At 35.4% G+C, this 115,343-nt stretch carries 77 protein-coding genes (2 of these 77 cut by a window edge); 17 read left to right on the forward strand and 60 right to left on the reverse strand.

Features of this window, described 5'->3' with window-relative positions:
- Positions 1-1,467, forward strand: the 3' portion of a protein-coding gene (locus FA045_RS03425) for a sodium:solute symporter family transporter (protein WP_136874506.1). It extends 234 nt beyond the left edge of the window; the window shows 1,467 of its 1,701 coding nt (coding positions 235-1,701); the start codon falls outside the window, past its left edge; it ends in the stop codon at positions 1,465-1,467.
- Positions 1,468-2,271: 804 nt separating this feature from the next.
- On the opposite strand, the gene hemF is transcribed toward FA045_RS03425, so the two are convergent.
- From hemF to FA045_RS03450, 5 genes are all read right to left on the reverse strand, one after another.
- Positions 2,272-3,165, reverse strand: coding sequence for an oxygen-dependent coproporphyrinogen oxidase (hemF, locus tag FA045_RS03430; RefSeq protein WP_136874508.1), 894 nt, complete (start codon positions 3,163-3,165; stop codon positions 2,272-2,274).
- A 477-nt stretch (positions 3,166-3,642) separates the two neighbouring features.
- Positions 3,643-4,863: an MFS transporter gene (locus tag FA045_RS03435; protein ID WP_136874510.1), complete on the reverse strand. Its 1,221-nt coding sequence runs from the start codon at positions 4,861-4,863 to the stop codon at positions 3,643-3,645.
- 111 nt (positions 4,864-4,974) lie between these two features.
- On the reverse strand, positions 4,975-5,562 hold the full coding sequence (locus FA045_RS03440) for a fasciclin domain-containing protein (RefSeq protein WP_136874513.1): 588 nt from the start codon (positions 5,560-5,562) through the stop codon (positions 4,975-4,977).
- 93 nt (positions 5,563-5,655) lie between these two features.
- Positions 5,656-6,456: a DUF4249 domain-containing protein gene (locus FA045_RS03445; RefSeq protein ID WP_136874515.1), complete on the reverse strand. Its 801-nt coding sequence runs from the start codon at positions 6,454-6,456 to the stop codon at positions 5,656-5,658.
- 2 nt (positions 6,457-6,458) lie between these two features.
- Positions 6,459-8,798, reverse strand: coding sequence for a TonB-dependent receptor (locus tag FA045_RS03450; RefSeq protein WP_136874517.1), 2,340 nt, complete (start codon positions 8,796-8,798; stop codon positions 6,459-6,461).
- A 179-nt stretch (positions 8,799-8,977) separates the two neighbouring features.
- On the opposite strand from FA045_RS03450, the gene FA045_RS03455 reads away from it, so the two are divergent.
- Both FA045_RS03455 and FA045_RS03460 read left to right on the forward strand, forming a co-directional pair.
- Positions 8,978-9,463, forward strand: coding sequence for a PaaI family thioesterase (locus tag FA045_RS03455; protein WP_136874519.1), 486 nt, complete (start codon positions 8,978-8,980; stop codon positions 9,461-9,463).
- 11 nt (positions 9,464-9,474) lie between these two features.
- Entirely contained in the window at positions 9,475-10,107 is a 633-nt protein-coding gene (locus FA045_RS03460; protein ID WP_136874521.1) for an AlbA family DNA-binding domain-containing protein, read from the forward strand.
- Positions 10,108-10,467: 360 nt separating this feature from the next.
- On the opposite strand, the gene FA045_RS03465 is transcribed toward FA045_RS03460, so the two are convergent.
- A complete protein-coding gene (locus tag FA045_RS03465; protein ID WP_136874526.1) occupies positions 10,468-10,701 on the reverse strand; it encodes a hypothetical protein in 234 nt (77 codons plus the stop codon).
- Between the two features lie 115 nt (positions 10,702-10,816).
- Between FA045_RS03465 and FA045_RS03470 the strand changes: the two genes are divergently transcribed.
- Genes FA045_RS03470 through FA045_RS03480 form a run of 3 tightly spaced genes read left to right on the forward strand, consistent with a single transcriptional unit; the run spans position 10,817 to position 13,728 of the window.
- Positions 10,817-12,190, forward strand: coding sequence for an MATE family efflux transporter (locus FA045_RS03470; protein ID WP_136874528.1), 1,374 nt, complete (start codon positions 10,817-10,819; stop codon positions 12,188-12,190).
- Positions 12,187-13,323 carry a cytochrome-c peroxidase gene (locus FA045_RS03475; RefSeq protein WP_136874530.1) on the forward strand — a complete coding sequence of 379 codons (1,137 nt, stop codon included), beginning with the start codon at positions 12,187-12,189 and terminating at the stop codon, positions 13,321-13,323. Before FA045_RS03470 ends, FA045_RS03475 begins: the two co-directional genes overlap by 4 nt.
- A gap of 39 nt (positions 13,324-13,362) precedes the next feature.
- Positions 13,363-13,728: a response regulator gene (locus FA045_RS03480; RefSeq protein WP_136874532.1), complete on the forward strand. Its 366-nt coding sequence runs from the start codon at positions 13,363-13,365 to the stop codon at positions 13,726-13,728.
- Here the strand turns inward: FA045_RS03480 and FA045_RS18805 are convergent.
- The 26 genes from FA045_RS18805 to FA045_RS03605 all read right to left on the reverse strand — a co-directional run bounded on the left by FA045_RS18805 (position 13,725) and on the right by FA045_RS03605 (position 52,495).
- Complete coding sequence (locus FA045_RS18805; protein ID WP_169305013.1) at positions 13,725-13,886, reverse strand: hypothetical protein; 162 nt, start codon at positions 13,884-13,886, stop codon at positions 13,725-13,727. The two genes, FA045_RS03480 and FA045_RS18805, sit on opposite strands and share 4 nt — an antisense overlap.
- A gap of 66 nt (positions 13,887-13,952) precedes the next feature.
- Positions 13,953-15,071, reverse strand: coding sequence for a DNA polymerase IV (gene dinB / locus FA045_RS03485; RefSeq protein WP_136874534.1), 1,119 nt, complete (start codon positions 15,069-15,071; stop codon positions 13,953-13,955).
- 60 nt (positions 15,072-15,131) lie between these two features.
- Positions 15,132-15,872: a hypothetical protein gene (locus FA045_RS03490; RefSeq protein ID WP_136874536.1), complete on the reverse strand. Its 741-nt coding sequence runs from the start codon at positions 15,870-15,872 to the stop codon at positions 15,132-15,134.
- Positions 15,873-15,909: 37 nt separating this feature from the next.
- On the reverse strand, positions 15,910-16,593 hold the full coding sequence (locus tag FA045_RS03495; protein WP_136875280.1) for a pseudouridine synthase: 684 nt from the start codon (positions 16,591-16,593) through the stop codon (positions 15,910-15,912).
- Between the two features lie 115 nt (positions 16,594-16,708).
- Positions 16,709-17,611, reverse strand: a complete 903-nt coding sequence (locus FA045_RS03500) for a histone deacetylase family protein (protein WP_136874538.1) — start codon at positions 17,609-17,611, stop codon at positions 16,709-16,711.
- 52 nt (positions 17,612-17,663) lie between these two features.
- Positions 17,664-18,866, reverse strand: a complete 1,203-nt coding sequence (gene dinB / locus FA045_RS03505; protein WP_136874540.1) for a DNA polymerase IV — start codon at positions 18,864-18,866, stop codon at positions 17,664-17,666.
- Positions 18,867-19,535: 669 nt separating this feature from the next.
- Entirely contained in the window at positions 19,536-20,432 is an 897-nt protein-coding gene (locus FA045_RS03510; RefSeq protein ID WP_136874542.1) for a PorP/SprF family type IX secretion system membrane protein, read from the reverse strand.
- 11 nt (positions 20,433-20,443) lie between these two features.
- Positions 20,444-22,198: an arabinofuranosidase catalytic domain-containing protein gene (locus FA045_RS03515; protein WP_136874544.1), complete on the reverse strand. Its 1,755-nt coding sequence runs from the start codon at positions 22,196-22,198 to the stop codon at positions 20,444-20,446.
- Between the two features lie 4 nt (positions 22,199-22,202).
- A complete protein-coding gene (locus tag FA045_RS03520) occupies positions 22,203-24,908 on the reverse strand; it encodes a hypothetical protein (RefSeq protein ID WP_136874546.1) in 2,706 nt (901 codons plus the stop codon).
- A 15-nt stretch (positions 24,909-24,923) separates the two neighbouring features.
- Positions 24,924-25,430 (reverse strand): gliding motility-associated C-terminal domain-containing protein, encoded by a 507-nt coding sequence (locus FA045_RS03525; protein WP_136874548.1) that lies wholly within the window; start codon positions 25,428-25,430, stop codon positions 24,924-24,926.
- Between the two features lie 443 nt (positions 25,431-25,873).
- Positions 25,874-26,893 carry a zinc-binding alcohol dehydrogenase family protein gene (locus tag FA045_RS03530; RefSeq protein WP_136874550.1) on the reverse strand — a complete coding sequence of 340 codons (1,020 nt, stop codon included), beginning with the start codon at positions 26,891-26,893 and terminating at the stop codon, positions 25,874-25,876.
- 256 nt (positions 26,894-27,149) lie between these two features.
- Complete coding sequence (locus tag FA045_RS03535; protein ID WP_136874552.1) at positions 27,150-27,938, reverse strand: L-fucose dehydrogenase; 789 nt, start codon at positions 27,936-27,938, stop codon at positions 27,150-27,152.
- Positions 27,939-28,022: 84 nt separating this feature from the next.
- Positions 28,023-30,284 carry a DUF5703 domain-containing protein gene (locus FA045_RS03540; protein ID WP_225871259.1) on the reverse strand — a complete coding sequence of 754 codons (2,262 nt, stop codon included), beginning with the start codon at positions 30,282-30,284 and terminating at the stop codon, positions 28,023-28,025.
- Between the two features lie 138 nt (positions 30,285-30,422).
- The gene (locus FA045_RS03545; protein WP_136874554.1) at positions 30,423-31,841 is read right to left on the reverse strand and encodes a sialate O-acetylesterase; all 1,419 of its coding nucleotides are present in this window, start codon (positions 31,839-31,841) and stop codon (positions 30,423-30,425) included.
- Between the two features lie 82 nt (positions 31,842-31,923).
- Positions 31,924-34,065 carry an aceric acid hydrolase gene (locus FA045_RS03550; RefSeq protein ID WP_225871260.1) on the reverse strand — a complete coding sequence of 714 codons (2,142 nt, stop codon included), beginning with the start codon at positions 34,063-34,065 and terminating at the stop codon, positions 31,924-31,926.
- A complete protein-coding gene (locus FA045_RS03555) occupies positions 34,062-37,487 on the reverse strand; it encodes a glycosyl hydrolase (RefSeq protein ID WP_136874556.1) in 3,426 nt (1,141 codons plus the stop codon). Before FA045_RS03555 ends, FA045_RS03550 begins: the two co-directional genes overlap by 4 nt.
- A 116-nt stretch (positions 37,488-37,603) precedes the next feature.
- Positions 37,604-38,902, reverse strand: coding sequence for an L-fucose:H+ symporter permease (gene fucP, locus FA045_RS03560; RefSeq protein ID WP_136874558.1), 1,299 nt, complete (start codon positions 38,900-38,902; stop codon positions 37,604-37,606).
- Positions 38,903-38,960: 58 nt separating this feature from the next.
- Positions 38,961-39,401: a MaoC family dehydratase gene (locus FA045_RS03565; protein ID WP_136874560.1), complete on the reverse strand. Its 441-nt coding sequence runs from the start codon at positions 39,399-39,401 to the stop codon at positions 38,961-38,963.
- A 247-nt stretch (positions 39,402-39,648) separates the two neighbouring features.
- Positions 39,649-40,719 carry a Gfo/Idh/MocA family protein gene (locus FA045_RS03570; RefSeq protein WP_136874562.1) on the reverse strand — a complete coding sequence of 357 codons (1,071 nt, stop codon included), beginning with the start codon at positions 40,717-40,719 and terminating at the stop codon, positions 39,649-39,651.
- On the reverse strand, positions 40,716-41,954 hold the full coding sequence (locus FA045_RS03575; protein ID WP_136874564.1) for an extracellular solute-binding protein: 1,239 nt from the start codon (positions 41,952-41,954) through the stop codon (positions 40,716-40,718). Before FA045_RS03575 ends, FA045_RS03570 begins: the two co-directional genes overlap by 4 nt.
- On the reverse strand, positions 41,947-43,110 hold the full coding sequence (locus FA045_RS03580; protein ID WP_136874566.1) for a CaiB/BaiF CoA transferase family protein: 1,164 nt from the start codon (positions 43,108-43,110) through the stop codon (positions 41,947-41,949). The genes FA045_RS03575 and FA045_RS03580 overlap by 8 nt, the downstream gene beginning before the upstream one ends.
- Positions 43,111-43,256: 146 nt before the next feature.
- Positions 43,257-44,408: a CaiB/BaiF CoA transferase family protein gene (locus tag FA045_RS03585; RefSeq protein WP_136874568.1), complete on the reverse strand. Its 1,152-nt coding sequence runs from the start codon at positions 44,406-44,408 to the stop codon at positions 43,257-43,259.
- Positions 44,405-45,565 carry an ABC transporter substrate-binding protein gene (locus FA045_RS03590; protein WP_136874570.1) on the reverse strand — a complete coding sequence of 387 codons (1,161 nt, stop codon included), beginning with the start codon at positions 45,563-45,565 and terminating at the stop codon, positions 44,405-44,407. Before FA045_RS03590 ends, FA045_RS03585 begins: the two co-directional genes overlap by 4 nt.
- 339 nt (positions 45,566-45,904) lie before the next feature.
- A complete protein-coding gene (locus FA045_RS03595) occupies positions 45,905-48,274 on the reverse strand; it encodes a glycoside hydrolase family 2 TIM barrel-domain containing protein (protein WP_136874572.1) in 2,370 nt (789 codons plus the stop codon).
- 157 nt (positions 48,275-48,431) lie between these two features.
- Positions 48,432-49,748, reverse strand: a complete 1,317-nt coding sequence (locus FA045_RS03600; RefSeq protein ID WP_225871261.1) for a glycoside hydrolase family protein — start codon at positions 49,746-49,748, stop codon at positions 48,432-48,434.
- Positions 49,745-52,495 carry a family 78 glycoside hydrolase catalytic domain gene (locus FA045_RS03605; protein ID WP_225871262.1) on the reverse strand — a complete coding sequence of 917 codons (2,751 nt, stop codon included), beginning with the start codon at positions 52,493-52,495 and terminating at the stop codon, positions 49,745-49,747. Before FA045_RS03605 ends, FA045_RS03600 begins: the two co-directional genes overlap by 4 nt.
- 224 nt (positions 52,496-52,719) lie before the next feature.
- On the opposite strand from FA045_RS03605, the gene FA045_RS03610 reads away from it, so the two are divergent.
- From FA045_RS03610 to FA045_RS03620, 3 genes are read left to right on the forward strand one after another with little or no spacing between them, the layout of a single operon-like run.
- Entirely contained in the window at positions 52,720-53,502 is a 783-nt protein-coding gene (locus FA045_RS03610; RefSeq protein ID WP_136874574.1) for an IclR family transcriptional regulator, read from the forward strand.
- A 51-nt stretch (positions 53,503-53,553) separates the two neighbouring features.
- On the forward strand, positions 53,554-53,994 hold the full coding sequence (locus tag FA045_RS03615; protein ID WP_136874576.1) for a hypothetical protein: 441 nt from the start codon (positions 53,554-53,556) through the stop codon (positions 53,992-53,994).
- 6 nt (positions 53,995-54,000) lie between these two features.
- Positions 54,001-54,405 (forward strand): hypothetical protein, encoded by a 405-nt coding sequence (locus FA045_RS03620; RefSeq protein ID WP_136874578.1) that lies wholly within the window; start codon positions 54,001-54,003, stop codon positions 54,403-54,405.
- 559 nt (positions 54,406-54,964) lie between these two features.
- Here the strand turns inward: FA045_RS03620 and FA045_RS03625 are convergent.
- From FA045_RS03625 to FA045_RS03725, 21 genes are all read right to left on the reverse strand, one after another.
- Entirely contained in the window at positions 54,965-57,130 is a 2,166-nt protein-coding gene (locus FA045_RS03625; protein ID WP_136874580.1) for an alpha-L-rhamnosidase-related protein, read from the reverse strand.
- Between the two features lie 73 nt (positions 57,131-57,203).
- Positions 57,204-58,790 carry a sodium:solute symporter family transporter gene (locus tag FA045_RS03630; protein WP_205943092.1) on the reverse strand — a complete coding sequence of 529 codons (1,587 nt, stop codon included), beginning with the start codon at positions 58,788-58,790 and terminating at the stop codon, positions 57,204-57,206.
- Positions 58,791-59,048: 258 nt separating this feature from the next.
- Positions 59,049-60,137, reverse strand: coding sequence for a Gfo/Idh/MocA family protein (locus FA045_RS03635; RefSeq protein ID WP_136874582.1), 1,089 nt, complete (start codon positions 60,135-60,137; stop codon positions 59,049-59,051).
- Positions 60,138-60,246: 109 nt separating this feature from the next.
- Positions 60,247-62,814 (reverse strand): right-handed parallel beta-helix repeat-containing protein, encoded by a 2,568-nt coding sequence (locus tag FA045_RS03640; RefSeq protein ID WP_225871263.1) that lies wholly within the window; start codon positions 62,812-62,814, stop codon positions 60,247-60,249.
- A gap of 1 nt (position 62,815) precedes the next feature.
- Complete coding sequence (locus FA045_RS03645; protein ID WP_136874584.1) at positions 62,816-63,712, reverse strand: sugar phosphate isomerase/epimerase family protein; 897 nt, start codon at positions 63,710-63,712, stop codon at positions 62,816-62,818.
- A gap of 1 nt (position 63,713) precedes the next feature.
- Positions 63,714-65,240, reverse strand: coding sequence for an acetylxylan esterase (locus FA045_RS03650; protein ID WP_225871264.1), 1,527 nt, complete (start codon positions 65,238-65,240; stop codon positions 63,714-63,716).
- Complete coding sequence (locus tag FA045_RS03655; protein ID WP_136874586.1) at positions 65,237-66,373, reverse strand: sialidase family protein; 1,137 nt, start codon at positions 66,371-66,373, stop codon at positions 65,237-65,239. Before FA045_RS03655 ends, FA045_RS03650 begins: the two co-directional genes overlap by 4 nt.
- A gap of 342 nt (positions 66,374-66,715) precedes the next feature.
- On the reverse strand, positions 66,716-67,372 hold the full coding sequence (locus FA045_RS03660; RefSeq protein WP_136874588.1) for a DUF3826 domain-containing protein: 657 nt from the start codon (positions 67,370-67,372) through the stop codon (positions 66,716-66,718).
- Between the two features lie 100 nt (positions 67,373-67,472).
- Entirely contained in the window at positions 67,473-70,211 is a 2,739-nt protein-coding gene (locus FA045_RS03665; RefSeq protein WP_225871265.1) for an alpha-L-rhamnosidase, read from the reverse strand.
- Between the two features lie 263 nt (positions 70,212-70,474).
- Entirely contained in the window at positions 70,475-73,237 is a 2,763-nt protein-coding gene (locus FA045_RS03670; RefSeq protein WP_136874590.1) for a glycoside hydrolase family 2 protein, read from the reverse strand.
- On the reverse strand, positions 73,237-74,658 hold the full coding sequence (locus FA045_RS03675; RefSeq protein WP_225871266.1) for a sialate O-acetylesterase: 1,422 nt from the start codon (positions 74,656-74,658) through the stop codon (positions 73,237-73,239). Before FA045_RS03675 ends, FA045_RS03670 begins: the two co-directional genes overlap by 1 nt.
- A gap of 137 nt (positions 74,659-74,795) precedes the next feature.
- Complete coding sequence (locus tag FA045_RS03680) at positions 74,796-76,625, reverse strand: sialidase family protein (protein WP_136874592.1); 1,830 nt, start codon at positions 76,623-76,625, stop codon at positions 74,796-74,798.
- Between the two features lie 198 nt (positions 76,626-76,823).
- Complete coding sequence (locus FA045_RS03685) at positions 76,824-77,750, reverse strand: glycoside hydrolase family 43 protein (RefSeq protein WP_136874594.1); 927 nt, start codon at positions 77,748-77,750, stop codon at positions 76,824-76,826.
- A 53-nt stretch (positions 77,751-77,803) separates the two neighbouring features.
- Positions 77,804-79,216, reverse strand: coding sequence for a glycoside hydrolase family 140 protein (locus FA045_RS03690; RefSeq protein ID WP_136874596.1), 1,413 nt, complete (start codon positions 79,214-79,216; stop codon positions 77,804-77,806).
- Position 79,217: 1 nt separating this feature from the next.
- Positions 79,218-82,310: a DUF6298 domain-containing protein gene (locus FA045_RS03695; protein ID WP_225871267.1), complete on the reverse strand. Its 3,093-nt coding sequence runs from the start codon at positions 82,308-82,310 to the stop codon at positions 79,218-79,220.
- 355 nt (positions 82,311-82,665) lie between these two features.
- On the reverse strand, positions 82,666-84,318 hold the full coding sequence (locus FA045_RS03700; protein WP_136874601.1) for a pectate lyase family protein: 1,653 nt from the start codon (positions 84,316-84,318) through the stop codon (positions 82,666-82,668).
- A gap of 354 nt (positions 84,319-84,672) precedes the next feature.
- Positions 84,673-85,638 (reverse strand): hypothetical protein, encoded by a 966-nt coding sequence (locus FA045_RS03705; protein ID WP_136874603.1) that lies wholly within the window; start codon positions 85,636-85,638, stop codon positions 84,673-84,675.
- Between the two features lie 47 nt (positions 85,639-85,685).
- A complete protein-coding gene (locus tag FA045_RS03710; protein WP_136874605.1) occupies positions 85,686-87,545 on the reverse strand; it encodes a RagB/SusD family nutrient uptake outer membrane protein in 1,860 nt (619 codons plus the stop codon).
- Between the two features lie 10 nt (positions 87,546-87,555).
- Positions 87,556-90,711, reverse strand: a complete 3,156-nt coding sequence (locus FA045_RS03715) for a SusC/RagA family TonB-linked outer membrane protein (RefSeq protein WP_136874608.1) — start codon at positions 90,709-90,711, stop codon at positions 87,556-87,558.
- 41 nt (positions 90,712-90,752) lie between these two features.
- Positions 90,753-91,439 carry a DUF3826 domain-containing protein gene (locus FA045_RS03720; RefSeq protein ID WP_136874610.1) on the reverse strand — a complete coding sequence of 229 codons (687 nt, stop codon included), beginning with the start codon at positions 91,437-91,439 and terminating at the stop codon, positions 90,753-90,755.
- A gap of 17 nt (positions 91,440-91,456) precedes the next feature.
- Complete coding sequence (locus FA045_RS03725) at positions 91,457-93,088, reverse strand: fucose isomerase (RefSeq protein WP_225871268.1); 1,632 nt, start codon at positions 93,086-93,088, stop codon at positions 91,457-91,459.
- A 229-nt stretch (positions 93,089-93,317) separates the two neighbouring features.
- Here FA045_RS03725 and FA045_RS03730 point away from each other — a divergent pair, with 229 nt between their 5' ends.
- The gene (locus FA045_RS03730; protein WP_136874612.1) at positions 93,318-94,187 is read left to right on the forward strand and encodes an AraC family transcriptional regulator; all 870 of its coding nucleotides are present in this window, start codon (positions 93,318-93,320) and stop codon (positions 94,185-94,187) included.
- A 95-nt stretch (positions 94,188-94,282) separates the two neighbouring features.
- Here FA045_RS03730 and FA045_RS03735 read toward each other — a convergent pair whose 3' ends face one another.
- The 7 genes from FA045_RS03735 to FA045_RS03765 form a co-directional block, all read right to left on the reverse strand.
- Positions 94,283-95,215 carry a dihydrodipicolinate synthase family protein gene (locus tag FA045_RS03735; protein WP_136874614.1) on the reverse strand — a complete coding sequence of 311 codons (933 nt, stop codon included), beginning with the start codon at positions 95,213-95,215 and terminating at the stop codon, positions 94,283-94,285.
- Between the two features lie 38 nt (positions 95,216-95,253).
- Complete coding sequence (locus tag FA045_RS03740) at positions 95,254-96,816, reverse strand: sodium:solute symporter (protein ID WP_136874616.1); 1,563 nt, start codon at positions 96,814-96,816, stop codon at positions 95,254-95,256.
- A 202-nt stretch (positions 96,817-97,018) separates the two neighbouring features.
- The gene (locus FA045_RS03745; RefSeq protein WP_136874618.1) at positions 97,019-100,522 is read right to left on the reverse strand and encodes a malectin domain-containing carbohydrate-binding protein; all 3,504 of its coding nucleotides are present in this window, start codon (positions 100,520-100,522) and stop codon (positions 97,019-97,021) included.
- Between the two features lie 14 nt (positions 100,523-100,536).
- Positions 100,537-103,374, reverse strand: a complete 2,838-nt coding sequence (locus tag FA045_RS03750; protein ID WP_136874620.1) for a glycoside hydrolase family 95 protein — start codon at positions 103,372-103,374, stop codon at positions 100,537-100,539.
- A gap of 150 nt (positions 103,375-103,524) precedes the next feature.
- Positions 103,525-105,102: a glycoside hydrolase family 28 protein gene (locus FA045_RS03755; protein WP_136874622.1), complete on the reverse strand. Its 1,578-nt coding sequence runs from the start codon at positions 105,100-105,102 to the stop codon at positions 103,525-103,527.
- 196 nt (positions 105,103-105,298) lie between these two features.
- Positions 105,299-106,855, reverse strand: coding sequence for an MGH1-like glycoside hydrolase domain-containing protein (locus FA045_RS03760; protein ID WP_136874624.1), 1,557 nt, complete (start codon positions 106,853-106,855; stop codon positions 105,299-105,301).
- Positions 106,855-109,608 (reverse strand): alpha-d-galacturonidase, encoded by a 2,754-nt coding sequence (locus FA045_RS03765; RefSeq protein ID WP_136874626.1) that lies wholly within the window; start codon positions 109,606-109,608, stop codon positions 106,855-106,857. Before FA045_RS03765 ends, FA045_RS03760 begins: the two co-directional genes overlap by 1 nt.
- Before the next feature lie 332 nt (positions 109,609-109,940).
- Between FA045_RS03765 and FA045_RS03770 the strand changes: the two genes are divergently transcribed.
- The 7 genes from FA045_RS03770 to FA045_RS03800 all read left to right on the forward strand — a co-directional run.
- Positions 109,941-110,705: an SDR family NAD(P)-dependent oxidoreductase gene (locus FA045_RS03770; protein ID WP_136874628.1), complete on the forward strand. Its 765-nt coding sequence runs from the start codon at positions 109,941-109,943 to the stop codon at positions 110,703-110,705.
- Positions 110,706-110,725: 20 nt separating this feature from the next.
- On the forward strand, positions 110,726-111,574 hold the full coding sequence (locus FA045_RS03775) for a fumarylacetoacetate hydrolase family protein (RefSeq protein ID WP_136874630.1): 849 nt from the start codon (positions 110,726-110,728) through the stop codon (positions 111,572-111,574).
- A gap of 128 nt (positions 111,575-111,702) precedes the next feature.
- Positions 111,703-112,032 (forward strand): L-rhamnose mutarotase, encoded by a 330-nt coding sequence (locus FA045_RS03780; protein ID WP_136874632.1) that lies wholly within the window; start codon positions 111,703-111,705, stop codon positions 112,030-112,032.
- Position 112,033: 1 nt separating this feature from the next.
- Positions 112,034-112,870, forward strand: a complete 837-nt coding sequence (locus FA045_RS03785; RefSeq protein WP_136874634.1) for an amidohydrolase family protein — start codon at positions 112,034-112,036, stop codon at positions 112,868-112,870.
- A gap of 156 nt (positions 112,871-113,026) precedes the next feature.
- Positions 113,027-114,196, forward strand: a complete 1,170-nt coding sequence (locus FA045_RS03790; RefSeq protein ID WP_136874636.1) for an alpha-hydroxy acid oxidase — start codon at positions 113,027-113,029, stop codon at positions 114,194-114,196.
- A gap of 673 nt (positions 114,197-114,869) precedes the next feature.
- Positions 114,870-115,262 (forward strand): hypothetical protein, encoded by a 393-nt coding sequence (locus FA045_RS03795; protein WP_136874638.1) that lies wholly within the window; start codon positions 114,870-114,872, stop codon positions 115,260-115,262.
- Positions 115,262-115,343, forward strand: partial view of a hypothetical protein gene (locus tag FA045_RS03800; RefSeq protein ID WP_136874640.1) — the 5' portion only. It continues 206 nt past the right edge of the window; 82 of the gene's 288 nt are visible here — the first part of the coding sequence; its start codon is at positions 115,262-115,264; its stop codon lies off the right edge, out of view. Before FA045_RS03795 ends, FA045_RS03800 begins: the two co-directional genes overlap by 1 nt.

Genomic DNA, 115,343 nt, shown 5'->3' on the forward strand with positions numbered 1-115,343 from the left:
ATTGCTGTAGCCGCATACGAATGGATTGCCGCAATTGCATTAATTATTGTAGCAGTGTGGTTTATACCCATTTACTTAAAGAATAAAATCTTTACCATGCCGCAGTTTCTGCAAAACAGATACAACGAAACGGTAAGTTTAATTATGGCTATTTTTTGGCTATTCTTGTACATTTTTGTAAACCTAACCTCTATTTTATACTTAGGTGCTATCGCGATTAGCAGTATTGTAGATCCAGAATACTTTAAATATATCATCATCGCCTTAGCTGCTTTTGCGCTGCTAATAACCCTAGGCGGGATGAAAGTAATTGGCTTTACCGATGTAATACAAGTTGTTGTTTTAATCATCGGTGGTTTAGCAACTACGTACATTGCTTTAACTTTGGTAAGTCAGCATTTTGGTTTAGGTACCGATGCAATTGCAGGTTTTAAAATGTTGATGACAGATTCGCCAGATCATTTTAAAATGATTTTAGATAAACCCGATGCCAACTCTACCCAAGAGTACGTAAATAAATACTTATCACTACCAGGTATCGCCATGTATTTTGCTGGTCAGTGGATTGTGAATTTAAACTATTGGGGTTGTAACCAATACATTACCCAAAGAGCTTTAGGTGCAGATTTAAAAACTGCTAGAAAAGGGATTTTATTTGCTGGTTTCTTAAAATTAGGTATGCCAGTTATTGTAATGTTACCAGGTATAGCAGCGTATGTATTGCATAAAAACGGTGCATTACAATCAGAAATGGCGCCAAATGGTAAAGTTATTGCCGATAATGCTTACTCAGCTATTTTAACATTTTTACCAACAGGTTTAAAAGGACTTTCATTGGCAGCATTAACGGCTGCAATTGTAGCTTCGTTGGCCGGTAAAGCAAATAGTATTTCTACCATTTTCACTTTAGATATTTATAAAAAATATCTAAATAAAGGTGCTTCAGAAAAAAACATGGTAATTGTTGGTCGCTTAGCCATTTTTATTGCCATGTTTATTTCCATTGTGTTTACTTGGGATGATATTTTAGGTATTGGTGGCGAGGGTGGTTTTACATTCATCCAAAAATATACAGGTTTTATTAGTCCTGGTGTATTTGCTATGTTTATTTTAGGTATGTTCTGGAAACGCACTACAGGCACTGCCGCCGTTGCTGGTTTAATTTCAGGTATCGCATTTTCGTTCTTCTTTAATAGTTTTGCAACCTCAATTTTCGGTAACGAAACTTGGCTTTACACCGCCTATTTAAATAAAGATGGCGTTTATGAAATTCCGTTTTTAATTTGGATGGGCTGGGCATTCGCCTTTACCATGCTCATTATGATTGTTTTAAGTTTAGCCGGACCAAAAGTTAACCCTAAGGCTTTCGAAATTGATAAATCGATGTTTAAAGTTTCTAATAGTGTTCTAGCAATGATTGTAATTACCTTGCTTATTATTATTATGCTTTACGTTAGGTTCTGGTAATATAAATAACGATCTCATTAAAGCGATAATCTTAATTGGTTATCGCTTTTTTTATATGATAAGTTTTAGTAAAATTATTTGAAAAACAATGGTACATTTTCATCGCAAACGTAGCCCCTCTTTTCACTGCTGCCGTTGTTAGTAAGCACAATGAAAGTTTGTGTAAACGGCATACGTTTCAATAGGGTTTATAGTACAACGTTTTTAGTTCTTAGGTAAGTTGCAAGGTGCGTAAAATCTAAAAGTCTGAGTTAGATTATTAATTTCTTATATTCTCGCTTTATTTGCTCTAAATATAGCTAGCTCGTCCTGCTGAATTTATTTTAGCATCTTTCCAGCATGAAAGACCCTGACCTGTAGCGAAGCGGAAAGCTACGCAGTAAAATAAATTCAGGGTGATGACCACTCCTATTAAACATACTACAAAACGTAGCGAATAATTATTAAAAACCGAACTCAGGTTACAATTAATATATAAAGAAGCTTTATAACGAATGTTTTTGTTGGGGCTGAAATTACAGTTATTTTTTAATTTGAAATAATTATATCAATCTGAGGATAAGCTGATTAATTGCCCTGAATTTTAGCTAGTTTTGTCATCCAGAGCGCAGCGAAGGATCTCTATCATTAAATTCTTAAATGAGATTCCTCGTTCCTCGGAATGACAAAACTTGTCATCGTTGATGCTATTGCCGACTATTGCGTCCCCGCCAACGTATTTAAAATTCTTAACTAAATTACATTAGGAATGGGTTCACCCCTGCCCAAATATTTAAAACATCAGGTTTTGGTCAACCGCAAAGATTAAACCCAATCAATCCCCTTTTTCAAGAAATTTTGTGTTTTTTCCTCTTCGCTTCCAGCCTCAATTTTTGGGTTATAATTCCATTTTGCAGTTGGCGGTAAGCTCATTAAAATACTTTCTATCCTTCCATTGGTTTCTAAACCGAATTTGGTACCAGCATCATAAACTAAATTAAACTCAGCATAACGGCTACGACGTAAATATTGCCATTCTTTATGCGCTTCAGTAAACTCCTGATCACGGTTACGATCTATTAATTCGGCATAAACTGGTAAAAAAGTATTTCCAATTGCTTTAGAAAACTCAAGAATTTGATAAAAATCCAATCCAGTAGTTTCTGGCTTTAATCTATCATAAAAAATACCACCAACTCCCCTAGTTTCTTCACGGTGTTTAATGAAAAAATAATCATCGGCTATTGCCTTAAATTTAGGATAAAACGATGCATCAAACTCATCGCAACTCTGTTTTAAACGGTGATGAAAGAAACGAGCATCAGTTGGAATTACATAATGAGGTGTAAGATCTATACCACCACCAAACCAGCGGGTTTGTTCATCCATTTCAAAATAGCGAATATTCATGTGTATAATGGGCACAAATGGATTTTCGGGATGCATAACAATAGAAACACCTGTTGCAAAAAAATCGTCACTATCAACCTTAAAAGCGTTTTTAACAGCTTCTGGTAATTTACCATGTACTGCAGAGAAATTTACGCCACCTTTTTCAATCACATTGCCATTTTGCATTACACGTGTTCTGCCGCCACCACCACCATCGCGTTGCCATAATTCTTCTTCAAATTTAGCTTTTCCATCTGCTATTTCTAATCCTTCGCAAATGCTATCTTGTATCTGCTGATATGCTAACGCTACTTCGTCCCTAAACATGCTTTTTTGTTTAAATGTTCCGATGTTCTAAAGTTGTAAGGTTGAAAAGTTGTTATTTTGAATACAACAATTAAAACAAGCTACAACTCAAAAATTTTTACACCCTATTTATTGCATAAAGGTAAGACTATTGAAATGCTAAAAACGGTATAAGTTTTAGATTTACTATTTTTTGACATACTACCTCACCCTTTAATTGAAGCTGTATCAGAATTAAAAATTCAAAATTTGAGGAAAATTAAATTTTGGGGTTTCGTTATGTTCAGCTTCCCGAAGTAAATTCGGGACACGTGACTGGGCATCGTAAAACGCTTAATTAATGCTAATCATTGACCTTCTTAATGCATTACGATTCCCGTTTTCACGGGAATGACGACCGTACAAAATATTATTCTGTCATTCAATCTTATAGATTTATTCTGATATATCCTCATCGTGATGCAAAACAAATAGTAGAAATTTTAACAGGGTGAGGTCTTAAACCTCCACGTAATCTAAATCTTTGCTAAATGTTTCTTTCAACTGACTTAAAGCAACTAAAGAAATTGCCAAACAGATAAAACCAACAATCATAGCGCCTTGTAAAATGCCAAATTCATCCTTAAAAAACTGAAAAGCAATTAGAATAATTACCAAAGAGCCACGTACAAAATTAGGTACCGTGGTAGTAACCGTTGCCCTTAAATTAGTGCCAAACTGCTCAGATGCAATGGTTACAAAAGTAGCCCAATAGCCGGATGCAAAACCTAAAAATAAACTTAACCAAATAAAAGTTTTTTGCGTTAATCCGAATGAATAAAGGTAAACAACTATGGCAACGCCACTTAACAACAAGAAAATAAGCATTACTTTTTTGCGAGATTTTAAAACCTGAGCTAATAAACCTGCAACAACATCGCCTACGGCAATACCAATGTAACAGTACATGATACCCTCGCCTGCGTTGATGATGCCATTTGCACCTAATGCTTTACCAAATTCTGGAGAAAATGTAATTAAAACACCTACCACAAACCACAATGGTAAACCAATTAAAATACAGCATAAATATTTCTTAAAACGAACTTTATTGTTAAACAGCATCAGCATATTACCACGAATAAAAGCACTTTCTTTAACTTCTTTAAACATACCCGATTCTGCTAAGCCTACGCGTAACAGCAATAGCAATAAGCCCATGCCACCACCTATAAAATAACTGGTTTGCCAAGTATAGTAATCGCCAATTAAAGCTGCTGCAACTGCACCCAATAAACCAACACCAGCAACGATCATTGTGCCATAACCGCGGTTTTCTTTACTCATGTTTTCGGTTACCAAGGTAATACCAGCACCAAGTTCGCCAGCCAAACCAACACCCGCTATAAAACGAATAATGGTATACCAAGTTACAGAAGTAACAAAGCCATTTGCAATATTAGCCAATGAGTATAAAATAATTGAACCAAATAAAACACTTAATCTTCCTTTTTTATCGCCTAATATCCCCCATAATATACCACCAACTAACATCCCCAACATTTGGCTATTGATTACAGTAGCACCAATATCTAACAAATCGGCATCAGCAACTCCTAATTCTTTAAGGCTTTTAACTCTAACGATAGAAAATAAAATAAGGTCGTAAATATCTACAAAATAGCCTAGTGCGGCCACGATAATAATAAGCGTAACATTACGCTTGTTAGTTTGGTTCATTATATATTAAGTTTGGTGGGCTTAAACTAACAAAAAAATAGGGTTAATCAAAAAAGCCTTCTTCCACATTGTGAAAAAAGGCTTAAAAAATTAATTAATTATTAAGAAATATTAGTTTGGCATTAAAACCGCATCAACAACATGGGTTACACCATTGCTAGAAACAACATCAGCGATAGTAACTTTTGCATTGTTAATCATAACTACACCATCTTTAATAGAAACTTTTAATTTACCACCTTGTACAGTAGTTAATTCTTGTCCATCAGTTAAATCAGCAGCTTTAACAGCTCCAGCAACTACATGGTAAGTTAAAATTTTAGTTAAATCAGCTTTCATTTCTGGTTTCATTAAACCATCTAAAGTAGCTTTTGGAATTGCTGCAAATGCCGCGTTTGTTGGAGCAAATACTGTAAAAGGACCTGTTCCGCTTAAAGTTTCTACTAAACCAGCTTGTTTAACAGCTGCAACTAAAGTAGTGTGATCGTTAGATCCCAATGCGTTTTCAACAATGTTTTTTGAAGGAACCATCATAGCACCGCCAACTTCAACACCTGTTTCTGTCATTGAGGTATCTGCCATCATGGTATCTACTGCTGTAGTATCGCCCATTGATGAATCAGAAGTGTTTGAATTACAAGCACTAGTCATTGCTAAAATTGCAACACCCATTGCCAAGCTTAAGAATTGTTTTTTCATTTTATTTGATTTTAAGTTTTGTTTCAACTACATACGAAATAAAATGATGCTTGGTTTTGCAATAAAAAATAAAGTTTGATGACGATAAGTTGTTTATTTAATTACCAAAGAATCTACCGTAAAACTTGAAGCACTAAAAAAACCTAATGCCCCATTATTAAAATTAGATTCTGGATTGGCTGGAGTTGTTGGCGGACCGCCGTTGCCTGTTATCTGAGTAATAGAGAAAAGATATTTGTACACCTTTTCATCAATTGTTAGTAGCTGAATTTTAACTTTATCGCCAGTTACCAACTCTGGCTCATCAATAAAAATATTATTTTTAACTTCTCTTCCATCAGTAAAACGATCAGAATCTACATAATAACGATCATTTTTGAAGTTATTAATGAAAACTCTATTATAGTAATAATTAGCAACACCAGCTGGGTCATTAAAATTAACTTGTACCACTTTGCGTGTTTCGCCAAAGGCAGATAATTCTATTTGACTAAGTGATTTAATAGGAACAGGCGTTGGCATTGTTGAAATTGCCACATAGGTTTGTCCGCCAGCCGTAACTGTAATGGTATATTTTTTACCAGGAATACCTTTGTATCTAGTTGATACATAATTACCAGGTGTTACTTCTGAATAGGTTATAGTTGGTCCATTTTCTTCTTTAATTGTTACTGTTGCTCCACTTACCGGCACTTTTGTATTATTGGCTTCAAAATTTGTTGTACTAGAAAGCGATACAATTTGTCTAACATCTAAATCTGTTAAAATTGCTTCAACCACTATTTTTGGAGCTGCATTATCTAGTTTTAGATCTATTACTTTTTCACATGATGAGAAAATAATCACTAAACCAGCAAATATTATGAATGATAGATGTTGTTTAAAATTTTTCATGTTTAAAATTTAAAATTCCAGGTAACTGATGGAATAATGCCGAATAAAGAAGTTTGAACTGCTTGAGTTTGCGTAGTATTATCTGGATTATCCTGAAAATTAATAGCAAAAGGATTTTTTCTATTGTATAAATTATAGATACCGAAATTCCAGCTAGATTTAAATTTCTTGTTTGGTTTGCCCTCTAAAGTTGCAGAAACATCTAAACGATGAAAATCGGGTGTTCTATTGGCATTGCGTTCGCCATAAAAGAAAACTGTTTGTCCGTCTAATACATATTTACCTATCGGGAAAGTAACGGCGTTGCCACTGCTGTAAACAAAAGTTGATGAGAATATCCAACGCTTGCCAGGTTTATAAATCCCAACAACCGAAACATCGTGTGGTCTATCCTGACGGGCATTAAACCAATTTCCATCGCTTATTAAGTCAAATTGTCTTTCGGTTTTTGATAATGTATAACCTACCCAACCGTTAAACTTGCCGTACTTCTTTTTAAAAAACAATTCCAGTCCGTACGCTCTTCCCTTACCATAAATTAAATCAGCCTCAACGTTTTGGTTACCTCGCAAATCAGTACCATTTCTATATTCAATTTGATTTTGCATGGGTTTGTAGTAAACCTCAGCAGAAAACTCGTAATCGTTATCTTTAAAATTATTGAAATAACCTAACGAGAATTGATCTGCCAACTCTGGTTTGGTATTTAAACTATTCATAATATACAAATCTGTTGGCGATGTTGCCGTAGAGTTTGACATGAGGTGCAAATTCTGTACATTTCTGGTATACGATGTTTTGATCGATTTGGTGTCATCAAGCTGGAAACTTGCAGAAAATCGAGGTTCTAAATTAACATAGCTTTTCACAATTTCGCCAGGTTTATAAAATGTTGAACTTGTTTCTATTCCATCAACATCAAATGTTTTAAAATTACCACCACCTAAAAGTGAGAAAGAAGAAATCCTTAACCCGTAAACCAATTTAATTTTATCGCTCAAGTTGTACTGATCAGAAATATAAGCTGCCAATTCTATACCTTTTCTGTTCTCAATTTTTATTTCATTTACGCTTGATGTGCTTGGCGATGAAATTTCTCCAGGAGCAATGGTATGGTGAATGGCATCAAAACCAAACTTCAACTCGTGTTTATTATTTAGCGAAAAGTTGAAATCTTGTTTCAGGTTAAAATCACTGATGCTTGAATTTACTTTAAACTCGCTGCCACTTAATAAATTTTCGATTGTATAATCGTACTTGCTTACAATTAATGAAGTATTTGAAAATAATCTATTGCTAAACAAATGATTCCAACGTAATGTACCTGTTGCGTTACCCCAGTTAAAACCAAAAGTATTACTTAATCCGAGTTTATCTCTACCAAAATATCCCGATAGGTAAACCGTGTTTTTATCATCAAGTTGATAGTTCGCTTTAGCATTTAAATCATAAAAATAAAGCGTGTTTTCTCTTAATGAGGTATCTGGAGCAAAAGCCAAAAATGCATCTGCGTAAGTCCTTCTTCCGCTAATCATAAAAGAACTTTTATCCTTAACAAAAGGTCCTTCTACTTTTAACCTCGATGAAATTAAGCCAATACCACCTTCAAAAGTGGTTTCTTTTCTATTTCCATCGTTCATTCTTACATCTAAAACTGATGATAATCTACCACCATATTGAGCAGGCATACCACCTTTGTAAACGGTAACATCTTTAATGGCATCAGAATTAAAGGTAGAGAAAAAGCCAAGTAAGTGTGAAGCATTATAAACAGGCGCTTCATCTAATAATATCAAATTTTGGTCGGTTGCACCACCCCTCACATAAAAACCACTATTGCCTTCTCCAGCAGATTTAATACCTGGCAAAAGCTGTAAGGTTTTTAAAATATCTTTCTCACCAAACAGAACAGGGATATTCTGTATGTCTTTCACATTCAGTTTTTCTACACCCATTTGCGGCTTTACCAAATTTTCGTTTCTACGAATATTCGTAATTACAACTTCACTTAGGTTATTAGATTCTTCGATGCTGAAATCTTGTTTGGTATTGGCTGTAATATTTAATTCCTTAATTTGAGTAACATAACCAACATACGAAATCTCAAATTTATATTGGCCAGCCGGTAAATTTATACTGTAAAATCCGTAATTATTGGTGGATGTGCCAAGTTGAGAGACGCCAGAAATTTTTACACTTGCACCAATTAATGTTTCTCCAGTTGATGCATTTTTAACAATACCATTAACCGTATAGTTTTTTTGAGCAAATAATACGGTTGCGCTAGAGCAATAAATTAAAATTAAAACTATAAAAACCTTAAAAGCGAAAATTCTCTTCAAAATATATATAATAAGTGATGTGTCGTCAAAATTAAGTTAACTGTGCTAAAGTTTTGTAAAGTTTTTAATTAGAATAATTGATAGAATGTAAAATTTATTGAAGTTGATTTATAGTTAAATAATAGATGTTGGGCAATTAATTTTTAAACATCAATTGTATTGTTGATATTTAAAACATCATGAAAGTTTCAGAAAGAACCTTAAAATGGGCGATGAATGCCTATCCACCATTATTATTTCAGCGCATTTGGGTAAAAAAATTTCATAAAGATTTTTTGGGAGTTGATGTTAAAATAAGCAACAGTTTTTTAAATAGAAATTACAATGGCTCTATTTTTGGCGGAACAATTTATGCAGCAACAGATCCATTTTACGCCATACTTTTTGATCAGTTAATGCAACGCAGGGGTTTTAAAGTTAGGGTTTGGCTTAAAAGTGCAGCTATTAATTATTTAAAACCTGGTTTAACCAATTTGTTTTTTACCATTAAAATAACTGATGAAATGATTGCAGAAGCAGAAAATTCGTTAAAAGAAACAGGAAAGTTTGTAAAAGCATACCCAATGGAATTGTTTAATACAAAAGGCGAATTATGTGCTACGGTGATGAATGAAGTGTATTTGAGAAACAAGTTTCCGGGCGAAAACCAAACTGCTGCCATTTAAAATGCTAACGTATGAATATCAAAAGATTAATTCTGGAAGGCGAAAACGTTAGCTTAGATTTTAAAAAAACAATTAGCAGCAGCCAAAAAATTGCCAAAACGCTGGTCGCATTTGCAAATAACCGAGGCGGAAAACTTTTAATTGGCATAGCTGATGATGGAAGCATTAAAGGCGTAAAAGATGAAGATGAAGAAAAATACATGATTACAAAAGCCGCTCATGTTTTTTGTAAACCTGCATTAGAACCAAAATTTGATGAAATTTATGTTGACGATAAGTTAGTACTGGTAGCCGAAATTGAAAAAAGCAACCTAAAACCGCATTACGCCATGGATGAAAATAAAAAGTGGTGGGTTTATTTTAGAGTGAAAGACAAAAGTGTTTTGGCAAGTAAAATCATTATCGATGTTTTAAAAGAACGTAATAGCGAAATAGGCCAGCTCATCAACTATTCAGATCATGAAAAGAAATTGCTAACCTATTTACAAGAGCATGGCAGGATCACACTAAAAGAATATAGCAAATTGACTAGAAGTGCCTATAAAAAAGCGCAAAAAATTATCGTGAGTTTAATTTTAACTGGTGTTTTACAGCCACATACCTCAGAAAAGGAAGAATATTTTACTGCAGTTGATTTAAAATAATTTGCGTTTTTATCTCTTTCCAACCTATCGGCTGGTGAGACACCATTAGTGTTCGGAAGTTTAAAAATTAAACACATAGGCACATAGTTAATATAGGAAAAAATGCGCTAGCCTATGTTTTCATTGTCTATTTATGGTTAGAAAATTAAACGGAGGGTTCAATTATCCCAACGGGATAATATCTGTATAGCAATTGCAAGGCATACATTCGACCCCAGCTGGGGTCGCACACCATAATTGCACATTAGCTATAGACATAAGACCTCTCTGAGGTCTAAAAATAACTTCTACTCTCCTCGGCTGGTGTCCTCACCAGCCGAAAATCAATTTTATTTATTAGAAGCGCAAGGCAACTGCTTTCTATCTTCTTTGCTCCTGCTTTCCGCTTTTATTTCCAATTTTTTTAACAAAAATTGTAAATATAGCTGCAATCAGAGCTATAATTAAAGCTTGTGCAGGTAAACCGTAAATAATTGCATAACAACGTGTAAAATAAACCTGACATAAGCGAAAATCCTTTTCGTCACACTGAGCGCAGTCGAAGTGAAGAAAAGATTGTAGCATTGGCAGGACTAACATTAATAATAATGCCATTTTGCTTTTCAAAATAAAACTTGATAATTTAGTTAGCACTAACTATCCTAAAACCATATCAAATTTTAAAGAATAAATAAAAGATTACGAATAAAAACATCAATTTTGTAATTGTATGTTACAAACGCTTTTTGCCAAATATAAACCTTACTATAAAGAAAACTTAATTCTTGCTTTGCCTATTGTTGGCTCGCAAATTGGGCACATGGCGGTACACATGGCCGATAGCATTATTGTTGGTCAATTTGCTGGTACCGTACAATTGGCAGCCGTTTCTTTGGTAAATAGTTTGTTTATGTTGGTGCTGGTTTTAGGATTGGGTATTTCTTATGGCTTAACGCCATTAATTGCCCAAGCCAATGGCAGAAAAGACAATAACGAATGCGGTAGACTGCTCTCTAATAGTTTAATTATCAATGTGATAACTGGCATATTTTTATATTGTTTTATACATTTTGGCACACTTGCAGTAATTAATAATATTGGGCAATCGCCAGATGTGGTATTTCATGCAAAACCATATTTAGCCTATCTTTCGTTATCTATTGTACCATTAATGATATTTCAAACCTTTAAGCAATTTGCTGAAGGTTTGGGTTTTACATTACAAGCCATGTTGATTTCGATTTTTGGTAATGTGATTAATATTGTAATCGGTATCATTTTAGTAAGAGGTATGTTCGGTTTTGAAGCAATGGGTGTTTCTGGAGTTGGTATAAGTACACTAATAGACAGAACTTTAATGGCTGTTGTAATGGCATTGTATGTGCTTAAATCTAAAAACTTCAAAATATTTTTAAAAGAGTTTAAAATTTATGCGCTAGATAAAGTAAGAAGTTTAGCCATTATAAGAATTGGTGCTCCTGTTGCCATGCAGTACATTTTTGAAATTAGCGCCTTTAGCGGTGCAGCTATAATTATTGGTACTATTGGAACGGCTGAGCAAGCTGCACATCAAATTGCCATAAATTTAGCCGCGTTTACTTACATGATTGCGAGTGGTATCGCATCATCGGCAACCATTAAAACAGGTAATTATTTAGGACAACGAAACTTTACCGACTTGAGGAGATCTGCAATTGCTAGTTATCACATAGTTATTGGCTTTATGTTATGTACTGCCTTACTTTTTGTTTTAGCAAATACAATTCTCCCTTATATTTATACCAAAGACACAGCAGTAGTTGCTATTGCCGCTCAGTTGCTAATTATTGCTGGCTTTTTTCAATTGTTTGATGGAACCCAAGTAATTGGTTTAGGTGTTTTACGTGGCATTGGCGATGTAAACGTTCCTACAATTATCACCTTTTTGTCTTATTGGATCATCGGTATCCCGGTAGGATATATTTTGGGCTTTCATTTTAACTTAGGTGAAAAAGGAATTTGGTACGGATTAACTTTTGGCTTATTAACAGCCTCAATTTTACTCTTTTTTAGGTTTCAATTTAAAACAAGATTACTTATACAACAAAAAATTAAGATAGATTGAAAAAGCTATTTATCATTTTTGCATTGGTAATTAGTTTTTTACTGGTGTTATCTTTTAGATCGGTAGAGTTTATTGGAAATAGAGAAACGGTAGATTCATTACGCAAAAAATATGCTCAACCCATTAGCAAATGGCCAAAACCAACCATTGATAAAGGAGTTAACTACTTAGAGTTTGGGCTACTTTCAGAAATTTCAATATACTTAAGTGTAGATAGCAACAGAAACAGAGTTGAATTAGGCAAAATCTTATTTTTTGATCCACGGCTTTCAGCTTCAAATGAAATTTCTTGTGCAAACTGCCATAAGCCAGAACTACATTTTACAGATGGTTTGGATGTTTCTTTAGGGCACAAAAAAGCTAAAAATACACGCAACTCTCCTAGTTTAGAAAATGTTGCTTTTTACACCAGTTTATTTTGGGATGGAAGAGCAAAAACCTTAGAAGAACAAGCAAATGGGCCACTTTCATCAGAAATTGAAATGCACCAAGACATGAAAGTATTGCCTAAAAAGTTGCGTAAAATAAAAGGCTACCGCAAATTATTTAAAGCTGCTTTTGGTGATGAAGTAATTGACAATGATCGAGTGGTTAAAAGCATTGCTGATTTTCAAAGAACCTTAATTAGCGGCACATCTAACTTCGATAAATTTTTAGCAGGGGAAGATAAAGCATTAACCGACCAGCAAATTGTAGGTTTAAATTTATTTAGAACAAAAGCGAGGTGCATGAACTGTCACTTCGGCCCATTATTTACCGATCAGGATTTTCATAACCTAGGATTGTCAAATTTTAGTGAAAAAAATCAGGATTTAGGCAGGTATTTAGCTACCAAAAAACCAGAAGATGTAGGTAAATTTAAAACTCCCAGCTTAAGAAATGTAATGAAAACCGGTCCATGGTTTCATAACGGCTCTATTAATAGCATGGAAAATTTAATGGGTTTGTACAACATGGGAATGCCTTTTCCGGCATTTACATTGGCTCAATTAGATGATCCGCTGTTGCCTAAGCACGATAAATTACTTAGAGGAATTAGATTAAGCAGTAGCGAAATTAATGCAGTTATCGCATTTCTCCATTCTCTTTCTTCTCCAACTTCAAAAATTGATATACCCCAACTACCACAATAATTTTATTATATTTGCAAAATAAATATTCATCCCATTTAAATGAAAAAACGCATTCTGGTAATTGAACATAACCAAGATATTCTTGAGCTTATTTCTTTGGTATTAGATGAAGCAGGTTACGAAGTCATATCCTCAAAAAATGACCAAGATATACTAGAGCAAGCCATTAGCTTACAACCAGATGCGATATTGTTAGATATTTTAAAGGTAACTGATGAAGGCACTGAGCTTTGCAGACAATTTAAAGATGTTAAAGAAACTTGCCACATTCCGGTAATTGTTTTATCCACTCATCCGCAAATACACAAAGTTAAAGATGTTTGTGCTGATGAGATTGTTGAAAAGCCATTTGATATTGATTCATTATTAGAAACTTTAGAAGATCAGCTTAATTTATCAAATTAGATCTTCAGGTTTTGATCGTTTTTATCAGGTGTAAGTTCTTTTTGATTTAATTCTTTTTCTAAATCTTTTCGGTCTTTTTTGTTTCTCTTAATAACAAACACGATGAATAGCGCTATTGCTATTACCAAAATCGAAATTGTAACTACATTAAATTCCATAAAGTTTGCTTTTTTACTTAAAACGTAAATGTAACCAATTAGTTTGGCTTTAAAATTAACTGTATATTAAATTTTATTCATTTCAGGAAATAGCGTTTGTTGGTAGCCCTCTAAACGATCTCTCATTTTTGTTTCTCCAAAATTAGAAAAACCAACACCTAATAACCTCACTTTCTTTCCTTCAAAATCTGTATTAGCAATTATATTTTTGCAAATGCTTAGTGCAATATTTATATCATTTATTGGGGTTGTTTGCGATAAGCTTCTGGTTATTTGTTTAAAATCTGCAAATTTAATTTTAACAGTTAATGTTCTACCATAAATTTTATAGCGCTCTAATCGTGCAAATGCAGAATGAGCTACTTTAGTTAAACAATCATCTAGTTCTTCGCCCTTATCCAAATCTTCGGCAAAAGTATCTTCTGCGCTAATAGATTTAATTTCATGATGTGGTTGCACAGGGCGATGATCAATCCCTCTAACAATATTATAAAAAAACTTTCCGCTCTTACCAAATAATTGAGTTAGTCTTGCTTCTGTTTGTTTTTTAAGATCTAAACCAGTATGCAAACCCTGTCTTTTCATTTTTTCGGCAGTAACTTTCCCAACACCATAAAATTTCTCTACAGGTAGTTTTTCCATAAATTTCTCCATTTTAGAGGGACCAATAAAAGTCAATCCATCAGGTTTATTCATGTCTGACGCTATTTTAGCAGTGAACTTATTAATAGAGACTCCAGCCGAGGCAGTTAAATTTAATTCATTTTTAATGGCTTGTTTAATCTGTTCGGCAATAGTTATGGCAGAGCCGATGTTCAATTTATCTTCAGTTACGTCTAAATATGCTTCATCTAATGATAGAGGTTCAATCAAGTCGGTATATCTGCTAAAAATCTCTCTAATTTTTTTCGACACTTCTTTATAAGCATCAAATCTTGGTCTAACAAAAAGTGCATAAGGGCAAAGTTGTTGTGCTTTTTTGCTCGTCATTGCAGATTTAATACCAAATTTTCTGGCCTCGTAACTTGCAGTTGCAACTACCCCACCTCTACCTTCTGGCGAGCCGCCAACTATCAATGGTTTACCTTTATATTCTGGAAAATCACGTTGCTCTACAGCTGCGTAAAAAGCATCCATGTCAATATGGATAATTTTACGAACGGTAATATTATTTTGAATTTCCACTAAACTTACACCTGTTGATAACTGATTGTAGTGAAGTTAAATAATTTTAAGCAATGCTGATTATTTTTTAGGCGCTCTACCCAAATTTACAACTGCACCAATACTGAAAACAGAATTTCCAGCATTTAAGAATTTTCTACTCTTTAAGCCAAAATTACTTCCGCTGGTGTATTGTAATTGAACTTGCTCACTTAAAATCATTCTGGTAAAAAATACAGGCTCAATAAAAATATTGTCTTCATTTGCTTGTAAAATCCCGTTTCGGTAAAAATTATTGGTATTTATGAAACTCATCCGCAATGCGGTACCGTAATTTAAACCAAAATCTACACCAAATAAACGCAAATTACTTCTACGTTTAGAGCTGTAATTTACTTGTATAAATTTTTTATCAAAGTTAGCTTCCTGATTATCAGTAGCAATCAATACATCATTATCAAACGTTCTAAAAAATCGATCGCTCTTGCCGCTACCTAAACCGCCGTAAATTTCAATTATTCTGTTATTATCTGGTCCAAAAGTATTAAAGTATCCTGCGCCAATTTCAACAGATTTATTTTTAACATCTTTTCTGGTTGCCTCATTTTGCATAAAAGAACCATTAGCAATTACAGCAACATGATTAGTAACTGCATAAGCAGAGTTAAAATTAAAATTTCCTTTGAGCGACATATGTACACCAGCTGCAATTTCGCCCTGTGTTGTAAGCATTGGCGTATTAGGTACACTTGGCATGTAAATAGATGAGCAGCTGCTTAATAAAATTGTTGAAAGTAAAATTGCTAGTAAATTTGATTTCATATTGCTAATTAAACTCAATAGTTGAGCCAAATATTGTTTAATGGGTAAAATTCATCATTTCCATCACTCTTTTAAACTCATCATGCAGGTTTGCTTTTAAATTAACTAAATTACCTGTAACCGGATGAACGAACGAAAGCGCTGAGGCATGTAATAACATGGTTGTCATTTCGAATTCTTCCTTAAAAAACTTGTTCTGTTTATTGCAGCCATGTTTTCTGTCGCCAATTATGGGATGGAAAATATGCGCAAAGTGCCTACGCAACTGATGCATTCTACCTGTTTTAGGTGTAGCTTCTACTAATGAATATCTTGATGTAAGATGTTTACCAAAAGCTACATTTATTTCGGCCCTTTGTAAAGTTTTAAAAGCAGTGAATGCCTCTTGCATATTGCCATTTTCTTTGGCTAATGGATAATCGATATCCAGTTCATCTGGAGCATAACCACGTAAAATAGCTAAATACTTTTTACTCACTTCGCTTTCTTGAAACATTTTATGCATGGCGATTTCTACGTCTTTTTCAAATGCGAATAATAATAAACCACTCGTTTTACGGTCTAAACGATGTACCGGACTTACATGTTTACCTATTTGATCCCTTAATATTTGTAAGGCAAATTCTGTTGCATCATTTGCTATTTTAGATCGATGAACCAATAAGCCATGAGGTTTGTTGATGGCGATTAAATGTTCATCTTGGTAAACAATTTCTAACATTTGGCGAAGATAAGGATTTTGCGTCATTCTATGAGGGTTTGTCATCCTGAGCGTAGTCGAAGGATCTTAAGGCGAATATTACAAAAATAACCCTTCGACTACGCTCAGGGTGACACTAGCTGTATAGATCCCTCGCTACTCTAAAAGTATTGCAATGTGCATCAACAATGATTTTAATATCTTCAGAATAACCACCACCCATGCTCACCTGCACCGGAACTTGATTTTTAATACAAGCTTCAAAAACTAATTGATCGCGTTGCTTGCAAGCATTTTTACTAAGTGATAGTTTTCCCAGCTTATCGCTTGCTAAAACATCAACCCCTGAGAGATAAAATACAAAATCTGGTTTGTGCTTTTCGAATACAAATTTTAAAGCTTCACTTAATTTACTTAAAAATTCTTCATCCCCAGTTTCATCAGCCAAGGCAATATCCAAATCTGACTGTTCTTTTCTGAAAGGAAAGTTTTTATCGCCATGCATAGAAAACGTAAACACGCTTGGCTCATTTGCAAAAATTTGCGCAGTACCATTTCCTTGATGCACATCTAAATCTATAATTAAGATACGCTTAGCTAAGTTGTTATTTAAAAGGTAGTTTGCCGCTATAGCTTGGTCATTCAACAAACAAAAACCTTCGCCCCAATTGCTACCTGCATGGTGTGTACCACCAGCAACGTTAAAAGCAACACCAAATTCTTTTGCAAACGCTGTGCAATCAATGGTTCCTTGCGCAATTCTAATTTCTCTTTCTACCAATTGCGCATCGAGCGGAAAACCAATTCTTCGTTGTTCTTTGTATGGTAAAGTTAAATTTTTAAGCGCAAGCCAATAATCTTTATCATGAGTTGCCACAATATCTTTTTCAGGTAAAGCATCTGGAGCGAAAATATTTGCCTCGGTAATCGTTCCTTCATGCAGCAACTGAGCAGGTATCAACTCGTACTTAAGCATCGGGAAACGATGACCTTCGGGCAAAGGATGTGCATAAATAGGATGATAGGCGATTTTTAACATGTTTTATCGATTAAGATTACGACAATTGCAAATTAACTGTTTTTGCAAAACCTTAAGAATTTTTGTTCATAAAAGAAGCTTTTTTACTCTTTGTATCACCTTTATTAGGTAAAACCGTTGCTAATTTAACAGCATCAATACCATAGCGAGAACGCATTTTATCCATACTTTGATAAAGATTATAGATTTTTTCAGATGGTCCGTATAAATCAATCTGTTCACTGCCGCTTACCAAATGCGATAATTTTACACCCACCAATCGCAATAACATTCTTTTGCTGTAAACTTTATCAAACAGATCTTTTGCTTTGGCAATCAGCGTACTATCTAACGAAGTATAAGGTATTTTAGCTTGTTGTGTAACGGTTTCAAAGTTGGCATAACGAATGGTTACCGTAATGCAGGCGGTTAACTTTTGCTTCTGCCTTAATTCAAAAGCTAGGTTTGTAATCATATCAGTTAAAATGATTTTTATACCTGCAATATCCATGCTATCACTTTCAAAAGTAGTTTGCTTGCCAATAGATTTTTGCTCACGGTAAGGTACCACTGGCGAGTTATCTATTCCGTTTGCTTTTTGCCAAAGACTTAAGCCATTTTGCCCCAATATTTTAAACATCAACTCTTGCGGAATTTGAGTTAAGGTATGTATTTTTCGCACTCCCATTTCGCTTAATTTAAGAAATGTTGCATCACCCAAACCTGGTATTTTTTTTATAGATAAAGGATTTAAAAATGTTTGAACTTCAAGTTTTTGTATCTGTAACTCGCCATCTGGCTTACACTCATTGGTAGCCATTTTAGATACCGTTTTGTTAATAGATAAACCAAAAGAAATAGGCAAACCAATTTGATCCATTACCGAATGTCGCAACTCATGGGCAAACTTCATACAACCGAAAAATTTATCCATCCCGGTCATGTCTATATAATGCTCATCAATGCTCGCTTTTTCTAATAAAGGCACTTTTTCATGCAATAATTCAGTAATTTGATGCGAATAATAACTATACTCATCCATACTGCCTTTTACAAAAATAGCATGCGGACAAAGCTGTTTAGCCATTCTGCTAGGCATTGCCGAGTGTATCCCAAATTTACGGGCCTCGTAACTACAAGATGCCACCACGCCCCTATCAGATGTACCGCCAATAATAACCGGTAAACCCGCTAGTTTGCTATTCTTTTTTATTTCTACCGAAACAAAAAAAGCATCCTGATCCATGTGTATAATATGTTTATCGCCGAAATCCATAAATTGATAAACAAATATAATACTAAATATATTAGTATATATTAACAAGTTATCAAGATATTTAACTAAATATGTTAGTAATTATTTTGAAAAGCAATTATTGGGAGAAGATTAATGTTAGCCTTGGTTTACATTACAAGCTCAATTTTTCATCCCGATAAAATCCTATCGCGTGGACACAAATATTGATTTATTTTTTCGCTCTATGCCGCGAGGCATTTTACTTTTGAGGCATCAAAAGTAAATAAAAATGCTTGTCAATCCGCTATGTGCCTTTTCACAGGCTCTCGCTCATCAAAAAACAGTGGCACTTCGTTTTGTTCGCATATGATAAATAAAAGCATCTGCTAACTCGAACACAAAACCACTGCGTTTAAGGTTTGGTAGTGGTGTTTGTTCTATTGTGCTCCTGTTTTTTGATTTCCCCGGCACTAGGGATTGACGGTCGTTCTTGGTAGAAACTTGTGTATTTATTAAAGGAACTCAGCAAAGTGCCAACAGGCAATGAGCAAAAAGATGTGTCCACACGATAGGATAAAATCGGGAAAACTGAGGCTTTTCATTGCAATAAGGTTTAGGAAGCAAAACCAGCGATAAACACAATAGTTGTAAGCGTAAAATTAAGTACTTCGTGAAGCAAAAATTTTAATGGTGTAATAGAAAATTCAGTTAAAAAATCTTACATTTTATACCTAGTTCAAAATAGGCATTATCAAAACCCTGAATTTCTTTAAAGCTATTTCCGTACATCCCAGTAAAAGAAAAAATACGGTTATGGTTTATTCCGATCCCATAAGTTAAGTTATCTGAACTACTCCATATTGTCATTACACTCAACTTTTCATCAGAAAAAGTAACATTAGCACCTATATTTAGTAAATCATCAAAGTCTTTAACACCTTGATACACAATTTTCGGTTCAACTTTCATCCCATTTAAAAAATTTTCGAACGGAATTTTATAACTTATTGCAGTAAAAAATGTAGTACGGTCTAGCCTAGCAATATTCTCTTCGTTATTAAACATTACTCTTAAATTGGGAACTGCAAGTTGCAGATTAAGTTTACTAGTTGTAAAAGCTAGCCCAAAATCACCATCTAAAAAGACCTGCCTATTGTCAAATCGTTCCAACGAATTATCTTTTAAGTCTCCTATTAAATCCTCATATTTAATGCGTTGGCTCATAAAACCGAATGATATTCCAAAATGCAATTGCTGATTTTCGCCTAATGGCAAATGATAAGCATATGTAGCCATTGTGCGGGTACGATTTAATAAACCAGCTTGGTCACTATATATTAAAAGTCCTAATCCAACACGTTTACCACCACTCCAATCTACCGTTAATGCCTGATTTACTGGAGCACCCTCAATTCTGCTCCATTGTTGGCGATAGGATAAACTAGCATTCAAGCCTTCATATCTACCAGCTAATGATGGGTTGGCGAGGTATTGATTTTGGTAAAAAATCGCTCCTAAAGTACTTTGCTGAGCTTTAGCAGCGAATGTAAACCCAGCAAATAACATCATAAATGTAAACTTTGCAAAAACTTTATAAATTTTCATTTGAAGGAATGTTAAAAATACCGTATCGCTCGTACGTTTGGAGTGGAGTTGTTTTTAGAATAAGCATCTGTTATTAAGCCTGTATTAAAAATTATAACCTGAGCAGATCCTGAAGGGATGACTACACTTTCTGTTGATGACCAGTACCTAACCGTTGCGTAACCACCTACTACTGCTCTTGAATCCCATAATTTTCTCAATTCGTTGATACTTGGTAAATACCAATCTGAATAGGTAACTCCGCCATCTACTACACTGTAGTTATTAGCTTTGCTTGCAGCGGCGGCTGTAGGACAAGCTGTTATTATAGTTGCTGTATTTGTAGCACCAGTTCCTAAAGCAGTTGCTGTTGCACCCAAAACAGTTCCACTACATCCAAAATTTCCCAATCCAAGGTCACCATTTGCAGCAATTATACCATGAACTTCACCTTCAACATATCCAGGATCTGAAGGTTGATAAATGTAAGCAACTTTACCACCTCTAAAGCTCATACCTATAGCTAAGTGGCTAAAACTAATTTCTGTACCATAAGTGGTGCCTAGTGTGTTGGTAGCGTATGGACGAGCATAATAAGTTGTTCCACTAGAAAGGCCAGTTAAATTTGCAGACACACTTGATCCTGAGAATTGGCTACTGCTTCGTGTACCCGCAATTGTTGGATTAGGACTGGTTCCCCAACAAATACCTATTGTTGTATTTGCACCATCATAAAATGGCATAACTACATTTAGATTTGCTGTTGTTCCAATTAAGGCTAAATTACTGGCAATTGGTGTTGCTGGTAATGCATTAGGAGCAGTTTGCCCATTTGGAAGCATTCCTGAAACACCTGTTTTACCAAACTTATTCAATTGTTCGCTAATTGCACTAGTTAATTTACCATTGCGGTTTAAATAGTTGTTATTTAAGGAAATACCATAGTATGCTGCTTGGTTTTTCTCTAACAGACTTCGGTTTAAAGATGAAGGATTTGTAGTAAATGCTATTAACTCTGTATCTCCTCCACCAGCTTGTGTATGGTTATATATGGTTCTATCTCTACCTATATTATCCCAAGCTGTACCCGAATTAGGTGTTAGCGGAATTACGGTATTTACCATTAAAGTAGAATTCCAAAGTGCTTGGCTACCAGTAGTTGTTACTCCGTTTTGATAAACTGTGCTATTAATAATACTTTGGGATGCATAAGTAGCAAATAATTTAGGTGGTTGATCATGCCAATTGTATTGAGTAGAGTGACCAAGCAAAAATCCACGAGCACCGGCTGCAAATTTATTTACAACAGATACCATTCCTACAACATTCATTTCAGTTGCCAATTCAAGTGAGTTATAAGTAGATGGAGATTTAAAAAAACGAATAAATGGCTTTCCATTTTCTGTATCTAACACCCCTGCATTTACAATTCGAGGTTGGTTAATTGCATTTGGTTGAGACATGTTACGCCCATTTCCACTTTGATCATACCATATCGTGACATAGCCGTTACTACTTCCAATAAATGTATTAAGAGATGTTATATCAAGTTCACTACCAACAAACCCAATATTTTGTGTGGCATTATCACTACTTCGCCTTACTTGAATGGCGTTACCATTATAAGCTGAGCTAAGTTTTCTCATAGAGAAAGCTACATAAGCTGGGGTACTGCTTGTTAGGCCAGCTAAGTCTAAGGTATTTTGAGCTTTTACTCCAATAACACCATAAGTAATTAACCCAATTAACAGCAGAATAATTACCGTTCGTTTCGTTAAAATTTTCATGTCCTTAATAAAAATAGTCGAATTGAATACGATCTCCAGAAATTAATACATAACCACCGTTGTTAGCAGGTACATAAGTTAAGGTACTTGTAGTTGAAGTATATGCCGTATTACTAATTCTTATGCCATTTACGTACATTTTTATTTTACTGTTGGAAGATGGCGTTTGTGTTAACGAAAAAGAAGTTTGTGATGCAGTAGCTGTAAACTCATCTGCAACTTCACGTACCGCTGTAACTGCAGCATCAACATAAGCTTTTACCGATTTAACACTAGGATATTTTATATCTGAAGAGGCATCTGTAATTATATTTAAACTTTTATTACTGATTAGCTCACGTGCATCTAATGCTGTTTGTGTAGCTGTGCTGATGGGTTTATCTAAATCAGCGGTATTGTCTGCATTGCCCAAACCAACCATCGCTTTGCTAATACCAGAAACTGTACCCGTAAAAGTTGGCGAGGCTATTGGTGCTTTTAAAGCTAAATCAGCTGCACTACCTTTTAAATCTAACGCTGTTTGTGTAGCTGTGCTGATGGGTTTATCTAAATCTGCGGTGTTATCAACGCTGCCTAAACCAACCATCGCTTTGCTAATACCAGAAACTGTACCCGTAAAAGTTGGTGAGGCTATTGGTGCTTTTAAAGCTAAATCAGCTGCACTACCTTTTAAATCTAACGCTGTTTGTGTAGCTGTGCTGATGGGTTTATCTAAATCGGCTGTGTTATCTACATTGCCCAAACCAACCATCGCTTTGCTAATACCAGATACTGTACCTGTAAAAGTTGGTGAAGCGATTGGTGCTTTTAAAGCTAAATCAGCTGTACTGCCTTTTAAATCTAATGCAGTTTGGGTAGCTGTGCTAATTGGTTTATCAAGATCTGCGGTGTTATCTGCATTGCCCAAACCGACCATCGCTTTGCTAATACCAGAAACTGTACCCGTAAAAGTTGGTGAAGCTATTGGTGCTTTTAAAGCTAAATCAGTAGCGCTACCTTTTGAATTTAATGCTGTTTGGGTAGCTGTGCTGATGGGTTTATCTAAATCTGCGGTGTTATCAACGCTGCCTAAACCAACCATCGCTTTGCTAATACCAGAAACTGTACCTGTAAAAGTTGGTGAAGCAATTGGTGCTTTTAAAGATAAATCAGCTGTGCTGGATTTTAAATCTAATGCTGTTTGTGTAGCTGTGCTGATGGGTTTATCTAAATCGGCTGTGTTATCTGCATTGCCCAAACCCACCATCGCTTTGCTAATACCAGAAACTGTACCCGTAAAAGTTGGTGAAGCGATTGGTGCTTTTAAAGCTAAATCAGCTGCGCTAGATTTTAAATTTAATGCTGTTTGTGTAGCTGTGCTGATGGGTTTATCTAAATCGGCTGTGTTRTCTACATTGCCCAAACCAACCATCGCTTTGCTAATACCAGAAACTGTACCCGTAAAAGTTGGTGAAGCGATTGGTGCTTTTAAAGCTAAATCAGCTGTGCTGGATTTTAAATTTAATGCTGTTTGTGTAGCTGTGCTGATTGGTTTATCGAGATCGCCTGTGTTATCTAAATTGCCCAAACCCACCATGGCTTTGCTAATACCAGAAACTGTACCTGTAAAAGTTGGTGAAGCGATTGGTGCTTTTAAAGCTAAATCAGCTGTGCTGGATTTTGAATTTAATGCTGTTTGTGTAGCTGTGCTGATTGGTTTATCGAGATCGCCTGTGTTATTTACGTTTCCAAGACCAACTTTAAAAGCATTAATGCCATTAGCAATTTTTGCATCAGTTATTACGCCATCAATTAATTTGGTTGTTGTTATTGCGCCATCGGCAATTTTACTATTGGTTATTTTTCCGTTTGCTATAACTGGTTGATCTGCTGTACCTGATAAATCACCAGATAACTGTATTTTTCCTTTAATAGTTAGGCTTGCATCAGGAATTGATGCGTTTGCTACAGCTGCATCAACATAAGCTTTTGATGTTTTATCATTAAATTGCACCCAATCTGTTTGTGACAAAAACCCGTCTGTAGTGGCATTTGCTCTATTTAAACTTAAATTAGCATTTCCGTTTCCAATAATTACACTTAATGGAGTAGTTGCTGAAATGGTTATTGGCTGTTGTGTTACGGAAGTAGGTAAATTATCCGGTATCCATAGCGAACCATTCCATCTTAGTACTTGGCCATTTTGTGGAGCTGTTGCACTAATTGGAGCACCTTGAATTTTGCTAACTATAGGATTGGGATATGATCCACTAAGATCACCAGATGCGGTTCCAGCAGGAGCAGCTTGACTAGCGTAAATGGCGTAAGGCACCGACTGTAATTGCGATGTACCCATGTTTAGGAAACCGTTACCTCCAGTTGGATCAATCTCAACTTGTAAAAATTTATTACCAGTAGCCCAAATTATTGTACTAAAATTCCCAGTTTGTGAACTAGCACCACTGCTACCAATTAAGGCGGTAAATAATCCAAACTTATTAGTTAAAATAGTTCGAGTTTCTGAATAAACAACTGGGGAGTTTGCGCCGCCATCATGAATTGATAAACGTAGTGTAACGTTTTGCTCTGCAACAGGACTACCATCTGCTTTACGGGCCACACCTTGATAATTTATTTGGTTAATCTGTTGAGCTACTGATACATAACTAAAAAATGTTACAAAAATAGAAACTAACACAAAAAACTTTAAGTAGGTAAATTTTTTAATCATAATTGGAGCTTTAGATTATCTAATAAGAGTGATAAAACCACGTTGAATGGCAGTTTGGTTATTTTTCTTTAAACTTAGTATATAATAATAGGTGTCTTCGGCAAGAGGGTTTCCATTAAAATCACCTTTCCAATCATTTTGGTAATTTTTTACTTTATAAAGAATACGACCACCTCGGTCTATTATAGTAACCTCATTTTCTGAGTACCTATCCAAATCCCTAATGATCCAAGTATCATTTGATCCATCTGCATTTGGGGTTAATATATTTGTTGCAACAACATATAAATTAGGCGTAAGAATAAAAAGTGGCGGTAGAGGTTGCAAAAATCCGTTGGTTAAGCTCACTTTAGAAGTCACCATACTTTCTACAAGAGCAAGTTCGCCAATATTCCACTCAAAAACATAAGCCGAATTGGTAAATGATCCACCACCAGCATTTATTACAGAAGGAGTTATACGCTGTGCACTACACGTTAATGTAACTAGACACAAGAAACTGACCAATAGAAAAGTCTTCAAAGTTAGATTGATTGAACGTTTATTTTATAGATGTTTGAACATTGATTTGTGGTCTAAAATACAACAAAATACGTAATAACCAAATGGATATTTCTTTTTGATAATGTATTAATTGTTGTAAAAAAGACGGCAGCCGATTTTACAATATTGTAAAGCATTAGCACACATCTAATAAGCTAAATGTTTGAAAATTTCTTTAATAAAATATATTTCGATATTAAAATTTTAAAATAATAATGAGTTGGCTTTTGATATTGAAATTCGAGAACTCGAAAAAAAATTAGAATGGTTTAGCAACTTTAGCTTAATTATTATTTAAGTTCAAAAAATAGTGCTTATTTTAGGATATTTAACGCTGAATTGCTTTGCTATTTATATACAAAGAGCGTTATTAAATACACTAAAAAGATTTAATTATCGATGTAAAGGTTATAAACAAACCACTAATCACCTAAACTCACCATAGCTTTTATTACTCCATTTTTAGGATCTAACCAATTGCTGAACTGATCTTTAACATCACCAAAATCTACTTTATGGGTAATGTAGTTGGTTGGGTTAACCAAACCAGCTTTCATCGATTTAATCACATGTTCAAAATCTTCTATAGTTGCGTTTCGGCTGCTCATTAAGGTTGCTTCACGTTTATGAAATTCTGGATGATTAAAAATTAAATCACCTTTTTGCAAACCAATTAATACAAATCTTGCTCCATGCGCCATGTAATTAATCGCGTTGTTAATTGCTTTCTGGTTTCCAGTTGCATCAATCACAACTGTTGGCATATCTCCGTTGGTAATATCGCTCAATTGAGCTAACACATCATCAGATAAAGCATTTACTACAAAATCTACTTTTAGTTTGTCTTTACAAAATGCCAAGCGGCTATCATTAATATCTAAAGCAATCACCTTTGCTCCTGCAATTCGGGCAAATTCCATAGTTCCTAATCCAATCGGACCAGCACCAATCACCAATACAAATTCGCCTTTTTTTATATCCGCTCTGCGAACTCCATGAGCACCAATGGCTAAAGGTTCAACCAAAGCCAATTCATCGTAAGTTAAATCTTCACCATGTAGTAAAGTTTTAGCTGGTACTGATAAATATTCACGCATGCCACCATCTACATGAACACCGCAAACCTGCATTTTTACACAGCAGTTGGGCTTATGCATTCGGCAAGCGATACATTCTCCACAATTAAAATAAGGAATAAACGTAACCTTCTCGCCCACTTTAAACTCATCATTTCCATCTACTTCAACTAATTCGCCAGAAAGTTCATGACCTAAAACTCGTGGATAATTAAAAAAAGGCTGTGTGCCTTCAAAAGCATGTAAATCTGTACCACAAATGCCAATGCGTTTAATCTTGATAATTGCTTGGCCTTTTTGCAATTGAGGTTTTTCTGTTTCTGAATACTCGAAGTTTCCAGGTGTTGTGCAGGTTAGGGTTTTCATTTTAATTGTTGTCAGTCTTTTCCTTGGTCGGTGTCTCCACCGACCGATATGTTAGATTTATCAATGGTTGGTGGGGACACCAACCAAGGAAGTGGATTAATATTATTTTATTAGGACAAAGTTTACAGCAGTCCTTCGACAAGCTCAGGATGACAAAGTTTTGTTGTAACTGATTGGTGAGGACACCAATCAAGGAATTACAAATTATTCCTTCATTCAAAATTCAATCATTCAAAATTCAATCATTCAAAATTAACTAAGCATTAGCTAAAGCTCTGTCTAAGTGAACGTAACCACCATCTACATGAATAATTTGTCCAGTTGTGTGGCTTGATTTATCAGACATTAAAAAAGCCGCCATATTAGCAATTTCTTCGGCAGTTGTCATTCTGTTTTCTAGCGGAATTTTCGAAGTGATTTCATTTAATTTTTCTTGGGCATTTGGCAAGGTTTCGATCCATGTTTCGTATGCTGGTGTCCAACATTCGGCTACCATAATGGCGTTAACACGAATACCATATTTTAACAATTCAACTGCCCATTCTCTGGTTAAAGCATTTCTACCGCCATTAGCAGCGGCATAAGCCGAAGTATTTCCTTGTCCGGTTTCGCCAGTTTTAGAAGTAATATTAACAATTGCTCCTTTACTTCTAATTAGCTCTGGTAAAGCATAATGTGCCATTAAATAGTAATGAACTACATTTTTGTGTAATGAAGCCATAAAATCTTCATAGTTTCCATTTTCTAATCCAACTCCATCATTTACACCTGCGTTATTCACCAAACCATCAATTCTACCAAATTGTGTAATAATTTCTTTAACCACTTTTTCGCAGTCTGCTGGTTTTGCCAATTCTGCTACAAACTGAAATGCCTTACCGCCATTGGCATTAATCGCATCGGTAACTTTTAAATTATCTTCCGCTTTGCGACCAACAACTACAGCTATAGCTTCTTCTTTGGCAAAAAGCTCTGCCATTGCTTTGCCAATTCCTTTTGCACCACCAGTGATGATGATAACTTTATCTTTTAAGTTTAAGTTCATAAATTTTGAAATTATTGAATGAGAGAATGACCGAATGAGAGAGTTTGAAAAATTTGCTATTTATTCCCTCATTCAATCCTTCAATCATTCTATCATTTTTATTATATCTTTTATTCTTTCTTCTGGTATAACTTTTAAGCTTTCTATTTTTCCATTTTTTAAAACCCCTTCAACAGTAGTTTGGTATGGTGCATGGAGTTTAAAGTGCACATCCCAGTTTTTCGGCCACGCCGGAAACAAGATGATTTTTTTTCCATCGCATTGCATTAACATTTCTTGTAAACCAATCATCCCAGATCCGCCCCAATTGTGATCTGGAACCCAATCAAATCCAGGACCCCAAAATGCTGGAAATCTTCTGCCAGAATTTTGAAGTTTCAACTTTGTTAATCTTGCAGCTTCATCAGTTAAACCTAGTCTTGCGGCAAAAATATTGTCTTGTTTCCAGCCAACATGACTTCTGAATTTTAAAACATCAGTATCAAACTGATAAGTGTTTATTGCAGTATCTAATCCGGGTTTGCCGACACCATATATCCCCCATGGATAAACTGGGTACAATTGCGGACTTTCGGTATTGTTAACTCGCTCCCATAATTTAGCTGGCGAAATCGTTGGTTTCTCATTAAATTCTCTAAAACTAATTGGCGGAATGGTATTTAAAATGGTTTGCCAATTTTTTTTCTGTTCTTCAGAGGCTGATTTTAGTTCTATTAACCTTTGCAAAACAGTTTTTAATCCTGCAATGGTTGAGGTAGCATTGTAAGCCATTTTATAAGTTTCGGCTGCAGAACCTGGATATAAAACCAAATGTCCGTTGGCATCTAAAGCCTTTGCCCCTCTTTGTTTAGCCAAATAAGTGTAATGTTCTTTAAAAAACGTAAGCGAACTTTCTATCAACGGCATGTATGCTGTAATGTCTTGATTGTTATAACGTTCTGTTTCTAAAATCATCATGCAGAACTCTAAAATAGTATCCCATTCGTATTCGAGCCAAGCATTGTATTCCATGCCTTTATCGTAACCTTCAGGGCGTTTCCAACCGTATTCTGCTGGATTTGGCAAACCGAAATTTTCTATTTGTTCGGTAAAACTAGCGCCATTATGGCCCCAAGCAACTTTAGTTCTTAATTCAGCATTTTGTAAAATGCGTTTGTAAAACTCAAATTGAGGTTTCATCATTTCGAAATCGCCACTTTTAAGCATAGGCCAGTACACCAATCTTTGATTTTGAGCCGTATGGGTACCGCCTCCCCAATTTCTGAAATCAGGTGTATATTTTAGAGATGTATCTGTTAATTGAGGATCAAAAGTAAATAAGCCACCGTTAAATTTTGTTGGCCAATTGCCTTTTGAATTTGCACCTAACATGTACCTGAATAATTGGTAATTCTGACTTACTTGGTTTGCTAAAGTATCAACAGAGTTGATGTAAATGAAGCTTTTATTCCAATAGTCATTCCACCATTTTTTTGTTGCTTTAAATGCAATATCGGGCGCTACACGCTCCCCTACAATCGGAACATTAAAAGAAAAATCAGCAAATAGATCTACAATTAAATTACTGACTTTTACCGATTTTATAGTTTTCAACTTCCACTCTCGATATGGAGTACCTAAATATTCACCTTCAGTTATACCAGCTTGATGCAGGTTTTTACCCCACATGCTACCTCCAGCCGTTCTATTAAAAAGAGGATTATAAAGCTCGTTGATATAATTTTCCAACCCTTGTTGTTTAACCACTACATCAAAAACTGTTTTTTTATTGGTATGATAAAAATTAACAATATTATTCTGAAAATAGATAGAATCTTTTAAGGTTTTAACTTCACCTTGTGGTGCCCATTTATAAGAGTTTTGATTATTTTCTTTTCCTTTTGTAATCCGATCTTGAAAACGCCAAGATTGATAACTTGCTTCTGTATGAATTTTTTGATTTGATTCTACATCAAAATGTATAGTTGGACTAAATACATCTACCCACACTTTCACATTAGCAGTTAATTTACCTTTCTTTCCATAAATTTGAATGTAACCATCTTTTAAAAGCAGTTCTTGTTTAAAATCTTTTCCTTGAAATGGATTTGGAGTTAATTTCAATTTTATTCGTCCAAGCTTAAGTAAGGTGTTATTTTCATCAAATGCACCACTTTTTGAGAGATAGGCATAAATTTCTCCCTTTTCTACCCAAACATTTACACCAATATCTCCACCGCCTACAGCCATCGATTCTGATGAATTTTTGCTTTGGGTATTCCAAATTATGTTTCTTTGTTGCGCATTTGCGATGTTATTAAACCAAATAGAAAAGAAGAAAACTGAGACAAGCTTGATATTTATCAACCGCAAAAAATATAAGAACGGAAAGTGAAGTTTACACATATTAGTTTTACACCATATCAGGCATTTAAGGAAATATAAGTTTTTACCTCCCTCAATTGATCTTCTTTTTTTATTAATGGTTAAACTCATCTTGCTAAATTACCAATTATCTGTTCTAAATGATGATACTGGCAAGCCATCGTTACCAAATAAATCGCCTACTACAAAATCTTTAAAGGCATAACGTACTGCAACAGGATTTTTTACTTCTGTAGCTGTTACTGTTACACTACTTCCAGTTATTGCAGCCTTAGCAGGATAAAATTTTTGGTCATCGCCAGCTATTTCAAATAAAGCTAAATCTTTACCAAAGGAAGTTAATCCATTGGCTACATTTTGAAATTTGATAATTGCCTTGTCTGCATCAATAGTTATTGATTCGTAATTTGGACTAGCGAAACCAAAACCTTTAATGCCGTAAGTTTGAGCCAATGCTATATAAGCTAATCGTTCACCACCTTGTTTTTTATGTGCGGGATGAATATTTTTAAATTCGCCTACATCCATCAAAACTGCCATACCGCTGTTTGCGATTTTTGCTAATGATTTACGCTGTGCATCTCTTAAATAAGCAGAATTGTACGCTGGTGCAGGTTTATCATGAAAGGAAGCATAATTAAAAGGTGCAATTTGTGCATAGTAAAACGGAAATTCACCAATATCCCAAGCTTTTCTCCAATTCGAAACCATTAGCGGAAACAACTCTAAATATTGTGTCGGTCGCTCATAATTCGATTCGCCTTGATACCAAATTGCACCACGAATACCATAGCCAATAACGGGATATAACATTCCATTGTATAAAGTGGTTGGCGTTCTGCTTACTTCTTTAATCGTATCAGCAGGTTTAGGGATTTTTATTTCTGGAAAAGCCTGCAAATCTTCTGCAGACATCCAAGCTTCGATAGATGAACCACCATAACTATCGTTGATTAATCCGATAGGAACATTTAACATTTCATTTAATAAGGAACCAAAATAATAAGCTGTTGCACTAAAATTAGCTATGGTTTCTGGACTTGCTGCTTTCCAATCTGATGGTTTGCTGTTTTCTTGTTTGGTAGTAATTGATGAACGAGGAACGGTATATATCCTAATATATGAATTTTTAGATTTTAGGATTGCTTCATTTGAACCAATAATTGGTTGAGATTTAAAACCTTTCATTGGCATTTCCATATTAGATTGGCCTCCGCAAAACCAAACTTCGCCAATTAAAATATCGTTTAAAACCAATAATTCTCCATCGTTAAAGCTGATTTGGAATGGACCACCAGCTTTGGGAGTAACTACTTTTATTTTAAATTTTCCTTTGGCATCAGCCGTTGCTGAATATGTTTTTTTATTCCACGATGTGATAATTTTAACACTTGAAGATGGTTTTGCCCAACCCCAAAGTGCCACATTGCTTTGTTGCTGCAAAACCATGTGATCAGTAAAAATGGATGCTGGTTTTACCTTTGCAAAAGCATTGGTAAATATTGCGAGAGAAAAAAATATAATAAGTTTTAATTTCATTTTTTATTAATTATTGTACAAAGCTAATGCTTAGAGGAGATTGCTTCGTCGTTCCTCCTCGCAATGACGATTTGAAATTAGTTTACCTACTCAATGGCAACCAAACCGACATTTCTGAATGACCTCTGTTACCCCATGCAAAATAAGGAACTAATTTAATTGCGGTGTTTTCATTTGTTTTTGAGATTGGATGATACAAAACATTATTCCAATCTGTTTTATCTCTCAGCTTTGCTGTACCTTCTAAACTCATCATTTGTGCACCATCAATTGTAATTGGTGTTGGTTTTAGGGCTATTGATGAAGGAATGACAGCATTGAAGATATTTTTACCTTCAAAATCGTTCGACTCTAAACAATAAACAACAGGCCCTCTTTTTACGGCAACTTGATTTCTGTTCTCTTCAACTAGCGGATTTGATTCAATCAGCTGTGCTTCCATTGGTAAAATCAATTCAATCACATCGCCAGCTTTCCAAATTCTATTTACCGCTGCATAAGAACCCGATTTAACCTCAACCTCTACAGCTTTGCCATTAACGTTTATTTTGGCATTGGAAGCCCATCCCGGTATGCGGAAAAACATAGCATACGCTTTTTTAGCAGTTTCGTTTATCGTTACTTTTATATTTCCATCCCATGGGTAATTTGTGGCTTGATTGAGATTAATTTTAGTACCATCACTCAGTTGAGTTTTGATGTTATTTGCTCCATATAAATTAAACCAAATGCCTTTTTCAGTTGTACTGTAGGCGTAATTACTTACTTCGGCAATAGTACGTACCACGTTTGGTGGACAGCAATTTGATAAACCGATGTACGGTACTCGATCTTTGCTCCAACGTTGTTGAAACGGTAAATTATCGCTTTGTGCCAAAGGGTTGGTGTATAAAAAGTTTTTGCCATTTAGGCTGATACCAGATAAAACGCTGTTGTATAAGGCTAGTTCCATTACATCGGCGTATTTTGCATCACCTGTTATTTGTAGCATTCTGTAATTCCAAAGTACGTTGCCAATGTTAGCACAAGTTTCGTTATGAGCGGTAAAATTTGGCAATTGATAATCTCTACCAAAGGCTTGATGAATTTTTTGAACCTCGGTTGGGTTATAGGAAGTGCCATCGGGCGATGTGCCATCATATAAAGAGCCTAATCCGCCAGTAATGTACATTTTTCGATTGCTTACATCATTCCACATCAAATTTAAAGAGTTCATTAAACTATCGTTTCCAGTTTCTGCATATAAATCGGCTACTCCAGCATATAAATAACTTGCCCTAACTGCGTGTCCGGTTGCTTTTATTTGTTTCAAAAACGGAATTCGATCTTGGTTGTCATCCGTGCCATCCTCAATTTTACCTTTAATTGCGATGAGATGTTTGGCTAACTCTAAATATCTAGGCTCCTTAGTAGTTCTGTACATTTCTATTGTACCCATGTAATGAGATGGACAAATGGCATTACGCGCTAAAGTTGGCGAAGCAGTTTTGTAGAACTTATATAAATACTCCGTTGCTTTTTTGGCTACATCCAATAAATTGGTCTTTCCCGTAGCACGATAATGCACACAAGCGGCAGTCATTAAATGCCCAATATTGTATGCCTCGAAACTTAAACGATCTTGAAATTGGTTGTTTGAGCCGGTTTTGCGTTGCTCAATCATTGCTTTGGTATAGATATAACCATCTTCACGTTGTGATTTGGTAATTACAGCGATGGCTTTATCCATGGTTTCAAGCAGTTTAACATTGCCTGTTGAAGCGTATAAACTTGCCATCGCTTCTAAGGTTTTGTAATAATCACCATCGTGAAAAGACGGACCTTTATGTCTTCCTGTATCTAATCCGGCAGCAATCTCAAAGTTTTTAAAAGCATGGCTGATTTTCGGATCATTGTAAATAGCCCACATATTTGGCACCATGGTTTCGGTTGCCACTTTAAAACGATCTGCCCAAAAACCATTTGTCCATTTTACAGCTGCCATATCTACACTTTTTAATTTAGCATACGGACTATTGGAGTTATTAGTTAAAGCGTTTTGTTGGGCTTTGGAGGTTATGGCTAGAGAGAATAGAAGAATTAGTCCGAAAGACCGGAAGACCGAAAGTTGTGAAGTTGGGAAGATGGAAAGTTGGGAAGTTAGATGCCCGAAGATATGGCGATTTAGACGAGCAACGAAAAACGAAAATCGGTCAACCAAATTTTTAATTATTTTTATCATCATTTCTCCTCAATTTTAAGTGTAACTGGCCCAAATAAACCAGCAGGATTTAGTGGTTTTCCTTCTAAACGAAAAGGTGCGGTTGTATTTGTAATTCGCTTTTCTACAGGCAATTTACTATCGCCAATTAAACGATTAGCCCAAGTATTGCTAACTTGTATTTCAATTTTATTTTCACCTTGTTTTAAAGCTTTGCTAACTTCTAATTCAAAAGGAGCGGTCCATAAAGTCCCACAATCAATTCCATTAATTTTTACTTCAGCAATGCTAGAGAAAGCACCAAGATCTATCCAAACTTTGCCTTTATTTTCACCAACATAGTTGAAGGTTTTATTGTAAGTTGCTGTACCCGAATAATATTTGATAGTGCTATCTGCATTTAAAGACCAATCGGTTAAAGTTTTAAACGCTACCTGTTCTGATGGCCCGCCGTATTCGGGATTAAATTGAACTTGCCAATCGGTAGAGAGGTTTTGAATAGATTTGAAAGCTTTCCAGTTACCTTTATCATTTTTAGGTTTTATTAGAATTGGTTTTTCAAAAATTATAAATAATGAGCCATTAGCTGGCATTTTTAAAGAAACTTCTATTCTATCATTATTAATAGACCAATGGCCTAATTCTGTTGTATCATTGGTAACTGGATTATACAATTGCGGAATTTTGTCTTTTATTCGGAAAGAAAACTTTAACAATCTTTCTTCATTTTGTTGATTAGAGATAAAATATAAATCTTTTAAACTAGTTTCTCGGTGTGCATAAGTAATCCCATTTGCTGGAACAAAAACAGAGCTAATTACCGACGGCAAATAAGTAACCTCTAAATCTTTTTCCACTCCAAGCGCAGAAAAATCTCTAGCAAAAAAAGGCGCTTCAATTATTTTACCTAAACCTAATTTTTTAGATAAAATTGAATGACCATCATTTTTTAGAACATCAAAATCTCCACCCCAAATCTCATTAACAACTTTATTAAACTCAACATCGCTAACTTTTTGTAAACCAATCTGATATAATGGTTTTTCTCCTACAATAATTGTTGCTCCTGATTTTACCAATTCAACTAATTTTTTTACTACTTGATAACTCATATATTGATAATTTGGGTTCATTTTCATGTCACCAGGAATTACCAAAATCTTATAACTTGCGCCACTTTCAAAAACAACTTCTTTGTTGACAACTTTTGCTGTGCTTAATACATCTGGATTAAAACTATCGTAAGCATAACCACGTAACGGATTTACCCAATTCTCTGGATCGGCCATGTTAGCTGAATGAGAAACACCTGATGGAATTGAACGTAAAGTTTCACCCACATTTGCTAATCTTTTCTTTTCTGCTGCAATAACTTCTTCGCCAAACAAACCCGGTAAAGTGCTCACCAATCGATCAGGCAAAACCGAGCGGCGAGGTAATTCTTCTCCAGTAAAAACTGCAATATCTACAACGGGTTTGCCTTGTTGCAATAATTCTTGTGTTCTTGTGGCATAATCTACCCAAGCTTTACTGGCTTTCCACCAAGTTTGATCGCGTTGAAAGTATAAACCTACACCATCTAAGGTCATTCCGGGTTTTCTATCCATCCAAGGGTTATGTGTAAAAACATGGTAAGACAATTTGTTAATACCTAAGGCATAATTTCTGTCTTGTAAAGTTTTCATATTCATCGGACTTTCATTCCAGTCCATTCTTACCGTAGTAAAAGCCTCTGCTTGAATGATGTTTTTGCCGTAGATGTGAGCGCCAGAAATTGCATCTAACATATCGTTTGGCTTATCGTGAGTTGGACTGTTTAACCAAAATTCGCCCATCGGCACATCAACTGTTTTGTAATGTAATAAACCATCACTCATCATGGTTGGAGCAATGCTTTCAGCAGTAAAAGTCACACCTTTTTCTTTTGCCAAAGCCGATAAGGTTTTGTAAAATTTATCAACTACTAATTGAGAAATAGTTTTACGCACGTCATACAAAAAACTTTCAGATACTGATGCACTTTGAACAGGCAAACCTGTCATAATTGGTAAATACGGGGTTAAATCATAACCACGGCGTTTTAAAAACTCAGCTTTAAAATTCGATGACCAGTTCTGACTTCCACATTCCCAGCTATCCACATGAAAAATGCTTAACACTTTAGCTGCAATTTCTGGTCCGCCATGTTTTAAAGCTTCGCCATACCAACTATCAAATTGCAATTTAACTGCCGTAGGATTAAATTTATCGCTCTCCAACCCTATTCCTCCGCCACCGGTGGCATTGGTATGTCCAGTTGAGGTATGCCCAATTCTTAAAACTGTCCATTCTCCTTTTGGAGCTTTCCAATCTAAGCTACCATCAGCTTTTAATTTTCCCGTTAGGTTAATGATTTTATTAAGCGGCACACATAAATTGCTAGGCAATTGCTCATTTGTAGTCCTTTTGCTAATACGCCAAATCGACCCATTTTTACCTTCATATTGATTGATGCTGGCTTCAGCAAACAATTCTAGGTTTACTAATTTTAAAGATGGCTTCCATTTTGCTGCATCCAAATCTTCAGATCCTGGCTCTGAGCCAGATTTATCGTACACGAAACGGAAAAATTTAGCCGTTGTTGGCACAATGGAATGTGTTACATCTTGATCTGTATCTTGCCATCCATGACGAGGTGATTCTAACCTGCCAATTGAACGAAAAGTTTTACCATCATTACTTACTTCAATTTTTAAACGTTGAGCTTGGTAATTATTGCCGTTTACTTTTATTTTAATTGTTCTACAAGTAAATGGCTTTTCAAATTGATATTGCATATAAAGCGGCTCGCTCGAACCAAAGTTCTGTTTGTTGCCTGGCTTAATTAATCCACTTGCATCCGTACCATTGCTGGTAGTAATTTTAGGAATAATAGTTTGTGTAGATTGGTTTATTCCTATCGGCGATGGATAGGCGTAAACCGCAATATCTTTGTAATAATTTTCTTTAGTTTCTGGTTGAGGTAATTTAATCTTAGTATTTGAAGCATTGATAGTTATCCTAGATGAAACTACCTTTTGCATTGATAATTCTGGTGTAATCCATGGGCCGCCAGCTAAGGCAAAACCATCGCTTACATGCATCCCAAGTTTTAAGTCCAAACGTTTGGCTTCATCCATGGCAAACTTCACCATTTCCCACCATTCTGGCGTTAATTGTTCAACTGGTTTTTCATATAATGATGGATTGGAAGATTTTCCGCCTTTGATGGTCATGAGGTAAGCGCCACCTATGCCATTAGTTTTCATAGCCTCTAAATCAGCAGTAATTGCTTTTTTTGATACGCCAGCTTGCACCCAATACCAAAACACCCAAGGTTTAGCATTCTCATTTTGTTGCGCATTAAGCTGAATGCTAAAAATGCAAAACAGAAGAAATAGAAGTGTTTTACTAAACGTTGATTTCATTGTATTTTTTTAATTTTATCGTCATTGCGAGCTTTGCGAAGCAATCTTAAAGCGACAAACAAGTTATAGTTGTAAGATTGCTTCGTCGTGCCTCCTCGCAATGACGTAAATTTTTATCATTTATGAGCGATTTTGTAACCTTTTAAACCAAAATAAAGAATGATTAAATAACACACCAGCGGAATACTGTAGCCAATTTGAATATTATCACCATAATGGTCAATCAAACTTCCCATAGCATAAGGCAAAATTGCACCACCTACAATAGACATGATTAACCAAGATGAGCCAGGCTTGGTGTCTTCGCCTATACCTTGAATACCTAATCCAAAAATAGTTGGAAACATAATTGACATAAAAAATCCCAACCCGCCTAAAGCATAAACAACATAGGCACCATTGCCAAAAATGGCTACAGCACATAATAAAATAGAAGCCATAGCGTAAAATGCCAATAATTTATTTGAACTAATAAATTGCAACATCGCTGTACCAGCAAAGCGACCAACAGTAAATAGAAAACCATAAATAGCTAAATAATATGCTGCAGTTTTTTCATCAAATCCCCCACCTTGTTGTGCCATCCTTATGAAAAAACTAGTTACACACACTTGAGCACCTACATAAAAAAATTGCGCAATCACTGCCCAACGTAAATGACTATGTCTTAAAGCACCGAAAAAACTGCCTTGAATTGAATTAATGCCATCTGTGCTTTTAGTTTTTACTTCTGGTAAGCGACTGAAATAAAATAATATCGCTATAGCTACCAATACTAACCCTAAAATTATGTAGGGCATTTTAACAGCCGCGGCTTCTTCTAAAAAATAGGCTGTTCTGCTTGTATCTGGCATTGCTGATAATTCTTCTTGTGTATAAGATTTTCCTGATAAGATAAATAATGAACCCACAATTGGTGCAATCATAGCAGCCAAACCATTAAATGAGGCGGCTAAGTTCAATCGATTGGTAGATTTGGCAGGATCTCCTAAAACGGCTGCATAAGGATTTGCCGAAGTTTCTAATATTGTTAAACCACATCCAATAATAAATAGCGCAATTAAAAATGTAATATATGAAAGCGAATTTGCAGCAGGAACAAATAAGAATGCTCCACAAGCAAAAACCAATAAACCGGTTATCATACTTGCTTTATAGCCAAATCTTTTTAAAATCATTCCTGCCGGAATGGCCATTAAAAAGTATGCTAAAAAAACAGATGTATCGATTAATGTAGATTGACTATTATTTAAATTACACGCTTTTTTAAGGTGTGGAATTAAAATAGAATCTAAGTTATGGGCCATTCCCCATAGGAAAAACAAACTTATAACTAAGATAAAAGGTAACAAATATTTCTTACTTGATGAATTTTCATCGGCAGTAATAATTTCGGGTTGGTTGCTGTGGTTCATATTTTGGTTTATTACCCCTAAATCTCCGCCGCGGCGGAGACTTAAAGTTTGGTTTATTTTATTTCTTCTTAACCACTAAAAGATGGTCGCATACTAAAACCACTTCGCCATGTTGGTTAATAATTGCTACATGTTCGGTTACGGTGCCATATTCTGGTCTTTTACTTTCTGCCATTTCTGATATGGTTACTTCAGAATGGATGGTATCACCAATAAAAACTGGTTTAACAAAACGTAATTTATCATAACCTTTAGACATTGCTTCTGGATTAATCTCTGATGCCGTTAAACCAATGCCGATTGCAAAAATCATTGTTCCGTGGGCAATACGTTGTTTAAAAGGCTGTGTAGCGCACCAAGCTGCATCCATGTGGTGCGGAAAAAAATCTCCAGTATGACCAGCATGAACTACAAAATCAGTTTCTGTAATGGTTCTGCCCAAGGTTACACGTTTTTCGTTTAATTGGTAATCTTCAAAAAATGTTGATTTGAAATACATATTCTTTATTCTTTTTAAATTTTGTCAGTCTGAGCCTGTCGAAGACCTTTATCAAAAAATTCCTTCAACAAGCTTAGGATGACATTTTTTATTCCTTGGCTGGTGTCCTCACCAGATTAACTCTTGTTATTTATTTTGTTTCGGTTGGTGAGGACACCAACCGAGGAAAAAGGTTTAATTTCTTAGCAATTACTTGATTTCCCTTTCCTTTGGAAAGGGAAGCACTTACCAACCCAATCTCACTTGCTTACACAGGGATAGGCCCCCCACCATTATCACTCGATTGATAAGCACTTTCTACCACCGCCATCGTATCAATTACATCTTCTACACTGGTATTTAGAACTTCATCTGAACCTTCAATAAATCTCATTAAATTAGACATTGTGCCAATAAAAGCTTCCGGAAACCACGAACCTTCTAATTTTACCGTTTGCCATTCGGGCGATTTGCCTTCTTCAACCATACAATATTCAAACACATCAGGCACCCCATGCGGATAATCCATCAATAAACCAATTTTTGCTACAATTGCGCCTTTGGTTCCCTCCCATTTAATGTAGCTTTCTTGGTGTTTAGCTCCAAAATCATGATCGTGGTTGGTATTGATAACCGCGTGTAAAGTGTCACCATAATCTAATAATATCGTACTACGAGATGATGATAAATTCTTGGCTGGATGTTTTAATGTTTTTGCCAATACACTTATCGGATTACCTAAAAATGAACGAATCAAATCTACATAATGGATGCTGTGGTATTGAATTTCTAAACGAGGATGTACAATTACGTGAGGAAAAATCTCCCAAGGTGTTTTGATGGTTACCCGAACTTCCATGTCATAAACCTCACCAATTAGTCCAGCATCAATTAAATATTTAGCGGCACTCACAAATGGTGCATACCGCAATTGAAAATTGATTGCAGCTTTTAATTTTTTCGCTCTGCAAAGTTCTAAAATTTCTTTTGCTTGCTTAAAATCATCGCCCATTGGCTTTTGAATTAAAACTGCACTTCCATTTGGTAACTGATTTAAGGTTTCGATGTATTGCTCGGGCATTATCGTTAAATCGTAAACCACATTAGCAGGAGCTAACTCAACAGCTTCAGCAACAGAATTGTAAACATTAGGAATACCAAAATCTGCTGCTACTTTTTCTGCACGAGCTTTGGTTCTATTTACAATACCATGCACTTTAAAACCAGCAATTTTGTAAGCCGGTAAATGAGCGTCGGTTACAATTCCACCAGCACCAATAACAATAATTGGCTGCTCAGTTAGCGGTAACTCAGGTTTATATTTTATATTGATACTCATTTTTCTAACTCATTAATTTTTTGTTGCGCTATTTGCACTAAATCTTCAGATTTTGTAGTTGAATTAACTGCATTTAAAACCATCTCATCAATTACGGTAGCTATTTTAGCCCAATTTTCTTTTTGAGGTAATGTATTTGCAACTTCGTGTAAAGCATCCAATTTATGGTAAAATGGAATTTGCTGGTTAATTTCTTTATCATTCCATGTAGAAATGCGACAACCAATACCACCCGTTTGCGTTAATAATTTATCGTTTTGTTGGTTGGTTACAAAGCGAAGAAAATCATAAGCAACTGCTTTATTTTTACTTCCTTTACCAATTGTATATAACCAATACACATTAAGCGAAGCTGATTTTTCTTCAATATTTGCTGGTAATAAATCGATATCAACTTTACCTTTTACTTTAGAGTTTTCGTCTACTTCGCACATAGCCGCAAAGCCAAACCAGTTGATCATCATGGCGGCTTCACCATTCATAAATGCTAAACCTGCAGCAACCGATTCGAAATTAGCAGAATTTGGATGAACCAAGTTTTGATCCTTTACAAATTTTCTGTAAAACGACAATCCTTCTGCCGCTGCGGTTGTATTGATATTTATGGCTCCGTTTTCATCAAGCAAAGTTCCTCCGCGAGTCCATAATTGTAAGCAAAAATCAAAAACGGTATTGTGGCCATCTGGGTAGCAGGCAAAAATACTTCCATATAAATTTTGCGCAGGGCGATGAAAAAATTCAGAAATACTTTTAAAATCATCCCAAGTTTGTGGAACTTTTAAAGCCCTGCCATATTTAGCTTGATATTTTTTTTGCTCCTGCTGATCTTCGAAAAGATCTTTTCTGTAGATTAAACATTCTGGCCCATCGTGAAATGGTAATCCTACAATTTGACCATCAAAATTTTGTAAACCTAAAAGAGATTTACTCCATCCCTCTGGGTAATTTGTTGGCGGATTTTGTTCTATCTTATCATTCAATACTTCAAAAGCATTATTTACAAAGCCTTCGTAAATCCAATCGGTATTGATATGCGCCACATCAAAATCTCCATTGGCTAAACCTTTATTCGTTAATGTAGCTTCGTGAAGTTCGTGTAAATCCATCACCACCATATCCAATTTCAATTTACATCCAGAAAACTGACAATATTTATCCCAAAATAGCTGCATAGCCTTTTCAAATGGCGCAAATTTGCGAACCGCAATTCTAAATGTGTCAGTATAATTAGGCATTGGCAATGGTTTTCAAATTAAATTCCTTAATTATTTTTTCATTGTCCTGACCTAATTTTGGTGATCCTTTTGATGAAATTAACAATTCGCCATCTATACGAATTGGGCAACGTGTGGTTTCATATTTATAGCCATCGAGCATTTCTACTTCTTGAATCATATCTAAAACTTTAAACCCATCATGCGCCAATAACTGTTTCCAGTTTAAAACATCGGCACACCAAATATCTGCTGGCTCTAAAATGCTAAGCCATTTTTCGGTGGTTTCCGTTAAAAGGTGATCAGCTAAAATGGTTTTAATTTCATCACGCTTATCGAAGGCTTCGGCAACATCTTGGTAAACAGAAATTGCTACACAACCCAATAAATTACCCAATACTGGAATAGAACCCATGGCTAAGGCTAGATGTCCATTTTTTGTTTGGTAAATTCCATAAGGAGCGCCTAAATAAGCATTGGCATTGTTTTTTGCTGATCTTTTTGGTAACTCGCCGCCATCATTCATAAAAGTAGTAATGGTTTCGAATTGGAAATCATAAGCTGATTCTAACATGCTTACTTGAACAAAAGCGCCCTGATTATTTATCGCCCTGCGATATAAACTTGCCAATAAACCTTGAGCTAAATGTGCACCGGTTAACATATCTACAATTGATAAACCCATGGCAACCGGACCGCTATCGGCATTGCCTGTTAAAGCTGTTAAGCCGGTAACAGATTGTAAGAGTAAATCTTGACCCGGCTTATTTTTCCACTCACTTTCTTCATTACCAAAACCAGAAATTTCTCCGTAAATGATGGTTGGATTAATTGCCGAAACGGATTGATAATCAAATCCTAAACGTTGCATTACACCTGGCCTGAAATTATGAATCATTACATCTGCTTTTTTAAGCAGCTCACGAACCATTTCGCAGTCGTATTCGTTCTTTAAATCTACTTCGAAACTTTCTTTATTTCTGTTAATGGCATGAAAAACTGATGATTCGCCATTCATTATTAAGTTTGAAGTATAAAGTGTTCGGCAAATATCGCCAACACCTAATCGCTCGATTTTGATGACACGAGCGCCCATATCTGCCAAGCGCAAACTTGCCGATGGCCCCGAAAGGAACTGGCTAAAATCAATTACTAAATAATCTTCAAGCGGTCTCATATTTTATTTTTTAAAGGTACGTGAAGACACGTACCTTAGCTTTTTGCCTTAGTTCGTGTCTCCACGAACTAATATTTTCCAATTCTATTTATTCAACTTTGTCAAATTAATAGCATGGTGCTTACCAAATTTGACAAAGTATTAAACTATCCTAACTCAAACTCCAAATCTATCGAAGCAGTATTTATTCCCAATGCTGGTGCCGATTTAGCTGAAAGTAATTTTTCACCGTTCAATCTAATCGGACTAACAGTTGTTTTTATATTTTCCCCGTTAGGTAAATTTAAAGTTTGCTCAATTTTTAGGTGCTGGTAAACATCTAAATTGGTTGCTTCCTGATAATTTAACACAGCTGCACACCAAATCCCCTCAGCCTCTAATAAATTCAACCAATATTCGGTATTTTGTTGTTTAAAGGTTTCTCCCAGTCGCAAAATCAATTGGTCTCTATTTCCAAATGCATCATCTGCTTCTGTATATAAATCAGAAATATCGCAGTTTATAATGTTACAAATTTGATTTAAATCGCCCATGGCCAATGAAATGTAACCATTTTTAGTTTGATACATGCCATAAGGTGCGCTTAAATAAGCATGGGCACTGCCTTTTACAGTACTGCGTTCGGGTAATTTCCCACCATCATTTAAGTAAGTTGTTAAAACCTCAAACTGTACATCTAAAATAGATTCAAGCAAACTCACTTCTACTAAAACACTTTTTTTAGTTTTTGCTCTTTTAATTAGTGCAGCCATCAAACCTTGCGCTAAATGGTTGCCACACATAATATCAGAAACTGATAAACCAAATGGAACAGGACCATCTACAGCGCTGCCCGATAAAAAAGCTAAACCAGAAACAGATTGAACAAGCAAATCTTGACCAGGTTTGTTTCTCCAAGGCCCTTCATTACTGTAACCCGTAACCATTCCGTAAATAATTTTAGGATTGATGGCTTGAACTGCTGGATAATCCAATCCGATTTTTTCCATTACACCAGGTCTGAAATTATGCACCATAATATCAGCTTTGCTAATTAGTTTTTTTAATTTCAGCAAGTCATCAGCGTTTTTTAAATCTGCTGCATAACTTTCTTTATTGCGGTTTATGGTATGAAAAAGCAAGCTATCATCATCTACAAAAAGATTTTTGATAGACAATTGCCTACAAGCATCTCCAGTTTTTGGTCGCTCAATTTTGATAACCCTTGCGCCCAAATCTGCCAATTTTAAACCAGCAGATGGCCCCGCTAAAAACTGACAAAACTCTAAAACCAAAACTCCTTCTAACGGTCTGTTCATGATACTGTTAAAGTTTTAGATTCCTTATATAATTTATTAATTTCTGCAAGCACTTCATTTTCATCTCCACCTTTCATTAAATAATCTCGCACCACATCACCAGCATGATCTTGAAAAAACATAGAACCATGGTAACGTGGACGAAGAAATGCTCTTTCTAGCGCTGGCAAAGTATTGGTAAAATAATTGGCACTTTGTCTGTTTACCTCATCGTTTTTCCAAGCAGCTAAATGTCCTGGTTGTCCACCACTTTCGAAATACAAACTAGCTTGGCAAGTTGGTGAACCCACAAATTTCGCATACTCAACTGCGATTGATAAATTTTCGCATTTAGATGAAATAGCTAAACCAGTTCCACCTAAAGTACTTCTTAAATTGGTTTTTCCATCTAAAGAAATCATATCGTGAAAATGCAAAAGCTTACGAGCATAGCCGTTTCTTGAATAATTTGAATAACCATATGCAAATGGACAATAAGCTATATCATCACTTTTTGTCATTGTTTCATAAACCTGAATTGGATTTCTATTGAAGTTAGCATCATCTATTTTTGTTGCCAATTGGCGATACATTTTCAAAGCTTTAACGCCAGTTTCTTGAGAGATCACTTCATCATCTGTTTGACAAGGATCTTCGCCTAAAGAACAGCATAAGGTGTAAAAATTCATCAGCACATCTATCGGGATACCAGCAAAAGCCACTAAACCTTTATCGGCCAATGCCAATAAATCATCAAATGATTTTGGCAATGATAAACCGTGTTCTGCTAGTAAATCTGGTCTGCTACTTGCTACTGGGGTGGCGGCATCAATTGGTAATGCCCATTGATGATTATCGAAATTGTAACTCTCGTAAGATGCACCAACAGAATTTATTTCTTGATCTTTTAAATATTGAGTTGTTAAATATTCATCCAGAGGGATAATTGATTTTGTTTTTGAAGCAAAACCCGCCCAAGGATGATCGATAACCAGTAAATCAAATCGCTCTGCTAATTCTTGAATAGAAAAATCTGCAAATTGCTGCAAACTTCTTTTCTCCCAAGTTATTTCTACACCAGGATTTAGCTCAGCAAATCGCTGAGCGGTTGCTACCATTGGTAACAAACCCCTGCTGTGGTTCCAAGTAATTCCTTTTAATATGATATTTTTGCTCACTTTCTATTTTTTTAACACATAGGCACATAGTTTTTAGATTTTTCTATGTCATCTATGTGGTTAATTTTTTTAATTTTTTAGCCAAGGTTCGTGTCTCCACGAACATTTTTAATTTTCATTTAATAGTTGGTGTCTCCGCCAAGCATCTTAAATATAATTTTGTCTTTACCACATAGTTTTTAAATTTTTCTATGTCATCTATGTGGTTAATTTTTTTAATTTTTTAGCCATGGTTCGTGTCTCCACGAACATTTTTAATTTTCATTTAATGGTTGGTGTCTCCGCCAAGCATCTTAAATATATTTCGGTCGGTGAGACACCAACCGATAGATCTAATCCCTATTTTGTTGTGAGCAAAACCGATGAACCTTGCAATCCATCAGCTGTTGCTGTAATTTTTATTGTTCCTGCTTTTTCTTTAGCTTGTATTATTGCCAAGCACAAACCATTAAATGCTTTTCGGTAGTTTGCTTTAAATGGTTCTAAACTTGCCTGATAACCATTGTCAACTCCAGCAATAAAACCTTCGCCTTCTACTTTAAAATTCACTAAATTATTGGCATTTGGCACTAAATTTCCATCCTTATCTAAAACTCGAACCGTGAGAAAAGATAAATCTTTACCGTCAGCTTTGATATTTTTACGATCAGCAATTAATTCTATTTTAGCTGGAGCGCCTGCGGTTTTAACTTCTCTAACCAAAACATCTTTTCCGCTTTTGCGAGAAATAGCTTTTATAGTTCCAGCCTCAAATGGCACATTCCACATTACATGCATTTCTTCGCCCTGTTTACTTTTTTTACCTAACGATTTACCGTTTAAATACAGTTCAACTTCATCGGCATTATTGTAATAAGCCCAAACTTCTACAGATTTGCCTTTTTCCCAATTCCAATGTGGCAAAATGTGTAAAACTGGTTTATCAGTCCATTCACTTTGGTATAAATAATAACTGTCTTTAGGGAAGCCAGCCAAATCTACAATCCCAAAATATGAACTTCTGGCTGGCCATGGATAAGGCAAAGGTTCACCTAAATAATCAAACCCTGTCCACACAAAAATACCAGACACATGATCGTATTTTTTAGCTTCCTTTAACGTTTCTTCATGTGTTGATCCCCAATAGGCTGAAACGTTATCATAAGCAGAAGCGGCAAATTCTTTGTTGCCTTCGGTAAATTTAGTTTTACCATCTTTTGGCCAACGGCGAATGGTGTCTGCTGTATCGTAAAACCCTCTTGTTTGCAAGGCTGATGTAGTTTCTGTACCTAAAAACTTAACTTTTGGATAGTTTGTAGGGAAATCTTTATACTTTTTGTGGTTATAGTTTAGGCCATAAATATCTAAAGCATCAGCTTGATAAATGAAGTTTTTAGCTGCAACGGTTTCTGTTAAAGCAGAGATAACCTGACGAGTTTGATCCAAATTTTTGACAATGGACACCAATTCTTTAGTCAATGCAATACCCATGCTATCAAACTGCTCTCTAATTTCGTTACCAATGCTCCATAAAATGATAGATGGATGGTTTCTATCGCGTTTTACCATTGCTTCTAAATCTCTTTTATGCCATTCAGGGAAATCTAGATGGTAATCGAATTTGTTTTTCCTTTTGGCCCACATGTCAAAAGCTTCATCAATTACTAAAAAACCCATTTTATCGCACAAATCTAAAAACTCTGGCGCTGGCGGATTGTGTGCTGTTCTAATGGCATTTACACCCATTTTTTTCATGATTTCGAGCTGGCGTTCCATTGCTCTGGTATTTACAGCAGCACCTAAAGCACCCAAATCATGGTGCAAACAAACACCTTGAATTTTCATGGATTTGCCGTTTAATGAAAATCCTTTTTGCGCATCGAAATTGAAAGAACGAACACCAAATAATGTTAATTGACGATCAATTACTTTTCCTCTTAGAGAAATTTCGGTGACTAGCTTATATTGCTTTGGGTTATCTACCGACCACAAAATAGGATTTTTAAAGCTTAATTCAGTCGATATATTTTTGTTCGAAGTATCTAATTTTAAACTAATTGCATTCCCTTTTTTAAGCAGTTTACCTTCTTCATCGAAAATGGAATTAGCTAATGTTACTGTTTGGCTTTTATTAGATCTATTAAAAATGTTAGCATTAATTTTTACAACAACTGTGTTAAGGTCTGATGAAAGTTCTGGATTTACGCTTAAACCCCAATGTGCAACAGCAACTTTAGCTGTTGATGTTAACCAAACATTTCTATAAATTCCCGAACCTGAGTACCATCGAGAATCAGGTTGTGCAGAGTTATCAACTTTTACAGCGATAGTGTTTTTGCCAGGTTTTAAATGTTTGCTCAATTCATAGCTAAATGAAATATAACCAAAAGGACGCTTACCTAAATACACGCCATTAATGTAAACTTCAGAATTTTTATAAACGCCATCAAATTCGATGGTGGTAATTCTGTTTTCAAAATTTGCAGGAGCAATAAAATCTTTTCTGTACCAAGCAATTCCGGTTGGTAAACCACCACCTTCTGGTTTAGCCGGATTTTTTTCATCAAACTTACCTTCAATACTCCAATCGTGAGGTAAAGTTAATTTTCGCCAGTTGGCATCATTAAAAACTGTGTTTTTTGCATTTGGTTCATCGCCCAAAAAGAATTTCCAATCTTTGTTAAAGCTTTCTCTGCTACGATTTCCGTCATTGCGATACCGATCCTTCATCGGGAGAAGCAATCTTTTCTGCAAGATAGATTGCTTCGTCGTTCCTCCTCGCAATGACGAAAAAGTGTGGTTCGCAGCAAAGCAATGATCCGAAGCAAAAGCTGCACAAATCAAAAAGATAAAAAAATTATATTTTATATTTACTCTTAACATCCAATTACTCTCCTACAAAATTTACTTTACTTTTCCCTAAATCTTTAGAAGTTGCAACAGCAATTCCTCTTTGATCTTTTTTATTAACAGCACAATAAAAGTGATAAACTATGCCCTTATGTTTTAACACGAAAGATTTATGTGCATACAATTCATCGTACTTTTCTGATGATTGGATCAGGTTTTCGCCATTCCAGTCTGTCCAATTAACTAAATCTTTTGATGCGGCAAAACGATTAAATGCTCCTTTTCTATCCTCCCAAAAAGCCCCAAAATAAAACATCACATAGTTTTTCCCTATCTTTTGGATTACACCATCTCCTGTTATCCCAACTGGGTGATGAACAATAGGATCTTTTTGAAATCTTTTCCAGTTTATCATGTCATCAGAAACTGCCATCCCGATACGCTCGTACCAACGCGTTTTTTTATTGTCTTTTAAAGAATCGCCAACGGCATTGTAATACATCGCAAAGCGATGACCTGTTAAACGCTCCTTATCTTCAATAATTGAACTCTTAAACAATTTATTTCTATTTTCCCACCATCTTACATCAGCATCTGCTGAAGTTAAAACTGGTTTTGCTATTCTTGGCCACTCGTGTGCAAACCACGGATTTTGAGTAGTGTAAGCAATGCCAATTGATAAAGGCTCAGTTTCATAACCTTTTTCCTTACCTCCAAAATACGACATCCAATATTTTCCATCATATTTACTTAATTGGTAGTTTCCACCCCATTTTGTACTGGTTAAGGCATTGTAACCCGCTTTTTGGTTATCATCCCAATTGCCATTATCACCGAATGAAAGTTGCTTGCCTAAATTTTCCCAATTCAATAAATCTTTACTTTTTGCCAACCAAGTTTCGTAACCTCTACCACTGTAAATTAGATAAGTCATGTACCAAAATTTTCCTTTTCTAAAAATTGTTGGGCAATCCATTTTATGTTCATTGTCTTTTGGCACCATCACCAAACCGTATTTAAAAGGTGTTTTTACTTCCTGATAAATACTTTCCATCTCAGTTTGCGAAACGGATTGTTTTTGTTGAGCATTTGTATTTGGCACATAAAAGAACAGGAAAAAAGCTAGAGCAAGTAATTTAAAGTTCTTGGTTCGTGGAGACACGAACCAAGGCATCAAAACAAAGGTTTGAATAGACAATTTGGTTCGTGGAGACACGAAACAAGGCGAAAGAATTCTATATGTGGTTCGTGGGGACACAAACCATGGCGCTAATAAAAGTAAAATGCTACATGTGCTTCGTGAAGACACGAACCAAGGCGAAAGAATAAATAAAATCAGCTTTGTTTTCATCATTGTACCTTAAATAAATAAGTGCCAGATCCTATTTTAACTATTGCCCTGTTTGTTTCTAAACCAAATTTTTCAATTTTCTGATTACTTTCAGTTAAGGTTTGATTTGTTCTAAATGGAATATAAATTTCGGCATTTGTATTTGCTGGGATAGTTACTTCCAATTCAAAAACATTTCCAATTTTTTTCCAATTGCTAGCAATTGTGCCGTATGGCGAATTGTAACTCGTATTTGCCGATGTTAAATCGCCAACAATTTCTGGTTCAATTTTAATTTTATTCCAAGCGATGGATTCTTCATCTTGTCTGATACCACCAACGCCGCTGTAAAACCATTCCATTAAATGCCCTAACATTAAATGATTGTTAGAAACGGTTGTTAAAGCTGCCCAGCTCTCGGTTAAAGCGGTTGCTCCTTTTGCCAATTGCATTCCGTAGCCAGGTTTATCAGCTCGGCTATTCATGTCAAAAATCACATCAGATCTTCCTTCATCTTCCAAAACACGTAATAAATACCTGTAGCCGATATCACCAGCTGTTAAACTGTTGTCTCTATTTCTAATATCCTTTATAATATTTTCAACTACTGCTTTTTTATCTTTTTCATTTACTAAACCTAAATAAACAGCCATTGCATTAGCCGTTTGGCTACCACTTGCATATTGTTTAGTTTCTGCATTAAAAAATTTATGATTAAATGCTTTTTTAACTTCAACAGCTAATTTTTCGTAAGTTTCAGCATCCTGAGTTTTACCAATTTTTGTTGCAATTTTTGCCAATGTTTTTAAATCGTAGTAATAAATGGCTGTGCCGGTAACGCCCATTGGTGTTAACTGCGAAACACCTGGCGCATTTGGACCTAAATCGTACCAATCGCCCAAACCTTGCGACAAAATATGGTTGTTTGCTTTAGTTTTTAAATAGCTGATGTAGCGTTGCATCATTGGGTAATAATCTACCATTGCTTGCTGATCTCCATACCATTTGTACAAATACCAAGGCAACAAAATACTGCTACTTCCCCATTCGGGCGAATCGCGAAACATATCTCCGCCCCATTCAAATTTCACGTATTCTGGCGCTATTTCAGGAATTAAACCATCTGCAGTTTGCGAGTTTTTCATATCCTGCAAAGCTTTTTTAAATAGCGGTGCGACATCGTAATTATAACTAATAGAACTACCCATTAAATGCAGTTGCTCTAACCAACCTAATTTTTCGCGGTGCGGACAATCGGTAAAAACGCTCATCATGTTGCTTTTGACAGACCAATTGATCAAATCAAAAGTTTGGTTAAATAGCTCATTAGAACTAGAAAAACTTCCAACTGTTGTTGCTGCATTGCGGATATGCAAAGCTTTTAAATCTTCTATTACAGCTTTATTTGAAGGATTATTTTTTCCTTTCGGAACACCACCTTTAACTTGTAAATACCTAAAACCTGTGTACATAAATTTTGGTCGCCAAGTTTCTATACCATCGCCTTTTAAAATGTAATTAAAATACGATGGGCCACCTATGTTTTTCTGTGTAACCAAGCCATCTTCTTTTAACAATTCTGCTGGCGTAATTCTAATGGTATCGCCTTTTTTACCACTAACTTTTAACTCAATAATGGCCGATGAATTTTGGCCAAAATCATAAATCCAATCCTTATTTGCAACCTCAGTTATTGTTTTAGCCGCAAAGCGATCAAAAATTTGAATTGGTTCTTCTTTTTGAGCGTTTAGTTCTGGTCCATCAACAGGCAAAGCTGATTTCCAATTGCTATCGTTAAATTTTGGCAAATTCCATCCTTTTTGCTCTAAGTTGGCATTGTAATCCTCACCGCCAAAAATGCTAGAAAATGTAATTGGAGATGGAGCAGTTTTCCAACTTGAGTTAGAAACAACATCAGTTTTTGTTCCATCTGTATATTCAATTGCCAGTCTGCAAATCATTTTCGGATAACCAAAGGCAACTTTTAACTTTCTATATCTGCCAGAAACTGGTGGAATATAATAAAAACCATTTCCTAACATCACACCAAAAACGTTTTCTCCTGTTTTAATTGAATTTGTTAAATCGTAAGTTACATATAATGCTTCCTTATCGTATTTTGTCCATCCAGGTGCTAAAAAATCATCCCCTACTTTTTTTCCGTTTAAGCTACATTCGAAATGCCCTAAACCAGAAATAAATAAAGTAGCAGATTTTACGGTTTTGATAACATTAACGCTTTTACGGAAAATTGGTAAAATATTATTTTCTTTAAAAGTATCTTTCTTTCCATCTACCGGAAGGATATTTACATTGCTATCAGCAATTTTATCGTAAGCAATCCATTGTGCATTTTTCCAATCAGCTTTGCTTAATAAACCCATTTGCCAATAAGCCGTTTCACTCCAAACAGAAAGATTGTGATTATCCCAAACTTTTACTTTCCAATAATATTTTTTAGTAGAAATTAGTTTAGTTCCGCTATAAATAATATTTACCGATTGGTTTGAAGCTATTTTTTTGCTATCCCAAACATTTCCTTTATTTGCTTGTAGATCTTTTAAGTTATCGGAAACTAAAATCTGAAAGTGCGTTTGTGATGTATTCCTATTTTCAGCTTGTAATTTCCAGCTTAACTTTGGTTGTAGAATATCTAAGCCTAATGGATTTGATTTATACTCGCAACTTAGTGCATCAACTTTTAGTTGCTGACTGTAAGTTACCATTGAGCTTAATACCAATACAAAAACGGCTATAAATCTGTTCATCATTATTAAATTAGCTCTTCAGCTAAATATAATCGCCCTGCGATACAAAAGTTATTGGTTTACATTTGATTTATTAATGCAAAATACAATTAAGCATTAATTCAAATATAAATTATTTTTTTAAATATGAAAATTATTATCTCCAAAAAATTACTTTTAACGAAAAATAAGAAATTAATAAGCATTTTGTATGTTTGAAGAAGTAACAATTATAACTTTTTGGTACAATGAACGAAAACGAATCAAAATATCAGGCACCCGCTCTTGATAAAGGTCTTGATATCTTAGAATATCTTTCAGCACAGTCTATTCCACTTTCACAGTCGGAAATTGCTATTGGCATTGATAAAACGCCTAACGAGATTTACCGAATGCTGATGAGTTTAGAAAGCAGAGGTTACATTATAAGAGATGAAGTTTCGGGAAAATATCGTTTATCTTTAAAGTTATTTTACCTTTCTCACCGTCACTCTCCTGTTGATGAATTGCGAAAAGCAGCTCAATTTCCATTAGAGGAATTGGCTGATACGGTACGACAATCTTGCCATTTGAGTATATTGTATATGAACCAAGTAATGGTAATTATACATGCCAAAAGTCCGGGGCCAATTGCGCTTTCTATTGAGGAAGGAAATTTATTTCCATTGCCTTTAACAGCATCTGGCAAGGTTTTGTTGGCTTATATGAATGATGCCGAAAGAAGTACAATTTTAAAGAATAATCAAATCTTTAAAAAATATGCTAAGCCTAAAAGGGATGAATTTTTAGCTTCATTGGCAGATATAAAAGCCACGGGATCTTACATTAAACCGAGCGATTTGGCTGAAGGAGTTTCGGATATTTCTGTTCCGATTGGAAAACACAGCAACAATGGCATTATCGCTTGTTTAACCATCTCGATGTTAAGCACCTTAAACATTAATAAAAACATTAAAAACGAAGAGATTTTAGCAGAAGCAAATAAATGCGTTAAAAAAATTGAACAAAGGATTGGGGTTTTGGGATTGTAAACCCCCAACTCCTGAAGGGGCTTTTAGTTAACTCAAAAAAATCATTCAAAAATGGCTTTCAGCAAAGAAGAAAGAGAACTTAATAAAATATTATTAATCGCTACGCTTAATTATTTGCTCGAATACCATTCTCAAGATATGGTTTTCGATGATTTTAGTCCATCAAAACAATGGTATTTACAGGAGCTTAAACAAGCAGAATTGGATATCAAAAACTCTAGATCACAACGGATTAAACGAAGACTTGATCTACATATTTCCCTATTAAAAAGTCGATTTGATCAAGGTTACAATAACTACATTAAAGAAAAGACCAATTACGATATCGACATATTTGAAAAATTTAAGAATGATGTTCTTCCTATCATTAAAAAAGGCAGCATAAATCATAACGATGTTTATTTAGTAGAATATTACATGAAAGCCTATTCTACTAACCCAAATGAACAAGACAACATTGCCATTCTCAAAAATTTGCAAGGTAAACGTTAAGCCTATTTGAATGATTTATGTAAAGATGATGAAGTGATTACAGAAAGCTACCATTTGATAATACAAGGTAAAAAAAGCTGGACAGTTGCTGATGAAGATTACGAACAGTTTTATAAGGAAAATAGTAAAGATTGGTTGTTAGAAGAAGTTATTGCACCGAATGGCGTTAATAAGCTATTGATACAACATAGTGAAAACGGTGAGCATGCTTTAACCTATATTGTAATTGAGTTAAAAGGTGGATCAGGAACAATTTATGCAGCATTAGGTGAAAAGTTACCCATAAAAACTTACTGGAGAAATGACAATACCGTTGTTGTAGAAACGAAAAGTGACTACGAGATACTTAATAAATATAATCAGGTTAGTAGTTATGGCGATATAGTTAAAGTCGAGTACGTAGAGCATTAATCTGTATATATGATTTCGGCTAGTGAGACACCATTAGTATTCGGAAGATTAAAAATTAAACACATAGGCACATAGTTAGTATATGAAAAAATGTGCTAGCCTATGTTTTCAATGTCTTATTATGGTTAGAAAATTACACGGAGGGTTCAATTATATCAGCGGGATAATATCTGTATAGCAATTGCAAGGCATACATTCGACCCCAGCTGGGGTCGCATACCATAATTGCACATTAGCTATAGACATAAGACCTCTCTGAGATCTAAAATAACTTCTAATAAATCTTAGTTGCACTCGTAGTCCGTATTTTTATCAATTTTTCTAAATCTCTATGTGATAAATAATCATTAAAAATTTGTTCGAACAGTTATGGTGAGAAACCAGCCGATAGAATAAAACCCCAACCCCTAAAGGTGCTTTTGAAGTCAACGAACAATGCGTCATTTCGAACGAGTTTTCACGAGGAGAAATCTGTTTCCTATTTACCAGTGATAAAAACTAAAGACAGTGGTAAAGACTCTGAGATTTCTCCCTGCGGTTCGAAATGACGATCTATATTTTACCCCTGATACTTTACCACATATTCCACTCCTTTTTGGATGGTCATTTCATAAAGCCCTTTAGCAACTTCTTTAATAACAGCTCCTTTAACACTTGGTTTAACAGCACTTTTAAACCTCAAAGTTCCTATACCTTCTGCTGCTTTCACTTTAATTTCTTTTTTGCTTACTGATAATGCGATTTCTCCATTGTTAGTTGGCACAGTTCCTTCCATCCATTCTAATCCACCTAAATTTGGTTCAACTAAGTAAGTTTGATAAGCCGAAGATGTTGGTTTAACACCTAAATAGTATTTACCTAATAAATAAATCGGACTAGCGCCCCAAGCGTGGCATAAACTTTTACCAAATGGGCGACCGTACATGGCTAAATGTTCGTCTCCTTTTTTTTCAGGATTGTATTCTTCCCAAAAAGAAGTTGCACCTAACTTTAACATGCCACCCCAATAGCTTTTCATTTCTTTTAATACATAAGGTTGTTCGCCCATGGCGCATAAAGCCTCTAACTCATAAAAGCGCATGTAAGGCGTTGTAATTTTGGCAACCTTATCATTTAACAACACATTTTGCTTTACTGCTAATTTTTGTTCAGGCGTAAAATAATCGAAGAAAATGCCAAACATATTTGCGTAACGGGTAACATTGTCGGTTTGTTTTCCATCAATGCGACTATGAACTAAAGCACTTTTTTCTTTATTCCAATACAACTCAAAAATTTTGGATTTTAGTTCAGCTGCTTGTTTACTGTAAATGGCTGCACTAGCCTCATCGTTAGCTAATTTGGCACACAAAGCCATGGTTTCTAAGCTTCTACAATATAGTAATTGTTCAAAACTAACTTCGCCATCTTTACTTAATTTATCTGCCCAATCAATAAAAATCCAATCGCCTGGCATCCATTCTAATAAACCATTTTTGTTTTTACGACCATCTATGTAAGTCATTAAACTTTTCATACGCGGATAAATATCTTGTACAAATTTCTGATCGCCAGAATATTGATAATAATCGTAAATCCCTAAAAACCAATAGAAAGAGTAATCCATAATGGTATTAATGTGAGCCGTAACCGGATCTTTTCCACGCTGTGCCCATAAAGTTCTTTTAACGGTTGGCGCATCATAAATAGAGTAATAGTTCATCAAGTAACTTTGGTAAGCATCGCCACTCCAAATCCACCTATCGCGTTTAATGCCATCAATAAAAAACTCTCGAGTGTTTAACTCAAAAGTATACTTCGAAACCTCATAAATTTTATTCAATTCAGCATCAGAGCTTTTAAAACTTCCACGTTGTGCCACAGGCGAATATTCATATAACATCGATATTGAGTCTAATGAAACAGATCCTTCTGGCTGGATATTTACGTAACGAAAAGCTTTAGACAATTCCATTACCGAATCAGTTTTACTGGCTAAATCAAGCTCAAGCAGATCTAAAGTTTCGCAATGCGATACAGATAAAGCTTCTTCTTTAGATTCCCCGTAATAAATATTCAGTTTTCCTTTTCCCTTTAGACCGTGAATTTTGATGAAACCAAATGTTTCTTTACCAAAATCGGTTACAAAACCTTTGTTGATTTTTTCAGTTTTTACCGCTATAATTGGCTTTGTTGGTAATTTAAACTTTGATGGAAGACTTAACGGATCAGTCATATTCCAGCTGCCGGCGTTTACAAAGGTTGTTCCAGATTTGTCAGATGTTTTCCCACTAGCATCAATCCACTCCTTATCTTCAAAAGTAGCTAACCAAGTTTCATCAGAAACAACAGTTTTACCTTGCACAAAAATTGCTGGCACTTGCGCAGTGCTGTAAACTTTTAAACTTAATTTATGCTTACCTGCTGGGATGGTAATCGATTTTGGAAAACCACTTATTGCTTTACCATCAATTTTAACATTGTAAGTTCCTTCAACAAAAAGTTTAACCTCTTCTGCAGCTGGCAAATTAAATTCCTTATGAAAATCTACCAATACGTAATGGCTATCCATTTTCCAGAACACTGGGAAGAATGAACCTCTCTCGGTTCTGCGGTTTTGCATTACATTACCCATATAAATATCAAAATCGCCAGGATACCAAATCCATTGTGCTTTTTGAGCAAAAATTGGAAAGGTTAAACAGATTAAAATGGATAGTAGAGTTAGTTTTTTTAAATTTTTCATGTCAAATAATTAAAATATATTCAAAACGCTTTAAAATTGCTTTCCCGAAAAATCGGGACAATGACGAATTGATTTAATGTCCGTTAAAGAAAATATATAATGCTATCATTACAATAGTTAATAAAAACCATAAAAATTTCACTTGAAAATCTGGTTTAGCTGCAGGGTCTATTTTAAGCAAAGCTTGATGATCTTTTTGACTGTTTTTATCAATTACAGTGATGATAAAAGCCAAGATTGATAATGCTACAAAAATATAGAATGACAATAATAAAAAGTGTGGCCAATTGTAGGTGCCATTTGGAAAAACCCAAAGATATAAAACACCTGTACCTAAGCTAATTACCGTACCAAATGTTAGCACAAAGTTTGCAGCTTTGGTGGTAGTTTTGTTCCATAATACGCCAAACAAAAACACTACAGACATTGGTGGAGCGATAAAACCTAATACGGATTGAAACACATCGAATAGATTTAAACCTTTAATGCTATCAATACCTAAAGTGATAAAGATGGAAAGTAAAGAACCAAATAAAACCACTAATCTTCCTGTTTTTTTAATTGTAGTTTGGCTTGCATTAGGTTGATATTTTTTAACATAAATATCCATTGTAAAAACAGTGCTTAATGAGTTTAAGGCAGAGCCGATGGTGCTAATTAAAGCCGCAATTAATACTACAATTATTAATCCTCTAAGTCCTATCGGGAATAATTGTGTAACCATAGTTAAATATGCCTCATCAGGGTTTTTAAGTTGAGGAAAAAGCACAAAACAAACTATTCCCGGCAGGATAAATAGTGGCACATCTAATATTTTTAACCAACCTATAAAATTGGCACCTAATTGTCCTTCTTTTAAATTTTTTGCCCCTAAAACAGATTGCACCATTGATTGATCTGTACACCAAAACCACACGCCCATAATCGGATAACCCAATAAAATTGCGATCCATGGGTAATTTTTATCATCGGCTGGAAGTAGCAGATTCCAATAAGAACCTGGTGTGTTGGTATAAATTGCAGAAAGACCACCGGCTTTATTGACACCTAAAACAACCAATAATAGAGAAACCGCAATGAGTAATAACATTTGAAAAACGTTGGTATAAGCTATTGCTTTTAATCCGCCAGCAGCAGCAAAAAATGCAGACAAAACAACCATCAATATCACTGATAAATACATAGGCATATCTAACAGTTGTTTTACTAAAATACCACCTGCAAAAAGTGTTAACGAAAGCCAAGAAATTAAAATGGTAATTACTGTGTACCAAGCAAGTATGTTCCTTGTAGAGTCGCCAAAGCGCTTGCCCATAAACTCAGGCAATGTTAAAACCTTTGCTCCTAAATAGCGTGGCGAAAAAACCATTGCCAATAAAAGAATAAAAATAAAAGCATACCAAGCGAAATTACCCGCCACAATACCGCTTGTAAAACCAACGCTTGCTGAGGCAATAAGCATTGAAGGACCAACGTTTGTACCCCACATATTTAAACCAATGCTAGTCCAACCCAATGTGTTGCTCGCTAAAAATATATTCTCGTTATTGCCTTTATCTTTAACAAAAGAAATATAATAGCCAAAGGCGATGAGAATAAATAGATAGGCAGCAATTACTACGTAATCTATGGGTTCTAAAAAAGTATGGATTTGGTTCATTTTGGTTTGTTTTTATTTAAATCAGTTTTTATCAAATGATATCATTCTTTAATTAAAATGTTTTAGTAAGGATATATCCTCTACTAAGCAGATTTGTCAGTCTGAGCGTAGTCGAAGACCAATTTAGTTAACAAACATCCTAAAACTTTCCTTAGACTACGCTCAGGATGACATCACGCTAATGAGATCCTGTAGTAAACTATTTCATTCCTTTTATTCCATGGTTGGTGTCCTCACCAATCAAAAGTTTAATTTTCATTACATCCCTAACTCTTCTTTTTTAAGCCCAAATTCATTTAAAATATCTGCTATTTTCACGGGCAAACCAGTTTCTAAACACCTATCCATTGCTTGTAAAAGTGCTACCGTTCCAATTCCTTCCTTTAAATCTGGGTAAGCTACGGTATCATTATGAATGCTCTCAGCAAAATATTCTAAGTAATTTTGGTATTCGCCTGCATGGTGACTTTGCCCTTCAAACCTGAAATAATGTTTTAAAGCAGAATCGCCCCAAACCACAATTTTTTCTTCACCGGTTTTATCAGTAACCGCGTATCGAAGTTCGTGGTAATCTGCCTGACTAGCGCCTTCTGTACATCTTAAAATAGTGCTCATTCCGCTATCACGATAAGCTGGTTGAGTTGGCCCAGTATAAGCACCACTAACCCGAGCAATTCTGCCATCAGTAGCTTTAAAAATAAAATGCATGGTATCATGGTTTTTTAATCCCGCTGTTGCGCCATTACTACTTAGCATACCGTAACCCATAACCTCTTCAATATTGGGTAAATACCAACGTATAAAATCAACCGGGTGACTTAAACCACCGTATAGCCATTTAAACGATTGTTTTAAAGACCATCCTTTAGCTAGAAACCAACGATGATCGGCATGATATTGTGCTTCTATAGTAATCAACTCTCCAATTAAACCATCTTCATAATCTTTTCTTTGTCGCTTTGCAGGTTCAAAAAAACGAGAACTTTGTCCAACAAAAACTTTTTTACCAGATCTGTTACTGATTTCGATTAATTCTTGTGCTTGCGCTAAATCGTCGATAAAAGGTTTGGTACAAACTACGTGTTTGCCATGCAACAAGGCTTGTTTAATATGTTCGGCATGTAAATGATCAGGAGTATAAATCGCAATTACCTCAATTTCATTATCATCCAGCATTTGCTGATAACTGGTTGTGTATTGATGAAAATCAAATTCTTTAGCCCTTGCTTTACAAGTTTCTTCATTGGCATCGCACATCATTTTTAACTCATACGCATTACTTGCCAATGCAGCCGAAATCGTACTTCTGCCCTCTCCTAAACCTAATATTCCTAGTTTTAATTTCATTTTTTTTTTGTTTCGTCATTGCGAGGCACGAAGCAATCTTACAACTAGGGGTTAGCCTGTAAAATGCTTTAGGATTGCTTCGTGCCTCGCAATGACGATATTTATATTTTTATTTTATTTTATCAAAGAAAACCCAAACTTCATCTTTTTTTGCGCCTTCAAATCCTTCTTGGTATTTGCTCATTAACTTATTCCATTCATCAACACGAGGATTATTTTCTGTTGTTTTCGGATTTAATTCATCTAAGTTTGCTCCTTTCGGGATGCTGATAATTAGCATTAATTGCCTTCCATTTTTAAAAATTACCAATTGCTGAAAATCTGCATTACAAAAGCCTTTAGAAAGTTCTGGCCATTTTTCAAATTGAGTTTTGTGATAGGCTAAATACTCTTTTTGCAATTTTTCATCAGCCACTAAATTGGCCGATAATATCACATGATCCCATTCTTTTACAGTTGCTAAGCCACAATTTTTTTCTCGGTTAAAATTGTAAAATAGATCATCATATAATTTCAATTCAGTAGCCTTAAATCTTTTCAAAGTTTGATTTAAACTCTCTATTTTTAAACTGTTAGTGTAAACTAATAACCTATTGTTCCATTGGTAAAAATCAGTTTGCAAAAGATTATTTTCTCGGGCAAAAACGCTAATTTCTTTTTCGCTAGGTACATTTTTATCTTTAAATATCAATTCAAAGACTACTTGTTTTGCTTCTGCAGTTTTTATTTTTTGTGTTGCCGAAGGAGATGAATTGTATTTCAATAAATATTGAAAATCCTTTTGCAAACCTGCATTCTCTCTAATACTTTTAACTACATCAGCTCCGTTATTTTCCCAAACATTATCAGGTCCGTTGGCATTCTGCAAATATTTTTGAGCAGGTGTATAGTTGTTTTTAATGGTAATTCCAGATGAACCCTCGTCGGTATAAATATAAAACCAATGATCTGGCAAATGGGCATAAGTTGCATCATAAATGTCGAAAATAGCATTATTCACTATTTGTGATTCTGGTTGCGCAGAAAGCATATAAATGCCAGCTACATCGTACATTTTTTTTCCATAATGATGAATTTTATTAGCGCTGATTAAGTTATTCTTCATCACATTTGGAGTTTTTGTCCAGCCCCAACCCATACTTATACCGCTGTAATTAACCTCATTAATTTCATTGTTGATGATTTTTAGATCGCTCACATAACCAGCACCAATGCCCACAGCACCCCAATCTTCATTGGTAACATCTGTAATTAAATTATTCTCGATGGTGTTATTTGTAGCTACTTCTCGTAAATCTTTCGGGTTGTAAGGCAAATGAACTTCAGTGGCTTCGTCAGAAAAAGTACCAACTAAAATTCCAGATCCACCAATGTCTTTAAATAAACTGCCTCTTACTATATTTTCTGTTGTTCCTTTATTTAAATCTAAACCTGTCGAGGCAAAATGCTCAAACCTGCAGTTTTCAAAAAGGGTATTGTTTGCATAATTTAAAAGCACTGCTGATGCTGGTCTGCCAACCCAAGCTTGATTTTCTAAAGTGGCTTTATCTGCTGTTCCAGGAATTTTCAGCTTGTAAGCATCAAGCATATACATTCCCGCTTGATGCGGCACATGCCCCTCTTTTGAAGGTCGAAGCCAAGTTGAATGTTGGAAAGATATCCCTCTAAAAGTAATGTATTGAACAGGGTGATCTATCGTTCCTTCAATTTTTAACAGCGTTTCTAATTGTGGTACAACGGCTTTTACAGTTGATGTTTGTTCTCCGTTTCTTGGCCAATAATATAATTTTTGGTTGCGTAAATCTTCAAACCATTCTCCTGGTTCATCTAAAAACTGAATAGAATTAGTGAGGTAAAATGCAGAATTACCAGTTTTAGCAGAAATCCATGGTGCTGGCCAAGGATGCTCGGATTGTATTCTGCTTTCTGGCTGCATAAAAGTTAATTCTATAGCTTTCTCAATTACCTTGGCAGATTTAATGCGCAAATTGGCGATTGCCCACCATTGGTGAATAATCATTTCCATGCCTGCCATTGCAGCAACATTTATGTTTTGACCAAGTGGAATTTTACAGGTTTGATTTTTAGCATCCCACGACAAAATTCTACCCATCGAATCGCCATTTTTATCTTTTGCTCTTATTGCTTTTTTATCGTTTACCCAGAGCTGTCTAAACAATAAATTTTGGCCACCAGGCGATGGAAGATCGACACTCCAAATTTTGCCAATAGCTTTTTTTGGTAATCCAGCAACGTTGCTTGTTACTTTTTTCCAGCCTTTTAATGTTATACCACCACTAAAAATTACCTTTTGGTTTGATAAATTGATGATTTCTGTCCTACTCTCTTTCGTACCCGAATCTTCTGGTCGTAAAACGATGGGTTCGCTTAGTTGGTAAACACCATTTTCTACATATATTTTTATTCCATTTTGTATGGTTGGGTCTTTTAGTCGACGTAATTCCCTGGCTTTCCGCAAAGCGGAATGTAAAGTTGCCAATGGTTTTTCTTTGCTACCAACGTTATAATCATTTCCTTTTGAAGATACATAAATATCTGTAGCAGTTGATGTTAAATTGATTAAGCTAAATAATATAATAAGAACAAACTGATTGGTTTGTGTAGACATGAACCAAGGCTTAAAAATAACACCAAATAGAAAGTTCGCTTTTCTCATTTTATGTGGCTTGAAAAATTTGCTTTAAATAAGCGGTGTTTGCACTAAAATTATATTTAACATTAGTTGGCTGTTTTGCATCCCGAGAACGTTCTACCACCAACCAACCGTTCCAGCCCATCTCATCTAAAGTTTGTTTAACTTTTACCAAGTCTATTTTTGGATCATTTTCTAACCAAACACCATCTTCATTTGTTGCGTGAATTTGGATGATATTTTTTCTACCTAAAATCCTGAGCTCTTCATTTAAATCTCTTCCATTTTTAATCGCGTTGGAAAAGTTGAAATAACTTTTAATCGATTTACAGTTAATTTCTTTCAACAAATCTGCTTCGCCTTTGGCAGCTAGCGAAGTTTCAATTCCAATTACTACCCCTGCTTTGCGAGCCATTTTACCTACCACTTTTAATCTCTCTACTATTGGTTTTCTTAGTTCTGGATTTTTAACCAAATCGCCCTGCACACCTAAAGGCAAAAAAGCAACCTTAATATTCATCTGCCTCATGGTATCCAAACAATCCTGCACCATTTTTCGGTAAGTTGGTCGAGTGGCGAAAGATTGCGCATAGAAACCCGTCATAGCCAGCGAACAAAACTCAATTCCTAATTCTTTAGCAGTGTTTAAGTATTGTTGCCTAATTACTGGATCTGCCAATTTATTATCAAAAGTATCTCGATTACCCAAACCACCCATGTCAATTTCCAAACCATCGGCACCAATTTCTTTTGCTAATGGCAAGGCACTCAATTTCTGCCTTTTTAAAATCATCAAATCAATTACGGCGATTTTATAGGTTGATTTTTTCGCGGCAGCAAATAGAAATCCACTAGGTAACATTAAACTTCCGGTAATTAAAGTCAATGAATTAATAAATGTTCTTCTATCCTGCTGTTGCATGTTAATCTTTAAAATTTGGAAATAATTTCTTTAAATTTTCGAAACAGATGATGGCATTTTTAGGCAATTTTTCGCCATTATCTCCAAAAACATATAAAGCTTTTTCGGGTTCTATCGTCACTTTGCTTTCATCATACTTGCCATTTTTATCTTTTACTTTGGTAGCATCAAGCTGGAAGTTTTTAATCAAAAAATCATACAATGCGATGCGTTTATTTATTCCAAAATCGTGTTTTTCTTCTGGTAGATGTACATTTTCAACTTTGTTGCTTAGCCCATAATAACCATACATTTTTTGCAAGTAAGGAAAATCATGCTGTGGTGTTTCTGCCGTCCAATCGCCTCCATCAGATACAATTAATTGCGGTTTTGGTGCAGCCATAGCAGCCAGTTCTACGTTATTTGTTCCGCCAGCACAAAAATGGATTGGCATACCGCTCTCGCAAGGACAACCACCATAAAAGTATGACGACATGGCCACAACCGGAGCGCTTAGCTTAATTCTGTCATCCATGGCTGTCATTAAAATTGAATGGCTACCTGCTCCAGATCCACCGCTGATGCCAATTTTTGCCGTGTCTGTATCTTTTAACGAGCTGAAATAATCTAAAATTCTGATACCGCCTAATGTTTGTACCGTTTGCGCTAAAGCCTTTCGGTGATTTTCATACTTAAACTGCAACATCGATTCGCCCCAAGCAAAAAGATCGTAACTAAAAGCCATAGCTCCCATTTTGGCTATTGTTGCACATCTAATTTGGCAATCTGGTCTAAACCGTTGTTGTGCCCAATGTCCATCAGGACTTAAAACCAATGGAATTTTGCCTTTATATTTTATTGGTTTATACAACGATCCATTTACATAAACACCAGGCAGAATTTCTAAAGCAATATTTTCTACTGTATATCCATCAAAAACACGTTTAGCTGTTATTATAGGTTTGCTATTTGGCTTTGCTGGCAATGGCGATAACAATAAAGCTTCAAAAAGCTGGGGTTTAATTTCTGCTTTGCGTTTTTCCCAGCTTTGCTTATCATTATACTTTGCCCCCAAAACATCTAAATAATCCCAGCCATCTTGCACTTCCCAGCGGTTATATTCGTATTCTTTAAGCTTGTAGACCTTGTCTTTTTCTTTATTCACCTTCATGTCTAAAGGTTTTAAAACATTGTCCAAAGTTTTGTCTAGGTCAGCTCTAAATCGCCAATCGGCATATTTTACTATTTTATCTTTTACTTGAGCTTCGCTGTGTTTAATGGTTACACCAAATCGAATTTCGATTTCTTTAATTACTTGTGCTAGTGGTTTTTGATATTGGTTATCTGTGTTTCCACTTTGTGCAGAAAGTTGAGAATTTGAAAAGACAATTATTATAATTGCTAATGCAAAATGCTTAAAAAAGTAGCTCGTCATTGCGAGATTTGATTTTTCATCAACCGAAGCAATCTTTTTTGGCAAGATAGATTGCCACGTCGTTCCTCCTCGCAATGACGCACAAGGTGTAGAAATATTTATTGTCTTTCTCACGGTTCTTCGCTTTTAGTTTCGGTTAATACGGGAGCTACATAACCTTTCATACTTGGCCAAATGCCGTTTTTAATCTTTTTTAGTTTCAGCTTTGCTGGATCAACCACCACATGACTAATTTTTTCTCTACGCCAAGTGTAAATAAAATGAAGCATCCCATCTGAAGTTTGCATCACTGCTGGATATGAATACTGACTAATTGGCGAATCTTCTAAAATTAAAGCTGCCGACCATTGTTTTCCATCTTTAGAAATTGAAACATTTAATGGCGTTCTTGCTCCTTTTGCTAAATCGCCTGGAGGTAAAACGTGGTTGTAAACTAATACATGTCTGCCATCTTTCATAGTTAAAGCATCAGTACCAGAGTTGTTATTTGGTAAATTGGTTTTTGCCAGTGGCGACCATGTTTCTCCATTATCCATAGACCATGATTCGGCAATTGCACGGTTTCTTGTTCTGGCTAAAATTTGCAGTTTGCCATTGCCATGCACCAAAATACTTGGCTGAATAGCATTCATGCCGCTGCCATCAATTGGGCCAATTGTTCGCCAATTTTTGCCATTGTCTTTTGTTACCTCGAAATGAATTTTCCAACCATCACCTTCTTTGCTTGATGGCGCAAATAAATTTCCATTATCTAACAAAATCGGTTTGTTTTTTACCGGACCAATGTAACCATCTGGCAATTTTGTAGCAGTCGACCAAGTGATACCGCCATCTTTTGAGGTTTTCATCAAGCCCCACCATTCTGATGGTTTTGGTCCAACTTTGTAAAACAAAATTAACTCGCCACCAGGAACTTGATATAAAACTGGGTTCCAAGTAGGTAATCTTTTACCATCAGGCTGTACACCATCTGCAGCAGAAACTGGCGCTAACCATTTTCCATCTACAAAGCGACTGATGTAAATTTCTACATCCGGATCACGCTCTCTGGTGCCTCCAAAAAATGAGGCTACTAAACCTGTTGGTGTTTCTACTAATGTTGCCGAATGGCAAGATGGAAATGGCGCCTTGTCGTACAGGTATTCTTGCTTAATTACGCCCTTTTGCCATTTTTCTAATTGAGCGTTGGATGATATCGCCACTGCGAAAACTAAACTTAAGGTGATGTATGTTTTTTTTAAATTCATAGTCTTTATTTTTTTCCTTGGCTTTTCATTGGCTGGTGTCCTCACCAGCCACAGTGTTATTGTTTTATTAATCTTTCTTATGGGTGGTTAGGACACCAACCATGAGACATATCCTTTTTAACTTTCGTCATTCATTTTCCTTGGCTGGTGTCCTCACCAGCCAGTGTGTTAGAGTGTTATTGTTTTATTAATCTCTCTAATGGCTGGTGAGGACACCAACCATGGGACATATCCTTTTTAGCTTTCGTCATTCATTTTCCTTGGCTGGTGTCCTCACCAGCCAGTGTGTTACTCTTTTTATTGGCTGGTGAGGACACCAGCCAGGGAGTGAACGAACCTGGGTTACTGTTTCGCTTTTTCCTTTGCCGCTTTTTCTGCTTTTATCTTTTTGGTATAGTCGCTGTACATGGTACGCCAATTACGACCGTTATTGTTTAAATATTGTTCTGATTTAGTTTTATAAATCTCAAAAATGGCTGAGATTTGTTTCATATTTTTATAATCTACCGCTTGTTCGCGTGCCTGTTTCATAAAACCTAAAATAGTGGCTTCTTCCTTTTCAGTTAAATCTGGAACGATTGATTTATAGCCATTTATGGTGAATTGAACTTTACCGATGGTGTATTTATCTAAAACTGCTTCTAATTGTTCTGTAGTTAAATCCTTTTTTAAACCATCCATTAAAGCTGTGTGAACCGAATTTGGCATGGCGCTATCAGCAATAATTTCTCTATCTAAATCGCTTAATTTTGTACCAGTAACAGGATTTATCCCGGCAGGAACTGTAGCAGCTGGATGTGCATTATGCCAATTTCTAACGGCGGTTAAATGTTCGGCGATAACGGTTTTTACTCGGGTTTCTTTTGCTGCATCACCTAAGTTTAATGAGGCTACCCACTCAGCTGCTTTTTGCAAATTTTGCTCATCGGCTTGGGTTTGTGCTTTGGCGAATGTGATGGCTAAAGCTAAAATTGTAAATAGGAATAATTTTTTCATCATTGTTTATTTTAGTGTTTTTGTCAGTCTGAGCGTAGTCGAAGACATTTTAATTCCTCATCAAAAGTTCCTTCGACTACGCTCAGGATGACAATTTTTCAAATTATTTTTTCTTCACTACAAACGAATAATCGCCTGAGCCAATTTCATATATCGCTCTTCCATTTTCATTTTTTATCATTTTTAAATCTTTAATATTTTTTATTTCTTCTGTTATTTCATCGCCTTTGGCAAACGGTAAATAAACCATTGCGGTTGTATTTGCCGGTACCGAGATTTTCCAAGTAAATTGAGTTGCGGTATTGTTATAATTGCTTTTAATTAACCCATAAACTGAATTGTAACTGGCATTTACGGTATTTAAACCATTAATCATTTCTGGTTTCATGGTTATTTTTTTAAATGCAGCATCGGCTGATTTAATTCCTGCTAAGTTTTCATAATACCAAATCAGCAAATCGCCTAACATCATTACGTGGTTTTGCGAATTCATTTTCGGATCAGCGGTATTTCCATTCCATAATTCCCAAATTGTAGTTGCGCCATTATCAACCATATATCCCCAAGATGGGTAAGTTTTTTTAGTAGCTACGGTGTAAGCCAAATCTGGTCTGCCATAATCGTTTAAACAACGCATTAGCCATTGTATGCCTACCAAACCATTACTTAAATGACCTTTATTCGTTATTTCAACAGTGTACGTAATATTTTTGAAAACCTTTTCTACATTGTTTTTTGCCACCATACCAAAATAAAGCGGAATAATATTATCCGTTAGTAAATTGGTAGCATAATAACCCTTTTCGTTATAATATTTAGCGTTAAAAGCATCTTTTATATTATTGCCAAGCGTTTCATAAATTTTTATATCTGCATCGTTACCGCTTGCTTTTGCAAATTGGATCATCAGTTGTGTAAAATGATAATAATAAGCAGTTGATAACAGCTCAGATGGGTATTTTTTATCTGCACTTTTACCTATGCCAAACTCTACGGTTATTGGCGGCATACACCAATCGCCATAACTATCTTTAGTGAGGATGTAATCTTTCATGTAACGATTTTGCATGTAAGCCAACCACTTTTTCATTGCTGGATAGTTTTCTTTTATAGCCGATACATCACCAGTTTGTTTGTATAACATTTCGGCAACCAACAGCATCGCCCCTGGCCAAGTCATGTTATCGCTGTAATAGCGCCAAAAAGCTGGAGCAACATCTGGTATGGCGCCATCTTCTTTTTGCGAATTTCTAATGTCTTGCAACCATTTGGCGTAAAATCTTCCATTATCAAACACAAAACTTTCGCCATAAGCCACCGCACCTCTATCGCCTAACCAAGGTTGGCGCTCGTTCCTTTGTGGACAATCGATCGGAATACCTTTATAATTACCAGCAATGCCCCACCAAGCATTTTTAAAAATTTGGTTGGTTAAAGCATCAGAAGTTTCGAAAGTGCCTACTGTTTTAATATTATCGTAAACCATTTTACCGACAAAATCATCAATTTTTGGCTGATAAGCGTAGCCAGAAAGTTCAACATATCTAAAACCACGGTAAACGAAAGTAGGCTCCCAAGTTTCTAATCCACTGCCTTTTAAAGTATATAAATCGGTGCATTTCGCATTGCGAAGGTTAGCTGTAAACAGTTCGCCATTATCTTGTAACGATTCGGCAAAGCGAAGTTTAATCTGTTTTCCTTTTAGGCCTTTTGCCTTGATTTGCAACCAGCCCACCATGTTTTGACCCATGTCTAAAATGTATATTCCGCCACTTAATTTTTTGATGGAAACAGGTTTTAAAGTGTTCATCACTTTCATGTTCTCGTTCATTTGCGCTTCAATTACGCCCGAGGGTTCTTGCACAAACTCTGCTTTTTGCCATTTAGTGTCGTCAAAACCAATATTATTCCAACCTACAAATTCTTTAGTTGCATCATATTCTTCGCCATCATATTCATTGTTGGCACGAATTGGTCCATTGGCTGTTCCTTTCCAACTATCGTCAGTATCTATATTTGCTGTAGAACCATCGGTATAAACGATATGTAAGTTCATCAGCATTTTTGGGAAGCCAAAGGTTTTAATTTTGTACGGCTTTTCATTTTGGCGCATAGCGAAGAAACGACCATTTCCTAATATTGTTCCGATTGCGTTTTTGCCAGTTTTAATGTGCTCGGTTACATCGAAAGTATTGTATTTTACATTTTTGGTATAATCTGTAGCCGTTGGCGCTAAAACATCGTTACCCACTTTTTTACCATTAATAAACAACTCATATAAACCTAAACCGATGATTGAAGCGGTGGCGTGTTTGATTTGTTTGGTACTGTTAAATTCTTTTCGATAATACCTGGCGGATAATCGCGAATCTGTTTTGATGTTATCCCCAGCAAAAGCTCTGTCAAATCCAATCCATCCCTTTGGCCAATCTTTGTAAAACAATAAACCCATAGAGAAAGTATTAGTAGCCGACCATTCGCTTTCGCCAGCGGTTGTCCATGTTTTAACTTTCCAATACGCTCTCAGGCGACTTTGTAGAGGTTTTCCATCATATTTTACATGGATTGATGTTTCTTCCTTTACTTTGCCGCTGTCCCATAAATCGCCTTCATTGGCATCGAGTTTTTCTTTTGTTGAGGATACCAAAATTTGATAAGCGGTTTGCATTACATTTCGTTCTGCAGAAATAATATGCCAAGCAAACCTAGGTTTTACCACATCAATACCCATCGGGTTGACCAACATTTCGCAAGTGGTATTTTGCAAACTAACTACTGGTGCCATTTTTTGAAATGGAAGCAGCAATATGCCAAATAGGATGATATATATTTTTAGGTTCATTTTTTATTAATGTTGCAAGGTTTTAATGTTGTAAAGTTGGAATGTTCGAGGCGTATTAATCAGCCAACAAATACAAATTTTTACCATTTTTTATTGTTTTAAGGTTGGAAAGTTGCAAGGTTGGAATGCTCTAAGCATCCAATTAAACAAATTTCTAACTTTATTTTATTTTTGTACTGTTTTAATGTTCGAGGCTCTTTAACCATCCAAAACATTTCAACATTCAAACTTTTCAACGTCTCAATTCATATCCAACGTTTCAACTATTTCTCTCCACTAAAATCAAAATACAGACTCATGGTTAATGCCCTTGCTGGTTCTTTCTCAAAATCATAAAATACGTGTTTCATTCCCATTGGGCCAGTAGTTTCGGGTTTTTGGGTTTTTGTTCCAATTGCCGAAATACCATTCATAAACGAAATATCTCCATCAGGGAAAGTTGGGTTCATGTTATCCCAGGTTGTATCTTTTGATTTTTTAGGCGTAAACAACCTTAAAAAAACATCTTCTTGATCTGTATATACTTTAAAGTTATTGTTTTTACCGATAAATTCGCACCAATATAAATTTGAATAATAACCCTTAAATTCTGGATAAATATAAGGTGCTTCGCCAGTTGCTGTACTATTGAAATCCTTTTTCCAAATACCATATTCATTGCCCTTCATTCTATTTTTCCAAACTCTGTTTGGTCCTTTGCCTCTGTATTCAATTCCTTTAATCTCAGTTTCTGGATAAGAGAAATTCATTCCCACAAATGTGGTAAAATAAGCTGCAGGAAAATAGTTAACCTGCATTTTTACTATGCCAGAGGGATAAATTTTCCATTGCAACGTATTAAAGTTCTCTTTACGATCGAAAGTTGAGGAGATAATTAAAGTATCTCCATCCATTTTATGGGTAAAGTTTTTGAAGTTATTTACACCTTCTTGCAAAATTGGGCCGTTGCTAAAAGGAATTACACCTTTTGCATTTTTTACTTTTTGCAATAAACCCGTTGTTTTATCAATAGCAACTTCAATTCCATTAGCTGAAATTAAATAATTAGATGTGTTATTTTTAAAATCTAATTTAGATTTTAAATTTTTAACCAATTCATTACCAATAACTTCATTTGGTCTTTTAATAGAAAAACTCCAAGTAAAAATAGTTTCGCCATTGGGCGATTTTGCCATGATGTTTAAAACATCATAAGTTTTGAAGTTTTCGGGCAAATCAACTTTCAATACTCCTTTTTCGAAAGGTTTAATATTTGGTGCTGTTATCTTCCCAGAAGTTTCAACCCTATCTGTTGAATTAAAAGATGCTAAAGTCCAAGTAAAAGTACATTGATTGATGTTGGTAAAAGCATACCTATTCTCTATACTGAACGAACCATCAAAACCATTGGCAATTTCTCTATGCTCAAAAAATATTGGGCTCCAAACTTCTTTAATGGTGTAAAAACTACCTTCTTTTTCGTGGTACGGACCAACTATTCCATCTGGGCCAAGGTTACCTTGGGTATCAATCATACCATTTTTATCTGTTCGTACCACACCTTGGTCGGCAAAATCCCATAAAAATCCGCCAGCAGATAATGGATTACTCCACATCGCTTTCCAATAATCTTCTAAACCAGCACCATGACCGCCATCCCACATGCCATGCAAGAATTCGGTTGGCATTAAAATATTGTGACCGTGATCGTAATTGCCAATACCGTAATTGTAATCACGGTAATGTGTCGTTTCAAAACCACCAAAAACTTCCCATGGATGAATTAATGGCCGTTTCTGTATATCTTGCTCTGCAAATAAATGATCTAATTCTCGATTATGTCCGCCTTCGTTTCCATTAGCCCAAAATACAATTGATGGATGATTTTCATCATTCTCCATCATTTCTGCTAGCAATTTTGTACCAGTTTTGGTATTGTAATTGCCATGCCAACCGGCCAATTCATCCATTACAAACAAACCAAGTGAGTCGCAAACATCTAAAAAGTGTCCATCGGGTGGATAATGTGCCATACGAACAGCATTCATGTTCATTTCTTTCATCAGTTTTACATCAGCTATGCTAATGGCTTTGCTTGTTGTACGGCCAGATTTTGGATAAAATGAATGGCGATTTACACCTTTAAACTTCATTTTAACCCCATTGATGTAAACGCCATCACGTTCTTTTACTTCTACAGTTCGAAAGCCTACTTTTTTAGAAATTTCGTGCAATGGCTGGTCTCCTTTATACAAAGTGAACTTTGCAGTATATAAATTAGGGAACTCTGTTGACCATAATTTAGGGTTTACAAACTCTCTTTGCAACCTAATTTGTTTTTTAATGGCAGTTTCAATTTTTTCGCCGAAAGCATTTCCATTAGCATCATACAATTGAATACCTACTTTATCTGCTCCATTAGTAGCCAACAAATTAACTTCTAATAGCCCATCTGCTTGTGCATTAATTTGCACCCTCTCTATATGAGCTTTTGGTAAAGCTTCTAAATAAACTGGTCGATAAATTCCTCCAAAAATCCAATAATCTGCTTTACGTTCTGCTTCGTTAACAGATTGGTTTGCAGAATGTTTAGCGACTTTAACTTCAAGTAAATTTTCCCCAGATTTTAATAATTTAGAAATATCATATTTAAACACATAAAATGAGCCTTCATGAATTGAACCAGCTAATTTTCCGTTAATCTTAACTTCTGTATCTGTCATTGATCCCTCAAAAACGATATTGATTTTTTTACTTTTCCAATCGCTGGGCACTGTGAATTTGTGTTTATAAAAGCCTATTTCCTTTCCTCTCAAACTATCTTTATCAAAGCCGTAATTGTATTTTCCAAAGCCCTGCAACTCCCAATTTGAAGGTACCGGGATGGTAGACCATTTATTGGCATTCATGCCTCCAGTTACAAAGAAGTCCCAATTTACAGTTTGGTCATTGCCCGTACCAGAAAGATAAATTTTTTCTGTTTGCTGTGCTTTTGATAAACAAAACATCGATATTAAACATAAAGCAAGTAAAAATCTAAGTCTCATTAGTTGATGTTAAATTGTTTGGTAAGCGGATTATTTGTTCTAAAAGGCAATGCTGGTAATCCATTTTGGTAAAAATTACCAGTCGGATTTTCCGTCCAATTGTATCTAGCGGCAGTTGGTTTTTTAACATCGATTGATTTAACTAAAACCATATTTCCTACAATTTTTGCTGTTGCTGGTTTAAACTTTCCGTCTTCTGCAGCAACTTCGAAGCCTGTTAAAGGGTAATTTGTATTTTTAAGTTGTTTCAGATTATCAAATTTTAACACAACTGTACTGTCTAAATAATTATCGCTAATAAAAATTGGTCCAACAGCATTAATTTTCTTGCCGTAATCTTTTGCTAATGCAATTAGCGATAGTCTTCTGCCAATTTCCCATTTGTAGGTTGGGTGCAAATCTTCCTGATTATCATTTAAATCGGTTGTTACTACCATTGCTGTGTTTGGCAAACGTAAAAGCTGAGCTTGTGCTTCCCAAAATTCAGGTTCGGTATCGGCTGTCATTTCTACCTTACCTTTGGTGGCAGAATAGTTGTATGGTGCAATTTGCACATAATAAAACGGCATTTTTTCATTGTTCCATGCTTTTCTCCAGCTGTTAATTAAAGCTTTCATTTTATAAGTATAGCTGATGGTTTCGCCCAAAAAACAATTTGTTTCTCCTTGGTACCATAACACACCTCGAATAGGAAATTTAATGAGCGGCTCTACCATTGGCGTATAAAATTTACCAGGGTCATTGTCAACTTTTTTTGAGACAAAATAAGGTTCAGCAGCAAAAGCTTCATTGCTGATCCATGGTTCAATTGCGCTACCAGGCACAGCCGATGAAATTACACCAATTGGTATGCCCAGTTTTTCTTGCAATTCTTTAGCGAAAAAATAACCAACAGCAGAGAAATTTCGCAAAGCTGAATCTTGTGCAATAGCCCAACTTTTATGAACAGAGTCTGGTTTGATCAATGCTTTTCGGTTCACTAAAAATATTCTGATTTGGTTATTTTTTGCATTGGCAACTTCATCCTTCGGAAAACCCAAAGCCTTATTTTTTGGCGTGGGAATTTTTACCAATTTACGCATGGCGTATTCCATGTTCGATTGACCTGAGCAAAACCAAACCTCACCTACTAAAATGTTATTTAAAATAATTTGGTTGCTGCCTGTTATGGTCATTTGTTGTGGCACAGCCGATGTTTTAGGTGGTGCAAGAGTAACTATCCAATTTCCGTTGGCATCTGCAATTGTAGTTTTGGTTTGTTTAGCAAAGTTTACAGTAACTTTTTCGCCTGCTGTTGCAAAACCCCAAATATTTACCGGTTTTTCTCGTTGCAAAACCATGTCGTTACCTAAAATTTGAGGTAATAATATTTTCGCATTGGCGGAAAGAGTGAATAAAGTTAAAAATGCAACTAGTAACATTTTGGCAGGAGATTGCCTGCTTGTCCGGTAGGCAGGCTTCTCCCGATGAAAAGTCGGAGCAGTCTCTCGCAATGAGGACCTTCTTTTTTGGCTACGTACCAAAACTGAAAACTGAAAACTGAAAACTGCCAACTGCCTTACCATTTACTCGTTTTTAAATATTGAATTGAATAAATAGCTTCATTTTTCTCGCTTTCGCCAGCATTTGGTAAATCATAAGTTTGGTCTGCAGGTGTATCTACATGCGGAAAACGACGTACCTCGCCAGTGCGGAAAACAATTCGAGATACTTCTGCTACAGGTTGAAATGCCAGACTTGTTAATACATCTTTTCCATTTACAGTTATGGTGTAAAATCTGGTAAAAGCATCAAGCTTAATTTTAATATTGTATTGCTCGCCAGCTTTATAGGTCATAAAATTTTTATAACGAGCACCAGCTTTTGCACTTAATGTTCCTGTTGAGTCGAATGTTAACCTAACTGTTGCCATTCCTCTAACATCTTGCAATTCAATTTCCATTAAACCGAAATTGTTTTGTTTTGGTGTAATCGAAAACTCGGTAATTACCTTGTTAGATGAAGGAAAAACTCTTTCCGCCTTTGCGTAATCAAATGGATCTTTATCTTTTAAAACTAAAGTTTTGTTTTCTAATTTTACTGGTGCCCAAAGCGGACTGTAAATATTCCACATTGATAACGCAGTAGCATCAGGAAGTTTGGCAAAATCATCATTTACAGGTTCGTTTACAACTTCGGTAACTGGCAACGTAACTGATGAAACCCAAATATCTTCCTTGTTCATGCTATAAGTTAGCCACATTTTACCATCTTTTGGTTTTCCGTTACCTTCTATAATCCCTCTAACATATTGTGGTCCGTAAGATTTGTAATTACCACCATAACGCATTGGAGCAACTTCACCATTTACCAACAACAAATTATTATAATCTAAACCATTTTTACTTGTCGAAACTGCCAAAGGCCATCTGTATTCTGATGGATTATAAACTGTTGCATAATTGCCATCAGCAGTTTTTTGTCCCCAAAATTTAGCGTTGCTGTTTACAAAACCAGGTGCACGATGTGCATTTTCTGGCCAAGTTTTACCTTCGTCGGTACTAATAGCAGTTAAGGCATTTTTCCAAAAGCCAACAACTCTGCCATCATTTAAATGGTAATAATTGAAAGCTTTGTATTGTTTTTGCAAGGTAATTAAAGGATCTTTTCTATCTGCTTCTTCATTCCATTGCTGTGTCATTAACTTGTTTGCTAACAATTCCTTACAAGCTTCAACAAATGCTTTATTTTTACTTCGGGTGTAATGAGGATATAATGTATTCTTCTCAGACCATTTCGGGTTGTAATGAATAAAATAGATTGGTCCGTACTTGCCATCTGGCTGAATTTCTCTTACCACTCTCCCAATTCCATTGCCATCATTCGGATCGTCTTTGGCATCAAAACTGATGGCGTAAAATCCTAAAACCAAAAACACATTTTTTGTTGAAATATAAAAACCCATACGTTGATGCATTACTGCATCTAAATCTTTAGCAACATCGGTTCTACCTTCTTTTGTTGTGCCATCTGTAATTCTGTAAATCGGAAAAATAACATCAGGTTTTGTCCATGTATATCCATCAGCACTGCTTTGTAAAAAAGTTTGTCCTGGCGGGATGCTTTCTCCCAATTTATCGCTCAAATATTCTACATAAAATTTATCGTTCCAATAGGCAATCATTGGGGCGTGGTTGTAAGTCCAGCCAAAATTTTCGGCTAAAGCCGGATATTCTCTATTTGCCCTAAAAGTTTGAATGCTGTGTACACCAACTACTGGTGTTAACTGCCCATGATGATAATCTGCATTAACCAAAGTTTTACCAGTATAACGCACCGAATCTTGTGCTTGCAAAGTTGTGCTTGCGATTGCTAAGGCTAGAATGATATATAATTTTTTTAATTTCATTATTTTTTATGTTGCCGTCATTGCGAGGAACGAAGCAATCTTACAACACCATGAATGCTTAACGCTTTAGGATTGCTTCGTGCCTCGCAATGACGAGTTTGTTTTTCGGTTGGTGAGACACCAACCGATAGGTAATCTTACAACTCTATAAATGCTAATGCTTTAGGATTGCTTCGTGCCTCGCAATGACGAGTCTATTTACTTTTTCAATTCCTCAACAATTTTCTTTTTAACTTTAATAACTGTTCCATGTTTATGTCCTTCGGGTATAGTTGTAGAAGAACTCACCTCTTCAAAAGTTTTAAAATCTGCTGTGCTTAAGGTTGTATATTTTTTATCTCCATAAGCATCATAATAAATTAAGTATTTCCCATCTTTCTCCATTACTGTTGGGCCTTCAGTTAATTTAGGACTAAAAGTATCAGAAATATTAGTGTAAGGACCTAAAGCATTTTCGCTATAAGCAACTTTTAAGTTTCTATTTGGTCTGGTGTTATCCTTTAAAACTAGCACATAATCTTTGCTTGCTCTTTTTACAATTACTGCATCAATAACGCTAAAACCTGGTTCTAAAAACAACTTTGGTTCAGAAAAGGAAACGAAATCTTTTGTAGTGATCGAATACATCCTGTGGTTATTGTCTTCATCTTCAATCCCTTTGGCAAAACGAAACGGAATGGTTGATGCCCAAATGATGATAAATTGTTTAGCTTCATCATCGTAGAATATTTCTGGTGCCCAAACATTCACGGTTGTAGGTTCTTTTTGCATTACTGGAATAAACTTTTGCTCGCTCCAGTTTTTTAAATCTTTTGAGCTGGCATAGCCGAACCCATTATCGCCTTTCCAACTGCAAGTCCAAACTAAATGAAACGTTCCATCAGGACCTTGAACTATTGATGGATCTCTCATTATTTTTTGTGTTCCTACTTTTGGTTGTAAGAAAACTTTATTGAGGTCTGTCCAGTTTTTGGCATCATAAGAATATAAAAGCCGTAAACCTTCATTTGCAGGTTCGCGGAATGAGGTGAAAATGTAAGCGTTTTTTGAACAAGATGTGATTGCACAAAGTATCAAGCCAATAATGACTAAATGATAAGATGATATGAACTTTGTTTTATACATTTTTATTTAAGTGTCTTCGACTACGCTCAGACTGACAACACGATAAAATTTTTCTACTTCTCCAATATCAACACCCAATCATTACCATTTTTTGGCTCACCTGGTGGATTGAATTTTTTCACGCCTTTGTTTACAATTTCTCCTAAATCGGTTTCTTTTCCAGTTCTTGGATTAAACCATGTTGCTTTAACATTATCTCCTTTAAGTTTACCCATGTTGATGCTAAAATCTTTCCCGGTGTAAGTGTAAGCCATGATGTAATTATCACCTCTGGTTGCAATTACTCTTTCATATTTTTCGCCATTTAAGCCAGCTATTAAACTTTGATCTGGCACACGATCAAAAAATGAGCGAGAAAGCATCAAGTTTTTTAAATGCTTCATTTGCTGTGCACCGAGCGAGTTCATTGCATCTTGCCAAACAATGCTTACGCCGTAGTTTGCTCCAGGATCACCAACTTCATAAAATTGCATGATTGAACTATGTCCGTAAGTATAGCCAAAAGCACCTGCAAAAACAGACCAGTAGCCATATCTTCTTACATCTTCAGGTGCCCAACGTATTTCTTTTGGGTCATGCAAACCTTGCGGAATATGTTCATAAGATGGCTCTCCATCAATTGTTGGTTTAACAGGTTTCATTACATAATCGGCCTCAATAAATTTCCAATTATCTTCTCCATAATGTTTCGTTTCATTCTTAGAAGTATCCTGATCGTATCTTCTGTGGCCAGATTGCACCATGTTAAAATCCATCCATTGCTCATTATTAAACCAATCTGATGAAGCCGTTCTTCCTCTAGGATGAAAAGTGATTAAATGATTTGGATCGTTTTTTCGCAAAATATCACCCATCGTTTTCCAAACCTCCATCTGCTCACTTCCCTTAATATCTCCACCGTTAAGCCAAATGATGTTCCAATTATTTTTGTAACGATCTACTAAAAACTTGGTATAAACTTCGGCTTGTTGTTTGGTAACCAGCTTTTGTTTTACATTTGTACCCCAAACTGGCACCAAAGCCATATAAATATCTCTTTTTGTAGCCTCAGTTATGATATAATCTACATGATCCCAATAATCGTATTGCGTAGAATCATTAAAATCTTTTCCTGGAGTAACAGCAGGAGTTGCCACATTTTTGTTTAGCACAGATGAATCTCCATAAACATTTACGGAAGGCACTTCATGCAAAACCATTACCTGAATTACATTAAAACCTTTTTCTTTTCTATCCTCTAAATATTTTACAGCCTCATCTCTATCTAACTTACCAAATAATAACCATCCTGTATCGCCAAGCCAAAAAAATGGTTTTTCGTCAGCAGTCATCAGGTATCTTCCGTTAGCTGAAACTTTTAAACCTTTAACATCTACGTTTTCTTGGGTCTTTTTTTCTTGGGTACAGCCGATGAATATTGCAATAACAATTAGGGTTGATAAAAAATTCTTGATATTTAAACTCATCTTATATTTTGTTAAGGATGATCACTTCATCACCATTGCCAACTTTGTTGATTTTTAACTCCGAACCTGCATTAATTTTCATTTCTTTTAACACCGAATTGTTTTTTAAATCTAAAATTTGCGTAGTAAAACTTCCTTTATATTTAGTTAAATCTAAGGTGAAGGCATCCGCCGATGCGTTATAAAGAATGTATGCTTTGCCGGCATTTTGCAAGCCATATTGCATTTTATTTGCATTAGGTAAAAACGGTTGCATGGTAGCTGCAGTATTTAAAAGGGTATTGTTTGCCACATTGCTAAGTGAGCCACCTGCTAATAAAATAGCCCAACCGTAACTTGGGTAATTATCTGCCGAATAAATTACTGCCTTATCAGGAAACTGAGTTCTGTATTCTGAAACGGCTCGATAAACTTGCTCAAATGAAGTTTTACCGTTTTTCATTATACGAGCATGTTGCCGAGGTGCCAAGTTTTGTCCGCCTTTTGGTGCATACGCTTTTCCATCTGCTTGGTAATGCCAATACCTGATATCAATCAAATCAACAACATCTGCCCTGCTTGGGTCTGCTAAAATTGCATCTTGTACATCTTTAGTAACACTTAAACCAATTATTGGATGTTTACCTGTTTCCTTTTTCCACTCTTTAATGGTGTCAATCCAGAATTGCACAAAGTGAAGTGGACCAGTAAATTCTGCGCTGATGAGTTGAATTACACCATTGTTATCGTTAAAGTTTTCTAAACATTTATAGATATATGCCTTGTGTAATTTCCTTCTTGCTGGATCATTGACATCATAAAACTGCTCTGCCATAAAAATTCTTTTATCGCCTGCATAAGGTACAGGTTCTGGGAAACCTGTGCCGTTGATGTTATTTGCTGTACGCCACGGAAAGTCTGCATAATGAGCTCCAGCTTCAATAATATTATGTTGAAAATAGTTTTGATGGATTAATACCAATCCTTTTTGATCGACTAAATCGGCAAATTGCTTTAATCTATCCCAATACCAAAGGTTGTATTTAGTTAAATCATATTTACTTAAACCATCCCAAGCTAATTCTTTTCCGCTACGGGCAAATGGCAATTCGTAAAATGGCGCCCAAACATCGCCATCCATACGGCGAATACGCTCATGATCATCTCTTCTCCTATCGTACCACAGTCCGTAATTGTGTTCTAAAACTTTGGTAGAACTGGCTTTCATCAAATCTGTATTTACCTCCAAATTATCTGTTAAGCCTTTTCCTTCTCTATTCGGTACAAAACGAGTAATATGAGCTTTGCTGTTTTTGATACCGATAGATTTTGTATTTCCACTCCACCATTGCACATCTTGTCGGTTGCCTGCTACTAGCGAATTGCCACGAATTAACCAACCATTTTTGATAGTCATTGCTGCAGCAAATTCTGGTTTTTCAACTTTAGCTAAGCCAATGGCATCTATAGTTTTTGCATCGTTTTTATCAAGTGTAATTGGGTTTCTTTCAGGTGCTTTATCAATAAACTCAAGTAAAGTTAAAGCAGGTTGCTCTGCTAATTTAGTCAATTTTGTTGCTACATCTACTTGTGGACTGCTTGATGCTTCGGTTTCAACTGGCAATACAATATTTCTTTGATCTGCTTCGTTACCAATTCTATCTTTTAGCTGAGCGTAATATAAACTACGCGGTTGAATTTGCTCATTAGACATATCCCAATGACCATTGCCAGCAAATTGTGCCCATGTACCAAATGCCCAATTTTGCGCTGTTGGTGGCTGATAATTATCAACCCTTGCAGCTGTACTTTGCCAAAAAACACTATTTGCAGCTGCCCAACCAGCTCCCTGTCCGTCTTGTCCACGGTTCATGAAACTTAAGGCATTTCCATCAACATTTACAATATCAAACAATGTTCCGCTCGACCAGCTATCAATTGCGCCGCTAAAACTGTAAGGTAATTTTGATTCGCATTGCACAAAAGCATTCGGGCCAGCTGCGCAAAAGCCAACAGCAAAATCATGGAAACCATATTCGGCGTAAATTCTTTGAAAAAGCGTTTGTTGACCAACGGTGTAAAATGTATTTCTGCGTTCGCCACCAATTTCTGATATTGGATTTAATGATTTACAATCTTCAACAGTAATTCTTTTACCTGTTTCGGCGATGTAAACTGCAGAACCAGCAAAATGCTGAAATACAATTTGACGAGCCCATGCATCTTGCACATTTTCAAAAGATATGCCATTCCAGCGATGGTATTCATCTTTGATGTTCTCTGTGTTGTAAACAGATTGTAGTTTTAGGTTTTCAACACCAGATTGGCTAATTCTTCCATCCCATTGGTATTTAGCAATTGTTGCTCCACCAAATTTTTGGTCTAAAGCAGTTGTAATTGGCGCATCAATTGTAATTGTGTTTCCAGCAATGCTGATAATTTTTCTATCCCACAAAACATCTCTTGTTCCTGGTTTCCAACCAAGCGAACTTTCGCCACCTCCAAATTCAAAAGTTTTTAATGTTTCAATCCATTCTTTAGTAGATGGACGATGAATGGTTATCCGATCGCCAACTTTTAAGGTTGATGCATTCGCAACCGTAAATTTCATTGCATTTACAGGCACATATTTATCCGTAATTTGGATTGGTCCTTGTTCAATTTTATCGGCTTTGCCAGAAATTCTAATTACCCCAATACGATCTAAACCAGAAGCTAAAATTGTGGTTCCGTTAGTTGAAAATCCTTCGCCTCTAATTACAACTCCAGATTGTTCAATTTTTAAAATTCCAGAAACCTGATGTATGCCTTTCTCTAATAAAACTGCTCCACGCAAACCATCTTTCCCGATAGATAATTTAGCAACATAATTAATGGCAGATTGAATTCTTAATGTTGCATCGCCCTCTTTTATGGGTACACTTATTTTTACTGATGCAGTTGGAAGAGGTTTTTCGCCAGCCATGTAACCACTGTAAGAAAAATCAGGTATTCGATTGCCTAAACTATCTGGTGTGTAAGCTAATTTGCCATCGCTACCTTTAAAAATAGGTTTTGGTGGGATGATTTTTTTTTGGGCTGAGGAAAAAAATGAAAACGAAAGAAGCATTGCCATAACTGACAATATTCTATAAATATATTTTCGATTAGTTTTTAGCATTTAATTCTCTCATTTTGTGATGTTTAATATGAAGTGCTTGCAAATTTTTGTTTGTGTGGCATCTCCTTATTTACCTCACCCTATCAACGTTTGGGTTAAAAGCAATTCCTTTGCTTTCCCTCTCCTTGAGGAGAGGGATTATCTGACAGTACAAAAACCACCTACATTGATAGGGTGAGGCTTAGTAAGCCAAATTTACCTTTTCATTAATTATTTTTAAATTTCAACAAAATCATCCAATTTTAGCTATCTCATTTACATTGGTTTTCTGAACAATTTTAACAGGCAGTACCTCGCAATGACGGAAAGATTATGGCTTTACCGATGCAATTGGAACCACACTGTTTAAATATACTTCAATATTTGCATAACCGCTTTTAGAAATTTTTACAGCATCTGCAGGGTCTTTTGAATTTAAACCATTTTTAGTTTCATAAGCATCTGGCATACCATCATTATCAGTATCTACATAAGGCGTTCCTTTATACTCTGGGTAACCACCAACCTGACTGATATCAGTAATGATACCTTGTTTATATGAATCCTTTGCCAAACGGCGATGTTCGAAATCTTTTTCAGGTAGTTTAACACCTTCGATATAATCTATTTTACCAGTTTGTACTTGTTTGATAACTCTAATATCAACAGGATCTCTTTTTGGTAAATTAGCACCTACGTTTTTAAGCACATAATCTTTCGCTTGTAAGGTTGGCATTAAAGTAATTTTAGCCATTGGAAAAGGTTTAGCCGAACGCATTGCAGCAAAATAAGGCTGAGATTGTTCATAAGTCATCAACTCGCCTTTTTTATCCTCTACTTGTACGCCACCATTCCAATTGTCTTTGGTTACTTTTTCGTTGCCTTCTATAATATTACCATTTACATAGGCTCTACCATAAACAACATAAGGCAATTTACTTCTACCAGATTCTGGCTTTAAAATACGGTAACTAATTGGTTCTTTTAAATTAGTAACTGGTCCGGGTTTGTAATAATTATTGATGATATTATACAATGCAGTATAATCACCACCATCTGTAGACCTATTGTTCCAATTAAAAATTACATTGTTGGCGAAGTTAAAAACACCATTCCATCCTATTGATGGATTTCTTGCACCATTATCTGCCCAAAGGTTGCGCATAAACGTACAATTTTCTCCGCCTAATGTACTACCAAAAGCATGGTTCCAAGTATCTAAAGCTTCAGAAAAAATAGAATTTTGTATGGTGATATTTACAGTAGCTAATTTATCTTCAATTTTGCCTGTACTGTCATTGTACATGTGGCGGTACATCGACATGTTTTCGTCTAATCCCCAACTTGCAGAAACGTGATCTATCATGATATTTCCTACAGGATTACCACCAATGGCATCATCTCTTCTGCCTACAAAAGTTTCACCTCTTCTAAAACGCATAAAACGAACCACTACATCATGGGTATTGATCCAAACTGATTCGCCTGCAATACAAACGCCATCTCCAGGTGCTGTTTGACCAGCAATGGTAATATACGGTGCACGAATAACCAATGGCGTTTTAATACGGATGATACCAGAAACGTTGAAAACCACAATTCTAGCTCCACCTTGTTCGCAAGCTTCACGTAATGAACCCGGACCACTATCATTTAAGTTTTTAACAACGATAACTTTTCCGCCTCTACCACCAAAACTATATGCACCACCACCTTCGGCACCTGGAAAAGCCAATAATTCTGATTGTGGTAAATCTGTTGGTCGGCCAGCCCAAGGCACATAAGGTTTACCTTGTTTAGCTTCTTGCGCAATAATTATTTTAGCTTTTTCCCAAGCAACATCAGACTGTTTTCTGGCTTCAGCCATCATATCATCTGACACTTTTTGAACATCAGCAGGAATTTTAGGGTATTGAGCCTGAGCGAAATTTGTAACTAGTGCTACAGATGCTAACGTTAAAAGGCTAAGAAATTTAATTTTCATATTGATTTGTTCATAGGTTATCGTTAAAAACCTACATCCAAGGATTAGTTCGAATGTTGTTTTTGATATAACCGAGTAATTTATATTGGTTAGATTGTGTATTATATCTCAAAAATAATGGCTGTATATGGCTTATTTATCTATCATCTTCTCAAAAGATTATAACATATTGCCATTTGGCCAATTTTAGCGTAACAATAGTATTTCATTGCAAATGCAAGATAACAATTAAAGCTTAAATTATTTATATATAAATGTAACATTTCCAAATAAAAAAAGGGATGCTTTCGCATCCCTTTTACAAAAATATACTAAAACTAAAATTTTTAAATTACTTAAGAATTCATTTAAAATCTATTTTTGGATTTTAACGCTTACATTTATATAAGGTCTTCCCTCGTAATCAGAAGTAACTGCATTAATATATAACATACCGTATTTACCTTCTTGAGTAAGAAAAAACACTCCATTACCACCATTTAATCCATTTGCTAAAAGTGTAGCGTTTGTTTGATCAAGATTAATTGTACGAGCTTTTGCTAATGTTTCAATAGTAGAACCAGACACTGCACTTGTTAAAAATGCATTAGCTTGACCAGTTACTGGGGCACTAAATTTGGTTGTTCTTTTTGGGTTGAAACCACTAATATCAAAAGCTGGAATTGGGTTGGTAGCAGAACTCAAAGAATAAAGGTTAAGCACAACAGAAACAACCGAAGGAGTAGAATTTGAAGCTAATCTTGCAAAGATTCCAAAATCAATTTTTGCAGCATTCTGAGCTGCATTTGTGTAACTGTAGCCCGAAGCATCAGTTAAAGAGAAAAAACTAGGCACTGTCCCTTCAGGATTTGGTAGATAAATATTTCTATTTGCATAAATCATATAACTGGGATTAACCTCTACAGTTACATTTTTCTTGCCATCACCTATAAATATACCTTTTTGGTTTAGTGCATAAATACGGTAAGATGATTTACCATCGCGGTTCATAGTTAGTTTTAAGATATTTGAAAAACTTCTACGTTTGGTTTCATCTGTAATTGGATAAGTAATGCGTTGAGGCTGCTGTGTTCCAGAAGAAGTTTCTACTACATAAGAGTACACATCTTCATTTGCAGAATTAATAGTAAAATCAATCCATACTTCATCTTTATCATTTACCAATTTATAATCCGTAACACAACGAGGATCACTATTGTTATAAGTTACCGTAACATCGGTAAACATGGTAAATATATTTTCAGATTCCTTTTTGCAAGAAGCGAATATGAACACGCTCAATGCAAAGAGAAATAACTTTTGAATATTTTTTGTTTTCATTTTTATATTTTTTGAGTCAGAAAATCTGAGTTTGAAATTTCTAAATATTAATCTAATGGATCAAATAAACCACCGGCCCAACCCACAGTTGGAAGTATATCTGAACCGAAATTCACAAAATCATTATGGAAAGTGTAAAAATAATGGAATTCAGGAATATTATATGGCAAATAAGTAGTGTTAGTAACCGTAACATTCCTAAAATAGGTTTGATAAGTTGCTTTGTTATTCACATTAATAGTTTCTCTGAACATCACACCATTTGTAGAAGCTTCTAATGTTGCCTTATTGGCTGTAGAAACTAAAGCTATCTCTAATTTAGACATATTTCCAGTTAATAAATGCATTGTACGAGATCTTCTTAAATCTGCATTGCGTTTATTTTCAAAGGCAAACTCAATTTGTCTTTCATTTAAAATTAAATTACGCATAGCTGATGTGCTGCTTGCTAAACCTAATCCATAATCAGAATCCCCAGCGACAACACCTGCTCTCATTCTAATTGTTCTCACCATATTTTTAGCTTCACCTATATTACCTGTTTCATTTAAGCAATCTGCATAGTTTAACATTACCTCGGCAAACCTCATTTCAATCCAATCCATTCCACTTCCACCACCTGTACCATTTGAATAAGCCACATTACCTGATGTTAAACTTGGTGTAGCAAAACGTTTAACATATACTGCGTTACCAGTGGTTTCACCAACAGCGGTGTTGTAAGTCCATTGTTTTCTTGTCGCATTACCACTTAATGGATAGACACTTCCATTTGTAGCAAATGTTGCTTCAAATCTCGGATCACGGTTTTGCCAGAACATCACTGCATCATAAGGAAAAGCAGTAGATGTATTTAAAGGCTTCCCATCTCTCATAGGATAAGCATCTAACATTTTAGTTGTTGGGACATAAAAATTGCTATACGAACCTCCTTCTGATAAAGGTCTCACACGACGTTCTCCATCATGACCTCTATTTGGAATTGTATTTGAATAGGTTCTCACTAAAATTGCTTCAGTATTTGTGCTTCCTTCTGTGCGAAATATATCTAAATAATTAGGCATTAATCTCTTGCCAGCTGCAAAACATAAATCATACGCTTCTTTATTTGCAGCTAAAGCCTCTGTCCATCTCGATGCTTGATATGGATGTTTAGGATCATTAGTAGGATTAAATTGTGGACTAGCCCAATACAATAAAACTTTTGCCTTTAAACAGGCTGCAATTAATTTTGTAATTTTACCTCTTCCATCACCATCTGAAGGATTAAACCCTTCTAACATGGTCATTGATGTATTTAAATCGTTTATGATTGCCGCGAAACATTCTCTTGCGCTTTTTCTACCACCATTATAAACAGTAGTTGGGGTTTGTGGCTCTAGAGGAAGTGGAACACCACCATATACCTTAACCAATTCAAAATAAGTAAAAGCTCTTAAGGCATGATATTGACCTAATAACTGACGCTGAACAGCAGTTGCTATAGTTCCTTTGGGGATATTGGCAATGGCATCATTGCATCTAGCAATATCCCAATATTTATTGTTACCAGGATTACCACCATAGGTATTGCCAGTAAATCTTACATCATTATTACCTAAAATACCTTCTAGACCCAATGCAGCTCTTGCATTGGCATCGCCACTAGGTAAATAATTTTCATCGCTAGCAAAATGTACACCGTATCTATCTGGCGTCAATTGCATAGGGAATGGAATGATTGTTACATCATATACCCTATTCAAATGAAGTTGAACAGAACCTTCTGAATCCCAAATTGCTTCATCAATACCTTCGGTGTCTTCAAGAAAGAAAAACTCATCTTTATTTACACAGGCAGAAACACAAGCTACTAAAGTTAGTATTACTGCAGCCTTTTTTATATTGTTTTTTAATTGCTTAATCATTTTTCAAAAATTATAAGTTAACACTTAATCCTAAAGAAATTGTTCTCAACATCGGGTAATCGTAAGCACTCGAAGTGTAAGGATCTTTGTATGGAAGTGGGTTTACAATGGTCCATAAATTATTTCCAGTTAATAGCAACCTCGCGCCACTTAAACCAATTTTTTTAGCAAATGTTGCTGGTGCTCTATAACTTAAGGTCATCGTGTTGATACGGATCATCGTACCATCTTCTGCCCAAAAATCGGAGTTCCTAGTTAAAGATGGGTCATCAAATCGTGGAAATCTTCCTTCATTCGGGTTTTCAGGTGTCCAACGATCTTGCCATAGTGTTAAGACATTTCTAGTTGCAGAAGGGGCAATTCTTGCTCTACCATCGTAATATACTTGACCTCCAAAACGGGCATTAATATTGGTGTTTAATGCGAAATTTTTATACGAAAAATTTAATGAAATACCAGATGAGAAAAATGCATTTGTATTATCGAACATTGGCAACATATCACTATCAGAAATTACACCATCATTATTGGAATCTTCAAAATAAAGCCAACCTGGTTGAGGAATACGGTCATATAATCTATAGTTAGGATATTTTGCCATCCAAGCATCAACCTCTCCCTGTGTTCTAAACATCCCAATGGTTTTTAATCCGATATTACTTGAAGAATAAACTCTTGGATCGGTTCCGAATTGCGTTTGCCAATCAGGAGCAACGTTGTTGATTAAATTTCCTTGAGCATAAAGTACTTGGTCAACAACAGAGTTACCATAACCAAAGTTCATACTAGCACTCAGTTTTAGATCTGATGTTAGATTAGCTCTATAACCGATGCTAAACTCAGAACCCCAGTTATAAGTCTCTCTATAATTGATAACAGCAGCTGGGTTACCAAAATATTGAGGATAAAGATTATTCCCACCCAAATCAAAAGCATCATAATTATAATTTCTGAACACCTCAACACTGAAATCTAATTTATTATCAAACATCGATGTTTCTAAACCAAGGTTGTAGGTAAGTTTTCTCTCCCAAGTAATATCTGGGTTTGCTAAACGCGAACGATTTAAACTATTTTGGTTTGAGTTGCCATATAAATAACCATTAGTAACATCGATTAAGAATCTATTTTGCCATAAACGTTGTGCAACCCTATCATCGCCCGTAATACCTACATTTAATTTCAACTTCGCAAAATTAATAAAGCTTAAAAACTTCGAATCTTTAAAGAATTTTTCTTGACTGGCTACCCAACCAAGACCTACACTTGGAGCTAAACCCCAGCGATTTCCAGTAGCAAAATTTGACGAAGCATCTAAACGGCTGATTACCTCTAATAAATATTTTTTATCAAAATCATAATTAAAACGACCAAAAAATGAACGTTTAGAAACTGCATTCCTTGTAAAATCTTGGCGAGCTAATGTAGTTGCATCAAACGCCCAATACTGGTCTATTTCTGGAATGAGTTGATTAGTATAGCGAACACCTAAATTTTGTAAATTTCCTTCGCTTTGCTCACCACCCACTAATAAATCAAATGAATGTTTAGCAATGATTTTTGCATATTGCAACGTTATAAAGCCCTGATAACTATTATTTTCAGATACTCTTGGGGTTATACTTGCATTTTGCGGGGTTACTACATTAAAAACATTAGATGTTGAAGATGTATTGATAAACTGATCTGTAAATAATTGTTGATTATTACCTTGTCTTACGAAATTATAGGTTTGATAAGGTGGCACATATTGTGTGTTTTTTCCCGATCCACTTGCTTGAGAAACTTGAACTCTAGCTGTAAAGCCTTTTAAAAAGGTTGGTTGGTAGGTTAAACTTGTATTAATACGATATCCTTTTGTAGAACTGTTCTGATAATAGCCAGATTCTAATATTGCTCTAGGATTAAGCGCACCATCATAATTTACATTAAAACCATTAAGTGTCATTGGTACCCATCTTGGTGTACTTACAATCCTTTCAAAAAAATTAGCATCATTGTCTGAAGTACTGTGTTGTGCAGTTCTTTGGTTAAAATCAACATTAAAGCCTACATCAGCCTTTAATCCATTGGCAAGTGTTGCTGTTAAACCACTTCTAAATCCATACCTATCATTTGTTAATCCAGCATAATTTGCGTTCTCATTCTGAAAACTTCCCCCAGCAAAAAATGTAATTTTATCATTACCACCAGAAATACCTACGTTATGTCTTTGCATTAAAGCTGCCTGCCAAACTTCATCATACCAGCTTTTGTAATTTAAATTACTAATAACATCTAAATCGGCGGGTAAGAAAAAACTAGATAATGGTGCATTACTAATACGATAAGTGTCATTTAATAAGTTAGCGTGTTCCAATCCAGATAACATTTCAGGTTCCATTGCAGAATCAGATAAGCCTAGATAACCGTTATAAGTAATACCAATTTTACCAACCTTACCTCTTTTAGTTGTAACTAAAACGACCCCTTTTGCACCTGCAGCACCATAAATTGCAGCTGAAGCATCCTTTAAAAAGGAAATATTTTCAACCATTGATGCATCGATATTATCAAAATCATCTCGTGTTACCGTAATTCCATCAACCACATAAAGCGGCTCAGATGTTCCTCCAACATTTTGTCCAGCTAAAGACCCCGAAACTGATGAATTACGTATGTTTAATGTAATTGGTGAACCTGGGCGACCAGAAGTTTGATCAACACCTACACCAGCTATTCTATTTCTCATTGCACCAGCAATATTTGGAGATGGAATGTCTTGAAGTTCTTCTCCTGAAATAATAGCTACAGATCCTAAAGTTTCAGAGCGTTTTTTTGTGCCATAACCAACGTTAATCACAACTTCAGTTAATTCTTGACTATCCGCAGCCATCGTAACATCAATTTTGGTTTTTGTTCCTACTGGAATTTGTTGCCTAACGTAACCCACATAAGAGAAAACTAATACATCAGCATCAGAATTAACTTGTATAGTATACACACCTTGTGCGTTTGTACTTACGTTACTGGGCATTCCCCTTAACGCAACGTTTACTCCAGGAATTGGCCCTGAAGCATCGGATACTGTTCCCGTTATCCTTCGCACTTGCGCAAACAAAATTGTGCTTGTGCTTAGCATTAACAGCAAGAACAATGAAATTTTTTGTAAAATTTTTGAGTTCATAATTTATTAATTTGGTTAGTGAGTATTCGTAATATAATTGTCTAATCTACTTTGTTCGCATTTTTATTTGCTTCTTGAGCAGCTTTTATTCTTTTTTGCCACTCAATGCCTTCCTTTTTTAAATCGTAACCTTGGGCAGATAAGTAGTTGTTTATTCTGCCTTTATATTTACCAAAAGTTGCATGTTTTTTATCTGCTGATTCTGCATCCATCGCTTTTTCTCTAGCTTCGGTTAACCAAACTAAGATTTGCTTTTTTTGCTCGGCTGTTAGATTTAATAATTGTTCTTGGTAAGCTCTATAGGTTAAAGGCACAACACCATAAGTCATCCCATCTTTTACTTTTTCTATTTGCGCTGTATTTAATTGTGTAGCTAAATTTTTAAGGTATTTTTGATGAAGTTTTGCTAAAGAAGCTTCTACTTTTCTATTTTCCTGAGCTATTAAGGTGTCTTGTAAAATCTTGTTGTCTTTATTAGTTTCTTTAGTGGCTTTGTATTTTGCATCACGAGCGGCGTAAACATCGTTTAAGCTACTGTATTGATCTCTGATAATTCCAGTAACCTTTTCAGCTTTTTTTGCCTCATTAATTCCTAATACAGCGGTGATTTTGCCTGCTCTCTCTGTAATTACTTTAACGTAAGTTTCTCTTTCGCTGGGAGATTGCTTTTGCGCAAACGTATTAGTAACGTTTATTAAAATAAATAGCAGGATATAAAAGGTTCTCATTTTTCGTTAAAGTTAAATTAATTTTTCTTTTTGATTAGGTTTACCTCACCACAAAAATGAACTGTAATACCTAATTCATCTAAAGCTGCTGCTTTAATTCTACAAGCTTCATGTGCACTTGCTTCATAATTGGCATATACCACCTGAATATGATTAGCTTTGTGTCTTGCCATCATTTGGTCTCTGCTAATGCCTTTTAATACGGCGTGCATAATAGGCCATTCTGATGTGGTTTCATTCCATCTCCTTTGTGTTTCATCATCGGGTAGGGCTACAACTTCTCCTACACCTAAATCGCAGTGTAATTTTCCTTCGCAAACATATATTCTGCTCCAAACAATAAAACCTGGTTTGCTTATTCCTTTTAATGAACCGCCACCTAATCTAAAATACATGGCTGGTTGTCTTTCGCTACTAGCACCTGCATAACCATCAATAAAATGAGCTGGCGGTGCTGCACCAGAAATTAAAAATACCCAAACAAAATCATTAATATGTTGGTCTTTGTAGTTTTCTCCCCAACGAATATCATGCAAAGTATTTTCGCCAGACATGCCTAGCTCATTCCATAGTTGATAAGTTACCAAGCCATCTAATCCAGCACACTCATCCACTTCGTTAAAATGAGGTAATGCTTTTTTAGCAAAAAGTTCTTTTCCTTGTAGCGAATATACTGGTGGTCTATCTTGATTATTCAATAAACCTTCTACTAAATCGCTGGCAACAGTTAAATCTTTTAAACCTTGTTGATATTGAATACCGATGGTATCGCAACTAAATTCATCCGCTATGCGAACGGCTGCAATGTACATTTTGCATTGCGCTAAAGTTTGGCTTTTAGTTAACTCGGATTCTTCATTGGTTCCCCAATTAAACTGCATACCTTTTTTTAACAACCATTGCAAAATAGCTTCTGCTTCTTGATCTGTAACTTGTAACATGGCAGCATATAAGCCAGATTGACTTAGACGTTCTTTAAAAAAACCGGTTTGGTGTAAAAGTTCATCGGGAATAATGGCATTGTACATACCCATGCAACCTTCATCAAAAACACCCATTATTACTTTTCGCTCTCTTAAGTTACGGGCAAAAGTTCTACCCTTTTTATCATCGGTTAATGGTATTTTACTTAACGCAAAACTTTTTACATGACTTTGATCATAACTTATTTTACCAGTAGCAAGCCATTCTTGCAAACCATCTGTGAAAAAATCATCATCAAAATTTTCGCTCCACAGCGTGCTGTAAGTTACTTGAGCTTTAGTTAAACAACCATTTAAATTTAACATACCCACTAAGCCCGGCCATTGGCCACTCCAGTTTGCTACTGTTAAAATTGGACCTTTATGGGTTAACAAACCAGCTAATACATGATGTGAATATTGCCAAACACTTTCGGCAACAATTAATGGCTGATTTGGATCGATCTTACGAAATACATCCATACCCATTCTTTGCGAATCGATAAAGCCATGTTTTTTTGTGGTGTTGTAAGGATGAGCACGCTTAACAGTCCAGCCAAATTTCTCAATTGCAGCTGTTAAATTTTGTTCCATTTGAGCTTGAGCAGCCCAGCAATTTTGATTTGCCGAAAGCCTTAAATCTCCGCTAGAAACTAATAGAATTTGTCCTTGTACACCCGGTTTCATAATTCATTACTGAACAAACAATTTATATAAAAAGAGTTTGTAGGTTTTATATTTGGTTATCGCCTATGGGGCTATATACAAAACTCAACAAACAAAAACGCTATTTACTCTAAATTTTTATCCAATTAATATAGGATATTATCATAAATGAACCTATCTTTAGGCATTGCCTGATAGAAACTTAGCAAAATTATAGAACCGATTTTTTTTCAATTTTTCAATTTTTTAGATGAAACCTCATTTTCACAAAGTTCCGATTACCTTACAAAGTTCGTTTAGTATTAGGCATGATATTAAACCAGATTTTGGTAATGTTTGGCACTATCATCCTGAGTTAGAATTGCATTACAATGTTAAGGGAGAAGGGGTAAGATTTATCGGCGATAACATCAGTAATTTTGCTGCTGATGAGATGGTTTTATTAGGCGAAAATTTACCACATACTTGGCGTTGTAAAGATGAATATTTTCAGAATAATCCAGATTTGAATGTAGAAGCAATGGTGATCCATTTTTTGCCAGACTGTTTAGGTAAACATTTATTAAGCTTACCAGAGGCTTATCTAATTCCGAAATTGTACGAAAAAGCAAAAAGCGGAATGATTATTTACGGCAAAACGAAAGTTTCTTTAGCAAAGCTGATGGAAAAGGCGGTACATGCCACTAATTTAGAACGGATTATTATCCTCTTAACTATCTTAAAAACCTTAGCAGAAACTGATGAATTTGAACTGATTACGAGCAAAAGTACATTTTATCAATCTAACGAATCGGAAACTTTGAGGATCAATAAAATTTGTACTTATACGCTAACAAATTATAAAAACGACATTACTTTAGAAGAAGTTGCTTCATTAAGTAACTTGAGTATCACTTCATTTTGCAGGTATTTTAAACTCATGACTAAAAAAACCTATTACGATTTTTTAATCGAAATTCGCGTTAGTCATGCTTGTAGGTTTTTGATTGAAAACAAGTTACCAACCGAGATGATTTGCTTTAATTGTGGATTTAACAATGTATCTAACTTTTACAGGCATTTTAAAAAGGTAACAGGTTTAACCCCTTTAGATTACAAGAGGAAGTATTTGAATGAGTAATGCCTCACCCCAACCCTCTCCAAAGGAGAGGGAGTAATTCAAACTAAATATTGAAACATAAACTCTTTATCGCAAGACTCTTTACGCCCTACTTCTTAAATAATCACCTTAATATTAAAATCATTTAGCAAAGCAGTATAATCTGTATATAAACTTTCTATCTCTTTCACTATTTTAGGTGTAAATGTTCCAACTTCCCTTCGGGTAAATGTTGTTATATTTAAACCTCTTTTTTGAAGAAAATATTTAGATACTATCGGATAAACATTGTGCATTACATCCATATTATCAATGATGAATTGTTGTACAACTTCAACTTCTGCAGCTAAACTATCATCGTTATAATGATCGCATAACCAAACAATTAGTTCTGGAAAATAATTACCTTGTATGCACGATAAACCTGCAGAACCTGCTTTAAGCGAATCTACAGCATGAGCCATGTAAGCATCGTACAAACCAAATTTATAATCTTGCGTTAAAGCCAATTTTTCTTTAATCTGATTTAAATCTAAACTTGTATCCTTGTGGTAAATAACTCGGTTTGTAGCTACAAATTGTTGCAGTTGTTTTGGCTTAATTACCTTTTTGTAGGGTACTGGGCATTCGTAAAAACCTAATGGAATTTGATCAGTCTGAACTAACAATTCGAACACATTTTTTTCAAAAATCTCATCGCTGTCTTTTTCATCCGCAAGTAAACTAGTAATTGCAATTACTGCTTCTACCCCACTTTCTTTAACTCGTTTTACAAAATCTGCTTGTTTGGTAATTTCTCCGCCAAATGTTCCAGTTGCTATCACTGGCACTTCGCCGCCAACTACATTTATCACATGTTTAATTGCTTGTAATCGCTCTATATCAGACAATTCGAACATTTCACTAGATAAACAATTGGCGAATAATCCTGCTGCTCCTGCCTGCAAATAAACCTCTGTTAATTGGGTTAAAGCGGCATAATCTATACTTCCATTGCTCGAAAAGGGCGTGAGCATTACCGGGATGAACCCCTTTGTTGAGTTTTCCATTATTTTAAATGAGATGATATTTTATTGAATTTATATTTTCAGTTATTTGATTGCTGAGATTTTAGTTTGGTTAAAAATAATCCTGTTAAGAAAATGGCTAGCGTACCTACAACAATGATCATGTTTTTGTGCAGCGGGTTTCTAAAATTTTCGTATGCTGGCGGAAGAAGGTAAGAAAAGGTCATCCAGATAATTACAACTATACCGATGATTGTGGCCAGTTTAGCTTCGTGATTTTTGGTTTGCCGACTGATGATTCCCAAAAGAAATAAACCTAACATACCAGCGGCAAAAATTCCTGAAAGTTCCCACCAAGCATCTAAAATGCTTTTTACACCTATCATGGCTATACCTGCAATCATGCCCATTAAACCAAAAACTACTGTGGCGATATGTAAAACAGATAAATTTTGCTTTTCGGTGATGTCTTTTTTGAAATACCTTCTGTAAATATCCACTGTAAAAACCGTTGCTGATGAATTCATACCAGAACTGATTGTACTCATTGCAGCTGATAAAATTGCTGAAACTATTAAGCCTACCAATCCAATTGGAATTTTTGTAACCATAAAATGAGGCATAATTTTATCGCCATAATCTGCTGGCTGTAAATTATTTTGTACAGTTAAAATTTCTGCAGCAGAGGCTGATATTGGCAACCTTTCTACAGCTACTTGATGCTTAATAGTTTCGATTAACTCTGGGTGAACCTGATAATAAGCATATAAAGCAGAGCCGATGACAAAAAATAATAAAGAAGCAGGTATATACAACCAAACACAAAGCCAAATTGATTTTGAAGCCGCTTTGCTTGATGATGCAGTATGGTAACGCTGAACGTAATTCTGATCCATACCAAAATTGTTTAGGTTGATAAAAAAACCATACAACAAGACCACCCAAAATGAGGAATTTACAAAATCTGGAGAAAAACTACCCAAGCTAAACTTACTATCTGCTTTGCCAATCTCTATCACTTTTGCCACACCACCGGGCATATTTGTGATGATAAGATATAAGATTAGCAAAGCTCCAAAAGTTTTAACAACCGCCTGCACAACTTCTGTCCAAATTACAGCTTCTATACCACCTAAAACGGTGTAAATGATAATGCAAATACCCATCACAATCATGATGATTTGCATTGAATAACCTGTTAATGCTTGCAAGCTTAGTGCTATACCAAAAAATATAGAACCCATTCTTGCCAATTGGGTTAATAAAAAACATATTACAGCATAAGCCCTTGCCCATGGCCCGAACCTATTTTCGAGATGGGTATAAGCAGATATTTCGCCAGTTGAGCGGTAAAATGGCACAAAATATTTTGCAGCAATCCATGCTGCCAATGGCATAGAAATACTGAATACAAAAGCATTCCAATTGCTGCCAAAAGCTTTACCTGGTACACCCAAAAAGGTATTGCTACTTAAAAATGTAGCGTAAATTGATAAACCTATAGCCCAACCTGGTATTAAGCCTGAGGCCTTTGTAAATTGTTCTGAATTTTTATTTTTTCGAGAAAAATAAACGCCAACTAAAATCATCCCTATTAGGTAAATGACGATTATCGCTAAATCGAGTATTGGCAGACCCTTCATTTTGTAATTGATTTATAGTTGGTTAAAGCAAATATCACTGCATAACACTAAATATTCCTATCAAATTTTAGCTAGGTATTGTATGATGTTATCTTGTTGGGTTTGAATTTATATGTTTAATTATAATACATCATACTCAATTTATTTCAGCATCCACTAAACAAGGAAGACCCTGAAATAAATTCAGGGTGACGGTCTTCTCTTACTGCACATCCAAAGCATCTATATACAATCCTTTGGTTTCAGTTGCAATAATTCTCACCAAATAACTACCCGCGTTTATCATACTGCCTGTATTGGTATTTACATAATTCCATTTCCCCTCTTTTGTTGGCATTAGTTCTAAATTTTCTGTTTTCATCAAAGTACCATCGGCTGACAAAAACTCGAGCTTAGCTTTTAAATTTTCATTAAATGGGTTATGGTATTTCAGCGTTAAAGAATAAACATCTGCAACGCCAGTAGCAATTTTAAATTCTAAAACACTATTTTCATTCTCATTAAAAACCACTCTCGCTCTGCCCATTAAATCTTTTTTCATTAGACCATTTCCTTTTAAATGTGCCTCTGTAGCTTTGTAGCTTGTAACGGTTTTTAAATCATAAGCAGGTTCTAAATTTGTTGGTGGTAAAATAGCTACCGTATACATTGCTGTATTTAAAGATTCTTCCCCTAATTTAACTTTATCGCCTTTGGCAAACCTTTTACGGTATACATTAAACTTAACACCTGCGCTATTTACCGCAACCGATTTTGTATTTTCGTAACCAGACAGCCAAGTCAGCTTAGAATTTTCATCTACCAATACAAAAACATCAGCTGATGTATTTACCTTAAAATCAATAATTTGTTTAGTTTTATTTGAAGTTCTAATCCATTCGGCTCCGTATAAATTTGAAGGCAACGAAGTAAATTCAATTTCTTCATCAGAATATTGTTTATCGCCAATATCCATCCAAGTAGATTTTTGAATTTGAGCAGATGTTTCAATAATTGAATTTTCTTGATTAGTAATTTTTAAATTTTGTTTTAAACTTGCTATCGCGATAGCAGAAATTAAAGCCTGACCAACTTTAACCTGAGGAAAGGAAATCTCCAATTTTCCAGCTTTAACAAAAACTTTAACTGTCTTTTTTAGTAGTTTATTTGTTCCAACTGCTGCCCAAATATCTAAATCTTTAATTACAGTTTTATTGTTAATTGCAATATCAAAAACCCGCATTCCTTGGCCATTTAAACCACCACCAATACCTATCCATGGCTCAATAAAGTACATTTCAACCAAATATTCTCCATCTTCAGTTATCGGAAACTGAAATTTTAATTGATCTCTTCCATACCTAAAAGATTGAAACAACTTCCAATCGGCAGTTCCATCAATCGGATCAAAAGTTCTTCTTTGACTAGCAAAAAAAGACGGAACACCCGGAAAATTAGCCGTCCATGAGCTAGAGCCATATTTATTTTTACTTGCTTGCTGATCGGCCAACCAAACATTTCCATTTTTATCTTTATAATTTGGTCCGCCAGCGTTTAAACGGTATATGTACTTGTAATTTTTAACTGGTTCTGTAATATGGTCATCCTTAACCAAAGCCCCAAAATTTGGCGATTTTGCCAAACTATTTAACACAATTACATCTTTAGCGACAGCTTTTCCATTTACATAACCAATGGCATTAAGTACATTGTATATAATATTTGGTTTATCCCATTTAAAATGTGTACCAATTCCATTCTTCGTTCTTTTGCCCAAAGATTGTCCGTTTATATCATTAAACAATTCAACTTCATCGCAATTAGAATAAACAGTTATGCTATCTTTTATACCCGGATTTGACCATCTGTTTGGCCAGGTATGTGAAACAACATAAACCATCGGTTCAGCTTCTTTTGGTGCAAAATTGCCTCTAAACATGTAAAAAACATCGGTTGGTTCTTCCCAGGGTGTGTACATTCCTTTGTAATTTACTGGACCAATTCGATCTAAATCTCGTAACCCTTCGCCACCTTGTACCCTACCCGGATTATCGTGCGAACTGTACAACCAAAAATAATGACCAGCGGTTTTATCCTTGACAGACTCTGCCAAACGCACCTTGGTTTCCATCAATTCGGTCATGTAATTTTCGGTGTGAGTTGGATTTTTAATTTGCGGATCAGCAGTATGCAAATCTAACGTTCGCCAAGCACCATATTCGCCTACCAAAACCTGTTTCTGCAAATCCTCACCATAAGTTTGCGGATTACCCCCGTAAGTTCCTGTCCAGTTTTGCGGCACATCCCAATCAGTACCTTTGCCGCCATTACAAGTGGTAACCTTACGTTGTGATGAAGCTGTGGGGTCTAAACTTCTAATCAATTCGGTACATTCTCTGGCAAAATCTTCGGGCAAAGTGCTTTCATTTTCTAAGCCCCAAAGCACTACTGATGGACTATTTCTTCTTTCCTTTACCCAATCGATTAATAAAGATTTGAAGTTTTTTCGAAACGCTGGCGTATCATACCAAATGTGGGCTGCCATTTGTGTCCAGCTTAAAATTCCGAGTTGATCCCAATAGGTTTGGTACAATAAATTGTGTGGTTGGTGCGCATCGCGAAAAGAATTGAAACCCGCCGATTTAATTTGCATAACCCTAGATTTAATTTGCTCATTACTAAACGCATGACTGTTACCTAGCAAATGCTCATACTCTGCAATTCCATTGATAAAAACTGGTTTTCCGTTTAAAAGAAACACTTTTTGGTTGGCTTTTTCGCCTATAGGCCAACTAATCCACCTAATTCCATAAGGCGTTTTTAGTTCATCAATTACTTTTCCATTTTCAATAATCGATGTTTTTAAAGTATACAAATACGGATTTTCTATAGACCACAATTTTGGGTTTTTAATTTCACCTGTTTGTTGTTTTATAACAATTTCTTGTCCGGCTGGGATAATTATTTTTTTAGACAATGCTTTTTCAATATTACCTTCAACATCAAATAATTGATTATAAATAGTGATTGTTTTTGGTTTTGCAGCATAATTTTTAACCGTTGTCGCCAAATTTAGCAAAGCTGATTTTTCAGATATTTGATCGTCGTTCCAAATATGCACACCAAAAGGTTCTATCCGAACATCGTTGGTTACAATTAAATGAACCGGACGAAAAATACCCATAGGTTGCGAGCCTTCAGAAAAACCTCGCTCGGTTGAGCAACCGCCATCAACCCAAGGTAAATCCATAATATTTGCAGGATGATCGGCTCTTAAAGCTAATAAATTATCTTGATTATTGAGTTTAATTGTCGAGGTAACATCCAAAGTAAAAGTTGTTCTTCCGCCAGCATGATAACCCACTTTTTTACCATTTAACCAAATGGTTGCATAAGAACCTACGCCTTCAAAATATAGAAAAAATTTCTTTCCAGTTTTTACTTCATTGCTTTTAAAAGTTTTACGGTACCAAGCGTAACCATGTTTGTTGCCGTGTAATTTACGCTGATATCCTCCGTACTGATCCCAATTGTGCGGTACATTTACTTTTTTCCAATCAGCCGTTTTATAATTAGTTTGTTCAAAGCCATTATTTGCATTGATATTTTTTTCATCAGCTATGCTTAACCAATTTGCATTGAGCAAAATATCTTTACGAATGTTTTGTGCAAAAATATTTATACTTAATGCAGAGCAGATTAAAAAAAACAATGCCTTTAATTTCATTTCTATTTTAGCTTTTATTGGTAGATAGACTTAGTAGATATAATTTCTAACTTTCCGTTTAAACGATAAATTTTGCCAACTTCTGTATTTAATTTAATTTCATTTTCCCCATAACGTAGCCAACAAACACCACCAACTTTCGGTAAGATTTCTATTTCATTTAATTTGCCTTCATTCCAGTTAAAATTTAGCATAAACCCGCCTCTTGCTCTAATTCCATTAACTTTACCGAAAGGCAATTCTGATGGCAATGCAGGTAAAAGTTCAATATAATCTTGATGGCTTTGAATCAACATTTCAGCTATACCTGCGGCAGCACCAAAATTACCGTCGATTTGAAAAGGCGGATGGGCATCGAACAAGTTCACATAAGAACCAGCACTGCCATTTGTAGCAGGCTTTAACAACATTTTTACCAATTTCATGGCATGTTCTCCATCTTTAAATCTTGCCCAAAAATTTATTTTCCAAGCCAAACTCCAGCCAGTAGCATCATCTCCACGGTATAATAATGATTGTTTTGCCGCTTCCATCATTTTGGCATCTTTACTCCAGGTAATGTCGCTACCAGGATAAACTCCCCATAAATGTGAAACATGACGATGTTTGTTTGTCGTATCATCTTTATCTTCTAACCATTCTTGCAATTGCTGGTATTTACCAATCTGATTAGGTGCAATCAATTTTACCTTCTCTTGTAGCGATTTTCTAAAACTTTCATCCACCCCTAAAATCTGCGAAGCTTCAATACAATTGTTAAACAATGATCTGATGATCTGATGATCCATAGTTGGACCTGCAACTAAACCACCATTTTCTGGCGAGTTAGATGGCGTACTAATTAACCAACCTGTTTTTGGGTCTCTTACTAAAAACTCTACAAAAAACTCTGCTGATTTTTTCATGATCGGATAAGCTTCGTTTCTTAAGAATTTTTCGTTTTTACTGAATAAATAATGTTCCCAAAAATGTTGCGTTAACCAAGCACCGCCAGCAACCCAAATACCATGATTGGATGCATTAATTGGTGCAGTACCGTTCCACAAATCAGTATTGTGATGTAAAACCCAACCTTTAGCGTTGTAATATTCTTTTGCGGTTTCTTCTCCTTTTACCGATAAAGCTTTGGCTTTGCTAAAAAATGGTTCGTTTAATATAGCAAGGCCAAGTACATCGGCAGGCCAATAGTTCATTTCAAAATTGATATTGGTAGTATATTTACTTCCCCATGGCGGAGTAAGCATGTCATTCCAAATACCTTGCAAATTAGCAGGTTGTGTGCCTTTACGAGAACTTGAAATCAATAAATACCTACCATATTGCATGTACAATGCTATTAATGCAGGGTCTTTTTCAGTTGCAAATTTTTCAATTCTTTGGTCGGTAGGTAACTTAGCATTGGCTGATGTGCCAAAATTTACGTTAAAAGAAGTAAAGTATTGCCCATACTCCCCTAAATGATGTTTCTTAATTAAATCATATTTTTTTCCTTCTAAATTTAACCAAGCAATATCATTGGCATTTGCCGCTCGCCCATTTACGTTAGTGTCGCTTACAAAATTTGTACCTGCGGTTAAATAGAAAATTACTTCATCAGCCTTTGCTATCACAAGATGTTGATCAACCACTTTAAGTGATCCATTTTTCACAAGAGCAGTTAATCTAGCCTCACCATTAAGTGCTCCATCCTTTACCCTTACAAAAAGTCCCAAAGTGCTATCATTTAACATTTTTGTCTCCGCATGCTGATGTACACTTGAGAGTGTAACGTCTAAAGAAACTGAATTCGGACGATCTGCTGTCATTTTCATTACTATAGCCTGATTGGGTTCACTAGCAAAGTATTCACGATTGTAATTAACCTGACCAACTGTATAAGAAGTATTTACAATAGCAGTGTTCAAATCTAAAGAACGTTTATAATTGGTGTATGTAGATTCGTGTGCAAATTTAAAGATCACATCACCAAATGGCTGGTAACTTGCTTGATATTGAGCAACTTCTGGCGGTTGGGTATTTTGGATTAGGTACCTCCATCTTTTTACTAAAGACACGCCGTTTTCAACATTTGAACCTACCGGATAAATACCGATGTGCCTTTTTGTATCCTTAAAACCAGCTATCCCGCCTTTATCAAAATAATTTAAAACTTGTATGGCAATGGTATTTGTTCCGGTTTTTATCAGCTTTGCTGGAATGGTGTATTTTCTTGCATCCAGATTATCGGTATTGCCAACCAACGTTCCGTTAATATAAGTAAAATCTTGATCTCGAATTCTATTTAAATCTAAAACTAAATCTTTTCCGTTCCAATTTGCAGGTGCTTCAAAAGTTGTTCTGAACCAAACTGCCCCGTCTACATTTGCTAAGCCAACCAGTTCCCAACCTTCGTAAGATGGAACTTGAATGGTTTTCCAAAGTTTGTCGTCGTAGTCAATTGTAGCAGGATTTCCAGTAATTCCTTTGCCCGCTTTCATTTCCAATACCCATTTTTGTCTATCCCCAGCTTCACTTTTTAGGCCCATAAATTCAGCTTCTGCTAAAGTTTCGGCTTCTTTTTGTTTGCCTTCGGCCAGTAATCTTCTTATTTCTGCTAAATGTTGTGATGCGCCTTTTCTGTTGTAATTTCTAGGTTTACCAGTCCACAGGGTTTCTTCGTTAAACTGAATTTGCTCTTGAGCAATGCCACCATAAATCATAGCACCAAGCCTACCATTGCCTATTGGCAAAGCGTCCGTCCATATTTTTGCGGGTTTATTGTACCAAAGGCGATGATCGTTTTGGGAAAATCCATAATTATAGCTAGAAAAGATTAGGAATAGCACAATGATGTATTTGGTTGAAGATTTCATTAGCATATTGATTTTCATTGTAAACTTTTCTTAGCCATCTCGTCCTGCTGAATTTATTTCAGCATCTTCCCTGCAAGAAAGACCCTGACCTGTAGCGAAGCGGAAAGCTACGCAGTAAAATAAATTCAGGGTGACGACTGCCCCCAAGGATTACTTATCTCCCGAAATTACTTTCACTTCTTCCTTAACATCCTCTTCTTTTTTAATCGGCATTTTTGCATTTCTAAAGTTATTATTGCCTAAACTTATATTTTTTGTTTCTGCACCGCTTAAACGCAAATAAATTCCAGTACCAGAAAAAGGGTTTGAGTTGTAAATGAAAGCATCGTTTACATTTTTCAAATCTAAAATTGGCGAATTAGCCAATGGCGAATAACTTTTTACATTATCAATAGTTAGGTTATTCACTTTGTTGGCTTTAATTGCTGCACCAATTTCTGTGTTAATTTGCACATTATGAAATTCAATTCGATTAGAATTTGAAATATCAAAGCCAGATTTTGCATCTAAATTGATATCGCTAAAGGTGATATTTTCTATTGGCATTTCTTCTAAACCATTTAAAAAAGCAGCCTGATTTACTTGTCCCGTAATATTGCTAAAATGTATATTTCTAAATCTTGGTGTTCGTTCAGAAACAGGCTCAACTGTAGTTTTTGCATATTGTAAATCCAACACAATCGCCTGATCTCTAATGTTTTTCATTACAATATTACTCACTCTAATTTCTTCAACAATTCCTCCTCTTCCTCTAGCCGATTTAATTCTTATCCCGCGATCGGTACCATCAAAAACACAGTTCGAAATGGTTATTTTTCTTACATCGCCACTCATTTCGCTGCCAATTACCACACCACCATGGCCTGATAACATGGTACTATTAGTAATGGTATAATTTTCTGCAGGCGTTGCCATTTTTCTACCGGGTGCATCTTTGCCCGATTTAATGGTAATGCAATCATCGCCAACACTAATGTGGCAATCAGAGATATGTACATTTTTACATGATTCTGGGTTGATACCATCTGTGTTAGGGGCATTTTTAGCCGGATTAAATATGGTTACCCCATATATTTTTATGTTTTCACAAAACTGCGGATTGACCGTCCAAAAAGGAGAATTTTGAATGGTAATACCTTCTATGATAATGTTTTTGCTATGCATAAATTGAATAAAAGGTGGACGTAAAAAACCACGTTTCATTTGTTTTGGGTCATCTGGCAAAAGAATGTCTTTATTCAAATCATCAAATGTGTGTTGCCATTTTGAACGTTCTTGCCCTTCTTTGTAACCCTCTACAAAATCCCACCATTTTTTGCCATGTCCATCTATTAATCCGCGACCTTTAATGGCAATATTTTCTGCTTTATACGCATAAAAAAGTGGTGAAAAGCTAGTTACATCAACACCTTCGTAACGACTTTTTACCATTGGCAAATAATCATCAAAATTATCGCTAAAATGCAATTCGGCACCAGCATCTATTAAAATGGTAATGTTACTTTTTAAATGTATCGGACCAGTTAAATATTTACCTGCCGGGAAATAAATAGTACCTCCGCCCTTTTTTACTGCAGCATCAATTGCATTTTTAATGGCTGTTGTGGCTAGTTTGCTACTATCATTTTTCGCACCATATTTAAGCACGTTATAGTAATCTTGCGCATTGGCGGATGAAAATGACAGAGCGATAATTGTTATGACCAGAGACTTTATGATGTTTTTCATTTTATTTCTTTTTTTACGTTTTGTCATCTTGAGCTTGTCGAAGGATCTCTAATTATGAATTCTTCATTCGTCATTGCAAGTCTCGATTTTTAATCAAGGCGAAGCAATCTTTCTAGCTATAAACTTGCAGGAAAGATTGCTTTCCCGAAAAGTCGGGACTGGCTGTTGTTCCTCCTCGCAATGACGAAAAAATTTATTAATTCATCGCTACTTTAACAGGTTTTAAACTATTCATTTTATGCAGCAATTTACCATCTACATAAATTTTGAAACCTTTACCTTTGTTATATTTTTTACCTGTTTTATCCCACAATAAAGTAATGATTTTATCATGATAAGAAATATTGTCTAACATAAACCAATCCCATTTTCCTTTTGGTATTAGCGGATAAATTTCCAAAACATCGTCAGCACGAGGTTTAAAACCAATTAAATCATTAATTACCAAATCGGCAAAGGTAGAGTGGTTATAAAAACTACTTCGTGGATTATCGCCTTTTAGCCATTCACCGTTTTTCTCATCTTGGTATTCGCCAATATAAGGTTTACCATTTTTAGTATGCGATTTTGCATATTTTTGCAATTCGTTATAAAAAACAGTTGGTGTCATTTTACCATGGTTTTTATAGTTAACCAATAAATTCGATAATCCTTTTAGGGTTTGCGAGGTTGCAAAAGGCCATAAAGCACCATCCCATTCACAACTGTGACCAGAGCCACGCGTTCTAAAAGTGGGTTCTCTCCTTTCGGCGGTGGTTAAACCCCAAGGTGCATTAAATCCGCCAGTATCTAACAATTGATCCCAAGCTTTGGCATAAACTGCTTTATCATCAGGCAAATTAAAATCCCAAGGAATAAAACCAATGGCTTCACGAGCATTTGCCAAGGTATTTGTTTTGGCTAATTTAGTTTTAAAAAATAAATGTTTAGAATCCCATAAACTATCTTGAACCAGATTTTTAAGGGCATCTTGCTTTACTTGATATTTATTTTTTAAGGTTTCATTACCCAACAAAGTTGAGATATTTACCAAAGCCTTAGCGTTGGCATACATGTAACTACTGATGGTTGGCCTTCTATTTTCATCCTTTCTAGAACCACTTACCGATTCTTCCATTCCATCCTTTACATCATGTTGCCAAAATAAACCACTTTTCAATTTTCTTTCTGCTTCCCATTTTTCATAATCTGCATCTAAATCTGGTAAAATTGATTTTAGAAAATTAGCATCAGGTTTTACCAAATAATTTTGATAAACGGCATCGTCTACCCAACTGCTAAATTGATGAAAACGAGGTTTGGTTTGGCCAACATCTGCTTTATATAACCAAAAATTAATGTATTCTTTTAAATAGGTATTATTTTTTAACCACCTACCTTCGTAAATATGGTGTCCTAAAGCACAGCTGATGGAATTATGTTTGCCACCATGTTTTACAGGCTCAATAAATTCCGTAAAAATGAAACCATCAGGAGTTTTAACTAAATGTTTACGAAAAGACCACCAACGGTAATAATAATTCTGTTCAATTATTTCATCAGGGCAATCTAACAACGGAATATTTGCAGCTAGAAAATCAAAAGCTTGAGCATTAGGCACAAAATTCTTAACCGCTTCATCATCAATACTATTGAAATAGTTAACATACTTATTTAGTTTTTCGGCACCCAGCATCGTTTTCTCTTGCGAAAAAGCAGTTACCGTTAAAAGTAAGGCCAACAGGGTTGATAAAAAATATTTTTCTCTTTTCATTATTCAAATAACCAATCTATATCCCTACCTCTACCATCAAGCCCAGCGTTAAAAATTCTAAATTCTTGTTTATCATCTATAAAACCAAGTACCAAACAAGCTCCTTTATTAATGGTTAAAGTATGTTTTCCGGCTGCAAATGAATAGGCATGAACATTAACAGGTGGAAATCCATTTATAATTATTCCGTTAGCAATTTTAATTTCAGATTGACCGTAATTATTTGCACTTGCATCTATTTCTAATTGCGGAGCAGGAGCATATTTTGGATTTTTCTCATTGAAATAACCCACCAATAACTTAACAGGATTTTTTGTACTAAACTTGATTTCAGTTCCATTAATAATTTGGCTTTTCATCGCTAATTGAACTGCTTTTAAACCATCTAACTTTTCTGTAACTTCTTTAATTTGAGAAGTGGTATCACTAAAAACAGTTGCGGCTTTAGCAACTTGATAAGTTAAATTTGGAGAAATTAGCTGCACATCAGCGTTTTGAAAAGGAATAACTTTAACAACAGCACCAGGTTTTACGGATTTTAAAGAGTCTATACTTTTTTTGAAATGATTTAACTCTTGCGTAAAAACAGGCAACATTTCTTTCCAATGAATAAAAGTTTTGTCGACACCACGCATTGGAATTTTACGCTGTTTAGTTTGCATACTATTGGCATATAAATATTCATCTTCAGTAAGTTTTACTAAATCAGCATAAAAATTTACACTTTTTTCTAATGATGGTAAAGCTTTTTCCAAATCCTCAACATTGTTAGAATATTTATATCTTAAAATCCACAAGGCACTTTTTACCTTCTCAGCATAAAAATTAGCCATGGCATCATAACAATACATGTCATTTTTTAAACGCCTAAATTCTTCTTTGTCTTTGGTAATAGTTGCTGATGCCTGATTAATCGAAGCTAAAGCCTTTTTACTATGCTCTACCACTTCTCTTGCAATTTGAACTGGGGTTTCGCCAATGTGACCTTGTTTATTCCATTCTTTTTCTGCGTATTCAATAATCATTTCGCCTTCCGGAGCTTCAGATTCATACATTAGGGTAAACAAATTATAGCGGTAAGGATTAATTAATTGGGTCATCAACATTCCTAAGGTTAAGGTTTGTCTATTGCCATCAGTAATGCCATAACGTCTCAATAATTTTGGTGAAACTTCTCCACTTTCTTCGTAAGCATTTAAAATGGCCTTGCCTGCATTTAAATCTGTACCAAATTTATCTGCCAGTTGAGCGCCCCAATAATTAATTTCTTTAGTTCTATCGCGATAAGGATTCCAAGCATATCTTGCCCATTCTTTATACCAAATCCAATCTCTATCTACTTGCAATTGTCTTTCAACAATTTTATCGGCAGTATAAGGCCAATCCCAATAACCAGATTGAGGGTACAAATGCAAACCTTTAGCACCGTAAATTTTATCCATCGCTGTAACAGATTTCTGGATAAAACCTGCAGAACCATACCTAAAAGGCTCTAAGTTGGCTAAAATATGAACATTAGAAATATTCATGGTACCTATTTTACTTAAGGTTCTATTTAATTCGGCCCACGCACCACGAGGTTCGTAAGTGGTTAAAGCTTCTCCATTAAATTTGTTTTCGGTGTATAAATTTTTATAAATTGGTAAGGCGGCTTCCATCACTCCTGGTGCATAAGTATCGTGAGCCCGTAAAACGATAGGTGGTTCTTCTTTAATTCCAGCAGCCTTTAAACCATCTTTAACACCCGGAATAATTGTTTTGGTAAACCAATCTATATCATCCTGACCAACACCTTCCATTGCTTCGCCTAAAGCAACCATTATACCTACATTTGGATATTTTTCTACAAATGCCGCAATAGATTTTCTGGTATAATCTGCAATTAGAGGTATTATTGGTCTATTTCTATCTTGGGTTTTTAAGTTATGTTTTTCGGCAAATGGTTTCGGAATTAAAATATTGTAAAACATTTGAATTACCCAAATTCCTCTTTTATCAGCCTCTGCTGTTAAAAAACGAAACATTTCTTCGTTCTTTTTAAAAGTCGCTTCATCAACTTCTAAAGCGTAAGGATAATCTTTAAGCTTTACCAAAGAAGAAAAAGGATGACCATTCCATAAATACAGCGAATTAAAACGGTTCTCAACCATCATATCTAAATACTGGATCCAAAGATTTTTATCGTAAAACCAAGGGAAACTTTCTGGCGTGTAAGGATATTCATACACATCTCTACCGGGTAAATAATCTGGTTTTTGCAAACCAATGCATGTACCTCTCAAAACCATGTGAGGCTTATCAACCGAATTTAATTGATTTGGAATTTGATTTTTGTTAGCTGCGATCTTCTCTTCCAAATCTATACAACTATACAAAGTTCCAGATTGATCTGCACCAATTAAGTAAAGTGTTCCGTCTTTATCATGTGCAATTGCATATCCTTCTTTTCCAGCAGTTGCTGCTTTATTTTTAATGGTTTGAGGAAAAAATTTGGCAAAACTCTGATCTGTTGCTGTACCAATTACAATTGCAGATTTTCCTTTTTGAAATTTAGTTTTACTATCAATTACCGTAAGCTTTACAGCATATCCAAATTTGCTTAAATTGCTCATCAATCGCTTTGCGCCAAATAAAGCTCTTTGTCCGCTTTGCGATGAAACATAGATTGTTTTTTGCTCTTTTTGCAAAGGTTTTGCTAAAGAAAAAGTTGGAGCAATTAATAACAAGGAAATAAAAATCAGAAAATTTCTCATTCAATTAGGTTCAATTGTTTAATTCATTTTTAACAGAATTAAACTATATTTGGTTATAAAATTATTTAAATATAAAAATAATATTCAAATATAAGTATTACAAGAGTTCAATTTTGTAACATTTTTACAAATTACTATACTATTTTAGTAAATGGAATTTTGTAACAAGAAAGTGAACGCAGATGCCAACATTGCATAATTTTTTGGCAACTTGATATAATTAAAGGTGTAGTTTTACTATTTTATTTGTAAAGCGAATCAAATTTGAATTTAGATATCCATAGTTTAGATAAACTAGCTATCGCAATAAAAAAATATTAACCAATATAAATATGTTTTCATTAAACGGTAAAAAGGCAATTGTTACTGGCGCAGGAAGTGGAATTGGGCAAGCTATCGCAACAATTTTAGCAAAACAAGGCGCCGAAGTTCATATTATAGAATTAGGTTTAGAGCAAGCATCAGCTACGCTAGAAAAAATAAAAACAACAGGCGGTACTGCTTATAGTTATGCATGTGATGTTGCCAATCATAAAGATGTTTTAGCCACATTCAGTAAAATTGGCAAAATTGATATACTGATTAACAACGCTGGCATTGCACACGTAGGCAAAGTAGATACCACTTCAGAAACCGATTTTGACAGGGTGATGAACGTAAATGTAAAAGGGGTGTATAATTGTTTGCATGCTGCTATCCCGCAGTTGCGGATAAATGGTGGTGGTGTAATTATCAACATGGCTTCTATTGCCGCATTAATTGGTTTGCCAGATCGTTTTGCCTATAGCGCAGCAAAAGGGGCAGTAAAAGCAATGACCATGAGCGTGGCAAAAGATTACATTAACGATAATATTAGATGTAATTCTATTTCACCAGCAAGAGTACATACGCCATTTGTTGATGGATTTTTACAGAAAAACTATCCAGATAACATCGAAGAAATGTTTGAGAAATTATCAAAATCTCAGCCAATTGGCAGAATGGGCAAACCAGAAGAAGTTGGTGCTTTAGCTCTATTTTTATGTAGCAACGAAGCTTCGTTTATAACCGGTTGCGATTATCCGATAGATGGTGGGTTTACAACTTTAAATAATTAAATTATACAAAATTTTATACAATGAAATTAATACGATTTGGCGAAGCTGGAGCAGAAAAACCAGGAGTTATTATTAACGAAACTTACTACGATGTTTCTAGTTTAGTTAGTGATTATGATGAAAATTTCTTCGCTGGTGATGAAATAAACAAATTAGCAGAATCTATAAAAACTGCTGATTTACCAATAGTAGAAAAAAATGTGAGGTTGGGTGCAGCTTTGGCAAGACCATCGAAAATTATCTGTGTTGGTTTAAATTACAAAGACCATGCAGCAGAAACAAATGCTGCTATACCAACAGAGCCAATTTTGTTTTTTAAAGCCACTACTGCTATTGTTGGCCCTAATGACGATTTAGAAATACCAAAAAATAGCGTAAAAACAGACTGGGAAGTTGAATTAGCAGTTGTAATTGGCAAAAAGGCTAAATATGTTTCAGAAGCTGATGCGTATAACCATATTGCTGGTTATGTTTTGCACAATGATTATAGCGAACGTGAGTTTCAATTAGAACGAAACGGGCAATGGGTAAAAGGAAAAAGTGCAGATACTTTTGCTCCTATAGGGCCATTTATTGCTACACCAGATGAAATTGAAGATGTTCACAATCTTCGCCTATGGCTAACTGTAAATGGTAAAACTTTACAAGATGGAAATACCAGCAATCTGATTTTTAATGTACCGTTTATGGTTTCATACATCAGTCAGTTTATGACCTTGTTGCCAGGCGATGTGATTACAACAGGTACGCCAGCTGGAGTAGGCTTAGGGCAAAAACCTACACCTTGGTATTTAAAACCTGGTGATGTAGTGGAACTAGGAATTGATGGCTTAGGTAGCAGTAAACAAAATGTAAAGGCTTATTCGTAGGTATCGTTTTGTCATTCCGAGGCACAGCTTGTTCCGATTAGTCGGAAAGGAATCTCTTAGAGATCCTTCTCCGCCGCGGCGGATCTGGATGACAAATTAACTTTAAAATCTAAAATCGTAAATCAAACATGGATAGATATTGTTTTACCCTCGATCTAAAAGAAGACAAAAAATTAATTGATACTTACAAACAGTACCATCGTTCTGTTTGGCCAGAGGTTAAAGATAGTTTACGAGATGCTGGAGTAATTAATTTAGAAATCTATCTGGTAGCCAATCGCTTATTTATGATTATGGAAGTTGATGATGACTTTACTTTTGAAGCTAAAAACAAAGCAGATTTGGCCAATGCCAAAGTTCAGGAATGGGAAAAACTGATGTGGAACTTCCAACAAAAATTACCTTGGGTAAAAACCGGAGAAAAATGGGTAATGATGGATCAAATATTTGAATTATAAGATGATAGACAGTCACGTTCATTTTTGGAATTTCGACCCGGTAAGAGACAATTGGATTACGGAAGACATGGGTATTATCAGAAATGATTTTATACCGAATGATATTTTAAGCACTTATCAGGAAATTGGCATGGAAGGTTGCATTGCCGTACAAGCCAACCAAAGTGAATCAGAAACTCAATTTTTGCTAAATCTTGCAGCAGAAAATCCAGTTATTAAAGGTATTGTAGGCTGGACAGATTTAAAAGCAGAAAACTTAGCAGAGCGATTAAAACATTGGAAAAAATTTAACTTAATAAAAGGTTGGCGACACGTTTTACAAGCAGAACAAGATGACTTTATTTTAGATGATCGCTTTGCAAAAGGTGTAAAAACTTTAGATAAATTTGGTTACACTTACGATTTGTTGTGTTACCATACCCAGCTAAAAGCAATTATTAAATTGGTTGATAAATTACCTGAGCAACCTTTGGTTTTAGATCATTGTGGTAAACCAGATGTAAAAACACAAGCGCTAAAAAGTTACGAAGAAAATATTAAAACACTTGCGCAAAACCCTCAGGTAAGCTGTAAAATTTCTGGTTTATTAACCGAAGCAGATTGGCTAAACTTTACAGAAAAACAAATCTTTAGCTGCTTCGACATTGTATTTAAATACTTTGGCGTAGATAGAATATTATATGGCAGCGATTGGCCAGTAGTTTTAGTCAGCAGACCATATACAGATTGGTTTAATTTGGTACAGAAATATGTTGCGCAGTTTAGTGAGGAAGATAAAATGAAGATTTTTTGTGGAAATGCAGAAAGGTTTTATAGCCTCACAGTTTTGTCATCCTGATCCGCCGCGGCGGAGAAGGATCTCTATAAATTAATTCATTACATGAGATTCCTCGTTCCTCGGAATGACAAATTTTCTAAACACACCCCATAGTACAGGATGCGAAATTTAACATAAAACAATAATTTTCCATTTCCAAAAGCATAACCAAATACAATGAGCAAAAAAATCACCTTCCCATACAATTCTCAATACCCATCTGTGGCCGATTTAAGGCGCAAAGCAAAGTCGCGTATCCCAAAATTTGCATTTGATTATTTAGAAGGTGGTTGTAACGAAGGTTTAAATTTAGCCAGAAATGAAAATGATTTCGATGACATTTTATTAAAGCCAAACTACCTTAGGGTTGGTGGCGAGATTGATATGTCGGTAGAATTATTCGGAAGAAAATACAGTGCTCCTTTTGGCATTTCGCCGATTGGTTTGCAAGGTTTAATGTGGCCAAATGCGCCTGAAATTTTAGCCAAAGCAGCAGCTAAAGCAGATATTCCTTATACACTAAGCACCGTTTCAACAAGCAGCATCGAACGCATTGCCGAAGTTTCTGAAGGTAAAGCTTGGTTTCAATTGTATCACCCTACAGAAAACAGGCTGCGAGATGACATTTTAAATCGTTTAAAAGCAGTAGAATGCCCTGTCTTAGTTGTTTTGGTAGATGTACCCGCATTCGGTTTAAGGTACAAAGAAATTAAAAGTGGTCTATCTATTCCACCAAAAATGTCTATCAATAATATTTTGCAGGCATTTGCCCGTCCGCTTTGGGGCATTAAAACTTTACAGCACGGTATCCCCTCTTTTGCAACCCTAAAACCTTACATGGAAAAAGGAATGGACATGAGCCAGCTTGGTCAGTTCATGAACAGAACTTTTACCGGCAAAGTAGATATCGAAAAAGTTCAAGCTATCCGCGATATTTGGAAAGGCCCTTTAGTTTTAAAAGGCATTGCTACCGATGAAGATATGCAAGCCGCCATCCAAATTGGTGTAGATGGCGTAATTGTATCTAACCATGGTGGTCGACAAATTGATGCTGGGGAATCATCTATCAAATCTTTAATTAAATTAGCCAACAATCCAGCTTACAAAGGCAAGCTCAAAATTATGTTAGATGGTGGTATTCGCTCTGGTGTAGATTTGGCTAGAGCACATGCCGTAGGTTCAGAGTTTAACTTTATGGGCAGGCCATTTATGTATGGCGTTGGTGCGTTGGGCAACGAGGGTGGCGAACATACCATCAATATGTTTAAAACACATTTGTATCAGATTATGCAGCAATTAACCATTGAAGGTGTAGCTCAGTTTAAAGATAGGTTGATTGAGAAATAAACATTTTGTCATCCAGATCCGCCGCGGCGGAGAAGGATCTCTAATCATGAGATTGTTTTCAGAACTGTAAGACATCTTGTTTATAGAGATTACAATCTAAATATATTAATCATAAAAACGGCTATCTAATTAGCATATCTTACTAGTTTTTATGGTTGGTGCAATAGTACTGCGTTGATTTTTATAGTTCTTTTTTGTAAACGAATGGCAGTTTTTCATAGCTGCTTCCCTCCTGCTATCGCCTATAGCCTTGTTCGTGCCTCACCGCGGGCTATTTGGCTCTATCAGGTTTGGTTTACGCAGGTTTTTGCTGCTATTGAAGCTGGGCATGGCGAATAAATAAAATTTAGTGGCACTTTCAACAGCAACAATTTGTTAAAAATACAGAAAAATAGGTACACGTAAACCTGTTTATGAGCTGTAGTTTACCATAAAAGTTTATCTCAAATTATTTGCAAAGCTCAATAACTCTTTGTTACATTTGATCATTATCGTTTTTTTCACATTAAATAATCAATTGAAAATTAAACTATTAAAAGCGTGTATAATCGTTTATACACGGATATATGCGAAATTTAAAAATTGTGTTTAAACTATATTTAGACCATAATTTTATTTTTAGATTGCGCATATAAGTAAGTTATGCGGCATTTTAAAATGAAACACACTACCAATGACAACAAAACGGTATGACATATTTCTTGAAGACCTAAAAATCGGTACGACTGAACTTGAAAAAGCAGACGCACCAATGGGAGTTGTATTTGGACAAATACAGTTTAACAATATTATTTCCGGGTACGACTTTTTTAAAAAATATTGCTTTGAAAACAACATTGAATTAGCTGACGACTATCCAGAAGACAAGTTAATATCAACTCGAACAATTGAGAACTTAAAAGTTGTAAACGAAAACGGAATTGAAATTAAAGGAATAGGAAATCAAATAAGTGGAATGGATGAAGACGAATTTGAAATTACATTGGAAGGAGTAGCTTATCCATTTTTTGAAGAAGAATTCCCTCAACACGTTAAATCGTACAACGAACAATTCAAAGAAAGCTAATGATGACAGACACAATATTAGAAATTGGGATTGACTACAAAGAACGTTTATTTGTTATACCGAAAACTGAAATATTTGAGT

The sequence above is a fragment of the Pedobacter cryotolerans genome (assembly GCF_005116475.1).
Lineage (GTDB): Bacteria > Bacteroidota > Bacteroidia > Sphingobacteriales > Sphingobacteriaceae > Pedobacter > Pedobacter cryotolerans.

Coding starts and splice junctions, on each gene's coding strand:
- FA045_RS03690 (WP_136874596.1), bottom strand. CDS start 79,216: ATGAGTTTAAATATCAAGAATTTTTTATCAACCCTAATTGTTATTGCA.
- FA045_RS03495 (WP_136875280.1), bottom strand. CDS start 16,593: ATGTTAGAAATTGTTTACCAAGATGAACATTTAATCGCCATCAACAAA.
- FA045_RS03665 (WP_225871265.1), bottom strand. CDS start 70,211: ATGAACCTAAAAATATATATCATCCTATTTGGCATATTGCTGCTTCCA.
- FA045_RS03610 (WP_136874574.1), top strand. CDS start 52,720: ATGAACGAAAACGAATCAAAATATCAGGCACCCGCTCTTGATAAAGGT.
- FA045_RS03510 (WP_136874542.1), bottom strand. CDS start 20,432: ATGAAAATTTATAAAGTTTTTGCAAAGTTTACATTTATGATGTTATTT.
- FA045_RS03695 (WP_225871267.1), bottom strand. CDS start 82,310: ATGGCAATGCTTCTTTCGTTTTCATTTTTTTCCTCAGCCCAAAAAAAA.
- FA045_RS03580 (WP_136874566.1), bottom strand. CDS start 43,110: ATGAGACCGCTTGAAGATTATTTAGTAATTGATTTTAGCCAGTTCCTT.
- FA045_RS03615 (WP_136874576.1), top strand. CDS start 53,554: ATGGCTTTCAGCAAAGAAGAAAGAGAACTTAATAAAATATTATTAATC.
- FA045_RS03630 (WP_205943092.1), bottom strand. CDS start 58,790: ATGAACCAAATCCATACTTTTTTAGAACCCATAGATTACGTAGTAATT.
- FA045_RS03625 (WP_136874580.1), bottom strand. CDS start 57,130: ATGAAAAATTTAAAAAAACTAACTCTACTATCCATTTTAATCTGTTTA.
- FA045_RS03470 (WP_136874528.1), top strand. CDS start 10,817: ATGTTACAAACGCTTTTTGCCAAATATAAACCTTACTATAAAGAAAAC.
- FA045_RS03710 (WP_136874605.1), bottom strand. CDS start 87,545: ATGATTAAGCAATTAAAAAACAATATAAAAAAGGCTGCAGTAATACTA.
- FA045_RS03570 (WP_136874562.1), bottom strand. CDS start 40,719: ATGAGTATCAATATAAAATATAAACCTGAGTTACCGCTAACTGAGCAG.
- FA045_RS03735 (WP_136874614.1), bottom strand. CDS start 95,215: ATGGAAAACTCAACAAAGGGGTTCATCCCGGTAATGCTCACGCCCTTT.
- FA045_RS03460 (WP_136874521.1), top strand. CDS start 9,475: ATGAATATCAAAAGATTAATTCTGGAAGGCGAAAACGTTAGCTTAGAT.
- FA045_RS03500 (WP_136874538.1), bottom strand. CDS start 17,611: ATGTTAAAAATCGCCTATCATCCTATTTATGCACATCCTTTGCCCGAA.
- FA045_RS03445 (WP_136874515.1), bottom strand. CDS start 6,456: ATGAAAAATTTTAAACAACATCTATCATTCATAATATTTGCTGGTTTA.
- FA045_RS03545 (WP_136874554.1), bottom strand. CDS start 31,841: ATGAAATTAAAACTTATTATATTTTTTTCTCTCGCAATATTTACCAAT.
- FA045_RS18805 (WP_169305013.1), bottom strand. CDS start 13,886: ATGGAATTTAATGTAGTTACAATTTCGATTTTGGTAATAGCAATAGCG.
- fucP (WP_136874558.1), bottom strand. CDS start 38,902: ATGAACCACAGCAACCAACCCGAAATTATTACTGCCGATGAAAATTCA.
- FA045_RS03780 (WP_136874632.1), top strand. CDS start 111,703: ATGGATAGATATTGTTTTACCCTCGATCTAAAAGAAGACAAAAAATTA.
- FA045_RS03790 (WP_136874636.1), top strand. CDS start 113,027: ATGAGCAAAAAAATCACCTTCCCATACAATTCTCAATACCCATCTGTG.
- FA045_RS03680 (WP_136874592.1), bottom strand. CDS start 76,625: ATGAAATTAAAAAAATTATATATCATTCTAGCCTTAGCAATCGCAAGC.
- FA045_RS03775 (WP_136874630.1), top strand. CDS start 110,726: ATGAAATTAATACGATTTGGCGAAGCTGGAGCAGAAAAACCAGGAGTT.
- dinB (WP_136874540.1), bottom strand. CDS start 18,866: ATGGATTTCGGCGATAAACATATTATACACATGGATCAGGATGCTTTT.
- FA045_RS03755 (WP_136874622.1), bottom strand. CDS start 105,102: ATGAAAAACATCATAAAGTCTCTGGTCATAACAATTATCGCTCTGTCA.
- FA045_RS03660 (WP_136874588.1), bottom strand. CDS start 67,372: ATGATGAAAAAATTATTCCTATTTACAATTTTAGCTTTAGCCATCACA.
- FA045_RS03440 (WP_136874513.1), bottom strand. CDS start 5,562: ATGAAAAAACAATTCTTAAGCTTGGCAATGGGTGTTGCAATTTTAGCA.
- FA045_RS03705 (WP_136874603.1), bottom strand. CDS start 85,638: ATGAAAACAAAAAATATTCAAAAGTTATTTCTCTTTGCATTGAGCGTG.
- FA045_RS03555 (WP_136874556.1), bottom strand. CDS start 37,487: ATGAAATCAACGTTTAGTAAAACACTTCTATTTCTTCTGTTTTGCATT.
- FA045_RS03685 (WP_136874594.1), bottom strand. CDS start 77,750: ATGTATAAAACAAAGTTCATATCATCTTATCATTTAGTCATTATTGGC.
- FA045_RS03455 (WP_136874519.1), top strand. CDS start 8,978: ATGAAAGTTTCAGAAAGAACCTTAAAATGGGCGATGAATGCCTATCCA.
- FA045_RS03740 (WP_136874616.1), bottom strand. CDS start 96,816: ATGAAGGGTCTGCCAATACTCGATTTAGCGATAATCGTCATTTACCTA.
- FA045_RS03745 (WP_136874618.1), bottom strand. CDS start 100,522: ATGAAATTAAAGGCATTGTTTTTTTTAATCTGCTCTGCATTAAGTATA.
- FA045_RS03760 (WP_136874624.1), bottom strand. CDS start 106,855: ATGAAAAGAGAAAAATATTTTTTATCAACCCTGTTGGCCTTACTTTTA.
- FA045_RS03635 (WP_136874582.1), bottom strand. CDS start 60,137: ATGAAATTAAAACTAGGAATATTAGGTTTAGGAGAGGGCAGAAGTACG.
- FA045_RS03700 (WP_136874601.1), bottom strand. CDS start 84,318: ATGAAAATTAAATTTCTTAGCCTTTTAACGTTAGCATCTGTAGCACTA.
- FA045_RS03515 (WP_136874544.1), bottom strand. CDS start 22,198: ATGAAAATTTTAACGAAACGAACGGTAATTATTCTGCTGTTAATTGGG.
- FA045_RS03645 (WP_136874584.1), bottom strand. CDS start 63,712: ATGCAACAGCAGGATAGAAGAACATTTATTAATTCATTGACTTTAATT.
- FA045_RS03490 (WP_136874536.1), bottom strand. CDS start 15,872: ATGAAATCAAATTTACTAGCAATTTTACTTTCAACAATTTTATTAAGC.
- FA045_RS03655 (WP_136874586.1), bottom strand. CDS start 66,373: ATGAATTTAAAAAAAACATACATCACCTTAAGTTTAGTTTTCGCAGTG.
- FA045_RS03750 (WP_136874620.1), bottom strand. CDS start 103,374: ATGAAATCTTCAACCAAATACATCATTGTGCTATTCCTAATCTTTTCT.
- FA045_RS03785 (WP_136874634.1), top strand. CDS start 112,034: ATGATAGACAGTCACGTTCATTTTTGGAATTTCGACCCGGTAAGAGAC.
- FA045_RS03795 (WP_136874638.1), top strand. CDS start 114,870: ATGACAACAAAACGGTATGACATATTTCTTGAAGACCTAAAAATCGGT.
- FA045_RS03670 (WP_136874590.1), bottom strand. CDS start 73,237: ATGAGACTTAGATTTTTACTTGCTTTATGTTTAATATCGATGTTTTGT.
- FA045_RS03435 (WP_136874510.1), bottom strand. CDS start 4,863: ATGAACCAAACTAACAAGCGTAATGTTACGCTTATTATTATCGTGGCC.
- FA045_RS03565 (WP_136874560.1), bottom strand. CDS start 39,401: ATGTATTTCAAATCAACATTTTTTGAAGATTACCAATTAAACGAAAAA.
- FA045_RS03595 (WP_136874572.1), bottom strand. CDS start 48,274: ATGAAGGATCGGTATCGCAATGACGGAAATCGTAGCAGAGAAAGCTTT.
- FA045_RS03550 (WP_225871260.1), bottom strand. CDS start 34,065: ATGATGATAAAAATAATTAAAAATTTGGTTGACCGATTTTCGTTTTTC.
- FA045_RS03480 (WP_136874532.1), top strand. CDS start 13,363: ATGAAAAAACGCATTCTGGTAATTGAACATAACCAAGATATTCTTGAG.
- FA045_RS03640 (WP_225871263.1), bottom strand. CDS start 62,814: ATGAGAAAAGCGAACTTTCTATTTGGTGTTATTTTTAAGCCTTGGTTC.
- FA045_RS03730 (WP_136874612.1), top strand. CDS start 93,318: ATGAAACCTCATTTTCACAAAGTTCCGATTACCTTACAAAGTTCGTTT.
- FA045_RS03605 (WP_225871262.1), bottom strand. CDS start 52,495: ATGATGAACAGATTTATAGCCGTTTTTGTATTGGTATTAAGCTCAATG.
- FA045_RS03715 (WP_136874608.1), bottom strand. CDS start 90,711: ATGAACTCAAAAATTTTACAAAAAATTTCATTGTTCTTGCTGTTAATG.
- FA045_RS03530 (WP_136874550.1), bottom strand. CDS start 26,893: ATGAAAACCCTAACCTGCACAACACCTGGAAACTTCGAGTATTCAGAA.
- FA045_RS03465 (WP_136874526.1), bottom strand. CDS start 10,701: ATGGCATTATTATTAATGTTAGTCCTGCCAATGCTACAATCTTTTCTT.
- FA045_RS03585 (WP_136874568.1), bottom strand. CDS start 44,408: ATGAACAGACCGTTAGAAGGAGTTTTGGTTTTAGAGTTTTGTCAGTTT.
- hemF (WP_136874508.1), bottom strand. CDS start 3,165: ATGTTTAGGGACGAAGTAGCGTTAGCATATCAGCAGATACAAGATAGC.
- FA045_RS03725 (WP_225871268.1), bottom strand. CDS start 93,088: ATGAAACCGGGTGTACAAGGACAAATTCTATTAGTTTCTAGCGGAGAT.
- FA045_RS03575 (WP_136874564.1), bottom strand. CDS start 41,954: ATGCCTAATTATACTGACACATTTAGAATTGCGGTTCGCAAATTTGCG.
- FA045_RS03600 (WP_225871261.1), bottom strand. CDS start 49,748: ATGATGAAAACAAAGCTGATTTTATTTATTCTTTCGCCTTGGTTCGTG.
- FA045_RS03770 (WP_136874628.1), top strand. CDS start 109,941: ATGTTTTCATTAAACGGTAAAAAGGCAATTGTTACTGGCGCAGGAAGT.
- FA045_RS03765 (WP_136874626.1), bottom strand. CDS start 109,608: ATGAGAAATTTTCTGATTTTTATTTCCTTGTTATTAATTGCTCCAACT.
- FA045_RS03535 (WP_136874552.1), bottom strand. CDS start 27,938: ATGAACTTAAACTTAAAAGATAAAGTTATCATCATCACTGGTGGTGCA.
- FA045_RS03720 (WP_136874610.1), bottom strand. CDS start 91,439: ATGAGAACCTTTTATATCCTGCTATTTATTTTAATAAACGTTACTAAT.
- FA045_RS03675 (WP_225871266.1), bottom strand. CDS start 74,658: ATGTTACTAGTTGCATTTTTAACTTTATTCACTCTTTCCGCCAATGCG.